We start from the raw sequence: 115,343 nt of genomic DNA, 5'->3' as shown, positions 1-115,343 counted from the left end.
ATTGTTTTCTTAATAATACGAATACAATCTCTTAATTCTTCTTCATTCATTACCAATGGCGGTGCAAAACGAATGATGTTACCATGTGTTGGCTTTGCTAACAATCCATTATCACGTAATTTAATACAAATATCCCAAGCTGTAGAGCTATCTTCTGTATCGTTGATTACAATTGCATTTAATAAGCCTTTACCTCTTACTAAAGAAACTAACTCATTTTCTTTGGCAAATTCGGCTAACTCTTGTCTAAAAATCTTTCCTAAGCGATCGGCATTTTCTGCTAATTTTTCATCTCGAACTACCTCTAAGGCAGCTATTGCAACTGCAGCCGCAACAGGGTTTCCTCCAAAAGTAGAACCATGATTCCCTGGCTCAATTACATTCATAATACCATCGTTTGCCAGTACCGCAGAAACTGGATATGCTCCACCACTCAATGCCTTTCCTAAGATCAAAACATCTGGTTTTGCCTCAGGACTTCCAGAGCAATTTTTATCCTCACATGAACAATTTCCGCAGGTAGCTAATAATCTACCCGTACGTGCAATACCCGTTTGTACCTCATCTGCAATAAATAACACATTGTGTTTTTTACACAAAGCTTTTGCAGCTGCTAGGTATCCTTCAGAAGGCACATATACACCCGCTTCTCCTTGAATAGGTTCTACCATAAAACCTGCAATATTGTCGTTACTTTCCAAGGCTTCTTCTAAAGCTTGTAAATTATCGTATTCTATTTTTATGAATCCTTTAGTAAATGGTCCAAAGTTTTTACGCGCTACTGAATCACTTGAAAACGAAATAATGGTGGTTGTTCTTCCGTGGAAATTATTTTCACAAACAATTATTTGCGCCTCATTTTCTTCAATTCCCTTAATTTCATACGCCCATTTTCTACATATTTTCAACGCAGTTTCAACCGCTTCTGCCCCTGTGTTCATTGGCAATAATTTATCGAAACCAAAGTATTCAGTTGCAAATTTTTCATACCTCCCTAACATATCGTTATAAAACGCACGAGATGTTAATGTAAGAGTTTGTGCTTGGTTTACCATTGCTCCAACAATTTTTGGATGGCAATGCCCTTGATTTACCGCTGAATAAGCTGATAAAAAATCATAGTATTTTTTCCCTTCAACATCCCACACATATACTCCCTCTCCTTTACTTAATACTACAGGTAGTGGGTGGTAGTTATGTGCTCCGTATTTGTTTTCTAAGTCAATCGCTTGCTGCGAAGTTAATTGGTCTAAAACAGCCATTTTAATATTTTTTTTAAATGTGAATAAAATAACCATTCCTTGTCTACCTTTATCCTTTCGAAAGCTCGAAAATTCAGCGTGGGAAAGAAATCATCCCTAAAAACGTGCAAATTAATAAATAAATGAGCATAACAAAAATTGTATTGAGTTAAATATTAAGTGACCATGTTTGTATTTTTGTGTCTAAACAGAAAAATACTAAACTTTTAATTATGAAAAAACTTTCAATTATATGCTTATTCGTTTTTATAGTTGTAGGCTGTAAATCTACCTCTGTAACAAATACAAAGCTTGATAACAAAACTGAGCGAATGCTAAAAGGGAATTGGACCATTACTGCGGTTAACTTTTCTGGTTCTAATTACTTAGCCGTAAATTCTTTCAATGTAGAAGACTCTAAGTGCTTTATTGGTAGTAACTGGAGTTTTGTTTCAAATAACAATGAAGGAGAAATGAGTTTAAACAACCCTAGTACCGATTGTAAAGACTTTAGCTCGCCAATTACTTGGTATGTTAATACTGACGGAAACTTTATTTTAAAAATCATCGATAGCCACAAGGCAAAAGATGTAAATAGCGGTTATATTTTAAAATTAAACAATGTAACAGAAAATAGCTTTGACTTAATTGACAAAGTAAATGTTGCAGGAAAAATAGAAGACATAACATACTCATTTCAAAGACAATAATTAACAAATACATTATGAAAAAATCAATCATTTATAGTTTATCAGTTTTATTTTTAGCAGGAACTATTTTTACTTCATGTAAATCTATTGAGAATGCTAACAACACTCAAAAAGGTGCTGCTATCGGTACTACTGCCGGTGCTGTGATAGGTGCTGTTATTGGAAACAACGTAGGTAGTGGAAACAACTCTGAACTTGGTGCCATTTTAGGAGGTGTTGTTGGTGGTGTTGCTGGTGGTGTTATTGGTAATAAAATGGACAAACAGGCCCGTGAAATTGAAGAAGCATTGCCTGGTGCAGATGTTGAAAGAATCGGAGAAGGTATCAAACTTACTTTGGGCGAAAACGCGATTCAATTTGCTACGAACAAAGCTACTTTAACTGCCACTGCACAAGCTAATTTAGACAAATTAGTTCCTGTGTTTAAAGATTACGAAAACACTAATATTGTAATTTATGGTTACACAGACAATACCGGTGCTGTTGATTACAATCAAATGCTTTCTGAAAAAAGAGCTAACTCTGTAAGAAACTACTTAGCTAGCAAAGGTTTAGACGGTAGTCGTTTTCAAACAAAAGGAATGGGAATTGAAGATCCTATAGCTACAAATGATACTGCTGAAGGAAGAAGTCAAAACAGACGTGTTGAATTTGCCATTGTAGCGAATGAAGAAATGATAGAAGAGGCTAAAAAAGAAGCAGGTAAAAACTAAAAAACAATTCGTTATCCTGAATATACGTTACAGTTATTATCAGGATTAAAACTATAAAATCTCTCAACGAACAGCTGTTTGTTGAGAGATTTTTTCTTTTGATTTATATTGTTAATCCATTTGTTTACTAGCCTTCAGTTTTCAAGAAGCAAGATATTTTTTGGTATGTAATGAACAAGATTTAATCTTACAAATCGTTGTCATTTTCTGTCGTTTAAGTTTTGCCTGAATACACCTTCAAAATCATATACTTTTTCGAGCAGAAACCTTCTTTTTTACAATAATGACGTTAATGTTTTTTTATCGATTTTTGAGAGTTTTTATACATTTCAACTCGTGAAAAAATATTTTTCTCAAGTCTGCCTTAAAATTACGAAATCATCAAAATAAATACAATATTTTTTATTTTCATTAATACAAGCTATATGTTTACTTCATATTTTAAATAATATTTAATAAATAAGGATTTTTATTTTTCAAAAACCATGATAATTATCATTTTTACTCAACTATTTTAATCCGAAATTTGTTATAGAAATAAATAAAAAAATGAAAAAAAGTAAGTTTATAATATGCAATTTGTTGTTGGTGTTTTCTTTCGCATGGCAAGTAAATTCTCAACAATTTCAAATAGACAAAACTAAGTCTATTATTACGGTTTCTGGAACTTCTAGTTTGCATGACTGGGATGTGACAACCAAGACATTTGATGGAGAGGTAAATGCAGTAACTGAGGAAAGTTTTAACATTAACCATTTATTCATAAAGATAAAGTCTACATCTTTAAAGAGTGGTAAAAAAAGTATGGACAAGAACACGTACAAAGCTTTAAAGACAAAAAAACATGAATTCATAACCTTTACAATGACCAAAATGAATTCTATTACTCCTCTTGAAGACGGCAACTATCGCATGAAAGTATCTGGAGATTTAGAGGTAGCAGGACAAAAACGTTCTATATTAATTACCTTCTTAGTGTCAAAAAACCAAGATGGCATTGGCATTATAGGTAGCAAAGTAATACATATGACAGACTATGGTATAGAGCCTCCAAAAGCTTTATTGGGTGCTATAACCACAGGCGATCAAATAACTATAAAATTCAATACAAAATTTAAAACAGAACAATCATGAAAAGTAATTTTAAAATAGCATTAGCAGTATTAATGGCTTTATTTGTCTTACCCCTTAGTGCACAAAAAAACAGGGATTTAGATAATTACAGACAGCCAGACAAAAGAGGTATCAACGTTTTTGAAGCTCCAAAATCAACAGAATCTACCTTTGATGGTGTTAAGGTAAGAATAGGTGGTTCATCATCACTTCAATTTCAAGCACTTAACCACGAAAATTCAGGAATCGTTCCTCTTAAAGAGATTGGTGACAACTTTAACTTAGCCACTGCCAATTTAGATTTGGATGTTGCATTGTATGACGGTATAAGAATGCATTTAAGAACATACCTTTCTTCAAGACACCATCCAGAGCCTTACGTAAAAGGAGGTTATATTCAATTTGATAAATTAGAGTTCATAAAAGAAGGTTTCCTTGAAGATTTTATGCAGTATGCTACCTTAAAAATAGGTCATATGGAAAACAATTATGGTGATGCACATTTTAGAAGATCTGACAATGCGCAAGCTATTTACAATCCATTTGTTGGAAACTTAATTATGGATGCCTTTACAACAGAGGTAGGTGCTGAATTATACTATCAAAGAAATGGTTTTATTGGAATGATGGGTGTTACCAACGGTAAATTAAACCAAGGTGTTGATAATCCTGGTACTGGTGGTGCGTCTTTTATAGCGAAACTAGGGTATGACAAACAGTTTGATAATGATTTACGCTTCAGACTTACAGGTTCGATTTATAACACAGGTTTTGTAAGAAATAGTTATTTATATAGTGCAGATAGAGCAGGTTCTAGATATTATCTAGTTCTTGAAGATGACGAAGCTTCTGCTAGATCTAACTTCAGATCTGGTCGTTATAACCCTGGGTTGAGAAATCAAATCACTGCCATCATGATCAATCCTTTTGTAAAATATAAAGGACTTGAATTTTTTGGAACTTTTGAGACTGCCAGCGGTAAAGCTGATAGCGAAGCAGAAGAAAGAACAGCGACCCAGTTTTCTACTGAGTTAATCTACAGATTTGGTAATGATGAAAAATTCTTTATCGGAGGTCGTTATAATAAAGTAGATGCAGAAGATAGAAGTGAAGGTGAAATTGAAATTTCTAGATTCCAACTTGGAGCAGGTTGGTTTATGACTAAAAATATTCTAGCTAAATTTGAGTACGTAAATCAAAAACACGATGGCTATGACACTACTAGTATCTTTAACGATGCTAAGTTTAATGGTATCATGTTTGAAACTGTAATTAGCTTCTAATAAGTACAAAACTTTAAAACCTCATATTCAACTTCATGAATATGAGGTTCTTTTTATTATTTTATTATATTTGCAGTAACTAAATACTTGAATCTTATGAGATTGTTAGTTACCTATTTAAGTATTTTACTCATCCCTTTTTTAACAACTTCGAAATCTACAACCGTAGTTATTTCAAACGACAGTAAGCTTACTATCTTAGGTTATACCAATATTAATACTTTTGAATGTCAACTCGACTTTCAGTTTGTAAACCCTACACTAGACGTTGGGTATGAGCAGCGTGGAAAAAAGATATCATTTCGAAATGCCAACTTAAAAATAGCCAATTCATGTTTTGATTGTGGAAAGAAAATGATGAACAAGGACTTTCTAAAACTTCTGAAAACCAAACAATATCCGAACATTGAAATTTTGTTGAACGAGATAGATTTAATAAGTCAACAACAGGCACTTGCAAGAGTACAACTAAAAATTGCTGGCAGAAAAAAAGAAATTACCGTACCCATAAAAATTAGTAATGAACAACACCTTTCTGTTCAGGGTTGTATGGATGTAAAACTTAGCGACTTTGAGTTAGAAGCACCGAGAAAAATGTTAGGTTTAGTGGTCGTATCTGATGCTATTGAAATACACTTTGACTTAAATATTAAAAACAAAGAGATTAAGAAAAATTGATTTTCTTTGTACGTTTTAAACCTTCTTTTTTACAATAACTTCCTTTCTAAAACTTGCTTTGCGGGTATTCATACTCATTTCAACACAGTGTAATCTTGCAACTCGTTTAATTGTTTATACACTAAAACTTCAATAATTGTTGGCTCTGAAGTGCTAAACTAGCATACAGCTATAATCAAATTTTAGTAAATTTATCTCAAAACCAAAGTTATAACTACACTTCAAAACAGACCTAAGCGTCCGAAAAATAAGGGCAGCGGTCAAATTTTTAAAAATCCTTTTTTAGAACGTTTGACCAAAACTCATATTGCTATTCCACTAGTTATATTTAGTGTAATCTCTACATGCCTTATTTATTATGGCATCATAGAAAAAGGATTTACTACTCCCGAAATGATTATACTATTTTTTGCAGGTTTATTCGTATTTACTTTAGTAGAATACCTTATGCACCGTTATGTATATCATATAAAACCTCATACCCACACCATGGAAGATATGAGTTACAAAATGCATGGGGTGCATCACGATTATCCAAAAGACAAAAAGCGTTTGGCTATGCCCCCTATTTTAGCCTTAATTTTGGCTACTCTCTTTTTTATCTTATACAGGGTAATTTTAGGAGACTTAGTCTTTGGTTTTTTGGCAGGGTTCTTAATGGGATGTACGATTTACTTAACTATTCACTATAGTGTTCACATTTTTAGAGTACATAAAAAATTTTTAAAAACATTGTGGTATCATCATGCTGTACACCATTACAGACAACCAAATAAAGCTTTTGGTGTCTCCTCTCCTCTTTGGGACTATGTGTTTAATACCATGCCTAAACTGAGAACCGAAACAAAAGAAGGCCAGTTTATTGACGATTAAATAGTGATTTAAAGTACTGTTTATCTATAAACCCTCAGATTACTCTACTACAAAACAAGATAAACGGTTACTTATACGGCTATTCATTCATTGAATTATCCATCTAAGTAACCGTTTTTACTTTATGATAAAATGTCGCTTTATCCTTCAGAAAATAGAGCGCTTAATTTATTGATTTCCTAAAATAATCGGCATTCCGCTTTTACCAGAACCAATAATAACCACCTTACTATTATTAGAATTTGCCAATCGATTGGTCGCTTCTATACCTTTGTCTTGTAAAATTTTATCGGTTAACGAAGCACTTAAAATTCTGTTGGCATCTGCCTTTCCTTTGGCTTCAATAATTTGCTTTTCTGCTTCTTTTTGAGCTGTTACCAATCTAAACTCGTATTCTAAAGACTCTTGCTCTTGCTTTAATTTACGCTCAATCGCCTCTTTAATGGTTGGCGGTAAGGTAACGTCTCTCACTAAAACCTCATTTAACTGAACGTATTGTTTCTCTAAAATTTTCTTGGTTTCTAAAAAAATTTCATCCTGAATGGCATCTCTTTTACTAGAATACAGTTGTTCAGGTGTGTAGCGACCAACGACACTACGAGCCGCTGAACGAATAGCAGGTTGAATAACACGCTGCAAATAATTTTCTCCTAAAGTCTGGTGCAAATTTCCTAGATCCTTGTAAACGGGTTGGTACCACGCAGAAGCATCAATTTGAATTTCTAATCCGTTAGACGATAACACCTTCATTTTTTCAAAAAGTTCTTGTTGTCGTACTTCATATACGTGAACTTTGTTCCAAGGAGCAACGATATGAAATCCTTCTCCCAATGGTGGTTGGTCGGTTACTACCCCTCCACCAAAGGTTTTATACAGTACTCCTGCTTGCCCTGATTTGATGGTCTCGGTTGATTTTGCTATAAAAATTATTAAAATTATTGCTACTGGAATGAGCATTCCAAACTTTGGGAATTTAAGTTCTACTTGGTTTCTTGTCATTATTTCTGTGTTTTATACCCAAAGGTACAACTAAATTTCAAGAACCACAGTTTTTATAGGAGCACTCTTTCGATGCAAACTCCAATTCAAGAGTAATATGTTCTAGGTGAAAATCATCATGCAACATCTGTTTCACACGCTGCTTAATTTCGTCGCCTTTTTCCCAAGATAGCTCTTTATCTTGTATTACAATATGAGCTGTAAACACATGGTACTCGCCGTCCATTGTCCATAAATGGGAGTCGTGAATACTTTCAATTTCTTTCATTGAAACTATTTTTTGTTGAACTTCATTTATAGAAATATTCTCTGGGGTTCCTTGCAATATAATTCGCAAACTTTCTTTTATGTTTTTGTACACGTTATATAAAACAAAAGCAGCGATGGCGATTGATAAAACAGGATCTAGCACAGGAACATCCCAAAACTGCATAACAATACTCGCTAACAACACAACCACCCAGCCTAGTACATCTTCTAATAAATGTAAGGAAACTACTCGTTCGTTGATTGAGGTTCCCTTTTTTAGCCTTAACACCGCAGCTCCATTTACTATAATTCCTAGAACCGCTAACCACATCATTCCTTTGGCATCAGCATTTTCTGGATGTAGTATTCTCGGAATTGCCTCTTTAATAATAAACACCGAACCTATAACTAATATTATTGAGTTGACGATGGCTCCTAAAAGAGAGAATCTTTTATATCCGTATGAATAGGTTTTAGTCGCCTTTTTGTTAGATTTTTTTTGAAAGTACCACGATAAACCTAAACTTAAACTATCTCCTAAATCATGTAAAGCATCAGACATTATTGCCAAGCTATTGGTATAAAAACCTCCAATAAATTCAATAATTGTAAACCCAAAATTTAAAAAGAAGGCCACAGCAATATTGCTTGTAGAATTTCCGTGTGAGTGTTGGTGATGGTTATGCCCCATGTTTTTATAAGTTGACTCTAAATGTATAAAAAAGATGCAAAAAGGGACGTTTTAAACTCCCCTTTTTTATAATTTTACTAAGATTCCTGTATTAAATACAAATCCATCAGTCGGCGCCCATATATCTGTTAAACTAGGATTGTTATGAGGTGGTTGGATCATTTCTTGATAATTTTGCTGCTTGGTATCGGTAAAATTTTCAAAATTTGCATACAAACTAATTTTTCCAAATGTTCGCATTGCCATGAAACCCATCGTCCAAAAGTCGGGTGTTTGTGTAAGGTCATTTCTTAACTGCGAACTTTTGTAATAGGCTTCATAACCTATTCGCCAGGTACCGTGTACTTCGTACATTAACACGCCTCCAAAACTGTGCTTAGGGGTTAATGCCTTTTGATTCTTATTAATTTCGACATTATTATACGCGTAATTGGTAAACAGTATAAAATCTTTATACTTTAACTTTAAATTGGTCTCTGCTCCATAACTATTTAACGGGCTATTGGAATTTACAAACTCATAATTCGTAGCATTTTCTTCTAACAACAGTGCATTTTTTACTTGTGTGTAAAAAACTAATTGATTGAATGACAACGATACATTATCGTTTAAAATTTTGGTTTTGTAATTAATATCTGCATTAAAACCTACAGAAGTTTCGGGTTTAAAATTTGAGACATTAATAGGCATTACATTTTGATACGAACGCAATTCAGCATCTTCTGTAAAAATAGTAGGTATTTTATATCCTAAGCCTCCTCCTATTCTACTCGATACGTTATCGTTATACTTTATAAATAAAGAGGCTCTGGGTAGCACAAAAACTCCGTAATGGTCGTTATAATCTGTTCGTAAACCGCTTTCTAGTGTTAAACTTTTGGTGAGTCTCCAGTTATTTTGTGTAAATGCCCCAACAGTAAACTGCTCATAACTTCTATCTAGGTTTGTAGTTGGTTTTTCTATAAAATTTTCAGTAATCATATTTCCTCCTAAAACCCAATCGGAAGTCGTGTTATACCAGTTGTATGTTGCTTCTGTAAAACTAGCCCATTGCTTTCCATCAAACTCGTAATCTGATAAGGCTAAATTTCTTGTAAAGTAGCTGATGCTATTTTTAAAATGAAAACTTTTTTCTTCTGAAATATCATTTGTATACGAAAGTTGTGTCGAGTAGCGTTCTGTTTTATTTTTTTCATAAAAACCATTTTCTAATGATGTATTTCCTGCTATAACATCCATAGCACCACCAGTGCGATTTTCTAGAGTTGTGCCAAAATTTAAACGCCATTCTTCTTGTTTGCTAGGATAGTAAAATATTGACGGATTTATCGTTACACTTCGAACTTTTGGAATGTCTGAAAAACGATCGTCGTTTACATCGGTTGCTTGTTGCCTATTTGCTGAACCGTATAGCGTAACTCCAAACCTATCGAAACGTTCACTATAAAAAGCGTTTAAGGTGCTTCCGTTACGAGAAGTCTGGTCGAACATGAGGTTCATTTCTCGTTCGTTTTTTGGTTTTTTAGAAACTAAATTTACCAAACCCGCAATAGCACCGCCACCGTATAATGTTGACGAGCTTCCTTTTATAATTTCTACCTGTTGTAAATCTAATGGTGGAATTTGCATAATGCTCAATCCGCTTGAAAAACCTCCAAACAATGGAAATCCGTCTTTTAGCAATTGCGTAAACCGACCATCCAATCCTTGAATACGAATGCTTTGATTCGCTGAATTGGCAGAGGTTTGTTGCATTTGTATTCCTGTACTCTCGCGTAAAAGCATGGCAATGTTTGATGAATTCATAAATGCTTTTTCTGCTAATTCTTCAGAAGATATAACCTCTATTCTAGTGGGTATTTCTGCTATGGACCGTTTACTTCTTGTCGACTGTATAACGACGGTTTCTAAAGACTCTTCATCTTCATGGAGTTCTACCGTGATTTGAGTTTTGTTCGTTGGAAACTGCATTGTTTTTTCAATCGTTTCAAACCCTATAAATGAAATTACCAACGTTTGTGTTCCGTTAGGTATGGTAGTGATTTTTGCAATACCCTTCAAATTTGTTTCGGCGCCTAAGCTGGTGTTTTTTATATATACCGAAGCTCCAATTATCGGTTCTTTTTCGTCAGAAATTACTTTAACTTCTATTGAATTTTGTGCTTTTATTTGAATAGCTGATAGCACCATTACTATCGCTAAAACTATATTTTTAACCATTTATTTCTTTTAAATTGATGATATAAATTTATTAAGTTGACGCTTTTTTCAAAAAAAGGATGCAAAAATTACAACTCTCTTTCTAACCTGTCTTTCACATGTTCGATTTTTGTCTTACCATGTGCTAAAGGTTTTCCGTCTTCGTCTAAACTTACCATGATAATTTTATCAATGGCAATAATTGTTTTTCGGGTTATTTTGTTACGGACTTCACAGTTTAAGGTAATAGAGGTTCTTCCAAACTTTACCACGTCGATTCCTATTTCAACAATGTCTCCTTTTTTTGCTGAATTAACAAAATCTATTTCAGACATAAACTTGGTTACAGTTTTCGGAATTTCTAACTGTATAATGGCATACAAGGCTACTTCTTCATCAATCCATTGTAGTAATCGTCCTCCAAAAAGGGTGCCGTTGGGGTTTAAATCTTCTGGTTTTACCCATTTGCGTGTATGAAATCTCATAGTACTCATTGTTCTATATTGTTCGCTTCAAAAGCTACCAAATCATTATTTATAAAAGTAAACGTTATTTGTATGGGATTGCAACACACCTCACAATCTTCTACATAGGTTTCGGATGTGCTAGCGTCTAATAACATGGAAATTTCTTCCCAACAATACGGACATTGAAAAAAGTGTTCGTACATCATATTTTACCGTGATATTTTCTGATAAACCATTCGATTGAGAGTAAAATTATAATCAATACTAACAACCATTTCCAGTCTACTAAGCTTTGTTTCTTCGTAATAGCCTTTTGCGTAGTGTAAAAAGAGGCATGCTTCTGTAAATTTTTTAATAAATTATCAACTTTATCAACATACATAACAGTTCCCCCTGTTTTTGTTGCCAGTCGTTCTAATTTTTTAAAATTGGCATTGGTAAATTGTTCTTCTATCTGATATTCTTCTATTTTAAACCTACCTGAGCTTCGTATATTTTGATTCTTTACAGTAACTGAATATTCATATTCTCCTGAAGGCAATCCTTCAACCGCAACTTGGTACGAGTTATTAACTAACGAAAAAGGAATGCTTCTTTTCGCCTCTGTTTGTAAGTTAGTTAGCGTTAGCTCTAAAGATGCTCTGCTATCAAATTGATAGTTTTTATCTACATAAAATGCACTGATGTTTATAGGTTCATTGGCAGCATACAATCGTTGCGCTTTTACATCTAAACGTCTTCTCTTTTTAGTAGAGGCTAAATACTGCACCAAGTTTCCTACAAAGGTATCAAAGCTTTCAAAGTTTTGTTCTCTTAAATAGCTCGCTGCTCTCCATTTCCAGATACCTTCGCCAAAAAGAAGGGCATACTTTTTATCGCCTTCTTCGATGTTTGATAATAGCGGTTGCGTGGTTTCTACTCCTGCAAACTTTTGACTCAATAAACTTTGAGATTCTTTTTTTACTTGTACTTCTCCAAACGCATCTTTTAGTGGTGGAAATTGCCCAAAACCAATATCTTCTTGATAAAAAGTTAAAAAATCTGGATTGTAAATAGCGGTGTATTCTTCTTTTTGATTGATGGCTCTCTTTTGAACTCCTAAATTTTGACTATTCAAAAAATTCCAATCTGTCTTCGTACCTGAAATCAGTAAAAAATTAGATTCTATTTTTTCTAAAACTGATTTGAAATAACTATTTGGCTGGTACAACACAAAAAACTGATACGCCTCTAAATCTATAGTTGTATCGTGTATCAACGCAATGTCTACTTTGCGCTGTTTGTTACTCTCAATCGCTTTTTTTAACGCACCCAAATCGGGATGTAAAAAAGAGCTTAGCAACAACACTTTGGTTTGCTCATCTAAAACTTCAACTGAAAAATTTTTATAATTATTCTTCGTGTTTTTTTCATCAGCAATTTTACTCACCGAAGCTGTGTAATAATGCACCCCTTTGGCATTCGATACCAAATCGGCAGTAACAGTTTGCACGGGATTTTCTGGTGAGAAACGTAGTTTTTTCGAAAATACAATACTCCCATTTTTTGTGATAGAAAAAGTAGTATTCACAGCTTCTTTTCCCTCATAATACAGCAATGCTTCTACTGGAAACTTGTTTTGAATATAACTGTACTTATTTGCGTTTACTTGTGAAATTTGTATGTCTTGGTATCGAATTGTATCTCCTAAAACTAACGGAAATATTTTATTGTTCGTTGATGAAAACTCATAATCATTTCCTTGGGTTTGGTTTCCATCAGTTACTAAAATGGTAGCGGCATTTTTAGCCTCATTCAATTCGTTAACAGCCACTATTGCTTTGGAAATGTCTGTTTGTATTTCGTTAAAAGACAAACTATCTAACGTTTGCACCTCTTTTCCGAAGGAAAAATACTGTACGTTAAATTTATCTTGAAGCTCTTGGTTATTTTTTATTTTTGATACGACTTCTCGAACCCTGTTTTCTTCTTTAAAAAACTGAGTTGATAGCGAATTATCTACCAATACAGATAGTACTGGTTTGATATTTTCCGTTTCGACAGTGGTAATTTTTGGATTGATTAGTAGCAACCCTATAAAAAAAAGACTGAGTGCTTTTAGGCTAAAAAGCAAAATGTGTACTTTCGGGGTTCTTTGTACTTTATAGAAATATTGAAAAAAAGCGATGGCTACGCTTATAAATACGGCTAATACAATATAAATGATAGTTGTTGATTCCAAAAAGCTACTTTTAATATGTGAAGATAAAAATATCTCACAAATAAAATACGTTTTTCTTGTTTTTCATTAATGTTTTGAATTGTGAAGGGATCAGTTATCGATTATTAAACGAATCGTCATAACGAGGAGCGATAGCAACGTAGTCATCTCATTTAATTTGCCAGTATCTTTTTTGAGTTGTTAGTGCTTAGTTTTGGGTTATTAATTACCATTTATCAACAAATCAACTCACTCATTAGCTCATTAACTCATTTACTCATTAGCCCATTAATTCATTCGCTCATTAACCCATTAATTCATTAACTTATAGTGGTTGGTTTGGGTTTTGCTTCAAACATTTTAAAGAAAAGCATCGAAGCGATGTTTCGTGCTCTTTCTTTGGCTTCATGGGCTTTTTTTCCTTCAAAAAGTTCATCAACTGTTTCAAACCACAACTGTAGCCAACGTCCGAAGTGTTCTTGGTAGATTATATAGTCGAAATTACTGTCAACATCTTTGTGCGCTTTCATGGGGTTTCCTTTAAACTTTCTGACAAAAAACAAGTTTGTTTCCCAAAAATCGGTAAGTTTTTGCAAATGGCTTTCCCAAGTGTCAGCTGGAATTGTTTTCAAAAAGATCGGACCTATAAAATCGTCGTTTTTAATTTTATTGTTATAAAAGGTTGATACTAATGTATACACATCTTCTCTATTTTCTATGTCTCTTTTTTCCATTTTACAAATCATTATTACAATACGTTACAAAAGTATATCTTTTTGTGATTGTAATACCATTTATAATTTATGACTTATGGAATTCTGTAAGAATTTATTCACCCTTTGTAGGCTTACCGAAAAATAGGATAGTTGTGAATTCGAATTTACTAACATTAAAATCAACCAAATAAGATTATATGTATCTTTAGACTATAAAACACCGAATATGGTATATTTCGTAAAATCAATTTTTAACCTGTAGCCATATTTCAGGACTAGACATTTAAGGAATGAACGAAATTTCAGGAGAAATAGAACAAATTTTCTACAAAGCTTATTTTGAAGCGGATTATCTGTTGGATTTTGAGAAATGGATTTATGAGTCAACGGAGTTGGAAAAAAATTGAAAGCGAATTCATACTTTGAATTCCTTTCCTTTAATTACAAACAAAACGATACTTTTTAGAATTTAAAAAACTAATTGAAAGCGAAATAAATAAAGGTCAAATTGAAAAGTGGAGAATAACGAAAGACCTATTAAATGCAAAAAACAGAACTCAAGATTATCCAGAATCAATTAGGAATATCTATTGGATGTATTGCTACTATGGATACGACTTTTTAGATTGTGTCGCGCATCCCTACGGATTGCACGCAGATCAAATTTTTATGTATTTTGAAGCAGAAAGTTTTGATGATTTACCAGAAAATACAAAACAAGAGTTTATATTGAATTGCTATCCCAATATTATAGACGAAATTAATAGAGTTTTAAATTGGCTGAAAAATGAAGAAATTATTCTTACCGGAAAAACTGATAGAAATGGTAAATTAAAATATATTGACAACCGGATTGATTTAGAAAACAGTAATTTGAAAGCTGAAAAAGACATGATTAAGAAAATCAAATGGTGGCAATTTTGGAAACAAACAACGTACTAAAAAAAAGAACTGAGGTAAAAAACAACTAAATTTTATACTTTTTTAGCCTAACCTACTTTGATAGTTTATATCATAAGGTAAAACACCTTTTACAATTGCAAAGGTTTGTTTTAACAACTTATTACATACAGCTATTAAACATGAAATATTTGAAAAATAAATAAATTTTCTATCATAAATTCAGATGGAGATAAATTCTAAATGTTAATAGAATAAAAGACGACAATTCATTTGTTTTAGATAATTATTGTATTGCTCCTAAAGAACTACATCAAGAAATTCAAAAAGAAAGTGAAATTGGCAATCATGATCCAAATGATTTACATTTTTAGGTAGTATTTTACCAGAAACCAAAGATTTGATTTTGGCTAATATGAATATTTTGAATTTATATTACGCTGAACATAATCACTCCAAAGAGACTCTCGAATCAGATGAATAATATACTGTAAAGGATATCTAAAGGTGACCTCATCGGGCTTTTTCTAATCCTTTCCATTCTCTATCAATGAATCCTTTTCTACGTATAAGAATTCGGCAACTTCTATCAGATGCTTAATCACATCATTTACATTGTCATTGTCATTTACCAAGGAAGAGGCCATTTCTACCGTAATCAAATTTTTTCGTATCAGCTTATCGATTGATTTACTGCTTTGATTTCTTGCCTCTTTGGCTTCCTTTTTAAGTTTAAGGAGTTTGGCATAATATTGCTCTCTTCCTGTTTCATCTTGTGTTCTAAATAAATAAATTGTACGAAGTACTTTGACTAATTTCTTACGAAATTTATTGTACTCATTGGCCATATGTTCGTTCTCAGAAAATAGATATTGAGAGACATTTCTATTTAACTCTCTTACGTCGCGAATAATTTCAACCATTAATCGATTTGCAATCTTTATTTGAGATATTCGGTCATTTTGACTTTTTGTGATTTGTAAGGTACTTTGCCCTGTAGTTGCATACCGTATAATTTCTCCATAAATAGATTTCACTTTTCTGTAATACATATCTCGAACATCTGTCTTAAAATCTTCTTTAGATTTTTTGACAATCTTTTTAGCTCGCAAATCAGATTTTATATCTTCTCTATGAATGTTTAATCCATGGGTAACAATTTCAAATATGGCGTTTTCATACAGGTATTTAGATTCATTAACCAACGACACTATCAAGGTCTCTGGGTATTTCATTACTGTCTTACTCAAAAACTTTGGCTCATCAATTTCCTTCTCAGATTTTATCTGGGCAGGAACTAATCTTTCTACGATGCGAGCAATAGGCTTAATAAACCATACCAAAAGAAAAGTATTTGAAACATTAAAAGTGGTATGAAATAGAGATAACGCAACAGGGATAGCTGCTGCACTTAGGTAAGGTGATTCAGAACCTGTCTGAGCCACTAACCATTCAATAAATTTTAAGAAAGGATAAAACAATACCAAAACCCAAATAACCCCTAAGACATTAAATATTAGATGAGCCCTTGCAGTTCGCTTTGCGTGATAGTTAGACACTACAGCAGCTAGATTTGCAGTAATAGTGGTACCAATATTTTCTCCCAAAACCATCGCAGCGGCCAGAGGAAAAGGAATCCAACCCTGAGCTGTCATGATTAACGTAATCGCCATAGTGGCACTTGAAGATTGGATAATTATGGTTAATAAGGTTCCTATAAATAAAAACAAGAGAACAGACCAAAAGCCCAAATCGGTATACCTCGTTAAAAACTCAAGAATATCAGGATTTTGTTTAATATCAGGTACCGCATCTTTTAAAAATTGTAATCCAATGAATAAAATGGCAAATCCAATAATAAACTCTCCCCAATTCTTCATATTTTCTTTCTTAGAAAAAGTGAAGGCAAAACCCAATCCGACCAGGGGCAATGCGATTGAACTCATACTGACCTTAAACCCAAGGAGGGTAATTAGCCAAGCGGTAATAGTGGTCCCAATATTTGCGCCCATTATAACGCTTATTGATTCGGTTAGTGTCAAAAGAGACGCATTTGAAAAACTAACCACCATCAGGGTAGTAGCAGAGGAAGACTGAATAATTGATGTGATAAAAAACCCGGTGGATATCCCCAAAAACCTATTGGAAGTCATCGTCGCCAATATTTTTCGCATCTTATCTCCCGCTAGTCTCATAAGTGCATCGCTCATCACCTTCATTCCAAATAAGAAAAGGCCTAATGACCCAAAAAGTTGTAGAATATCGTAAAATCCGTAGTTCAAATCTGCCTTTATTTAATGTTATGTTAATGTAAATATAAAGTAAATTAATTGTAATCATGAAATCGTTTTCACAAAAGGCACAGATCCCTACCTAGAGAAGGCGTTAGAAAACTTAGAAAATTATTAAATGATGAGTTTAACAAAGCCTAACTTAAAGTTGGTAAAGATTTAGAAAAATGGAAATCCGAAAAACATTTTACCTCTTGGTTGGGTTTAGCACCAAAACAGCATAATTCAAAAAAAGAAATAGTGATTACAAATCAATAGGAACTCCAAAGGCAGGATTAATATTTAAAAAGACTGCGATAGGATTACTCAATAGCAAGCACATTGAACTGGGTGTCTTTGGCAGAAAAATACTTTCTAAAAAATGAGGCTTTTTGCTGTAAAAACAGTAGCAATAAAGTTAGCAAAATTATATTGGGAACTATTGGTTAAAGGATTAGATTATATGGAAAATAGAATTAAAAATATCAACAAAAAATGTTGAACAAAAAAAACATCCTTTAGCAGAAATGCAAAATAACTAGGTTTTGAAGTTGTTGTAAATAACTGATTATGTTTAACCTCAATGGTAAATACAATAGACCAAAATACGAAATAATAAACCATAAATAGTATTACAAGAAATATGAACTAACTGTATCGTTGTTTTAAGAAATGATACTTAACTTCGTTTTAAGAATAAAGTTATCAAAGCTTCTATGTCGCATACTCTATATTAGGTATACGCTTTTAATCATCGCTCTTTTTCTAAGCATAATTTTGTCATAGATGTGTATAAGATGTATTTTACGTTCTTTTGAATTTTAGTCATTATAGTCCCAAATTCATTGCTTTGATGTCCTTATTTCTTAAGAATGAGCTGAGATAATCTTTGCGAATACTAACAATTTTTCTTTTTTAGGAATAGACAGATTACAAAAAACACCTACTCTTTAAAGTTTAAGCTGTTTTTTAAAGCGCATATTAAAAAAGCGACCAAGTGGTCGCTTTTCTTATGTAATATACGAGTTATACTGTTATTGTATACTTTCTAATCGTTCTCTTAATAATTCAGGGTCTTGTAGTGCATCCCAACCAAAGAATAAAATCATTCCTACCATAGTAATTATATATAATGAACTTAAAATAACACCAATAATAGCCAAAATCTTACCAATTTTAACATTATTGATTCCATCATATTCATCTGGGTTTTCATTATATAAAGCTGTTGCCTTTTTAGCTAAAACTAAAGCAACAATACCAAGAATTAATCCAATAAAGCCATAACAACAGCATCCTAAAATTGAAATGATTCCTAATACTAAAACACCTGTAGAATTTGGTAACTTTTGTTTTTCCATAGTTTTTCTAAAGTTTAAATTAATTGATTCATTTTTATAACATAACTACTCACAATGATAATTATATTAATGATGGCCAATATACTGATTATTTTTTGAGCATATTTTACTTTGTAGAAGAAGTTTATACAAACAACAAGAGCTAACAGTAGCAGGGTGTATATCGCAGGGTACATTTTAAAAGCAGCGACAAATTCCCCATGAAGAACCAAATTCAAAGCACGTTGCATGCCACAACCCAAACAATCTACTCCAAAGAGTTTTTTGTTTAAGCAGGGTAACATATAATCTTCTAATTGTAACGGCATAAACTGTTATTTAAACAAGTCCATTCCAGGAATGTTAGGCATTCCGCTTTTAGCGGCAAGGGCTAGTTCTTGTTCGTTAATTTCACCAGCACGTTTCAGAGCTTTGTTTAGAGCTACAATTAAATAATCTTCTAGCTCTTCTTTATCTTCTAATAAAGATTCATCAATAGAAATAGCTTTAATTTCACGATTAGCAGTCACCGTAACTTTAACATTCCCGTTAGCCACTGCTTCGTCAATTAAAACGGTATCTAATCGTTTTTTTGTCTCTTCTACTTTTTGTTGGGCTTCTTTAAGTTTGCCCATCATTCCAGAAATATCTCCGAACATCTTTGTATTGCTTTTATGATTTAGTTAGCAACAAAAATAGTATTTTCACAAGAAATATAAATCAACTTAAAAAAATGAAAAAAATAATGCTTCCTGCTTTGTTTTTTAGTCTTATTTTTGGTTCTTGCAAAAAACAAGAGATGACGAAAGATACAAAAGCACCAATTGCTGAAAAACAACCCACTAACTTAGAGAAACACGGAGATATTCGTGTAGATGATTACTTTTGGATGCGTTTAACAGATGCCCAAAAAAATGCAAAAGTAAAAGATGAACAAACCCAAAAAGTATACGATTACCTGAATGCAGAAAATGCCTATTATGAAGAAATGACCAAAGAAACAACAACGTTTCAAGAAATGTTGTTTCAAGAAATGAAAGGCCGCATAAAGGAAGATGACGAGTCTGTACCCTACAAAAAGAACGGATATTTTTACATCACTCGTTACGAAAAAGGACAACAATACCCTATTTACAGTCGTAAAAAAGAAACTTTAGAGGCTGAAGAGGAAATCATGTTTAACGTAAACAACGAGGCAAAAGGATATGATTATTTTCAGTTAGGCGGATTAACTATCTCTCCAGACAACACAATGGCAGCTTTCGCGACCGATACCGTAAGTCGTCGTCAATATTTCATCAGAATTAAAAACCTAGAAACAGGTAAAATTTACAAAGATGTTATTGAGAACACTACAGGGAGTTCGGTTTGGGCAAATGATAACAAAACTTTGTTTTATGCAAAAAAAGACCCAGTAACCTTACGTTCTTCAAAGATTTACAAGCATACTTTGGGTTCTGATGCTGCTTTAGATGAATTGGTATACGAAGAAAAAGACGATACGTTTGGGGCATTTGTAACCAAATCAAAATCAAAAAAATACATCATTGTAGGCTCTTACAGCACGGTTTCAAACGAATACCACGTACTAGAAGCCGATAATCCTAATAGTGAGTTAAAAATTATCCAACCTCGTGAACGCGATTTAGAATACGATATCGCACACTACGGAGATCACTTTTATATTAAAACCAATAAAGATGGGGCAACGAACTTTAAGTTGATGAAAACCCCTGTAGATAAACCAGGAAAAGAAAACTGGGTAGATGTTATACCGCATAGAGAAGACACCCTGTTTGAAGATTTCTCAATTTTTAAAGACTATATAGTTTTAGAAGAAAGAAACGAAGGATTGAATAAAATCCGTATCAAACGTTGGGACGGAACCCAAGATTACTATTTACCTTTCGATGAAGAAACCTATTCTGCAGGAGTGTATGGAAATCCTGAGTTTGACACTGAAGTCATTCGGTATTCCTACAATTCGATGACAACTCCAAGTTCGGTGATTGATTTCAATATGAGAGACCAATCAAAAGAAATCAAAAAAGAGCAAGAAGTTTTAGGAGGAAAGTTTGATAAAAACAATTACATAAGCAAACGTATTTGGGTACCCGCACGTGACGGAAAAAAAGTAGCCTTGTCTATTGTCTATCATAAAGATACCAAGCTTGATAAAAACACACCCGTATTACAATATGCCTATGGTTCTTACGGATACACCATAAATGACGGGTTTTCAACCACACGTTTAAGTTTATTAGACCGTGGCTTTGTATATGCATTGGCACACATTAGAGGAAGTCAGTATTTAGGACGTGACTGGTATGAAGATGGTAGAATGCTGAATAAGAAAAATACTTTTACCGATTTTATTGACTGCTCTAAATATCTAATTGATAACGGCTACACCTCACCTCAACATTTATATGCCATGGGAGGCTCTGCTGGAGGTTTGTTAATGGGAGCTGTTATCAATATGAATCCTGAATTATACAACGGTATAATTGCTGCAGTACCCTTTGTAGACGTTATTTCTACTATGTTAGACGATAGTATTCCATTAACAACAGGAGAGTATGACGAATGGGGAAATCCAAATGACAAAGAGTACTACGACTATATTAAATCGTATTCTCCTTATGATCAAGTTGAAGCGAAAGCGTATCCAAACATGTTGGTTACTACAGGCTTACACGATAGTCAAGTTCAGTATTGGGAGCCCGCAAAATGGGTTGCCAAACTACGAGATGTAAAAACAGATAACAACTTATTATTCTTGCATACCAACATGGAAGCAGGTCATGGAGGAGCTTCAGGAAGGTTCGATGCTTTAAAAGAAACAGCAGAAGAATATACGTTCTTTTTAATGTTAGAGGATAAGTTAAAAAAATAATTATATTTTTGCGCTCGATTGAGTGTAAGTGTCATTGCGAAAGCAACGAGCAATCTCAACAGATTTTTCGTGTCCGTATTTCGTAATGACACTTTTCTTATTTAAAAACTATAATGAAGAGACATCAAGGTATAACCAATTCGATAATAGATTTAGTAGGTGAAACCCCCATGATTCAACTGCACCGAATTACTAAAAACTTACCGGGTACCTACTATGCAAAACTGGAAGCCTTTAACCCTGGGCATTCTGCAAAAGATCGAATTGCTTTACACATCATAGAAACGGCTGAAGAAAAAGGAATTGTAAAAGAAGGCGATATTATTGTAGAAACTACTTCGGGGAATACAGGGTTTTCATTAGCTATGATAAGTATTGTAAAAGGTTACCGATGTATTTTGGCCGTGAGTGATAAATCTTCAAAAGATAAAATAGACATGCTAAAGTCGATGGGAGCAGAGGTACACGTATGCCCTGCAAATGTTCCTCCTAACGACCCTCGCTCGTATTACGAAGTAGCCAAACGATTACACCGAGAACATTCAGGGTCTATTTATATCAATCAGTATTTTAATGAATTGAATATAGAAGCCCATTATAAGACAACAGGACCTGAAATTTGGGAACAAACTAACGGGAGCGTAACTCATGTAGTTGCTGCAAGCGGTACAGGAGGCACGATTTCTGGAACAGCGAGATATTTAAAAGAGCAAAATCCTGATATAAAAATTTTAGGAGTTGATGCCATGGGGTCTGTCATTAAAAAATATCATGAAACAGGAGAGTTTGATGCCAATGAAATTAGTCCGTATAAAATCGAAGGATTGGGTAAAAACTTAATTCCCACGTCTACCGATTTTGATGTGGTTGATGTATATGAAAAAGTATCGGATAAAGAAGCTGCTTTAAAAGCCAGAGAATTGGTAAAAACAGAAGGAATTTTCGCTGGGTATACCTCAGGAGCTGCACTACAAGCTACACAGCAATATGCCGATAACGGATTTTTTGATAAAGACAGTGTAGTCGTAGTGATTTTACCTGACCACGGTTCTCGTTATATGAATAAAATTTATTCCAACGATTGGATGAAAGAACAAGGGTTTTTAAGTTAATTTTTACCTTTTGCGATTATATTTGTGCATGTTTTTTGACTTGATTAACCATTCAAGATAAACTTTTTTTAGAAACGCAGAAGGTTTTAGAAAAACAAATCATTAAAATCAAAATAGGCATTATGAACAGCAAGATTCCTGTTATTTAAAGAAATCAGTAAAATACGTACAGAAACCCCTGTAAGTTACTGGAGTTTTTTTTATATTTGAGTATGGAAAAGGACTTACATATCACTTTTGAATACCAAAAAACGAATAAAACGAACTTATTTTTTAGGCTGTTGAGTATCGTTTTAATCTTAATTTTTCTCTGTAATCCTTTGTATGAACTTGTAGATGTTTTTAGGAGGGAGTATATAACAGTTTGGTGTTGCATGATTCCATGTCCTTCTGATTTTTATGGTTATTTTTTTATATAAGTGGATTTATTCTCACAATTTGATGATGTTCATGTAAACCTACTTCCGAAAGACGGAACAGTACAGTACTACGGAATGGTGTTGCCAAAAAAAGAAGCAGATGCATATTATGAAGCGTTATTGAATTCTATTGAGTGGCGCAATGACGAAGCGATTATTTTTGGAAAACGTGTGGTAACCAAACGGAAAGTGGCTTGGTATGCCGAACAAGCTTTTGAATATTCCTATTCTAACATCACTAAAACAGCCTTACCCTTCACTAAAGAATTAGTAGCGTTAAAAAAATTAGTGGAACATGAGACCAACGAAACCTACAATTCTTGTTTACTAAATTTATACCACGATGGTTCAGAAGGTATGGCATGGCACAGCGACGGCGAAAAAGATTTAAAAAAGAACGGAGCCATTGCTTCGGTAAGTTTAGGAGCAGCAAGACGTTTTGGTTTTAAACACAAACGAACCAAAGAAACAGTATATAAAGTGTTAGAACACGGTTCGCTGTTAGTTATGAAAGACGAAACCCAAACCCATTGGCTACACCGATTACCACCCACCAAAAAAGTTCACCGACCACGTATAAACTTAACATTTCGCACGATTGTGGGGTAGGGTTGGATTCAGCGCGGTGTAATCCATTAATTCTAAATTATTTAGCTTCTATTAATGATCTTTTATTCGTCTTTAATTTGAAGCCATTCTTTATAAGTGACAACTCGCTTCTCTTCATTAGGCATAGTCTTGCCTGATAAAACACCTATGAATTCAAGATAATTTCCATCAGGATCGGTGAAGTATATTGATACTGCTGGCACCCAACAAAAAACCATGGGTTGTTCATTATCATTTTGTAGAAAATTCCAGTAGTTTAAGTTGTGAGATTTTAAGAAATCAATTGATTTATTGATTATCCATTCTGGGTCACATTGAAAAGCAAAATGTCTTAAACTAATTTCATCTTTGGGCTTTTCCCATAAACCGAGCATTGCTTGTTTATCTTTTCCAATCCAGAAAAAGGCTATTCGTCGTTCTTCATCATATCTACATTGTTTTAATCCAAGTATTTCAGTGTAAAATTCAATTGAGTTTTCTAAATTCTCAACATCGAGGTGAGTTTCATAAAGTCCTTTAATCATCTTTCATTTTTATTTTACGATTACAACATTATCTAAGAATATGATTTCGTATTAATAAATTATATCACAAATAGCTAAGATAATAGTTTAAATTAAAAATCAATATAAATCTAAATTTTAGTCAATTCATTAATCATCAGTCATAATTCAAAAACCTACTTCACTTCTTTATAAAAAGTCAATTCATATTCTGGCAACAAATCTTACTGTGTGATATTTATCAAATCTTTAAGTACCAAATCGGGTCGTACAGGTGATAATTCATAATACACCAAACCACCTGTTTCACCTGCTACCACTAGTCTCCAAGACTATTGGGGAACATACAGCATCAAAAAACACTACCTTATAAAACCTTTATCATCTATTTCTAAAACTGTAAAATCATCATGTTAGTTGCTGGCACTTGAACAGTAGCAATATAGTTCTATATCTTTATTTTCTCTACAATAATTAACACTTTCTACTAGTACATCAAAATAAACTTGTCTTGTAAAAGCATCTATCCAATTTACCGTAGCAAAAGACACAAAATACAACCCTGATTTATTATGAAATTTATAGTTTCTACTCATAGCGCTTCTAAAATACAAAAACTACCTTAAATTTTACTTCAAAGTAGTTTTTATATTATTTTTTAATAGCATCTCATACTTACTCTTACTCGACACTAGTTGTAACCTAGCGGTAGCTATTATTTTTACACTCTAGCGGCAGCGGGAGTCATTTCCGATAACGCTCAAATGTCAAGGTGCGGAGATAATCCTTATTTATATCATATGTCCCTGTATCAACCTCTTCTATCAATGACTTCTCTACAATTTTTTTCTCAATTAAGTCTAAAATTCCAGAATAAACATCATTCATACTCATATTTGATAAATTTGGATTTGTTTCAATGAATTTAAATAATTTCCAAACTGAAAAATTGATAGTTGCTTTATCAATAAAACCTGAATCATATTCACAAATAATATTATTATATTCTATCCTGCATCCTCTTCCGTGAAAATTATATTTATAATCACCTATATTTCCTTTCCTAGAAACCGACTTATCAATATCACTCCATAAACCATTGACAATATTATATTTTTCATTAAAAACACCCTCAAATTTTTTTATAAATAAAATATAATTTCTAATTATTTCTTCCATATTATCAAGCATTGTTTTTAAAAAACACATCACCATAATCTTCCTCCTAAAATTAAAACTACAACAATTATAAAAGAAAGTCCCAATATAAAGGCATTCTCATTTTCTCTCCATTCAGAATACTTTCCTCTAAAACCTTTAAGCATCCATATTAAGAAAGCACCCAAATCACGTATACTACTATATCCGCCTCCCATATGTATTATTTCTTTTTTACTCTTGTAGATTGATTAACATGCTAATTAAACTTTCCCAATTTGATAACGCAGACTTCTAATCCGTGTTTCGTTTCAAAATATAGCTACGGTTATGATCTCTAATTGGTTTTCTAACATAGACTTCTATATTTTATCAATATTTTAACCGATTTAGAACTACAAACCTTTGCCTCTATTTTGTAAAAATATCGACCCAAGCTACTGTCATTATTTTTATAAAATAGATCAAATCTACTTATTTTCTTTTATATTTTGTAGACCTCATTTCATAGTTTTAAAATATAAAACAATATAAGAAATATAGTAAACTTATTGCACGGACTACAAGTCTACACACTCGGGATCGACCCATTTTTTAATATGTATAACATATAATAAATGATTAAATGTAAAGTCTCGAGGTTTTCCTTTAAACTTAAAAAAATTATTGATAATATTTGAGAATGGGTTCTCTCCTGAGAAATACCTACCATAATCAAAAGTGTTCATATCTATCTGAAAATTATCACCAAAAACCATAAAAAACGTTTCAGCATCAATTCCATCAGTTCCAGTTTTGTTAAATGATTCGTTCATATTAGTAATTGTATATCCTAACTTATCATGAACAAAATCTTTTAATTCTTTTATTTTAGTTTCCAAAGTCATTATACATAGATATTCATACAATTATAAGTTGTAAATCAGCCCCACCTATTGTATGATTACCCAGCTACCGCACGATTGCATCGTGTGGTACATATATTGGTTAATACAACCTCAACACAATAACAGTATCTAACTGACCTTTTTCTCCTGCATAATTTAAAAACTACAATACACAATGTTTGGTAGAGCTCATTTAATAGCTTTTAAACAAAGAACAATATAAAAAATCTGGTGCAAATTATCAAACGGACTACAAGTCTACCCATCGTGTTATCAATTATAAATTTTAACCAACCTCTTAAATTCAGATTTATAACCATTGGTATCTTCTCCTATACCTTCTTCTATCAATCTAAAAACATCTTCTTTTTTTGACTTATTACTAAATTTTGATTTGCTAAGTTGCATTCCAAATAGCGTTACTGCAGCGATAAAGTTCATATCATCTGTAGGAGTACTTACTTCATCTTTTACAATTTTGAAGAACTCTGTGCTTTTGCTTTCTTTTGGTAACTTATATCTAAGTTTTACAGTTAATAGCTCATCATTAAAAGTATTTATTTGCTTATTTTGAGTATACTTTAGTTTAGGTAATTTCTTTAAAAACTTACTTTTTACTCCCGTTGGAATTACTTCGTATAATGCAGTAACAGTATGACCACTTCCTAATTCTCCAGCGTCTTTTGTATCATCTACAAAATCTTCATCATTCAACAACCTATTTTCATACCCTATTAAACGATACGCTTGCACTTTTTTGGGGTTGAATTCTACTTGAATTTTTACATCTTTTGCAATGGTGTATAAAGTTCCTCCAAATTCTTTACCAAATACTTTTTGTGCTTCTTGCATTGTATCTATATACGCATGGTTTCCATTTCCTTTGTCTGCTAAAAGTTCTAATTTATCATCTTGGTAATTTCCATAGCCAAATCCTAAAACAGATAAAAACACTCCTGATTTTCTTTTTTCTTCTATTAATTCTTCCATAGCGGAATTGCTAGACGCTCCCACATTAAAGTCTCCATCTGTAGCCAAAATAACACGGTTGTTTCCGTCTTTAATATAATGTTCTTTTGCCAATTTATATGCTAACTCAATTCCTTCTCCTCCTGCTGTTGAGCCTCCTGCTTCTAATTGATTCAGTGCTTTTAGTATGGTTTCTTTTTCAGTTCCTGGAGTAGGTTCTAAAACTACTCCCGCAGCTCCTGCATATACTACTATAGCTACTTTATCTTTTTCTCTCAACTGATTTACCAATAGCTTAAAAGCCGATTTTAGCAGCGGCAACTTGTTTTGAGCTGACATAGACCCCGAAACATCTATTAGAAAAGTTAAATTCGAAGCTGGTAAGTTCTCTTGTTTATATTCCTTTCCTTTTAGTCCAATTCTCACCAACTGGGTATCTTCATTCCATGGCGTAGTAACCACTTCTGTGGTTATTGAAAAAGGGTGCTTTCCCTTGGGTTTTGGATAATTATATTCAAAATAATTAATCATTTCTTCTATTTTAACTGCTTCCTTTGGAATTTTTTGTCCGTTATTTATCATCCTCCTTATATTACTATAAGAAGCTTTATCAACATCAATAGAAAATGTAGATAAGGGAGAATTTATTGGACTTTTAAAAATATTCTCATTTCTTCCTGCATAAGAATCTCTCTTTTCAACTTGATTGTACCCTCTGATTCTAACAGCACTTGAAGAAAACGCTTTTTTACCTTTCAAAGCACCATAACCCACTACTACAACTTCTTCTAAAACATTATCGGGCTTCATGCTTACATTAATCACCGAACTGTCTTCTACATTCTTTTGTACCGTTTTCATTCCTACATAAGAGAACACCAAAATATCTCCTTTCTTGGCCTTTATAGAATATTTTCCATCAAAATCAGTTTCTGTTCCATTGGTGGTTCCTTTAACCATTATGGTTACCCCTGGTAATGGATCTGATTCATCTGAAACGATACCTTTAATCGTTTTTTGTTGTGCTACAAGGGTTATTGAACTCAATAACAACATTGCATAAAATAGTTTACACATAGCTTTCCGTTTTAAAGTTTCCATAAAACTAGCTAGTGTAATACTTTTATAAAATCTTAAATGAGTAAACAAGCTTATTAAGAACGTTAAAGGCACTTTTTAGTGAGGCAAAATTTTAGCAAGTGTTTTTTTACGTTGGATTTTTTTGGTTGCCGTCTCTATGAATTTAGGTATAAAATAAATTTCTTTCGGAATTTCGTATTTAGAGAGTACAGCTAGATTGCTTACTTCGTTCGAAATGACACTGTTTTCTTTTCCCTCCACTACTAAAATTAATCGCTCTCCTAGTCTTTTATCGGGAATTCCTGCTACAAAAAAACGATGGGTTATAATGTTAGCTAGTTTTTCTTCTATTTTTTCGGGATGTAGTTTCACTCCTCCTGAGTTTATGACGTTGTCGTAACGTCCTAACCATTCAAATGATGTAGTAGAAATTAATCGAACGACATCGTTTGTTACAATTCGTTCTTCAGCAACTTTGGGTGCATCGATTACCAGACAATTTCGGTTGTCTTGAGAAAGTTGTACATGGGGAAGAGCCTTGTAGTGAAAATTTTCTTTATTGGCAGGGTGGTTCGTTATCCCTCCAGTCAATGACGCACAATTATTTAGCTTTTTAACAGCGATATGTGTAATGGTCTCCGTCATTCCGTAGGTTGCAAAAATTGCCGTGGGCAGGTTTTGAATTTCTTTAATTAGTTCATTAGACACTGCGCCTCCTCCAACAATTAGTTTTTTTACTTGATGAATTTCTTTTAGAGAATTTTGTAATTGCATGGGTACCATTGCGGAGAAATCATAATGCTTATTGGTTTCTCTTAATGGATTGGAAACTGCCTCTACGATATCTAACTTCCACCCTAACACGAGTGCACGCACTAGCATCATTTTTCCAGCAATATAGTCGGTGGATAAACACAACAACGCAGTGGTGTTTTCTTGTATATCAAAAAAAGTTCCTGTGGCTTTGGCAGAGTTTACCATATATGCTTTTTGTAACGGAATTAGTTTTGGCTTTCCCGTTGAACCCGAGGTTTGTACCACTACAACGTCTTCTTTGGCAAACCATTCGGATAGAAATGAAAATACCGAAACATTAATAGTCCTTGAATAACGTAGAAGTTCTTCTTCAGAAGAAAAGGAGACTCCGTTTAACTGAAAGCTTTTATGAAAGGTGAATTTTCCCAATGTATGTAGTATACAATTTTATAATTATGCTTCAATACTGATTGGCTTTTCAATGTTACCAAACAGTTTTTCTTTCCAGTTTTTCCAACCGTACTTTTTTGAAAATAGCAGTAGCATTAGAGGATATAAAACGAGCACTGGTAAAAACATATCAATCCCTACCGAAGGCTCAGAAGTATCGACAAACAGCGCATCTGTTTGAAAAACGGTCCAATCTGTAGTTACTAAAAATGCCGCTACTATATTATTGACGGCATGCAAACCGAGAGCTAATTCGGTTCCTTCATCCATCAAGGTGGTGATTCCGTAGAAAAAACCCGTTCCTATGTAAAATACCATGGAAATGTAGCCGAGTTTCTCTACTTCAGGGTTTGCACCGTGTAACAAACCAAAAATTACAGAAGTTACAATCAGCGGCACCCATCTGTTTTTAAACCAGACACCTAAGCCCTGCATAAAATAACCTCTAAATAGTAATTCTTCAAAACTTGTTTGTATGGGTAAAAACAAGAATGAAATAGTTACCAGAGTAAAAAAAGGAACGGGCTTAAAATTCCATATATAATCTTCAGGAGACAATATGATATCACTTACTATTACTAGTACAGATAGCACTCCCCAAACTAAAAAACCAAACCAAAATCGACTCCAATCTATCTTGTTTCTACTTGTTATGAGTGTTTTAATCGCTCTTTTGTGAACGTATTTTATTCCTATAAATAATGAAAGTAATCCGAAAGCAAACATAAGAATCATCATGAATAGGAATAAGTTTTTATCGATTCCTAAACTCATAAAATTATCGTTAGCCGCTCTAAGAAACTCTTCTGTATTTTCAGTGTAGAATACCGCTGTTATGAGTAAGGGAATTACTCCTATAAACTGCCATCCTATGAGGGTGATAAAAATGACCAATAGGTATATATACCATTGATTGTATCCTTTGTATGCTTGCTGTATAAAATTCATTTTTACATCTTAAAATTCCAGTGTTTGTTTTTGTTATAGTGTAAATTTCCATGCATAACTTCCAGTGGACTGTCAAAATTGTTTGTAAATAAACTTCCTGTTCCTAAGCCTTGTGGCAACGGATTATGCAAGGTATAAGTCCACTGTGCAATTGCGTTTAGACCCACGTTACTTTCCAACGCACTTGTTATCCAATTTCTTGCGTTATGATTAGCTGCTATTTGTATCCACTCGTTACTTCCTTTGAATCCTCCTACCAAACTTGGTTTTAAGATAATATACTGTGGTTGAATAGTTGCAATACATTGTTCTTTTTCTTTGGTGGAAAACACTCCTATCAGCTCTTCATCTAAAGCTATGGGCAAGGGTGTTTTTTCACATAAACTTGCCATTTCTTGCCACTGTCCTTGTTTTATGGGCTGTTCGATAGAGTGCAATTCTAGCTCTGCTAATCGCTGTAATTTCTGTAAAGCATTTTCGGGCAAAAATGCTCCGTTGGCGTCTACTCTTAGTTCTATTTCTTTGGATGAAAATTCGTTTCGGATAGATTGTAATAGGGCTATTTCAGTATCAAAATCAATCGCTCCTATCTTCATTTTTATAGTAGTAAACCCTTGTTGCAGTTTGTCTTTTATTTGTTGTTGCATAAAAGCTTTTTCACCCATCCAAATGAGTCCGTTGATAGCAATTTGTTGTTTTCCTTCTGTAAATTCTGAAGGGAATAATTCAAATGGGTTTTCATTTTTTAATGATAAAAACGCCTGTTCTAATCCAAATTGTATGGATGGAAACTGCGCTAATTCTGCCAATAAAAAATCTAAATCAGAATTAATGTTCGTACATACCCATTGCAATTTCTTTTCATACTCGGGTGTATCGTCAGCACTTAATCCTCTAAAAAGTCCACATTCTCCAATACCCTTTTTTCCTTCCTTTTCTAATAGTAAAAACCACGTTTCTTTGGTTCTTAAAACTCCACGAGAAGTTCCGCTGGCTTGCTTAAAATTCAGTAAATACTTATGGTAGCTCGCTTTTATCAATTGTCGGTGTTTTAGTATGTGCTTCAGAAACTTTTTTAAACTGGTCTAAGTATTGTTGGCTCATCTTTTTAAGTGCCCCTTTAAAATATGGAAACAAACAACTCATTACATACGATTCGCTGGTACAAATAGATGTTTGTAGTATTTTCGTGTTGTTGCCTTCTGCCGTAAACACATAATCATCGGTTTTTAACATGTTTTCAGCATCATACCCTAAAGCTATTCTTTCGTTGTGTTCATACTCTAAGATTTTTTGCGTCATGGTTATCGGTTTTCCCTTATTTTCTACAACCACTTTATACGTACTCCCCAGCTTGTTGGGTAATTCTTCTATCGTTTCGATTGATTCTAAATCGGGCATCCATTTTTTCATCAACGATACATTCTGAAAATCTTCAAAAACTTCAGGTACAGGTTTGTTAACAATTACTTCATTGGTATACACTACTTCCTGCACTACCAATCCTGTTAAAAAAAAGGCAAGAATTAAGGCGGTAATAATTCCTAGAATTATTTTGATTGCCTTCATGTGTTTACTTTGTTGTTTTCCTGCACTCATGCGTTACATACTTTTGTTCTTAAAAAAAATTTTCTTAACATCTACAAGTATAATCAAAATACTTACTATACCTATCAAATAGTATCGAGATTTTATGGTGGACATTTTAGCCCTAGAAATCTAGATTGACGTTGCTTCGTCGAGATAATAGTGTAATTATAATTAAGTACAGACATTCTCTATGCTTAAATAGTTAGCGTTTCTCCTATTTCTAATAAGATGAGTTCTTTTTTTGCCTGTGCAAACTTTTCTTTGGCTTGTTCTGTATTGATTTCTATCGGTGGAAAAGTATTGAAATGACAGCCTATTACTTTATCACAAATCACCAAATCACTCGCTATAATGGCATCGTCTACTCCCATGGTAAAGTTATCTCCTATTGGAAATATAGAAGCTGTTAAGTTCGTTGACATGGGTATCAATTTCATATCCATAGTTACGGCTGTGTCTCCAGAAACATATAGCGACTTTTCTCCTGCCTTGATTACGAATCCTCCTGGTTGTCCGCCATAACTTCCATCGGCAAATGAAGAGGTGTGAATGGCATTTACATATTTGGCTGAAAAGGTGTTGTTAACATAGGTTCCTCCATGGTTTACGGGATGCCCTTTTAAGCCTTTTGCTCCATAATACATTACTATTTCATAATTGGAAATAATGGTAGCTCCTGTTCTTTCTGCTATGCGCTCAACATCTAGTACATGGTCTTGATGTGCATGGGTAAGCAATATATAATCTGCTTTTACTTCATCTACATTGATTTTTGATGCTAATGGATTCCCTGTTATAAAAGGGTCTATTAACAAATGTGTTTCATTAATTTCAATGCCAAAGCATGCGTGCCCGTAAAATGTGATTTTCATCTGTTTATTTTTATTATTTTTCTACTATGTGATGTAACCTTCGATAGTTAAAACAATTATTACGTGTGTAATTTATAATTCTTTTAAACATGTTGGCTTCATTATTTTTTTCGTTTGATTCGTTTTTTTATAAATACGATTAGTAGCACCAATAAGAGTATAAAAGGCCAAATATTTACCAAACCTATAAAGAACCATTTTACATTATCTATTCCGTTGCCAAATGCATCTGCTAAAAGTCTGCCAAAACTTTTAGAATAAGCACTGTTTACTTCTTCTTTATAAAACCGAATGGTTAAAGTTGAATACGATACTTGATTTTGCAAGTATTTTAAGCGCCCTTCTATTGATTCTATTTCTGATCTTACCTTGTTTAATTCTCGTTCAACTTCGATAATCTCTTTTACGGAAGATGCTTTTTTTAAGATTTCACCGTATCGCTTTTCAAGTTCTTTTTTAACTTTTAAGCGTGCCTCGATATCCAAATACTGCTCGGTAACATCGTTTACCGAAATATTCTTCGTATCAAATCGTTCTACTTTTGAAGAAATTTCATTTAAAAAAGCATCAAAGTTTTTAGAAGGAATTCTAACAATTAAACTAGAGGTTATATTTTGGGAAGATTTATACTCGTTATCGCCCGAAATGTATCCGTTGTATTTTTGTACTGCCTGTGCTATTTGGTTTCTTGTTGCCGATAAATCGTTGGTTTCAAAAGAAATATCGCCTGTTTTAATGAGCTTTCTTTCAATGGTTATTTCATTATTAGTTACCGTAGTATTCGCCTGCATTTCCTGTTCTTCAGAAACAGCAACATCTTCTATACTTTCTGAATACTGATAAGCACCTGCTTCTCTTTTATAATCATTATTATTGCAACTTATAAGCAACACCAATGCTGAGAAAAAAATCAAAACACTCTTCATAATAAAAAATTTCTTGGGAAGTTACAAAATTTGCCCTAATCCGAATAAAATAGAAAACAAAAAAGTGCTCAATGCTACTTTTTTAAGTTCTCCGTCTAGCAAAGCCGCTTCTTTATTTTTATAGACAAAAACTAGGTGTTTAATTAATGGAATGTAGGCTATAACAAACAAAAATTGTGTTGGTGAATGGTAGGTAATAACCACATATAAGAATGCAAATACAAACGATGCGATAATTAAGCAATAGTGATATACTTTTGCAGATGCGGCACCCATTTTTACGACGAGTGTATTTTTTCCTGATTTGGCATCGTTTTTTCTATCTCGCATATTGTTTAGATTCAATACCGCTGTACTTAACAGTCCGATGGTAATTGCTGGTAGAAAAATGATAAGATTTAGTTGTTTGGTATATAAAAAATAGGTTCCTACTACGGCTAACAATCCGAAGAAAACAAATACAAATACATCTCCAAATCCGCTGTATCCATAAGCTGATTTCCCAACGGTATATTTTATAGCGGCAACGATAGCAGCAATTCCTAGCACGAAGAAAATTACCGAGTATAAAAAGTTGTCTTTTCCGAAGGCAATATAAATTAGCAGTAATGCTATACACAAAGTACTAAAAGCTGTAACAATCATTGCTAGCTTCATTTGTTTCGGAGTAATCGCACCAGAAGAAACCATACGGGTTTCTCCTTCTCTGTGGTCATCAGTTCCTTTTACTCCATCTCCGTAATCGTTGGCAAAATTAGAGAGTACTTGAAAACCGATGGTAGTTAAAATGGCCAGCCAGAAGATTGGGGTTTTCAATAAAGTTATAGTACTGTCTACATACACCACTTCATTAAATCCTAAAAACGCTCCCACAATAATTCCTGATACTGAAAGTGGTAACGTACGTAAACGTGCTGCTTTGAGGTAGTTTTTAATCATTCTTACAAAAAACAAGATTCCCGCGAAAGCGGGAATGACATTATTGTTATGTTACTATTACAAATTATTTGCTTCTGCGATTAGTTCTGCAATATCTTTTACTTCGATTTGTGCTTCTTTTTCTTTGAACTTTACACCATCGGTCATCATAGTATTGCAATACGGACAGCCTGTAGCAATAATTTGAGGGTTGGTTTCTAAGGCATCTTCTGTACGTAATACATTGATATCCTTATCTCCCTTTTCTGGTTCTTTAAACATCTGTGCACCTCCTGCTCCACAGCACAAGGCTGTTGATTTATATCGTTTCATTTCGGTCATTTTTACGCCTAAACGACGAATTAAATCACGCGGACTTTCATATACATCATTGGCACGCCCTAAATAGCATGGGTCGTGATAGGTTAATCGTTTTCCGTTTAAGTTTTTATCCTCTATAGTCAAACGCCCATCTTTGATTAACTTGCTAATGTATTGTGTGTGGTGATACACTTTATATTTCCCTCCTAATCCTGGGTATTCGTTTTTTAGCGTATTGAATGAATGCGGATCGCAGGTTACGATTGTTTTTATTTCGTAAGCATTTAACACTTCAATATTCGTAACGGCTTGCATTTGAAATAAAAATTCATTTCCAGCTCGCTTTGCGGCATCGCCTGTTGAACTTTCTTCGGTACCCAATACTGCAAAATCAACTCCTGCTTGCTGTAATATTTTTACGAAAGCTCTGGTTATTTTTTTTGCTCTATCATCATAACTTCCTGCAGCTCCTACCCAAAACAACACTTCTGGTTGTTTTCCTTGAGCCATCATTTCTGCCATTGTTGGTACTATCATAATTCTTTATCGTTTAATTATTGATATCATTTATCTTAACTGTAAGCTTTCTTCAATACTATTTCAGAAAACAATTTTTATATTTTTATTGATATGTTAAAATTAGCTAATAAATAGGGAGTAACTAACCCATATGCATTATCCGACCCCAATACTTTAAAGGCTCCTAAACCTATACTAGGCTCAAAAAATAGTGATTTATTTAATTTGAATTGATACCCATAAACTGCATCAAGACTCAACATGCTTGTCCATTTTTCGTAACTAAGACCTACAAAATAGCCATATCTTAGATTGGACTGAAAAAAAGAAGATGATTCATTGTTACTCCTCGTGTAATATCTCACAAATGGACTTATCATATACCCCTCTTCTTTTATATCCATATCGAAAAAAAGCATCGTTTTTGTATTAAAGTAAAGTAGTCCAAGTCCATAGGATAATTGGTCGGTTTTATGATACTCTCCTTCAAGCTGATAAATTCCGAATACTGATTTTACAACATCTAACTTTAATGTATAGTCTTTTTCCTGTGAAAAACTACTAGTTAAAATAAATATAAAAAGTATAATAGTTAATATTTTTTTACTCGTTCTACTGCTCATCTTTCCAGTTTAATCGATCCATTTGGCTATACTGCCATGGTGCTCCGTTATTTTCAATATTGGTCATCATCATATTTAGCTCTTGCGGTGCTGCTGATTCTTCCATAACTAAATAGCGACGCATGTCTATAATAATTGATAACGGGTCGATACCAATCGGACACTCTTGCACACAGGCATTACAACTTGTACATGCCCATAACTCTTCTGGAGTAATATAATCGTTTAATAACTGCTTTCCGTCGTCTTTAAACTCCCCTCCATTGGCATCAATATTTTTTCCTACTTCTTCTAAACGATCACGTGTTTTCATCATAATGGCACGTGGTGATAATTCTTTTCCTGTAAGGTTTGCTGGACACGACGATGTACAGCGCCCACATTCAGTACAGGTATAGGCATTCATCAATTGTACCCAGTTTAAATCGGTTACATCAGAAGCTCCGAATTTCTCTGGCATTTCTTCCTCGGCGCCTTCTTCTGGCATTGCATAAGGGTCAGCATCTGGATCCATCATCATTTTTACTTCTTTGGTAACTGCCTCTAAATTATCGAACTGTCCCTTAGGATTTAAATTGGCAAAAAACGTATTTGGAAATGCCAATAAAATATGTAAATGCTTAGAGTAATATAGGTAGTTTAAGAAAATTAGAATTCCAACAATATGTAACCACCAAGCAGTTTTCTCTATCGTATGCAATGCTTCAGGTGAAAAACCATCAAACCAAGGTGCTATGAATTGAGAAACTACATTTCCTACTCCTGCTTCTTGAAAGGGAACATCGGTAGCGTTCATAATTAGGAACAACGACATGAGTACCATTTCAAAATACAATATAATATTTGCGTCTTTCTTCGGCCACCCTTTCATTTCTTTATTCCAGAAGCGTTGTACTTTTTCGATATTTCTTCTAAACCAGAAAATAATTACGGCTACTAAAACTAAAAAAGCAAGTATTTCGAAATTACCAATTAAGAATCCGTACAAAGTATCTCCTAAAATTGGTTGAAAAAAACGATGTGTTCCGAATAATCCATCAATAATAATTTCAAGCATTTCAATATTGATTAGGATGAATCCTATATACACCACAACATGTAAAATTCCTGAAATTGGACGGCGCACCATTTTGTATTGCCCTAGTGCTATTTTTGCCATGTTTTTCCATCGTTCTGGCTGTCTGTCGGTTCTATCAATATCTTTTCCTAGCTTAATGTTTCGTATGAGTTTACGAACATTCATTACAAAATATCCTATCCCTGCAATTAAAATCAACGCAAAAAAGATGTTTGATATGTATTTCTCCATCGTTCTTTAATTATTAAGTTTTGTTAGAAATAAAGTGGGTTTACTTCGTATTTTCGTTATTGGTATTATTGTCTTCGTTATAAGGTTTCGGTTTCTTTCCAAATAGTGAAAAATGCACAAAACGCTTAGGATTTAGCTTCATCTCCCTTAATAGTTCTTCTAATTCTTTTGAAGCATTGGTTAGGTTTGTATACATTTTTTCATCGGTCATTAACTTTCCTAAAGTTCCTTTTCCTGATTTCATTTTAGCCAACATATCATTAACATTTGTTAAAGTGGCTTCGAGCTTTTTTACTGATTCTCCTAGGTTAGCCTTCGCTAAATCGTCGGATACTTTCGTAAAATTGTCTGTAATTTTTTTCGTGTTGGTTAAGGTGGCGTTTAGGTTAGTCTTACTATCTTTTATTAAATCATTTACAGAAGCTAAGGTTTTACGAACATCTGACATTACCTTCTCCAGCCCTAAAACACTCCTATTTAAGCTTTTACGAGATTCCTCATTTAAAACCTGATTCACCCCAATTAATAAAGAATCTGCACCGACTAGCACATTTTCTAGTTTTGCCTGAATTGGGTTGAGTTTTTCTCCTACTGAAGAAAAGATATCGGATTCTACCTCTCCCTTTAAATAATCTCCTGATATTGCTACTTCTCCATCGTATTTAGGAATAATGGCTAAGTTTTGCCCGCCCATTAAACTTGCTGAATAAATTTTAGCAATGCTATTTTTTGAAAACTTAAAATCGGTATTAAGTGAGATTTTTACTACAAGACTTCCTCTTTTTTCAGGGCTTTCATTAAAAAATATTTGTTCTACATTACCTACCTTTAAACCGTTTATGGTAACTGAACTTGCTTCGTTAAGACCATTTATATTATTGTACTCTACAAAAAAGTGTCTTGCATTCGCACTGAACAAGTTTTGCCCTTTTAAGAAATTATAACCCCATATAAACAATGCTATAATTACTACGGCAACGATTCCTGTTTTTAATTCTTTAGACATATAATTTATTTATACCAGCGAAAATAACAATAATTTTCAGAGTATAAATATAGAACACCTCTAAATTAATCGTTTTTCAGTGCTTCTGCCATAGAAATTCGTTTTCCGTTCTTAAAAGCTACTAACCATGCATCTTTATAGCCTTTGTTTTTTACTTGGGGTAATATTCTTTTTATTTCAGTTAAGCTTGGGGAGTTTCCGTAATAATATTTGTAGTAATTATCAATAAATAGAGATTCAACATCTTCTAAGTTTTTAAAGCTACTTGTTGAAAGTTTTTTTCTTGAAGCTGCTATTTGTATGCGAAAAACAATTTCTGAAGAAATACGTTTTAAAGGTGTTTCTATATTCTTACTTGGTGCTTGTACTTCCTTAGTTTTTTCTTTAGTAACTTCTTTTTTAGCTAGAGCTTCTTCTTTTTTAGGGATTGTCTTTTTTACTACTTTTTGTTCCACTGGCTTTGATAGTTCTTTTTCTACTAACGGTGCATTTACTGTAACTGTTTCGCTTATGGTATTTAGCTTAAGCCTTTTAAAATATTTTTTAATAGCTTCAGCTATTGATTTTGCCATTTGTATTTGACCGCTTCTAGAGTTTAAAAACTTACCTTCATTTTTATTAGTTAAAAAACCTAATTCTATCAAAACACTGGGCATAACAGTTTCTCTTAACACTAAAAAATTAGCTTGCTTTACTTTTCTATTATTTCTTTTTAACGCTACGAAGTTATTTTGAACTAAGCCTGCAATTCCTAGGCTGTTTTCTAAGTTTTCTTCTTGAAGCACCGACAATCCTATTACTGACTCTGGTGAGTTAGGGTCGTAATCGTAATTTTGTTTGTAATTATCCTCTAATAAAATTACGGCATTCTCTTTTTTTGCGATCTCTAAATTTTCCTGATTACCACTTAAACCTAAAACAAAAGTACTTGCTCCATGTGGATCTGGTCTTCTAAAAGCATCGCAGTGAATAGACACAAATAAATCTGCTTTTTTATCATTTGCTATTTTAGCACGGTTATGTAACTCAACAAAAACATCTTTTTTACGAGTATAAACTACTTCAATATCTCTTGATGTTAGCAACTCTTTACCCACATCTAGTGCCACTCGCAAGGCAATACTTTTTTCTCTAAAACCGTTTCCTAGATTCCCAGGGTCTTTCCCTCCATGACCCGCATCAAGAACAACGGTGTATTTTTTTTGTGCCGTTACCTCTAATGACACTCCAAATAAAATGGTTAAGACAGTTAGAACAGTAAAGGTTAATTTTGTTATGTTATATTTAAGGAAATTTAAGAATTGCATCAATAAAATTTAACTATTTTTGGTGTTTAAAATATAAGCGTTCAAATAGCACGCCAAAGTTTTAAATATAACACAAAAATAGTATTAATAATATTGCGAGCAAATCCAACTTACATACTTTTAGCTTTCTTTCTTTTTTGTTTTCAAATAAGTACTGCGCAAGAATTTGGTAAAAAAGGGATCAGTCCTCAAAAACTCAAAGTAGATTCTACTTTTACCAGTTCTAAAGATTCTTTGATTGATATTAAAAAGACTGATATTATTGTAAAAAAAAGAGATACTATTGCGAATGACTCTATAAAACCTAAAGAGGTAATTGATGGTATTATTACCCATGACGCTGAAGATTATACGATACAAAACGCAAAAAATAAAACCATTACCCTATACAACGAAGCCCATGTAACGTATACTGATATTGATTTAAAAGCTGGAATTATTATTCTAGATTATAAAAACAATATGGTGTATGCTAAGGGAATTAAAGATAGTACGGGGTATCATCAACGTCCGCAATTTAAGCAAGGGAATCAGGAATCTGAGCAAGATTCTATTTTGTTCAACTTCAAAACTAAGAAAGCCTTGGTGTATGGGGTAAAAACAAATCAAGCTGGTATTATTACGTACGGAGAAAAAACAAAACGTGTAAACGATTCTACCGTCTACATGCGAAGGTTGCGCTTTACCACTTCAAAAAAGAAAATTCCTGACTATTACATTCAGACAAATAAAGCGAAGTTGGTTCCTGGTAAAAAAATTATTGTTGGAGGTAGTAACTTAGTATTAGCTGATGTACCAACTCCTGTTTACTTACCCTTTGCTTATTTTCCTATGACCAATAAAAGGACTTCTGGTTTTATTATTCCCTCTTGGGGAGAAAGCAATAGCCAAGGTTTTTTCATGCAAAACGGTGGTTATTATTTCGCTCTGAGTGATTATTTTGATTTGACGATGTTAGGTGACTTATACACCAACGGAAGTTGGGGACTTAACACCTCATCGAACTACTACGTTCGTTATAAATTTAGCGGGAGTTTTAGTGCGCGTTATGAAAATATTATTCGGGGTATACGTGGTTTGAGTGATTATCAAAAATCTACTAACTTTAACATACGATGGAGTCATAGTCAAGACGCGAAAGCGAGTCCGAATTCCCGTTTTTCTGCATCGGTTAACTTAGGTAGTAGTAAGTATTACCGTCAATCGTTAAACGAATTTAATAGCTCTCAGTTTTTAAATAATACGTTGAGTTCTTCCGTTTCTTATTACAAAAAGTTTGTGGGTACACCTTTTAATATGAATGTGACTGCTACTCATACTCAAAACACCAATACCGAAACGATTACCATGACACTTCCTTCATTACAGGTAAACATGGATCGTATTTATCCGTTTGCTGGTAAAGGTGGTATCAAAAAGAATGCTATTCAAAAAATAGGTTTGAATTACAGTATGCAAGGGCAATATCTTATTAATACTACTGATGATGAGTTCTTAACAGCAAAAATGTTTCAAACTGCCAAAAAAGGGGTACAACATTCAATCAGTACCAACACCAGCATGAAAGCTTTTAAGTATTTTACCTTAACACCTAATGTTAGTTACAAAGACGTATGGTATTTTGACAAAATTAAAAAGCGATACGACTCTGAAGCTATTGACAAAGATGACAATTTTGGAGCTGTGATTAACGATACTCTTAGTGGATTTACTCGCTATAACGAATATAATTTTGGGGTTTCTTTATCTACGAATATCTACGGTATATTTCCTATTAAAAAAGGTCGTTTAAAGGGTATTAGACATACGATAAGACCTTCTATTTCGTATGGGTATCGCCCTAATTTTGCTGATGATTATAACTTGACCGTGCAACAAAGTTCCGACCCGAACGATTTGCTAACTTATTCTCCTTTTCAAGGTGGTGTGTACGGAACTCCTGGAAGTGGTATTTCAAATTCTATTAGTATAACTGTAAATAATGTTTTAGAGGCTAAAGTAGCTCCAAAAGATCCAGATAGCGATGAAGAAGATAAAAAAATAACCATTCTTAACAACTTAGACTTTAGTGCAGGCTATAATATTGCTGCTGATAGTTTACGATGGTCTACTGTTAGAGCCAATGCGGGTACACGTCTTTTTAAAGATAAACTAGCGTTAAACATGAATGCTACCTTCGACCCTTACCAAGTAAATAGTGAAGGACAACGAATTAATAAATTTAATAGTGCTATTCTCAGGCTCACCGATGTAGGAGTTACTGCTAATTATGCTATTTCTAGTAAAGATTTTGAAAAAAAAGATGACGATGACAAATCTGAAGATAAAAATCAAAGTGGTAATGGAGCACAAGATACTCCAGATGTATTTGGTGAGAACATGGGAATAACAAACGGATTTCCTAATCAGACCAATACTAAAGAAGACGAAGTTAAAGAAACAGAACTTTACAAAGCTAAAATACCTTGGACTCTTAATTTAGTATACGCTATGAGTTACTTTGATAATGGATTAAAAAGCGGTATAAGAAACAACTCATTAATGTTTAGTGGTAATGTAGAGTTGTCTCCGAAATGGAAAGTTGGTTTTTCTTCTGGATACGATATTAAAGACAATGCGTTTACGTATACACGACTTAATTTTTCAAGAGATTTAGATAGCTGGCGCTTTAACTTCAATTGGACTCCTTTTGGTAGGAACTCTTCTTATTACTTTTTTATTGGTGTAAAAGCGTCGGTACTAAGCGATTTAAAATGGGATAAAAACAAACCACCAGACAGGGTATTGTTTTAAGCTGTATGTAGGCTGTAGGCAAAACTAAAAACCTTTTTAACTTTTTAACTTAAGTAAGAATGAAAAAAATAATTATAACTGATAACGCTCCTTCTCCAATTGGGCCATACAATCAGGCTGTATTGAGCGGAAACACGCTTTATACTTCTGGTCAAATAGCAATTAATCCTGAAACGAATGAATTGGTTTTAGATTCTATTGAAGCAGAAACGAAACAGGTAATGCAAAATATGAAAGCCGTGTTAGCTGCTGCAGACATGACTTTTAACAATGTAGTAAAAACGTCTATTTTTATTTCAGATATGCACAATTTCTCTAAAATCAACGCAGTTTACGGACAATATTTTGAAGAAGCCACTGCTCCAGCTCGTGAAACCGTAGAGGTAGCTAATTTACCTAAGTTTGTCAATGTTGAAATTAGTATGATTGCTATCAAATAATAGCATACAAATCGATATAACACGAACAAAAAAATTCACTCTTTAAGTGGATTTTATACCGCTTTGATTAATAATTCTGCTGTTGAAGGGTTTGTTGCCAAAGGAACATTATGAACATCACACAAACGTAGTAACATTGAAATATCTGGCTCATGTGGGTGTTTTGCTAAAGGATCTCTAAAAAACAAGACCATTTGACATTTTCCTTCTGCTACTCTACCTGCAATTTGAGCATCGCCTCCAATAGGCCCTGACAAGAACCTTCTAACCTCAAAACCTGCTTTTTCAGCTTGTTCTCCGGTAGTTCCAGTAGAAATTAACTCGATTTTTTTCTGATGTAACACTTCTTTATGGTTATTTAGAAACTGAACCATTTCAGCTTTCATCCCATCATGTGCTATAATTGCTATTTCCATACATAAAAATATTAAAAAAACATTCCCATCTAAAAAAGCGGGAATGTTTTCTGGTATTCTATATATTATAAATATTATTCTTATAAAGACGCTGCATGTACGAGTAAATCTACAATTTTTGTAGCATATCCATACTCATTATCGTACCATGAAACTACTTTAAAGAAATTTTCATTTAACTCTAAACTTGCTTTAGCATCTACAACAGAAGTTCTTGTTTCAGAAACAAAATCTTGAGAAACAACTTGTTCTTCGGTAAAACCTAAAACTCCTTCTAGTTCTCCTTCTGAGGCTTCTTTTAATTTAGTTAAAATTTCTTCTAAAGACGTCGACTTTTCTGTTCTAAAAGTTAAATCTACTAAGGAAACATCTGGGGTTGGTACACGCACTGCCATACCTGTCAATTTACCCTTTAAATCGGGAATAACTTTGGCTACTGCTACCGCTGCACCTGTAGTGGTGGGTATCAGGTTACTTAGTACCGAACGACCTCTTCTCCAGTTTGAATTTGGTCCATCAACAGCATCTTGACCTGAAGTAGCTGCGTGAATTGTGGTCATTAAACCTTCTACTAAACCAAAGTTTTCATGAATAACTTTTGCCAACGGTGCTAAACAGTTTGTAGTACACGATGCATTTGAAATGATGGTATCATCGGCAGATAATTCTTTATGATTTACCCCAACTACAAACATTTTTGCATCTTTAGACGGTGCTGAAATAATCACCTTTTTTGCTCCTCCTTTAATGTGTAAACCTGCTTTTTCTTGCGTTAAGAAAAACCCTGTTGATTCAATAACATACTCAGCACCTGCTGCATCCCATTGTAAGTTTTCAGGATTTCTTTCTGCTGTAACTCGTATAGTTTGTCCGTTCACTACCAAGTTCCCATCTTTCACCTCAACATCTCCCTTGAAACGTCCATGAACTGAATCGTATTTTAGTAAATAGGCAAGATAATCAACCTCTAATAAGTCGTTTATCGCTACTACTTGTACATTATCTCTTTCCATTGCAGAACGAAAAGCTAATCTACCGATTCTTCCAAATCCATTAATTCCTATTTTTATCATTATTTTAAAATTTTATAATTTGTGTTTTAAGTTGTCATGATATCTGATACACGTAACAATTCGTCATCAATATTATGTTCACCTTTAATTGCCTTCTCTAAATCTGTTGCAATTACTTTGTTATCTTTTAACCCAACCATCAGGTTCGTCTTTCCATCTAACAACAGTTCTACAGCTCTTACCCCTAACCTACTGGCTAATACCCTATCAAAACAACTTGGAGACCCTCCTCTTTGCATATGACCTAGTACTGAAACTCTTACTTCATAATCAGGAAGATTTTCTTCTACATAATCTGCCAGTTGAAAAACATTTTTACCCGTTTTATCTCCTTCTGAAACCACTACAATACTTGATGATTTCCCTGATCTTCTACTCTTCTTTAAAGACTCTAACATTCTTTCGAGTCCAAGATCTTCTTCAGGAATTAAAATTTCTTCTGCTCCAGCTCCTACACCTGCATTAAGCGCTATAAAACCTGCATCACGCCCCATTACTTCAACAAAGAAAAGTCGATTGTGCGAAGACGCAGTATCTCTAATCTTGTCGATTGCTTCTACCGCAGTGTTCAAAGCGGTATCGTAACCAAGTGTATGGCTTGTTCCTGAAATATCATTATCTATTGTTCCAGGAATTCCTATAATTGGAAACTTGAATTCTTTGTTAAAAACAACTCCTCCTGTAAAAGAACCATCTCCTCCAATTACCACTAAAGAATCTACCTCATGCTCTTGTAAAACCTCATATGCCTTTTTTCTACCCTCTTTAGTTCTAAACTCTTTAGAGCGAGCCGATTTTAAGATAGTTCCTCCTTTGTTAATAATATTATTAACACTTCGAGCGGTTAAAGGAACGATGTCTCCCTCAATCAAACCTTGATATCCTCTATAAATTCCCATACATTCAATACGATAATAAGCACAAGTTCTTACTACAGATCGTATTGCTGCGTTCATTCCTGGAGCGTCTCCTCCGGAAGTCATTACTGCTATTTTTTTTATTTTTCCCATAAAATCGAAGTTCAAATTTACTCAATTTTTATCATTAACATTAAAAAAAATACGAAATCGTTGTAGGATTTGTTAAGAATTAGCGCCTATTTTATGTACTAAAAAAACGGGTAACAAAGACGAGCATATCTTACTTATTTGTTCTTCTCATTCTCTCTAATTAACAAGAGTATAAATTCTTAAATCGGCCAAAACATTCTTTATATAACCGAAATAATGTTTTTTAAAGAATTTAGCAGCTTCCTAGAACTTAAGTAATGTAAATTAAGTGCAGTTTTTGTTTTAATAATTAACTGAAACTAACAAATACGTTCGGATACTGTGGAATTTTACAAAGATTATTATTTTTATTGATTTTCTCAAATTCACTCAAAACGACACGATACTTTTTTATATGTCAAAAAATAAATATCGTAATAATTTTTATTTTACTTAGCATATTCCAATTTAAAATATCAACAAGCAATTTTTTTATGTTGTGTTGGCAATGGTTTCTATTTCGCATTAAAAAAGTCGATTTTAGTTATTTCACTGGTTTTTAAACTCCAAAATGTTGCTTGAATTTTTTTGTTATTAAAATTTTCAGTAACATAATCGCAATCGTAACTCATATCAAAAATTTTATTCCAACTATTTTCGACTATCATTCTTAATTCGAGTGGATATTTTTCTTTATGCATAAATTCTATTTTTGAATCTTTTAAAAGTTTATCAAATTCAGATTCCTGCTTTTCATTGTCTGCAATATACCAATAGTTTAAAGGGAAATGCCATAAGTAAAAATCAGAAAGTAGAACTTCATTTTTGGGCTTCTCGAATTCAATTCGAACTCCCTTTGTACCTTTCGGTAAAAAACCTGAACCTCTTAAATCAGGTTTCTTTGCTTTTATATTTTTATATTGATACCATGCCCAAATAGGATAACTATTTTTACTTGGTTTTTCCCCAATTCTATTTTCCATTTGTTTTATAATCCATTTATACGCCTGATTAAAGTCAGAATCAGCATATTTTTCTGACGAATGTATTTCTCCATCTGAAATTAGATTATAATAAAACTTTATAGGTTGGATTGTCCAGAGTTTCATTCAATTTATCACTAACAAAGATTGTATATAGAAAAAAAACAATTCTTGTATAAGAATTTTCTCTTTTGATTTATTTTTGGCTTAAGGGTTACTTACCGTTTTATTGCACTGCTTTATCGTAGCTAGAAATTATCTGTTGAATCTGCTTGTTTTCAAACACTGTAGGATATAACTCTCTGATAATGATATGGTATTCAAAATCGATTGTTAACGCATTTTTTAAATGTGTAATGCTGTATGCTTCTTTTCCTAGTATCATAAACAATCCACAGAGTCTGTATTCTACCTCTGCAAATTCTTTATACATTCTTTTTGCTTGAATTAATATTTTAAGTGCTTCAGTAAACTCTCCTAAAAACAACAAAATATCGGCTAATGCAACATATATTTCAATTTCTCTATCGCCTAATGATAAGCAATTTTTAAAAGCTTTTACAGATTCTTCATAAAAATTGAGTTTTAGGTTAATATCTCCATAGCGTCTCCAATACAAAACATTTGCTTCGTCTATTTGAATAGCCTTATTGATATAGTACAATGCTTTTTGATAGTTTTCTTGATTATAACAAGCATTGGTTAACAAAATCCAACCTCTATCTAATAATGGATCTTCATGTACTGCTTTCTTATAAAAGTGTATGGCTGTTTGTGTATTTTCAAGTTTTTCATAACACTCTCCAATTCTTATATATGCATACGCTGTAGGGTCATCTAACTCTAGCGTAACCAAATAATTTTCAATAGCCTCATCATATCGCTTTAACTTTTCGAGTGCTTTTGCTTTTTCTAAATATCCGCCTACAAAAATATCGTCAATCAATACAGCATAATCAAAAGCTGTTAGTGCCTCTTTATACATTCCTAATTCGAAATATTGTTTTCCTAATTGATGCCAGGCTACTTCACAATATGGATTCTTATCTAAATACGAATTTAAAAAGGAAATAGCTTCTTCGTGGCTATCTTCCATATCAAAACAGTACACTATATTGTATAAAGATGAGTAGTCTTCATAATCTACTTCAATACATTTTGCGAAATTTAACCGCGCATTTTCAAAGTCATCAAGATACAAGTATTCCATACCTATCATCGACCAAATATCAGATGGGTCTTCGATATACTGTAACGATTCTTTTAAAATAGCAATTGCTTCATGATGCTTTTTCTTCTTAGATAAAATAATAGCCTTTTGAATAAAAACTTCTTCATTGTGCGGTTCAACAGCTTCTATGTTTGATAACATTTTAATTGCTTGATGCAATTCTTCTTCAAAAATTAAGATTTCAACCTTCATTAATTTCAACTGAATTGAAGAAGGGTGCTGCTCTAAACCAAGTTTCACTGCTTTTTTTGCTAATGATTGTTTCCCTGTATTCAAATAATGCTCTATAATTGTTTCAAATTCTACAGCATCAAAAAAATACACTTCATTGGTTTTTAACATAGATTCAAATTTTGATATGGGCATAGGCAACAGATTTGAAGTTATAGATAAATTTAGTGTAAGAACAGTCTTTTTTTACCATTACGTTCATTTCTTTTTAACAATTTAATTAACAATTAAATTTTATCGTTCTTATTAGCCTGTAGTTGTTTGAAAGAGTTAATAATTTTTCTATCTTTGAAAGAACAAAAAATCAATCTCTAATTTTAAAATATAAAAACATGAGTAAGTTTGACGAAAAAGTAGCACTTTATAAGAAGTTTATGGACGATAGAAACATGCGTTCTAATACTGAGCTATTAACTGCTGTAACTAAAGGATTAGGTCCTTCAATCTACAAAAATGATGCTGAAACAGTATCTGGAAGCGATTCCAAAGAATTAGAAACCGTTAAGAAAAATTTCTTAATGAAAAAGCTAGGCTTACCAGATGGCCCTGAATTGGATAAAGCTATTGAAGAAGTTATGGAAAGAATTGGAAAATCTGAAAGAAACAAGTATCGTGCGGTGGTTTACTATATGTTAGTAAAGAAGTTCGACAAAGAGTCTGTTTACGGAATGTAATACCTTTTTTAATAAAATATAAATCCTGTATTTAAGCTTTTAAATACGGGATTTTTTTATTTTAGCCCCCAACAAACAACTTACATATATGTCGCAATTTATTAGCGTTTTTGATATGCTTAAAATTGGGGTTGGTCCCTCTAGTTCTCATACGCTGGGACCATGGAGAGCAGCACAGCAATGGGTACAAAAATTAAAAGAAAAAAATGAGTTTCCTTTAATTGAAGAAATAAAAGTAGACTTGTATGGTTCTCTTTCGTTAACGGGTAAAGGACATGCGACAGATTTAGCCGTTTTATTAGGTTTAAGCGGAGCAGATCCTGAATACATTCCTATCGAAACAATCGATGTTATTATCAATGATATTCAAACCAAAGAATTGTTATTTTTTAACAATGAAAGAAATATTGTGTTTACCAATGGCTCTGTAAAATTCAATAAAGATTTTTTACCTTTTCACGCCAATGGAATGACGTTTAGAGGCTATGCAGAGGGTATCGAAATTTCTACAGAAACCTATTATTCTATCGGTGGGGGGTTTATTGTGCAGGAAGACGATAACCTCGCTGAAGATATTGAAATTAACAAACAAAATTTTCCATTTCCTATTAATAGAGCTGCTGAGCTGGAAGTTTATTGTGAAAAAGAAGGAGTACCTATTTCTGACATTGTGTACCAAAACGAGCTTGTTGTTAACTCTGCCGAAGATATCGATAAAGAGTTGCACCGTATATGGAATACGATGTTAGAATGTACCTATATCGGTTGTCACACGCAAGGTATTTTGCCTGGTGGACTCAACGTAAAGCGACGTGCTTTTGAAACGCATCAAAAGTTAATTAAAGATGCAACATATACCAATCCTGAAGAATGGATTACTGCAATTCGCAGTACTGAGGTTAAATTTCGAGAGATTTTAAAATGGGTTAGTTGTTTCGCATTATCGGTAAACGAAGTAAATGCTTCTTTAGGCAGGGTAGTTACCGCTCCTACTAACGGAAGTGCTGGTGTTATTCCTGCTGTCTTAATGTATTATTTAGTTATTGAAAATCATAAAGCAGGTTTTGAAGAAATCAAAAAATTCTTATTAGTTGCTGGAGAAATAGGAAGTATTTTTAAGAAAAATGCTACAATTTCGGCTGCTATGGGTGGATGCCAAGCTGAAATCGGCGTTTCCTCTGCCATGGCCGCCGCTGCGTTGACAGAACTGTTGGGTGGTACTCCACCACAATGTTTAGTCGCTGCTGAAATTGCCATGGAACATCATTTAGGACTGACCTGCGACCCTATAGGCGGACTGGTACAAGTACCCTGTATTGAGCGCAATGCTATGGGAGCTATTAAAGCTATTAATGCTGCTGAATTGGCCTTAGAAACCAACCCGAAAGAATCTAAAGTTCCTTTAGATAAAGTAGTAGATACTATGTGGGAAACTGCGAAAGATATGAACAGAAACTACAAAGAAACCTCAGAAGGTGGTTTGGCTGTTACCGTTCGTTTGGCAGATTGTTAATTTTTTATTTCATCAGTAAACTAAAATTTCCTTTCTTTTTAATGACATGACCTTTGGGGTCTATAAGTTCTGCATAAAACCAGTAATCGTTAGACGGTAACTTTTGCCCGTTATAAAAACCATCCCAACCAACATCATTTACAGATAAAATTTTAAGTATTTTCCCAAAACGATTATAAATAGTTACTCGCCCACTCTTGTAAAAGCTTTTACCGATGCCCTTTATATGCCAAGTATCATTTATACCATCGTTGTTAGGAGTAAAAAACTTTGGGTAATTAATAATAGAAATTTCAAAAAATTGAACTCCACATCCATTTATATCCTTAATAAGGACCGTATAAACACCTCCTTCTAAATTATCAAAAAAAGGTATTTCTTGATAATCATACATTATGTTAGAATCAGCATCTAATAAACTAAACTCGTAATTTCCTAGTCCTGCATTTTGAGTATTAATTCTAATACTATTATTTTCTGAATCGTCTATAATTTCCAAATGATTGATGGTAATGTTTGCTATACTTGATTCTTTTACTTGAATACTTTTTATTTCAGACTCACAACCAACATCAGAAGTTGCTTTTACAAAATAGATTCCTCCTTTTGACACACTGGCTGTTATCAAATTACTTATTGGGTTTCCACTTTCATCTTTCCACTCATAAGAATAATTTCCATTTGGGTTATCAACTTTAAGCTCTAAGGGAGAAGCTTCATTTACACAAATAATAGCTTCGCTTTGTAAATCAAAATTAGGTTTTTCTTTTACTTCAAAATCAATTGTTGTTTCATCATAGCAAATCGCATATTGCGGATTTTCTACTCTTACTGTTATCATTTGTGAATTGGTGCTTAAAGGGTTGGGTAAAGGGCTTGGCAATTGATTGTCGTTTTCGTCAAAATAGTTGACAATCATTCCTGTTTGAGTACCTAAAATCGTACTTTCAATACTTGAGGTATCAAAATCTGCAATTCCATCAAAGTCATCATCACATTGCTCTTGTGTTGCTACTTTATTTGCTACTGGTACTGAATTAACCACAAAGCTTATGGTAGTTTCGCTATAACATTTTCCATTTAGGTCTTGTGAAGCTGTATTAACAATTCTCGCTGTAACTGTTTGTGTAGCCGTAGTGAATGGATTAGGTAATGGGCTTGGTAGTGGCATTCCATTTTTATCAAAATAACTCACAGCCACATCAGTTTGATTACTAATGATTGTATTTTGAATTGTTGACGTATCAAAAGCAACTACCCCATCTCTATCATTATCACATTCTGGATTAATAGTTACTGGGTTAGCTACGGGGACTTTTTCAACACGTAAAGTGATGTGATGCCCCAAACCTAAGCAATCATTATCTAGGGCACTATCTACACGTATATAAATGTTTTGCTGATTTGGATATCCTATATTTTGATAATTAGTAATATTTGTAATTGCATTCAATTCTGCTAAAGCATCCGCTTCATTCCTGTAATAGTTAATAATAAGCTGTTGATTGGCAGGAAACAAATTTTTCACCTCTTGTGTAACAGCGCTAAAACCGAAAGTTGCTACCCCATCAGTAGTATCGATACCATCGTCACATCGATAAAAAATTTTTGAAAAAGTTACTGGAATTTGAGTAGTGGAAATTATTAACTCAACCTCGCTTACTCGAAAACATCCATGAGTATTTTCTACTCTTGCCCAAACCGTATCGTTACTAACTGTTTGATTTGTATAAGCTGTAGGATTCGATATTGGGTTAGTGTTATTTTCTGCATGATTTTTCTCTTCAAAAAAAGTAATTGTAAAATCTTCAGGGTTTGAAACTATTTTCTTTTTTGCTTCATTTAAATTAATACTACTAAACCCGTTTATATCTGCGTTGTCACACTGTTTTAGTTCAACAGTTGATGCTACTGATGGTAATTCTAAAACTTCAATAGTAAAAGAAGTTGTTGTTGTACATTGGCTATTTTCATTACTAACTGCTTCAACATATATGGTTTGTGGGTTTTGAGTATTAGGAAAAGCATTTGGTGATGCTATTGGCTGTTTCAATTCGGCATCTGTGTAATAATTATAGCTTACATTTGAGTTAGTTCCATTGAGCAATAGGTATTGTTCTTGCGCTGTCAAATCAAACTCAGTAATACTATCATTATCCGACCCTGAATCGGCATTATCACATTGTGTTAAAGTTGAAAGGTTACTGGGTGATTCTAATTGTGGTGTTTTATAGATACCTACATTAAAATCTGTAATATCATTACATGCTGGATTCTGCTTATTATAAACTTCAGCTATGATTTCTTGCGTAAAAAAACTTGAGGCATTCGTATACACTTCAGGTGTGTTTATTTTAATACCGCTGGTGTAATTTACCATTCCCTCATAATAATTTACTCCAAAAATATTAGAGTCAAGACCATTAAGGATATTTATATTGTGCGATACCAAGTCAAAAGAAATATCGCCTGTAAAATCACATAATAAAATATCATAAGGTTTTGTAGCCACTGGTTGTTTGTATATTGTTACGGTTTTAGTTTCTGAAGAAATTTGCCCTCCTGAAGTAACGCTTAAAGTAACATCATAATTTCCAGCGCTTAAGAAAGTATGTATAGGGTTTTCTTGTGTTGAAGTATTTCCATCTCCAAAATCCCATAAGATGTTGTCGTAACTTTCTAAATTACTTACATTAAAACTTGTCGCATCTCCTAAACAATGGTTTTTGCTTTGAAAATTAATCGTAAAAAAAGATTGAATAAATACGGGTAAACCTGAAAAACTTATTCTTCCACCTAAATACAATGCTTCTGAAACATAATTAGCTCCCAAGCCTAAGGTGTTAGGGTTGTTGATAACATCCAAATAAGACTGAGCAAACCCAGCAATGTATATCTTACCATCAGAAGCTAATTGAAAAGAGTCATGTGATACCGTTGTTGTAGATAATTTTACTTTAGAGTTTACAATATCACCTGGAGAACCAGCTTGTAAGTTAAACTGAAAAATACCTTCGTAATTAACCGCAGTATATAGTAACTCACTATTTGGAGAAAATTCAAGACCATAAATCTGTTCGTCATTCGAGTACTTTAATAATGTTAAAGGATTAGAAACTTTACCTGTAGATGTATCAAAATCAAATATTTGTACTTCCGATATTGATGGAAATCTTGCAACAGCTATTTTTTTTCCATTAGGTGCTATTTTTATTTGCCCAATAGAGGCTCCATCATTATTTACAGTTGTTCCTACAGCACTTATAACAGGGTTAGGGTCTATACCTAAGCTACTAACTTTAAAAGCAATAAACTCATTGTTTCCCCATTTATGACTTACAACCCAATACTCATTAGCTACAGAGCTTTGAATAGCTGTAATTTTTTCGGTAGTTGGTGTATGTAATAAAACGTTTTTAATTGAAGTTATTCCCCCTAAGCCACCGTCTAGGGTCATATCAACTTCGGAGTATTGTAATCCGTTGTTACCAATAAAATCATCTACTGTGAAAATATAATATTTATTTAAGTCACTAGGTTTGGGGACTACAAGTGCTGAATGTGTACTACGGTTTCCTCCATTTAATCCCGTACCATTTAACATAGTTTGATGATTTTTATTCCAAACTGTTCTACCATCTGTGTAAAATAGAAGCTTTCCATTGGTGTCTGATATTGTTGCACAGCCTCCTTCAGTGTTTAATTTCCCATCTAATAATAATGTTGGTGAGCCACTATTAAAATCTAAACCAACATACTCTCCAAAATACCAAATGTTAGCTTCTTTTTGAGCAGAGAGAGAAGTGCTCAATATTAAAAAAATAAATACTATTTTCTTCATTTATTATTAACAAAATTCTATGATTTTACAGAAATGAAATCAGTTATTTTCTGCTTACCATTCTAGGCCAAAATCGACATTTAAATTAATAGAGATATCCTCTAGAGTAATATTGCTTGGTTTTGTATTACGGTGTAATGACAAATCGATCTCTCGTCCGTATGGAGGACCTAATAGTAAATCTTGTCCTATACCTCCTCCATCATCATCAGCCAAAGCAAATTCAACCGTAGCATTTGGATTTACATACAACTCTTTTTGTGAAAGATTCCATGTTAAATCTCCTTGGTTCTCCTTGACAGAAGATTCAAACCAAGGTCGTTGTTGAAGTTGACCTGATAGAATACCTATTTGAGGTTTCTGCAAGAAAAAAAATACGTCTGCTAATCTGTTAGGATCTGTATTAGAAAATTCTGTATCCCAAGTATTGTCTTTATCATAAAAGCTGTTAACTAATACTTCTTTAAGGTGCACAGCATTTCCTTTTTCTATGGTAAAACTAATAGTGCTACTTGCTTTTTTACCCGCATCATCCTCTACTCGAATGCTGTAGGAGATAACTCCAATATTCGCTGTATTTACATACAAAGGTAAACTTGTACCAAACGAATCTCCTAAACTTTTACTTACTGTTTTAAAAGTAGTAAAATTATCTGTAGAATAGGTAATACTACTAAAAGGCTTGTTTGCTTTTACCTGGAAGGACACAACTTCGTCAATAGCTACTAGTGCTTTTGAAGTAACTAACTCTATTGCTAATGAATCTTCTTGTGGTTCTGTAATTGGGTCTTCGTCTGAACTACATGCCAATAGAAGAAAAGGAAGAATTAATATTATTTTTTTATATCTCATTTTTATTAGTTTCTATAAATTGAATTATCTCACCAATCGTAATATCTTTTTGAGAAATATATTTTTTTGGGTTAAAAATTTTATTAAAAAAATTCTTAACTCCCCATAAATCATTTTCGTAATTGAAATAGTATTCAAAAGGAAATTTTTTTCCTTCAAAATTAAATTCAGCAAAAATTAATTCTAAAAATTCTTTTGCATCATCACCATCTAACCCCAAATCCTTACCTATTTTCGTTTTTAAAGATATATTTGAAATACCTACAAATTTAAAAGATATCTCTTTGATTAACTCTAAATTAGTCATAATTATTACATACTTTAATTGTCTACAATACTGTTATAAATCATCTGGGTGTTATATAATGTTTTCCCAACATCATAAATTAAAATTCCCCAACCCACTGGACCAGCTAATCTTCCAAGAAACCTTCCAAAAACCTTTGTATATCTTAACGAGCCTCCTCTAAAATGTGTAGGTAATCTTCTTGGCATTTCTTGCGGGAAAAGCTTAGAACCATATTTTGAAGCATAAGAAGTCCCTTTAGAAGCACCTTTTGCTTGGAAAGGTTTATCTATTAATCCAACCCCGTCTATAGCTGCCGCTAGAGCAATTAAATCTTTTATCCCAAATTGTTCTGCAGCTTGGTCTATTAATATATCTCTGTATAATTTCGCTTTAGATGTATATTTTTTCCCCTTATACTCCCATTTAGGTTTCGGATTTAATAGTGAATGGGCAACATGGTTCAAAGAAGAACTAATTGCTCCATTTCTAAATCCATCCCAAAATTTACCACCAGTAATAACACTACCAACTCCACCAGAGAGAGAACCAGCAGTTATAGTTCCTGCGGCTCTCCAAAAATCTGAAGTTTTATCTCCATATAGACCTTCCATACCAGATGATACTAAGGAGCCCAATGCTCCTGCTGCAAAGCCATGTATAAATTCACCTCCCATGGCTGAAGACATCATCCCTCCTAAATATCCATGCATAACAGCTTGTACACCTACTTTTAATATTCCTTGCAATCCTTGGGTTATTTCTCCAATACCAAAAGATAGAGCTCCCCCTATAGCTCCTGTTAAAGCTGCTAACCCAGCTCCTTGAAAAAATGGACGTCCTTCAATGGAGTTAATTATTCCATTTGTTGTTACACTTATTAAAGCTCCTATTAAAGCTGCTGCTATAAAGCCCAGCTCTCCACTTTGGTCTGTGAACTTTAAGGGATTATTCCAAACGTAGCCAAATCTGTTAAAACTTTGTGTGCTAAAGGGATCTTGTATATAATTATCAGGAGACAAAAAACGTCCTAGTTTTGCATCATACATACGGCCATTCATGTGTATCAAAGCAACTCCCATAAAATGTTCATGTCCTGTATAGCCACGATTTAGCAGTGTAGAGCCATATTCAAAATCAATTTCGCTATTCAAGCTTTTAAATTTATCAATTTCTCCCCAGGCACCAAATTGTCGTTGTTCTTGTACTGTTCCATCACTCTTAGTTATTGCTAGAACGCTATTTAAATAATCTCTATGTAAATAATGATAGCCATTAGCTCTACCTGAAGCTGTTTGCTTTACATGCATCACTGGGGCTGAGTAGGCATCTCCACCAACATACGTAATAATTTTTGTGTTTCCTTGTTTATCTATTTCTATTTCAACAGGACTTATTGCTGAATAATGTTTTTGATACCTACGATCTAATTTATTATCCTCGTTCCCTCCATAGTAAGCATGACTCCTATTTTGTAACAAACCGTATTCAAAATCTACTTTTGCTTTATCTTTTACTGAAATTGATACTGGTTTTTTATACGCATTGTATGTAATTTTTTGCAAGGGATGATTTTGATAATACAAATCTCCTTGGGTATTTAAATCTACTTCTTGTAAACGATACGAAGTAGTACTCCCGTAATTATATGTTCCTATTGTAGAATTTGAGGTAATACGACCTCGATCATCGTAGTTCTGTGCTCTACTTACTGAACCCGAAATATTTGTTAAACGGTCTAAGTTATCATAGGTGAAGCTTTCATTCCAACTTAAATTATTATTCTTTCTATTGTTTAAATTCCCTCTGGCTGTATTAAAGCTATACTCAAGGTTTAACGCTATTTTTGTAGCATCGGAATTTTGGTCTAACATTTTGGTTAAAAAACCATATTGATCATAGGTTCTTTTTTTAATTATACCGTTACCTAATAACACTTCTTTAGCTTGTCCTCTTTCATTTACTTCTTTTAATTTCCATAAAGAAGTATTGTTGTTAAAATCTTGGATTTCTTTTAAAATACCAGAATTAGCATCAAATATATTTCGAACTTTGACTGTGCTACTTACATTATTTCCAGTATTTTTACTAATATAAGTTTCAGAATCTACTCGACCATACCCATCTCTTGTTACTTGATGTTCAAAATAGGCTTTACCATTTTGCTCTTTAGTCGTATATAGCCTTTTTTGACTATCATATAGGTAGGTATATAAATAGTCTTCATTGGTTCTAACATTTTTTCCTCGTATGTACGATAGCAAATTATCGGCATTGTATTCGTAGGTAAGATACATGTCTGTTTCATCTCCTTTAATTTCCTTTTTTGTAATCTTACCATACCCATCATAATCGTATCCTGTGTATCCCTTCGGACTAGTTTCCTTTAAAATTTCTCCAATACTATTATATTCATAAGTATATAGACCAGCAGATGGATCAGTTAATTTTATTTTCCTTCCCCAGCCATCTATTTCGGTGCTTACTACATGACTACCATAATTCGCAGATTTCATGACGCCATTACCATGGTATGTATATGTAACAATACCTCCATTATCCTCCACTTTGGTTATGTTATCCATACCATCTTTTGTGGTTTTTACTGTTTTAGTCCCATCGTCAACTGTTACGATTAAACCATTATAACTGATATTCGCTAGTAAACCATTAAAAGTAGTTTTATTAACTACTCGTCCATAGTTATCATATGAAGTAGTATTCCATTGACTTGGGAAGCTAAAATAAGGTTCACTCTCCTTAACGATCCGCCCAACAACATCATAGTGTATACTTTTATACATCCATTTATTATTAATGCTTAATTCTCCTCTTTTAATTACCCAGCCTAAAGCATTATACTCTTTTATTCTATCTTTTCCTTGAGGATAGTTAGTAGTTTCTCTTATTCCCCCTCCGTTTAAGTACGTATAAATATAATTGGTTACTTTTCCTAAATAGTTTTTCTCAGAAATCAAGCGATTCCATCCATCATAAGTAAAAGTAGTTATTTGATTGTAAGGGTTAGTAGCAGTCAGAGGATTACCAAAAATATCATAGGTAAATTTAGTCACTTGTTCCTCTACATCGGTTGACTCAATCAAAAAACGTTTAGTAGGAATATCGTACTTAAATTTTTCTGTTCTTGGTATAACATCACCACTAGGAGTTAATGTTTTTTCAATTACATTTCCATAAACATCATACGTATAACTTTCTATATTCCAAGAAGTTCCATTGCCTTTTACTTTTTGTTGTGTCAATAAGTTATTATTGTAGCTATACTCTTCTTCTGTTGTGAAAACATTTGCTCCAATAGTGTTAGTTTCTACTTTTTTTGTTAATCTACCTACATGATAGTATTGACTATTGACAGAAATATTATTACTATACGTATATGTGATATTTTCATTACCTCCATTGTAAACAGTGTTTTCAGTCAACGGATTTTTATAAGAATCATATGTTATTGTTTTGGTTGTTGTTACTCCTGTTAGTGCATCATGCTGCTCTATTTTAGTCGGTACAATTATAAACACCTTATTAGATGATAAACTTGAGCTGTATGTATAAGTAGTCTTAGACATATAATTACTTACCTCATAGGAGGAAGTAGAAACCCACTGCTCTGTGACTGCTCCCTTTTTGGTAACATCATGCTTTGATATTGTCCATAGCGTACTTACATCATTACCGTACCAATTACTTCGTCTAGTTTTGACAAACCCTTGGAACCCTATATTAATATTAGAAACTGCCCCTTCGTATCTAAAGTCTTGATAGCGTTTAATGCCAGCACCTTCTTCAGTCAATTTTTTAACTAATTGAAAAGAAGGAGCTCGATTCACGTTGAAGTAAGGATAAACTTGACCATAATTTGGAGTATACACTACAGGTCCGTAATTATCTGAATCTCCTAGGCGTTCATAATCTATAGTTACCTTAACTCCATTATTCGTAACATTTTTTAACAGCCCATCTTTTCTATGGTCTTTCGCAAACTCATACATAAATATATTGTTTACACTTACATAACCATATTCTAAGTTACCATTCGTACGGTTGGATTCTAAAAAAATTGGCATTCCATACTTATTAACTCCTCCATTGTTTTTCTCATACTTAAACTCTAAAGGAAATGTTGGGCTTGCATCTGAAATGTTGAAGGTATTTTTATGTACGCTAATATATTCTACGGACTTGTCATACGATGAATAAGGCGCAAAAACATTATGAACAATAAGATCTGTCTTACCATCACCGTTGACATCTTGAGCTACATATCTAAATTCAATGTACGGATTGTCCATTGTAACTCCATTAACTGTACCTGTATAAGGAGCTAAAAGTTTATCCTGCACATATTCAATACCTAAATTTTTAGTTTCCTTGTAAAATTCTTTTCCTTTTGAAATAAAAAATCTCCAATTTTTCGATTCGTTCGCCGTGGCTATTAAAAAGTCGGTTTTTCCATCACCGTTATAATCCCCTAAAAGAATAGGAATTTGATAGTTTCCATCCCATAATTTTATTCCTGAATCTGTTTCTTCATAAAGCAACACTAAATTATTATTATCATCTAACGTATACACATATAATTTTCCTCCTTGAAAATGATAAATATCTTGTTTACCATCTCCATTGTGATCTCCTACTTCAAACCTATCCTTAGTTCCAACACCTTTTCTTAAATAACCAGAAATTTTAGAAAAATTAGAAGTAACATTTCTTTTTAAATCTATAAAATGGACCTTTGCATTGTATTTGTTTGTGGTGTATGAATTACAATCACAACATTCTTCAATAGGTAATCTTGCTGATTGTTCTTTAGAATTATTTGTTTCTTCTTTTTTCAATTCAAAAGGTTCTAAACCTCCACCATCATCACAATCTCTAGGGTAACATGACTGTGATGTATATTGCTTTTCAATAGCAAGTACATCTGTGATACCGTCTCCGTTAAAATCTCCTGAAATATATTTTTTTGGAATAGACCTATAGCTAGAGCTTCCGCAATAATTATCTGTTCTATATTTTGCTGTGTTCCAAATCTTATCAAACTGAACATAAACTCCATAGGGTAGTTTGATATAATTTCTAAACCTAATTGCTGAAGTTGAAGAGGTTGATAATGATGTTTCTTTTACAGTAGTTATCGTTTGTTGATCTGAAATACCTCCAACATCGTTTAGGTTGGTACTAGAAAAAACATCTGAAAAACCACCCGTAGGGATTTGATAAGCGAAACTTCCGTATTGGTTATATAAATCATAATGAAGATAAATGTTATTTTTGTTAGTGATATCGTAAAATATAACATCAGTTCTTCCATCTCCATCATAATCCCCTGCTATAAGTTTACTCGTTTTATAATCAAATCCTGGATACAGATCTCCTGAAACAGTTTTACTTTTAAATGTTGAAGTCGTTGTTTCATAATCAAAAGTTATAGGAGTCAACTCCTTATTGTCCTTATTATATTCTTTGACAGAAATTAACCTATTGTATCCTAAAGAGTTAACATTATGAGTTAATTCATATTTTCTATATTGAGAACCACTTGCAGTTACTTGAATACTTTTTAAAAGATTCGTTCTCTTAAAATTATATTCTCCAACATAAACACTTTCTGGTCTATTCCTCGAAGCATAGGTAAAATTAATCTGATTCATTGGCGAAGTACTCCCTATTCTTCCACCATATTTAATGGTTTTAATACTCAGCAAACCATTATCGGATTGATAATTATAATCAATGTAATTTCCTTGTGGGTCTTGCCATCTAAAAATAGCCCATTCTATCCTACTTCTGGAATTTCCTGAATTACCGTACCAAACTCTTGTTCCGTCAGGATAATATACAATAAAGTATGACGGACCGTAGGTACTCCCATAAGGAGAAGTACCATAAGCTACAACTTTAATATTGGAATAATTTTCTGTTTGATACACCGAACCACTTGCTCCATAAGTTCCTGATTTTAAAATCAAACGTTGACCATCTAAAGAAAAACGATCATCTAAAAAATCAACTCCATCGTGTTTATTGTCATAATATTTAGTAGCAGGTACTCTACTTATTGTTGATAGTCCAGAAATATTCCAACCCCATCCTGCTAAACCATTGGCTCCTTGGCTTGTATAACTTATGCCTATGGTAGGCGCTACATCTTTTATTCCAGGAGGTACCATTACAGGTATTGAATAACTAGCAGCACCTGTTAAAGAAACTGACAAACTACCTGCAGTACTTCCCGCTTCTGTTGTGATAACTGGGTCACTTGGGTCTGTTACATCAACACATTCCCCAGTGTTGGGGTCTAAAAGGCAAGGTTCGTCAATAGGTAGTGCTTTTGCTTGAGCGCTAGTTGTTTTTACCTTAATATTGAATGATTTTTTTGTTTTTATCTTTAATTCTCGTCCATCTACTTTAATTTTTCCTTTTGAAGTATTACTTGTGTTTTGCGCCTTTACATATTGAAATCCAATAAATAATACTATAATAAGTGTATATAACCTTTTTTTCATCTTCTTAACTTTTTATTTTTTAACAATTTTTTTTGTAATACTTTTCCCTTTTTTCAAATGAATATGAATAAAATACATCCCTACTGCCATGTTACTCATATCTAGTTGAATGTTAGTATTATTTGTCTTGATATTTTTCAATAGTACTGAGTTGGCATTGTATAAATTTATCGAATGCATGTTTTTCAATATATCGTCACTTAAACTAAGAGTGGCATAATTAGTTGTCGGATTCGGGTAAATGCGCACAGTATTTTCGAATATTTGCTCAGGGTCTTCTGAAAGTTCATTTTCTTCACTGTTCATATCACCTTCTGCAACCGACGGTAGTTCATTTACCTCATTATTTTCCTCTTCTTTCTTGGCCGCGGGAAGCGAGCAATAATCTGGGTTACCACAATAAAAAGCCTGTGTTTGATTTCCTGCTATATCGTAAGAGAGTAGTAATTTTGAATCATCATTAATATGAAATAATTCTGTTATTGTAGGTTCATTACCGTTTACTTCATCTATTCTTGGTTGATAAAAATACTGCCTATCCAGTATATTGATATCGTAATATAGATACGAACGGTGTCTTAACGCAGTTACCGTGCTTTTTAGCTTATAATCTGTTATCGTTCTAACTTTTTCTCCCGTTATACCATCATAAATTCCTCCTGTATTGGAAGTTCCTGTATGACTACTTTTATGTACATACCCTACTAATAAATACCACCTATTTAATTTTGGTAAATCTCCCGCAAAAAAGTATGGATTGCTATTGTAAGTTCCATCCAATCTTAATGAACCACTATCATTGGCGTAAAATCCAAAATAGGTAGAACCATTATTAGATGTTGTTTTTTTTATCCATACACTAAAGCGATAGGAGATGCTAGCACTAGCTCCAACCCATCCAGTATTCCAACCACCATCTGCATTACTAGAAGCATCAGGTATTGCTTTCCATAAAATTACTTCTTCTCCTATATGGTTTCTTCCAAGCTCTCTGCTATTTTCTGAAGTGGTGCCGTTTTGCCCAAAACCTGCAACGCTACCAGAACCTACTGTCCAGTTAGCTAGGTAATTTTTCAATAAGTTTCTATCATCGTCATTAATCCCTAATAAATCTTCTATTGGTGGCTCATTACCATCAACCAACTCCATTCTGGGTGCGTAAAAATACTGCCTATCCGAAGTATTCGTGTCATAATATAGATATGTTCTATGTCTTAATTTCGTTGCTGAGCTCTTAAACTTAAAGTCTGTGATAGATCTAATTTTTTCTCCTGTATCTCCATCGTACATAGCTCCATAGTTGATAGTTGAACTATAGTTACTACCATGTACGTAGCCAACTAGCATATACCACTTATTTAACTGAGGTAAATCTCCATACCAAAAATAAGGATTACTATTAAGCGTTCCGCTTAGATGTAAAGAATGATGTGCCCCATCATAGCTATGGAATCCAAAATAGGAAGTACCATTATTTGAATTGGTCTTTTTTAACCAAATAACAAATCGATACGTTTTTGTATGATCTATATTTGAATAAGAAGAATTCCAACCACCATCTGCATTACTGGAAGCATCTGGAGTAGCCTTCCACAACAGAACGTTAGTTCCCTCGGGACCAATGCCATATTCCCTACTATTTTCAGAGTTGGTACCGTTTTGTCCAAAACCAGAAACAGAACCCGAACCAACTGTCCAAGTATTGGTATTTAATAAGTTTTGTGAGTTTGATGAAAATGTAATTGTCAAAAAAACAACCACATAAAGTAGCCTTGTTTTCATAGAATCTTTTTTTAATCTTTTAAGTGACTAAAATATTAAAATTTTCTAATCTAACAAATTTTTAAGTGTTTAATTTTTAAGTATAAAACACTTAAAGCAGAATTCAATTATAGAAACTTTGCTAAACACCTTTTTTTAGAAAAAAGCTTACCTCGTAAAAACCAATTCGTTCTTAGAAGACATTTCCTCAGCATAACCATATCCTTCGGTATTAAAACCTTTCAATTCTTCTAAAGTATCCACATTATTATCTACAATATAACGTACCATGAGTCCACGTGCTTTCTTTGCATACGTCATAATGGTTTTATACTGTCCGTTTTTAAAATCTTTAAAAACAGGAGTTATCATAGGCACTTTTAAGGCTTTTTTAGGAAGTGCTTTAAAATACTCTGTACTGGCTAAGTTAATTAACAACTCATCATCGGTAAGTTCTTCATTTAGAGACTGTGCCAAGGTAGTATCCCAAAATTTATATAAATTATCTTTTGTACCTACTTTTAATTTCGTTCCCATCTCTAAGCGGTAAGGCTGAATTAAATCTAACGGTTTTAGCAAACCATACAACCCAGATAAAATTCTCAACTTCTGTTGTAAAACTGGAATTTTATCTTCTGAAATTGAAGTTGCATCTATTCCTCTAAACACTTCCCCTGTAAAAGCATATATCGCTTGTTTTGCATTCTCTGGAGAAAAAGGAAGTTGCCAATCTTGGTTTCTATCGTAGTTTAAACTTGCCAAGTCATCAGAAATTTTCATTAACTCACCCAATTTTTTTCTTGAGATTGTTTTGAGCTTCTTATTCAATTTTTCTGATTGTTCTAAAAAACGAGGTTGTGTATATGCATCGGTAGGTGCTTTGCTTTCAAAGTCTAACGATTTTGCAGGTGATATTATAATTTTCATATAGTAAATATTTACAGTAAAGATAAAAAGCTAATTTAAAATCATCAATCCGTTTGGGTAATTTTTACCAATTACAGTATTGATATTTCTAATACTATATTCTTAGTCCATCATAAGCTAAAAACACATTTTCGGGCAATTCTTTTTCTACTTCATCGTGCAAGCCTAAAAGCTCACTAATATGTGTTAAATAGGCTTTTTTAGGTTGTATCTCTTTAATAAAATTTAGCGCTTCTTCTAAATTAAAATGGGTGTTATGAGGTTCTTTTCTCAACCCTGTTACAATTAAAACATCAAGATTTTTTAACTTACTTTTTTCTTCTTCTGAAATGGTTTTAATATCAGTTATGTAAGCAATATCGTTAAAACGATAGCCTAAAATAGGCAAATTACCATGCATAACCTCTATAGGAGTTACCACTACACCATCTAATTCAAAACTTTCTTTGTGTGAAACAATAGTTGGCGCTACACTTGGTGCACTCGGATATCGGTTTTCGGTGGCAAAAATATAATCGTATCGTTTTTGTAAAACTTTTAGTACTCTTTCTGTTAAGTAGATAGGCACTGGTCCTATTTGAAAACAATACGGACGAATTTCATCCAATCCAGCGATATGATCGGCGTGTTCGTGTGTAAACAAAATTCCGTTGATAGACGCTACCTCTTCACGCATCATTTGCTGACGAAAATCAGGTCCGCAATCAATCACATAATGAACATCACTCCATGAAACTAAGACTGAAGAACGTAATCTTTTGTCTTTGGGGTTATTAGAAAAAGCAACAATATGTTTACTTGTAATCATGGGAACTCCAGTAGAAGTTCCTGTTCCTAAAAAAGTTATTTGTACCTTATTTTTTTCTCCATTTTCACTACAAAAGTACAACAAAAATTGTCTGGTCATTTGTAATTTCAGTACATTTGTAGCACGTAACTAAAAACAACAAAATGGCAATTACGTTAAAAGGAGATCAAAAAATAAGTACGGTACCAACGACTAAAATGAAAGCGTTGAAAATTAATTTAAACGCTCATATTTATGGGACTTTTGCAGAAATTGGGGCTGGACAAGAAACTGTTCGTAATTTTTTTAGAGCAGGCGGTGCTTCGGGTACCATAGCAAAGGCAATGAGTGCTTATGATAAAGATTTTTCTGACGCCATATATGGAATTGAAAAAGATAATCGTTACGTTACAGAGCCTCGATTAAAAAAAATGTTGAAGTATGAAATGGAATTAATTGAGGAGCGAATTGAACGCCAAAAACATCCTGATAAATTATTTTTTACGTATGCCAACACTGTAGCAACCATCAACTTTAGTAAGAAGTTTAAAGGTCATGGCTGGGTAGGTATTCGTTTTCAATTAGATCCTCTCGAAGATTATAACGAAATTGTATTACACCTACGCTTTAAAGAAACCGATGCTCGTCAGCAACAAGAAACATTAGGTGTTTTAGGGGTAAATTTAATTTATGGAGCCTATTACTTAAATGATAATCCTAAAGAGTTATTAAAATCTTTTTATGATAATATTGATAAAGATCGTTTAGAAATTGACATGATTAATTTCTCAGGACCCCGCTTTATGTATGTTGATAATCGCTTAATGAGTTTGCAACTTGTTAAAAACGGAATGACCAACGCTGTGATGTTCGGACCTGACGGAAATAATTTACTACCCGCACAAGTACTGTATAAAAAGAATATTTTAGCACTTCGTGGTAGTTACAGACCCGTTACTAAGGTAAACATGGATATCTTTGAGCGCTCTAAACAATTGTTCTTTGACGAAAACAAAGTAGATCCTAAAAAGACAAAAATTATCTTTGAAATTACGTTAAGTAATCTTCGTGCTGAGGGTGAAATTAACGAACGTGATTTCTTAGACAGAGCCGAACTCTTATGCTCTCTTGGACAAAATGTTATGATTACCAACTACCAAGAGTACTTTAGACTGGTAGAGTATTTTAGCGAATACACCAAAGAACGTATGGGGCTTGCCATGGGAGTGTACAACTTAATTCAAATATTTGACGAAAAATATTATCGCGATTTAAGTGGTGGTATTTTAGAAGCCTTCGGAAAACTTTTCTATAGAGATTTAAAGGTATACATGTACCCTTACAAAGATGAAGAAACAGGGGAATTTATTACCAGTGAAAATCTAAAAGTGCATCCTAGAATGAAAGAACTGTATAAGTTCTTTAAAAATAATGGTCGACTAATTGATATTAAAGACTACGACCCTGATATTTTACATATTTTTTCAAGAAAAGTATTGAAAATGATTAAAAATGGAGAAGAAGGCTGGGAAGATATGTTACCAAAAGGGGTTTCTGAAACCATCAAAGAAAAACGTTTATTCGGTTGGACAAAAAGAAATAACTAGTTTTTTTAGTTTCTTTTTTAAACCTTTTATAATCTTTAAAGTCCAACAACTAAAGAACTTTTAGTTGATTGACGAAACTACACTTATAGACCAATTACAGCAACCTCTTACTAAAGAAGTTGCTTTCAAAAGCCTTGTTGTACAATACAAAGAACGGCTATATTGGCATATACGTAAGATTGTAATCTCTCACGACGATGCCGATGATGTTTTGCAAAACACTTTTGTGAAAGTTTTTAAAAACATTCATACCTTTAAAAGAGATAGTAAACTGTATTCTTGGATGTATCGAATAGCCACCAATGAAGCCATCACTTTTATTAATAAAAGGGCAAAAGAAAAAAATAGTACTATTTCAGACTATCAAGCACATCTTACCTCTACTTTAGATAGTGATTATTGGTTTTCAGGTAATGAAATTCAGCTTATCTTACAAAAAGCCATTGCTACATTACCTCAAAAACAACAATTGGTGTTTAATATGAAATACTTCGATGAGATGAAATATGAAGAAATATCAGAAATTCTTGAAACCTCTGTTGGTGCTCTGAAAGCATCTTACCATATAGCCGCTAAAAAAATTGAAAACTTTATAAAGAACTACCATTAAACCTTTTACAAAAAAAATAGTCTTACTATAGAAATGGATAAAAAATTAAAACATACTATACAATTTATACACCAACAAGTTGGCAGGAATAGTGGTTTCTCAACCCCAGAAAATTATTTCAATGAGGTTGAAGAAACTATTAATACTTCTATATTTCTAGATAGCTTACCTAAAGAAAAAGCGTTCAATACTCCTGATGGTTATTTTGATTCAATTGAAAGTAGCATTCAATCAAAAATAACAACAGAACAAACTGCCCCAATAAAAGTAATTTCACTACGTAAAAGAATGTTACAATATATTCCTGTAGCCGTAGCAGCTTCTGTCTTACTTTTCATTGGAATGAATTATTTTAGTACGCAACAAATAACTTTTGAAGACATTACTATTTCTGAAATAGAGTCATGGTATGAAAATGGATATGGCGATGTAGACAGCAGCGAACTTGCAGCAATATTAAATACTTCTGATTTAGAAGACGATATTCTTGCTTCCATCAGTGATGAAATAGTAGAAGACTACCTAATCGATATAGATACACCAATTCTTTTAACTGAAATACAAAAATGATGAAAAAACACCTACTCACATTTGCTGTAATCTTTATATCTCTTTTTTCTACACAAGCACAAACAAGAAAAGAAAATTACGAAAAAATAAGAGCCTTTAAAATATCTTTTATTGCAGAAAAACTGAACCTAACAGAACAGGAGGCAGACAAATTTTGGCCATTGTATACCACCTATGACAGAAAAATGATATCGCTGCATAAAGAAGAACGTTATGGTATAAAACATAAAATTCAACGTTTAGGTGGGATTGATAACTTGACTGAGGAGGAATCGAAAGATATTATTTATAAAATTAAGTCGGTTTCAAAAGAACAATATGAAACAAAAAATAATTTTTACAGTCAGCTTGCCACTTTTTTACCCTACAAAAAAATTCTGATGCTAGAGGTCGCTGAACATGAGTTTCGTAAAAAACTCATTAAAAAATTAAGAGGAAAAAAGAAACCATAAAAAAACAAAAAAGGAAGCGATTAAGCTTCCTTCTTTTTTTACTTATTTACTATGGCTAAACAAACATATAAATCTGGTTTGTTAGCGGTAAATTGTTTTAGCCAAATGGTTAGTTCGTCTATCTCATAAGGTAGTAATCTATTCAAAGCCTTTTCAAGTTCTTTACAAAATAAATCTGTATTAAAACTAACTTTTTGAAGTACCGTTTTTGTGTACTCATACATAGCTCTTGCCATATTTATTGGGGTTATCTGTTATTAATTACTAAGCGTAATATACAAAAATTTATTCTATGTATAATGTTAAAATTTATAAAAAAAACGAGATTCTTTAAGAATCTCGTTTTACAAGTTATTATTTTACAACAACTTACAAATTATTTACCTTTTCTATTAAGGCATTCGCTTTCGTTTCTAGCTCAGCGTTTATAGCCTTGAAATGCGCTTTCTTGTCCTCAACATCTTTGGCATTTACCTTTGCCATTAATTCGTCAAAAGTTACACTTGCTTCATCAATAATAGCCGCTGCTTTTGCTTTATCTGCTTCTGGATTTAACTCTGTAGTTATTTGACAAATACTAATAATATCTCCTAATGTATACTTAATATCTTTCTTTAAATTTTTTATGCTTGCCATAATTCTAAATTTTGATGCAAAACTAATCGATTTTATCCAATTCTTACTTAAATTTTTCAAAAAACTACTTTGATATAAACTCCATCTAATAAAGCATGATTTACAGAGATCGCTACTGGAAAGTGTATATGAGAATCCGAAGAGATTATCCATTACCAACTTTCAACACCTAACTATCTCTTCTACAAAAACTTTAACACCTCTGTAATAGAAGCTACTGTTTTATAGGTATCTGATTGTTGTTCTTGGCTCACTTCTTCGTGTGCCCAAGTGGTGTGAAACGGTACATGTATTGCTGTGGCTCCTATAGCTATGAGTGGTAATACATCTGATTTTAAAGAGTTTCCTATCATTAAAAACTCCGAAGGTTTAATGTCTAATCTTTTTATCAGCTTTTTGTAATCGGTTTTCTTCTTTTCACTCATCACTTCTGTATGATGAAAATATTTTAAAATTCCTGATTTGGCCAACTTGCGCTCTTGATCTAATAAATCTCCCTTTGTAGCTACAATTAGCTTGTACCTTCCGTGTAACTCTTTTAGTACCTCTTCTACTCCGTCTAACAACTCTATAGGCTTTTCTAACATCTCTTTTCCTATTTCAAGAATAGCCTCCATTTTTTTAGGACTTATTTTATAGTTAGAAATTTCTAACGCACATTCAACCATAGACAACATAAAACCTTTTACACCATACCCATAAATTGTAAGATTTTCTATTACTTTTTTAAATAATTCTTGATGGATTTTATTTTCTGTTTCATAATCAGATAGCAATCTTGCAAATTCATCTTCGGCATCTCGAAAATACGTTTCGTTAACCCACAGCGTATCGTCGGCATCAAAAGCGATGATCTTACTATTTTTCATTAGCTAGTTGTTTTAAAGCCCTTTCGAGGTCTTCAGGAGTATCGATACCTATACTTTCTACTGAAGTTTCTATCATTTTTATTTTCTTTCCTACTTCTAAATAACGAATACATTCAATTTTTTCAGCAGCCTCAATGGGTGTCATAGGTGTATGATAAAAATCGATTAAGGCTTCTTTTCTAAAAGCATATACTCCTTTGTGTTTGTAATAGTTTATAGCGACTTCTTTATCTCGATGATATGGTATTACACTTCTTGAAAAATAAATAGCAAACTCATTCCTATCTGTAATTACCTTCACATTATTCGGGTTTTGAATGTCTTCTTCGTTGGTCATTTTCACTTTCAACGATGCTAAATCAATTTCTTTTTGCGTATCTGTTTTAAAGACCTCAATTAATTTTGACAACGAAGTTGTATCTATAAAAGGCTCATCTCCTTGCACATTTACCACAATATCTACCGCTAAGTCCTCTACAGCTTCAGCAATTCTATCAGAACCGCATTCGTGTTCTTTTTGACTCATTAGCACTTTACCTCCTATTTTTTCTATAGCACAATAAATTACTTCAGAATCGGTTACCACATATACTTCGTCGAACAAGTTAGCATTTACTGCTGCCTCATAAGTTCTTACAATTACTGGTTTTCCTCCTAAATCTTTCATCAATTTACCTGGAAAACGCGATGCACTATATCGTGCAGGAATCATGGCTATAATCTTCATAAATAATACGAGTGTTTACATATTCAAAGATACATATTTAAACTGCTATTGTAAAAACCAGTAACACTCAGATTGAGAAAACTTTAACACAATTATTTTTTGATTTTATTCAATTATTAAAAACTTTTACTACTTTTGAAGCACAATGAAGACGCTTTTACGCACATATACGCTTATTTTTAACACAATCGATTCGATTACGTGTATTGTTCGCATGCAAAAACAACACGTATATGTAACTAGAAGCATCCAAAGAAATAGCTATAAACATCGATTTTGAACAATCTATTTTTTATTATAAAATTAACCAAGGGTGCTTTTTTAAAAAGCACCTTTTTTATTTACTAATATTTTAAACTTTAACCATTATGAACACTTTTAAGTATCGAAACAGCATTAGAAAACAGGTAGCAGCATTGACTATAATGTACTCAGTGCAAAATCCATTTTACAGAGAACCCGAATTACCAATACTTAATATTTAAAATTATCATGAAAACATTACATATTACACATAACGGTCAGCCAAATCAATTTATAGTTAGTAAAAAGCAAGTTAGTAAAAATAAAGTGCTAAAAACTTCCGTCTTGTACGATAAAATTGAATCTAGTGCAAATACTTCTCTCGGCTTTTATCCTGATGCCTCTCATTTTAGTTGTAACAATATCGAATTCGATCAATTAAACAATGCCTACCTTAACGATAAGCTTGTTATTAAAAACAATATTAAAAAATTGAGTACTACTGAAATTATTTTCAATATAACAGTATCTAAAAAAGAAGAAAAACAACAGCATCTTATCTGTACAGCTATTTTTGGTTACACAATACAAAAAGCGTGCTAGTTCTCCCTAAAAATAGATGATAGTGTCAACACAGTTATTGAGTTCTTTATAAGCTTAAGGGTATTTTCTCTTAAGCTTATTTTTAACGTAGTTTCTGAACAACGTTTCCAGTTTAGTTCTTTGAAAATCAACATTATAAAAGTAAACTAAGCACCCTTATATGTTACATAGTTTCTGGGAGTTTCGTATAAGGTTACTTTTAAATCTAAGTTTTCTGGAATATTTACACGCAACTTGTTATAAATAAACACCGATATGTTTTCTGCGGTAGGATTAACGTTTTTAAACTCCGCTACTTCAATATTTAAGTTCTTATGATCTAAAACTTCTTCTACTTCAAGTTTTATTAAGTTTTTTAACTTACCTAAGTCGTACACATACCCTGTTTCGGAGTCTATCTCTCCAGTTAACGATACAATTAATTCGTAATTGTGCCCATGATAGTTAGGATTGCTACATTTACCAAAAACCTCCCTATTTTTTTCATCGGACCAATTGCGATTAAACAATCGGTGTGCTGCATTAAAATGTGCTTTTCTATGAACAGTTACTTTTGGCATATCAAATAAACGCTGCTATTTTATCGTACGATTCTTTAAAAATTATTTTAAACCAAGCCGTATAACTTTCAGGATGATTTTCTATATCATTTTTCACTTCTTCCAAAGGCATCCACTTATACGATGCTACTTCTTCGGGGTTTACCATAGGTTCGTCGTTATATCTCCCAACCATTACATGATCTAATTCATGCTCTGTTAAACCATTATCAAAAGGCGCTTTGTAAATAAACGAAAATACTTCTTCTAACTCACATGAAAAACCCATTTCTTCTTGCAATCTACGTTTTCCGGCTTCAATATTCGATTCCCCTGCTCGTTGATGTGAACAACAAGTATTAGTCCATAGTAAAGGAGAATGGTATTTTTCAGCAGCACGTTGTTGTAGCATTAATTCATTTTTATCATTAAAAACAAATACCGAAAATGCTCTGTGTAACAACGCTTTTTCATGCGCTTCTAATTTTTCCATAACCCCTATTGGGTTGTCTTGTTCATCTACTAAAATTACGTGTTCTTTCATGCTTAAAATATACGAAAAGCAAACTTACAAAAATCGTTTAATTCTAAGTCGTTTATGCATAAAAACATGACGTTTGTGACAAAATTAAAAAACTCTTGTCTTGGATTTTATAACTTTAGAATTGTAAATCTATTATTAAAAATGTAAATAATTCTATTAAAATGATTCAATTAACTCCAAAAAAACTCAGCACTATCAATCCAGATATTTTATTAGTTTATGGTAACTTACAACCAGAAACACCTAAAGAATATTACACTGTAAAAGTGAATACTCTTGTTCAAAAAAGATTACCCGGAGCACCATCAATTTCTATTGACATAGGCAACCTAATGACAGAAATTAAAGTAGCTAAACCAGAAGATGTTCCTAGTATTCCAAAAGAATTAGAGCCAAATATGAATTGTCTTAAAAGAGGCATTACCGACGAATACCCGTTACTTCCTAACGAAGTAATCCTGAGGAATAGAATGACTTTTCTATCAGAAACATTTCAAGACTTTCCTATACGAACTCTTGTATTCGAACTTACCACTAACAAAGCCATTCTATACTTTTTAATAAAAAATATTGGTCTTAATAATGAATATGTTCCCATACTGCAAGAGTCTGAATTTACACAACCTCAAAAGTTATACCCCAGTTTAGACTCTTTATCATTAAAACTGAATGTTACAAGTACTGCTGTTTCTATTGGAAAAGATATTGCTTCTGGAATGTTAAGCGCAATAGGTGGGGCGATTGCTAATGCGATACTAGACGAGGTTTTCCCTGCAAAAATTCCTAATTATTTTGACGAGGTATACGCTAAGATTACCAAAATAGTTAAACAAGAAATACAACAAAGTAAAATCGATTCAATTAGCGGTGCTATAACTAATTTAGTTCAAAAAATTAAGAATGAATATGTGCCTGCTCTAGAACAAAGTAATACCAAAGATAAAGAAGATCGTCAAGCTCTTTTTAAGTTACTACAAAAATATGATCAAACCTTTCTTTCAGGTGCAGAAGGTATGCTAGGTACCCTACAGCAAAAAGAGTATGCCAAAGCAGGCTTTACCGTTTTTATGCTTGGTGCCTCACTACAACTAAGCCTGTATCAAGAAATGGCCAATGTAGATCCTATGAATAAGAACGCTAAAGGAGAATGGATGCCTGCTAATAAATCTAGTTATGGAAAACCCAAAACTGGTACACTTGCAAAAACAGCCAATGACTTTATTGAACATGCAAAAAAAACTTATAATGAAATTATGACTGATAGTAATAATGCCGTTAAAGCTCAGAAATTCAAGAAAGAACGTAGTTATGTAATAGGACAAACTTTGGTTACTAACACATATTATTATGGTAGAATAGTGGATAATGGTGTTGCTACCAACATTCTTCGGGAAATTGGTCCAGATGCAAAAAATGGTAGTAATCCTAAGTTTGAAGCATTTACAAAAAGTGAAATTCCTAAGTATAAAAAAACCAAAAGAGAAAATTTATATAAAGAAATGAATTCTCCTCTTGAGGTTATTGAATCATGGAAAGAATTGGTAAAAACGCCTATAAAAATAGCCTAGTTCTGCTTAAATAAAAAAAGAATTCTAAGAAAGCTTTCTTGAACAATTAAAGGTTTAACTGTATCTTTGCAACCTTAAAATTTATAGATGAGTTTTTTAGAAGAAATACAGAAGCGACGTACCTTCGGAATTATATCACACCCCGATGCTGGTAAAACAACTCTAACTGAAAAGTTATTACTTTTTGGTGGCGCGATTCAAGAAGCAGGAGCGGTTAAGAATAATAAGATTAAAAAGGGAGCTACTTCCGATTTTATGGAAATAGAGCGCCAGCGTGGTATCTCCGTGGCTACTTCGGTATTAGCTTTTATGTATAAAGACAAGAAAATTAATATTCTTGATACACCAGGACACAAGGATTTTGCAGAAGACACTTTTAGAACGTTAACAGCCGTCGATAGCGTTATCGTGGTAATTGATGTAGCAAAAGGGGTTGAGGAACAAACCGAAAAGTTAGTGGAGGTTTGTCGTATGCGTAAAATTCCGATGATTGTTTTTATCAACAAGTTAGACCGCGAGGGTAAAGATGCCTTTGATTTATTGGACGAAGTAGAGCAAAAACTAGGCCTAAGAGTTAGTCCGTTAAGTTTTCCTATCGGAATGGGATACGATTTTAAAGGTATCTACAATATCTGGGGAAAGAAACTAAACATCTTTTCAGGAGACAACAAACAAACCATTTCAGAAGGTGTTGAATTTACGGATATCAACAATCCTGAATTAGATAAAATCGTTGGTGAAAAAGCTGCAAATACCCTTCGTGAAGAATTAGAGTTAGTGAGTGAGGTATACCCAGAATTTGACCAAGAAGCCTATGTAAACGGAGATTTACAACCCGTTTTCTTTGGTTCAGCTTTGAATAACTTCGGGGTAAAAGAGCTGTTGGATTGCTTTATTGATATTGCACCGAACCCACAACCTAAAAAAGCGGAAGAACGCTTGGTAGATTCTAAAGAAGAAAAACTAACGGGATTTGTTTTTAAGATTCATGCCAACATGGATCCGAAACACCGTGACCGTTTAGCCTTTGTTAAGATTGTATCGGGAACTTTTAAAAGAAATACCCCGTACCTACACGTTCGTAATGGGAAAAAGGTAAAGTTCTCGAGTCCGAATGCTTTTTTTGCTGAAAAGAAAGAAATCGTAGAAGAATCATTCCCTGGGGATATTGTGGGATTACACGATACGGGTAATTTTAAAATTGGAGACACGTTAACCGAAGGAGAACAATTAAACTTTAGAGGTATTCCTAGTTTCTCTCCAGAACATTTCCGATATGTGAACAACGCCGACCCAATGAAAGCGAAACAACTATACAAAGGGTTAGATCAATTAATGGATGAAGGAGTGGCGCAGTTGTTTACCTTAGATATGAACGGACGAAAAATTATTGGTACGGTAGGAGCGTTACAATACGAGGTAATTCAATACCGCTTGGAACACGAATACGGAGCAAAATGTTCGTATGAAAATATTGCGGTACATAAAGCTTGTTGGGTAGCTCCAGAAGACCCAAAAAATGAAGAATTCAAAGAATTTAAACGTGTAAAACAACGCTATTTAGCGAAAGATAAGCAAGGACAGTTGGTATTTTTAGCCGATTCTCCATTTACCATTCAGATGACGCAACAAAAGTATCCAACGGTAAAATTACATTTTACGAGTGAATTCTAGGCAATAACAGATTGTAAATATCCATATAGTTATGAAAACTAAAAATTATAACGTCATTGCGAGTAACGAAGCAATCTTTTTAAAGAGATTACTTCATTGTGTTCATAATGACGTATGCCTCTTTATTCTTTTCTCACTTCTCTCTTCTCTTACAATCTACAGTCAAGAGCACCTATCTAATTTACAAGGGACAGAATTGCACAATAAGGTTCGGTTAAATTTTATTCCTGTTGAAATGCCTTCAGATAAGTTCCCGGACTTAGAACCAACCATGGGGTTGGCAGGTTTGCATTATCAAATTCCTATCAATGATTGGCTATATGGTGGAGCAGGTTTTCATTTTGCAGTAACTGGTGACCAAGGAGGTTTATTTACCTTGGGTGCCGAATTAGGAATTAACAAACAGTTATATAAAAACCTATACCTTGATGCAAACTTCCACTTCGGAGGTGGCGGTGGCTATCGCTATTTGGTAAATGATGGCGGATTTATCAATCCGAATATCGGATTACAGTACAAAAAGAACGATTATTCCTTCGGAATACAATACAGTCACCTGAATTTCTTATCAGGAGAAATTAAAAGCAACTCGGTTTCATTCTTTGTAGAAATACCTAGTGTGTTGCGCTTTACTGATTACAATAAGGCACATCAAGAATTTGTAGCTGACAATTTAGCTCCCGATAATTTTTGGAATAAACCCGCTGTTAAAAATGCACAGCAAATCCGTTTTGACTTCTTTAAGCCTTTCGGAAATTCAAAAAAAGATAATGGTGATGCACTCACAGAAACCCTTTATGTGCTCGGTTTTGAATATCAAAAATACTTGAACGAAAACACTTTCTTATTTGCCCATACCGATGCTATTTATAAAGGGCTTCGTGCTGGTTTTATGGATTTGTTTATCGGTGCTGGGTATCATCCTTACCAATCAAAATACCTCAATATTTTTGGAAAATTAGGAATTGGTGCTGCTGGTGGTCGTGTGGCTCCAGAGGGCGGATTGATGGTATATCCTTCCGCAGGAATCGACTTAAAACTATTTAAAAATATTGCTATTAGTGGTCACGGTGGTTATTACCGAGCCATTGCTGGTGATTTAGAAGCGTATACATTAGGTTTTGGTGTAAAATATTTCGGTTTGAATGGCGGAACATCTTCCGAAGAAAATAGTACGTATCATACCAAAGGATTACGTTTTGAAATACAAAATCAAAGCTATTTTGATGTTGCGAAAACGGATGATATTTATAATGCTACCAAAATAGATTTGCAACTAATTGGTTTTAAAGCCAACTACGACTTAAATCACTGGCTATACATCGCTGGTGAAGCAAGTTTTGCGTATGATGGTCGTTCAGGTGGTTATGCGCACGGATTGGTTGGTGGCGGTGTATATAGTCCGCGTTTTATGAACAATCATATGCGAGCCTTTATAGAAGTAATGGCAGGTGCTGGTGGAGGTGCTGGAGTAGATACCGACGAAGGAATTATGGTACGCCCTACCCTTGGATTGAGTTACGATATAACACCTGAGGTGGCTATCCTTGCATCAGGAGGTAAGTACTACGCTCCTTTTGGCAATGTGAATTCAAACAATATTAACATAGGTTTAAGTTTTAACCTTTCAACTTTATCAGTAAAGAATTAATTTTGCTTTTTCTTCGGAAAAAGTAATTTCATATATAAACAAGAGAAAAATGGATAACGGAATTTATGCAAAGTTCACCACTCCAAAAGGTGATATTTTAGTAAACTTAGAATACGAAAAAACTCCTGGAACTGTAGGTAACTTTGTTGCTTTGGCAGAAGGAAATTTAGAAAACTCAGCAAAACCACAAGGAACTCCTTATTACAACGGATTAAAGTTTCATCGTGTAATTCCTGATTTTATGATTCAAGGTGGATGCCCACTAGGAACAGGAACAGGAAACCCAGGGTACAAATTTGATGATGAAATTCACCCTGAATTAAAACACGATGCTCCAGGAAAATTATCAATGGCGAATGCTGGACCAGGAACCAATGGTTCTCAATTTTTTATCACACACGTTGCTACTCCGTGGTTAGACGGCAAGCATACTGTTTTTGGTAGTGTTATTGAAGGACAAGACGTTGTTGATGCCATAGCCCAAGACGATACGATGGAGGTTGAAATTTTACGTGTAGGTGATGCTGCTGAAGCGTTTAATGCGGTAGAAGCGTTTAGAACTTTTGAAGGGGCTCGCGAAAAACGTGAAGCTGAAGCAAAAGCTCGTCAAAAAGAATTGTTAGACAAAGTAGCTGCTGGATATGATGAAACTCCAAGCGGATTGCGTTACAAAATCTTACAAAACGGAGACGGAAAACAAGCTACCAAAGGAGCAATGGTTTCTGTACACTACAAAGGTCAGTTATTAGACGGAACCGTTTTTGATTCTTCATACAAGCGCAAACAACCTATCGATTTTGCGATTGGAGTTGGGCAAGTAATTCCTGGTTGGGATGAAGGGATTCAATTGTTAAAAGTAGGTGACAAAGCGCGCTTAGTAATTCCTTCTGACTTAGCCTACGGTGCACAAGGTGCTGGTGGTGTAATTCCTCCTAACGCAACGTTAATTTTTGATGTTGAGTTAATGAATGTAAAATAATAGTGCATTACTATAGCAGATTATAAGATTAAAGGTTCTTCTTTTAGAAGAGCCTTTTTTTTAGTAGTCTAATTTAAAGTTGGTTCAGCATAGAGTATCAAATTCATTTTACTAAAAATCAATACTTTGGTTTCCCGAAATCACGTTTATTAGTATTCCTCAGGCTCAATATGAATTAAAATGTGCCCTAAATCTGGGAGTTTTTCTCTTAAATAGTCTTTTAATTTATGTGCAATTTCGTGTCCTTCTCTTACGGTAATGGTACCATTTACAATTGCATGTAAATCTACATGATATCGCATTCCTGCTTTACGCACAAAGCATTTTTCTGTTCCTAAAACGCCACTTACTTCCATAGATTTTTCTCTGATTTCTTCTATTAAATCATCATATACATGCTCGTCCATAATCTCTGCTAGCGCAGGTCTAAAAATCAAGTAACTGTTGTACAAAATAAAGAAAGCGGCTGCTAAGGCTGCCCAATCATCGGCAGCTTCATAGCCTTCTTTAAAAATAAGTGCTATCGAAATTCCTATAAATGCCATTACAGAGGTAATTGCATCGCTTCTATGGTGCCATGCATCTGCTCTTAAAGAGGAGCTATTGGTTTCTTTACTTTTCTTAATGACTACTTGAAAAGAAATTTCTTTCCAAACAATAATTGCCCCTAACACAAATAGAGTCCATGGTTTTGGATTTTCATGAGGTGTCTGAATGTTTTGTATGCTTTCATAGGCTATAATTGTTGCAGAAATTACCAAAAAGGCTACCACAATAAAGGTGATTAGTGGTTCTATTCTTCCATGTCCGTACGGATGATTTTTATCTGCGGGTCTTTTTGCATATTTTAAGCCTAATAGTACCAAAATAGAAGAAAAAATATCGGTGGTAGATTCGATTGCATCGGCTATTAATGCATACGAATTTCCAAAAACACCTGCCAATCCTTTAATAATCGCTAAACCTGCATTACTTAGAATACTAAAATAGGTTGTTTTAATCGCTAATTCCTCTTTGCTCATGAAGTTTACTCTATTGGCTCATTTTATAAGAAGTTACGAAGTTACTAGAAAACCATAGAATAAAAAAGATTCGCCTTTGACGAGTCTCAAAATAGTTTATATAAACTTCCATTTTATGAAAGTCAAGTTTTCAACAGGTTTCTACGGTAGGGAATTTTTACCTAGTATTGTTCTATCATTTAATCACCACAAAATATGTTGTAGTTTTTAACTAACTCTATTCTAGAATACTTTGTATATTCTTTCGATTCAATCAAATCAACCATAACATCACAATCTTTAAAGTAATTTTGGATACTCTTTTTCATAGTTCTGTTATATAATGTAGCTACTTCTTCTCCATCTCTTTTTATAAATAAATCTACATTTTCACCGACATAAAAAGAACCATTGTTACCTTTTTTATCATGTAAGTAATTAGTATAATTCGTATATAACTTTTTTCTTTCGTATACCGTAATTTTTCCTTTTGAAACAATTCTTAATAGCTCTGGTTCTTTATTTCTTTTCGTATGTATGTATTCATACTCAATGTCTATTTCAAACCCATGAAAGATAATTCCTTTAATTAGTAAACTGTCCCAAATATCTGGGGCATCATCTAAAGAAATCCTAAACTTAATTTCATTTTTTTTAGTAATTATGCCATACCCTTCAAGAATGTCTCCATCTAAAAACACTAAACTCGCCTTTTGTGTTTGACAGAGTGTGTTATTGGCAAAAATTAGACACAATATAATTAGTATTGTCTTTTTCATATTTATAAAAAAATCGCTTCGTTTAATGAAGCGATTCGATTTTTAATTTTATTGGCGTTTATTCTTTATATACGCCCATATTTGCATATTTATCCATACGTTGCGATACTAAATCTAATTCTGATAAGCTTTTTAATTCTTCATAAGCTTTCAAAATTTGCTTTTGAACCACTTTAAAAGTTCCTTCTCGGTCAGAATGTGCGCCTCCTAATGGTTCTTTAATAATACCGTCAACAATTTTTAGCTTTATACCATCTTCAGCCGTTAATTTTAGGGCTTCTGCTGCTTTTTCTTTTTGCTCCCAACTTCTCCATAAGATAGTTGAACAGTTTTCAGGTGAAATAACCGAATACCAAGAGTTTTCTAACATATAAACTCTATCACCAACGCCAATTCCTAAAGCACCCCCTGAGGCTCCTTCTCCGATAATTATAGTAATGATAGGTGTTTTTAAACGTGTCATTTCAAAAATATTGCGAGCAATCGCTTCACCCTGTCCACGTTCTTCGGCTTCTAATCCTGGGTAAGCTCCTGGCGTATCGATAAAAGTTACTACTGGTATTCCAAATTTTTCTGCCATTTTCATTAGGCGTAATGCTTTGCGATATCCTTCTGGGTTTGCCATTCCAAAATTACGATATTGGCGTGTTTTGGTGTTGTATCCTTTTTGTTGGCCAATAAACATAAAAGATTGGTCTCCTATTTTACCCAATCCTCCAATCATTGCTTTGTCGTCTTTTACACTTCGGTCACCGTGTAACTCCATAAAGGTATCTCCACAAATCGCTTTGATGTAGTCTAAGGTATAAGGACGGTTTGGATGACGAGATAACTGTACGCGTTGCCATGCAGTTAAGTTTTTATATATATCTTTTTTAGCTTTGGCTAATTTTTTTTCAATTTTTTTACAGGTTTCTGTTACGTCTACTTCACTTTCTTCTCCTATAATATGACATTTTACCAATTGATCTTGTAATTCTTTAATTGGCATTTCAAAATCTAAATATTCCATTGTATTGTTGTATATAGTTTGATTTTCTAATTTTATAGTTAGTCGTTTGTAAAGGCAAACATACTAAAAATTTGTACAGTTTTCCTTGGTGGCTTTTCTTAAAATACTATTTTTTACTGATTTTCTTTTTTATAGAAGACGCGTTTTTTAAAATTCCGTTAAGCAGTACTACAAATAAAACAATAAAGGCTCCGTAATAAAATTCTGGATTCATTTGTTCCTTTTCTCCAAAAATGAGTAATGCTAAAATAATAGCGTAGATGGGTTCTAAGTTAATAGTTAACATTACGGTATATGGTGTTAAGTATTTCATTACTTGTACTGAAGCAATAAAAGCATAGGCTGTACAAACACTGCTTAGTATAAGTAGGTACATCCAATCTGTTGCCTCAATTTGAAAAAATGCTATCGAAAATTGCTGCGTAAACAATAAGTATAGGGTTACTCCTAATACTCCAAATAGCAATTGATAAAAGGAAATTCTATTGGCATCGTGTTTTTGTATAAATAATCCGTTTAAGACTGAAAACAACGCTGATAAAAAGGCTGATATGAGTGCATATATGATTCCGAGGGTATACTGACTTTCAAAATTGAAGATAATATATAGCCCTACAATTACTAATAAACCTAATAGTATTTCAATGGGTTTTATTTTTCTTTTAAAGAAAAAAGGTTCTATAATTGAGGTAAAAAAGGCTCCTGTACTCATCATAACCAAAGCAACAGAAACATTTGAAACTTTTATCGCTTTGAAAAAGGTTATCCAATGTACTGCTATGATAACTCCTGAAATTGCAAACTTTACTAATGCCTTTTTTTCTATTTGGAACGATTTTTTTCTAATTATGAAATACAGTGCAATAAATACTACTGCTAACAACATTCTGTACCAAACTAGCGGAACTGCATCTATAGATATTAATTTACCTAGTATTGCTGTAAATCCCCAAATAAAAACAATGAAGTGTAGGTGTAGGTAGTTTTTTAATTTATCTCCGTGCATTGTAGTATAGATATATAGCGTACATACCGAATACAAGATTAGGCATCCAAACATTTAATAGTGCATTGGCTCCTGGCACTGCTCCTAATACCTCTGCTACTTTTAAGAAGAATACATATATGAACATCACACTGATACCTATGGCAAGGTTCGCCCCAATACCACCTCTTGCCTTTTTATGTGCCAATCCGACTGCTATTAATGTTAATATATAACAGGCAATGGGCAAACTGGTTCTTTTATAGAGTTCTACTAGATATGCGTTTAGGTTTTTAATACCTCTTTTTCGAGATATATTTATAAACTTAACCAATTCTGGTGAACTCATTTCTTGAGCCATGGTATTTTTATAATTAAAGTCACTTGGTGTAAATGCAAAAGTTGTGTCTAAGGTTCTTCCTGAAAAGATACTGTCTCTGTCTTTAAAAATTTTTCGTTTCTTCCACGTACTTAACTTAAATGTGCTATCCTTTTCAATCCAGTTAATATTGTCGGCAGTCAGTTTCTTTTTTAGTTTAATTCCGTCATATTCATCTATAGAGAAGTTGTATCCTGAATTTCTCTTTAAATCGAAATTTTGAATGTATATGTACGTGCTATCGTTGAGTTGCAAACTAAATTCTCTTACAGAATTGTCTGAATATTTTTTCTTTTTTATGTATTTATCTTCAAAAGCTTTTCTTGTTTTACTACTAGAGGGTACAAAAAAATGATTCATTAAGAGTGCTACTATACAAACAATGGTTGCTCCTAAAAAATAAGGATATAGAAATCGTGTAAAAGATACTTGCGAACTGTTAATCGCAATAATTTCGGTATTGCTTGCTAATTTGGAAGTAAATAAAATTACGGCAATAAACAATGCCAAGGGCATGAATGTATTTGCATAATAAATGATAAAATTTTTGTAATAATCATTCGCTATTTCAAAAACTGTTAAGTTTTCATACCGTAAAAACTTATCTATTTTTTCGGCAATATCGATAGCTACCGCAATGGGTATTAAAATAAGTAGGGTAAACAAAAAGGTTACCAAATAACGTTTTAATATGTACCAATCTAATATTTTCAAATTACAAACGTTTATTCATTTGTTGTACCATTTTATCTTTCCAAGTGGCAAAATCTCCTGCTATAATATGTTTGCGTGCTTCACGTACCAGCCATAAATAAAAACCTAAATTATGAATGGATGCGATTTGCTTTCCTAACATTTCTCTTGCTGCAAATAAGTGACGTAAATACGCTTTTGAGTACATAGTATCTACCCAAGTGATTCCCATTTCATCAATAGGTGAAAAATCATTTTCCCACTTTTTATTTTTGATATTGATACTTCCGTGTGCAGTAAACAGCATACCGTTTCGGGCGTTACGTGTGGGCATCACACAATCGAACATATCAACTCCTAAGGCTATGTTTTCTAGAATGTTGATTGGGGTTCCTACTCCCATTAAATAGCGAGGTTTGTCTTCTGGTAAAATAGCAGTTACTACCTCTGTCATTGCATACATTTCTTCTGCTGGCTCTCCTACCGATAATCCTCCAATCGCATTTCCTTCAGCACCTACCGATGCAATAAATTCTGCAGATTCTTTACGCAAATCTTTATAAGTACTCCCTTGTACAATTGGAAATAGGGTTTGATTATATCCGTATTTTGGTGGAACTTTTTCTAAGTGATTCACACAGCGTTTTAACCAACGATGTGTCATGTGCATAGAGCGTTTTGCATATCCATAATCACAAGGATACGGGGTACACTCGTCAAAAGCCATAATGATATCTGCGCCAATAGAGCGTTGAATTTCCATTACATTTTCTGGGGTAAAAAAATGCGTAGAGCCATCGATATGACTTTTAAATTTTACACCCTCTTCGTTAATTTTTCTTCTTCCTGATAAGGAATATACTTGATATCCTCCACTATCGGTTAAAATATTACGATCCCAATTCATAAACTTATGCAAGCCTCCTGCTTGTTCTAAAATGGAGGTTTGTGGTCGTAAGTATAAATGATAGGTGTTTCCTAAAATAATATCAGGATTTATTTCATCTTTTAATTCTGATTGGTGTACTCCTTTTACCGTAGCTACGGTACCTACAGGCATAAATATGGGAGTTTCTATAGTTCCGTGATCGGTAGTAATCACACCCGCTCGTGCTTTACTTTTAGAGTCTGTTATTTTTAAGTCAAATTGCATAAGCGACAAAGATACGTATGTAAGTTGAATGTTTAAAAGTGTAAGAGTTAAAAAGTGTGAAAGTTGAAATTATAAAAGTTGAAATTATAAAAGTTGAAAGTTTGAAAGTTGAAAGTTGAAAGTTAGCTCTTGGCTCTTGGCTCATGGCTTTTGGTTCTTGATTCTTGGTTCTTGGCTCTTGGTTCTTGGTTCTTGGTTGTTAGTTATTCGTATTTAATTATTGCCTACTACCAGAACTACTTTTTTCTTTGTCTTCCAAACTTATTTTTAAAATTGGTGTTCTTTTTTGGTGAGACTTTTTTATTTTTTGTTGTTACTTCGGAATCTTTTTTTGAGGCTTCCTCTGTTTTTGTAGAATTAGCTACCAAACTATTTATTTCATCCATTTCTTTGGCTGATAATTCACGCCACTCACCTACTTTCAAGTTTCCTAAAGTTACATTCATAATACGTGTACGCTTCAATTTTTTAACTTCGTACCCTAAATACTCACACATGCGTCGTATTTGACGGTTTAAGCCTTGTACTAAAGTTATTTTAAATACAGTATCGTTGATGCGTTCTACCTTACATTTCTTTGTAACGGTTCCTAAAATCGGTATTCCGCTACTCATTCGTTTTATAAAGCGTTCGTTAATTGGTTTGTTAACGGTAACGATGTATTCTTTTTCGTGGTTATTTCCTGCTCGTAAAATTTTATTGACTATATCTCCGTCATTTGTCAAGAAAATGAGTCCTTCAGAAGGTTTATCTAAGCGACCTATGGGAAATAACCGTTGTGGATGCCCTACAAATTTTACAATATTTTTACGTTCTTTACTATCTGTTGTACAAACAATTCCGACTGGCTTGTTTAAAGCGATATAAATTGTTTTAGCCTTTGCTCTTAATAATTTTCCATCAATTTTTACTACATCTCCTTCGTATACTCTATTTCCTAATTGGGTAGGTTTACCGTTGATCGTAACTCTACCTTCTGTAATAAAGCGTTCTGCCTCCCGACGTGAGCATATTCCAGTACTACTTATATACTTATTAAGGTTAATTGATGTTTGGTTCTTATTTTCCATTAGTGCAAAGAAAAAGAAAATCCCCAAGTTTGAGCTTGAGGATTTGCAATTTCTACTTTCTATTGTTTAAAATATAATCATTTTTTGAGTACAGCGTGCCAAACTTGGTCTTCTTTCATAGTCAAAACCAAGTGTTATCATGTGTGTACCATAATTAAAATCTTGGGTTTTATTCATGTTAATACTAAATCCATACGACACGTATAAATTATCCTTTTTTAAACCAAACAGCGGAGCAATGGCATTGGGTGTAAAAAACTGATCGTTGAGAAAGGTATAACTCAACCCTGCCCATACATAACCTTCTCTAACACCTTTTCTTGCTTTGATATTTACATCTGTTCTAGAGCGTTTATCTGCTTCTCTATATTCTACTAATATTGAAGGTTCTAACTCAAAGTTTCTGCTTATATTGGCAAATGTGTACGAGCTAAATACAGTGTACTTTCTTAACACTTCTGGCTCTCCGGTTTGGAAATTTTCAATTTCTTTGTTAAGAATATTTACCACATTCGCTGTAATGCTAAATCGTTCATAACGATACAACAGTCCTACATCAAAATTTGAATTATTTAGTGTTCTGTTGGGCACTGATTGACCAGAGTTATTTTCTGAGGTTTCGATACCAAACTGAATAAAGCTATAGCTTAACGCAAAAGATAAAAAGCTATCGTGAAAATCACTTAGTGTTAAATGACTGGCAAACGACAATTTCGCTCCTTTGTGTGTAGTATTTCCATTTTTATCGTTAAAAATACTAATTCCTCCACCAAAGGTATCGGCGATACGTGCTTCAACAGTTAACGATTGTGTATCGGGTGCATTTTTAACACCAATCCACTGACTCACACCATTCAAACGTATTTGCAATCCCGTTCCAATACCAGCATAGGTTGGTGAGATTAAAAACGGATTATCTGCCAAATGACTCACGTATTGTGGTAATTCTATCTCCTGTGCAGTTGCTTTTACACTACAAAATACTACACATAAAATTATTAAAATCTTTCTCATTTCTCTTATCTATATAGTGTAAAGTGACCCATTACTTTCTTCTCTTGACCTGATAGTTCTTTAAAGTAAATAGTATACCAGTAGTCTCCTGATGGTAGTGGTTTTCCGTCATAATTACCATCCCATCCTTCTACTACTCCTTTGAAATTCGCTAAATTACGTGCGTATCTATCATAAATAAACACTTTAATCTCGTGATAGTCTTCTACTTCACGTGGATACCAATAATCATTCGTTCCGTCTCCATCTGGTGTAAATAGATTTGGTATAAAGATAGAGATGTATTCTCCTCTAACCGTTAGTGTAACCTCACATCCTCTAGCGTCTCTTACCGTTATTGTATAGTCTTTTGTTTGTAAAATTAAGAACTCGTTGTCGGGTCCAAACTCACTTCCATCTACACTATATTCATACGGTGGCAATCCAAATTCTGCATTTGCAATTAACGTATTCTTAACCGAATCGTCAATAGTTAATACTAATGGTTGATATGCTATGATATCAATTGGGTTACTACTAGAACTTTCAGAACACGAAGTTATTGTATGCGTAACTGTAACTATATAACCGTTACCTGCTGGTACGTCGATAAACTCACCTGTGGTATTGGTTGCTACAGAATTGCCTGTACCATCGAATAATGTATAGGATACATTGTTTCTATAAACTTCATCTACCATTGCCAAAATGATATTGCCTGTTGGACAGGTATACTCATAATCTACCGTTAATTGTAAATCTACTGGTTCAGCAGTTGTTAATCTAATTGGTTCTGGGATGTCACAACCTTGTCCGCTATCTCTCACAGTAATATAGTAAGGCATACCTCCTTGTATGTTTTCAGCAGCTCCTAAAACTATAGTATTCTGATTGTAAGGGGTTGGCATTTCTATATTATTAATACTCACATAATACGGTTGTGTTCCGCCTTCAACCTCTATGGTTATTGTTGGAGATGGATCGTTGATACAAATTTGCTCAGTAGTACTTACTAAGGTTGCTGTAAATTCATCAGGCTCTCCGATAGTAACATCAATCGTTTCTAAACATCCTAATTTATCTTTTACCGTAATTGTATAATTTCCTGCTGATAAATTTCTAAATACATTGTCTAGCACAAACTTATTGGTTGGGTCTGAACTGATGTTGTATTCATAACCTGTTAAGTTTCCTCCTGATGCTAATACGGTAATGGTACCGTCGCTTCCTCCGTAACAACTTACATCGGTATGGTTCTCATCTACCACTAATGGTTCTGGTTCTTGTATGTTATATGTCGCTGTCTCAGCAAAGCATACTACTCCAAACCTATTGGTACTTCTAACATTTATTTTATAGGTACCTACACCTAAACTTCCGAACATACTTGACTCTTGCCAGTCTGCCACTACAACATCATTATTGTCTAATAATTGATATTCGTAGTTTCCAAATCCACCTACTACAGTTGCTGATAGCACTCCGTTTGCATCTCCATTACAAGTTACAAAACCTGACTCAACATTTAGGGTAGGTTCTAGTTCTTCGTAAGCAGCTACATTCACTACCACATCTTTTACACAGTTGTTTTCATCTCGAACATAGAAGGTATGCTCACCTGCTCCTACATTGAAAGTATTTATATCGCTGTAGTTAACCCCATCGCTACTATACTGGTATGCACCTGTACCTCCAGCTCCAAACACTTCTACGGTAGCTTCTGAGTTATTACAGGTAATATCTTCGATAATGTTTGCTGTTGCCTGAACTTCAGTTGGGTCTACAATATCGACGTTATCAATAAACTGACAACTGTATTTATTGTCTCTTACCGTTACTTGATAATTAACTCCTGCTGGTAAATTGTTAAAAATGTTCGATGATTGCTCTACTTGTGTAACCCCGTCAGGGTAGGTTAAAATATAGGTATAGCTAATCGTATTATCTTGTGCTTGACCTCCTGTTACATTGGTTACTTCAATACTTGCTGAATACTCGCCTTCACAATCATTCTCTATCACATTGATATTTGCAGTTATATCTACTGGATCGTTCAAAGTAAATTCATAAGTAGCTAAACAATTATTGTCATCTTGTACTGTTGCCGTATAACTACCTGCTGCAAGCCCTGTAATTCTTCTATTAGAATCAAAGTTTTGAACCGTTGTACTTGTGGTGTTATTTACCAATTCATATTGGTAATTGCCCCAACCTCCTTCAGCAGTTAACAAGATTTCTCCTGATGTTGACACATTACAATTGATAAAGGTGGGTTCACCGTTTACTATTAAATCTTCAACTGGTTGTATGATTTCGAAGTTTTCTGTTGTAGGTTCACAATACGGTGAGTCTAACATCACTACGCTTACATAGTAATTGCCTGCTATTAAATTATTAATAGGTGTAGGTGTTCCTCCTGTTCCACTTCCTGAAGTGATTGCAGTAGGATTACCCACCGCGAATACCTCATAATCATACGCTCCTGTGTAAGGTGTTTCTGAACCAAAATTAATAGTTACGCTTCCAGTACCTCCGTAACATGCTCTTTCTGGTGTTGCCAAAACATCGAATATTGGAGCTTCTTCTACGGTATGATAGGTTACAAAAACACAACCTGTATTGGTATTAGAAATTTCGATGGTATATGTATCGGTTGGTAAACCTGTAAATGCAGCCACGTCTGTTGCTAAAGTCACAGTCTGAGTATCGGTATATCCTGTATTAGATCCGGTAATGGTATAGGTTATATTCGCTAAATCTGGCTGTACTTTTACCGTGATATTTTCTCCTGTAGCACAATCGATAGCCTTGGTTACATTTACCTCTGCATCTGTCATCGGTGTAAACGGATTGATTGTAGCTGTAGCTGTACCAAAACAATCATTGTTTTCGTCGTATACATTAATTGTATACGTACCTCCTGCGATATCTGTAGAGATGTATGTAAAATTACTATCGTCTTGCAATACCGTTCCTGCGGCGTCTAAAAATACAGCGCGGATGTAATTTCCTGTTCCTCCAGTAATCGCTGTTCTATCTACTGTTATTACAGCAACATCGGTTGTATTACCTTCTGTACAGGCGAATTGAGTTACGGTTATTGCATTATCTGGAATATCAATCTCGTCATTGCCTCTAATTTCCACATTTGTAGAGGTTGTACAGCCATTGATTCCTTCAGCTTCAATTGTATACACTCCTGCTGGTAAGTTTGCAAATACCACGTTGGCATTTGATGAAATACCGCTGTCGTCATTAGGATCTGGACTTATTGTATAGGTTAATGGTAGAATTCCGTTATCGGTTGGTGAAACGGTAATTTCTCCATCTGTACTACCAAAACAAATATCATTCACAGATGCTGTAGCAGCAAAGTCGGGTCTTATTTCCGGTTGTATTTCAATGGTTCTAGAAACATCACAAATTGGTGTGGCATCTAAATCACGTACTGTAACCGTATAGGTTTGTGGAGTATCATTTGTACTTGGAATCGTAATGGTAAACGGATCGCTTGTTATGGCTACATTCGATACCAATACTGCATCTACTGAACCTGTTACATCGTACTCGTAGTTGCTTGTTCCACTTACCCAATTCACTAAATCAACCGTTACTATTCCGTCTGGTGAAGCTGAACAGTCTACCTTTTTAGTTTCAACTAATGAGAAATTAACATCAGGGTTAATCGTAACATCTGTTGGAGTTCCTGCATCACAGTTATTTGAGTCTACCACATTTACCGTATACACATCTGCTGCTAAATTCGTAAAGGTATAGCTAGTTGCTGTTAATACCTGAGTTTCTACAACGCCTCCTGAGTTTGAAAGTGTATACGTATAGGTACCTGTGCCTCCTGCTGCATTTACCGTAATACTTCCTCCTACTGAGGTATCACATACATTATCTGTTTCATCAACTGTAAATGTTACTGGAACTGGGTCGGCGATTACTACTTGATCACTCGCCTCACAATAAACTCCTGCTGCTCCGCCTTTATCTCTTACTACCACGGTGTAATCTCCTGCTGGTAAATTGATAAAGATGTTGTTTGAGCTAAAGGCATAGCCTCCATAAGCAACTCCTGGATTTGCTGTTTCTTCTAATTGGTACACATAATTGCCCCAACCATCACTTCCTGTAGCGGTAATCGTGGCATCTGAACCTCCGTTACAACTTACCGCTGTTGTTTCTGTTCCTACTACCGATAACGGTACTGTAGGTTCTGCAATGGTAAAGTTGTCACTTTGTGCTTGACAGAATGGCGAATTGCCTCCCATATCAATACGCACATAGTAGGTTCCAGCTGATAAGCCTGTTGTGATAAGCTGTGGGGTATCACCATCACCTACTCCGTTTATTCCTGTATCAACTCCTGCTGAAGTATATACAGTATAAGTATAACCGCTTGTATAAGGTGTACTTGGGCTAAAAATTAGTACGGCACTTCCGTCATTACCATCCTGACAACCTTCATCTTTAATATCCGTTATCAGTATATCAAATACAGGTTCTTCTGCCACTGTATGATAGGTAACTAACTCGCAACCTGTACTTGGGTTTTCTATGGTTATTTGATAATCTCCTGTAGGTAAAGCATCAAAATCTCCTGAAGTAACTCCGATTTGAGTTATAGGTCCATATACATGTCCATTGACTCCTTCAATAGTAATATTCGTAGCTACTGATGTTGTTGAGCTATATGTTACCGTGATGTCTTCTCCTGTTGTACAAGTAATGGCATTGTCTAACGTAACAACTGGGTTACTTAATGCATTGAATGGTTGAATGGTTGCAGCAGTTGTTTCTGAACATCCTTGATCGTCATATACTACAATGCTGACAGTACCACCTGCGGTATTCGTGGTAGTAAATACAAAATTACTACCGTCTTGATTTTCATCTGGACTTCCATCGGCTGGATCGTAGGTAAACACCACTCGGGTATAGTTTCCTGAACCTCCTGTGGTTCCTGATGGTAACTCAACACTGGCTACATTTACTGTATTGCCAGTTGTACATAAGAATTCGGTAACTACTGGGGTACTTGGTACAATTGGATCGTACTCTTCAATCTCAATATTTGTTAACGTAGTTGTACAACCATTCGCACCTCTTCCTGTTACTGAATAAATGTCTGGTGGTAAATTAGTAAATACTGAATCTCCTGCAGGTAATGTAACTGTATAAGTTCCTGCTGTATTGGTTATTTCATAAACCAATGGCAATATACCATTGTCTACTGCATTTAATTCAATAATTCCCGAATTATCCCCTGCACATAAACTCGCTGTCGCAGTATGTGTAAAATTAGGTTGAACAGGGTCTTGAATGGTAATAGACTTCGTATTTGAACAACCCGAAGTGATATCAGTTACCGTAACATTATATATTCCACTCGCTGTTACCGTAATATTTTGAGAAGTCGATGCTCCTGTTATAGAGCCATTATCTGGTGCAGAGGTAGCAACTGGTGTAACTGAATAGGTAAAATCTCCTGCGGTACCTAAATTCGCTCCTGAGGTTATTTCGATATTGAAAACACCTTGTCCTGGCACACAGTTTAGGTTTTGCGCTGGAGTTAGACTAAAATCTACATCTGGATAAATTACAATAGGAATTGAATTTGTTGCACACCCATTTGCATCTCTTACTACAATGTCATAGTTTCCTGGCACTAAAGCAGTAAACGTGTAGAAAGTATCGGAAGTTGGTGCCGTAAAGGTTGCTCCATTATCATTTGAATATCGATATGGTGGTGTACCTCCTAGAGGTGCTCCGTTATCTGCTGTGATAGTAATTGTTTTAGTACTTGCACAACTGCTGCTACTTATGTCTCCTGGCTCTAACACAGGTGAAGGACTTACATTCAACGCTACTGGTCCGAACGTTTCCGAACAACCATTGTTGTCTGTAACTTCTACCATTACATTTACTGGTAAAGTTGGGACTGATACCTCTGCATGAGCGACGCTAAAAGTAGTACCTGTTAATGTTATTGGAGTTGCTAACGTGGTGTTTGTTGCTGATATTACCGTGTATGTATATCCGCCAAAACCTCCTGAAACATTCTCTACCCTTATCAGTCCATCAACACTACATGTAATATTGTTCAACAAATTTAAATTTCCTGTAATAGGTGATCCTTCTAAAATTTCTACATCTCCACTTGCCCATTGACATGTTCCTCCTGAAGTACTTTCTATTACTATAAAATATAAACCTGGATTTAGTGTTTCTGTAGGCGGAACATCAAAGGTGTACGGATACGTTTCTGTATCCGCTATAGTACCTGTAATTCCTAAAGGTAAATCTGTAATTCCATCATACAACTCCCATCCTATTGTATCACCTGATAAAACGCCATCTGTATCTTCTATAGTAAACTCTATTTGACCATTATTAGCTCCATAACACGATTGATTGTTTACTGTTGATGTGATATTTACATCAAAATCAGAATCAATTGTAGAATAATCAATTGGATTTTTATTCGTTTCAATACAACCTGTATCTGTATCTCTTACATAGAATTGATAATTCAGTCCAGGAATAATTCCCGTAAAAATATGTCTTCTAAAATCTGAATTAGGGTTTCCTGGGTCAAGATCTACAGGTCCTGGTTGAATTGCTGGATACCAAGTGTTAGTGTTTATTGGATCATCCGTACTAATTCCAAACTCAAAAGGCCCTACTCCATTTTGTGCTACTACTGTAACACTATATCCTGTGGTACAATTACCAGATGGCGTTACCTGTACAACTATACCACTTACTTGGAAAGGCATTACAAATATTCCGTTATTAACTTGACATCGAACCGTAGCCCCATCCATAATTCTTATCGCTGGATAATAAACCTGACCTGGTGTTAAGCCCCTAACCGAATATAAATTATCTCCTCCGCTTGTGGCAAATGGCAATGTACTCATGTCTGTCCAAGTAGTGCCATCTACCGTGTACCATAATGTATAAGGTGCAAAACTAGCTAATGTTGTGCTACCAAAATTAAAGTCAAAACCAGTATTAGCGGGTACAATAGTTGTACAGTCCTCTGGTAATACAGGTTTTATATTCATTGGAATAGCCACTGGATCTGTTAACGAGAAGCTAAAAGTATCTTCACATCCTAAATCATCGATAATTGTGATTAGGTAACTATCTGCTACTAAATTGTTAAAACTAAAATTACTTCCAGAAAAATTATTAATCGTATCAACAACTGCATCTGAACTATCTGTAATAACAATAGTATGTGGAGCCTGTCCTGTATTTACTACAATTTGACCATCTACGCTACCTAAATCTCCACTACATACTGGATGATTTGCTATAGCATTGATACTTACTGGAGTAACTGGATTTATAACCACATCTTGAATAATGTACTCACAATACGGTGCTACTCCATTGTTATCTCTTACATATACATCGTAAGTTCCTGCTGGTCTGGTATCGGTATCAGAGTCTAATGCAGTAAAAGGTCCCGCTGGTGAACCGTCTGAAACTATAGAGTATACATAATTTCCTGCTCCCCCTATTGGATTTATCTTAATTGAGCCATCACTACAACTCGCATTCGTAACGTCGGCTGCGGCTAATAATTGTGGGTTGATAGTTACCGTCTCTTCAGCATAGCAACCTTTTTCGTCTTGTACTCTAATAACATAAGATGTTGCAGACAAACCAGTGAAGGTAAATTCATTAGGAGTTGCAGCATTAGGGAATTGCCATGGTCCACCATTAATATTAAATTGGTAATTACCATTTCCTGTAACATTGGTTACTTGGATTTCTCCATTACTTCCATCATAACACTGGGGTTCAGCATCAAAAGTCACTGTTAGAATCGGGTCTACTGTTACCGTAACAGACCCTGTACACCCTAATCTATCGGTAGCTACTACTGTATAAGTTCCTGCAGGTATATCTGTAAATGGACTTGTAGTTGGTACTGAAGTATTTGTTGAATCGAATAACTCGTATGTATAAGGTCCTCCGTTTCCATTACTTGCTGTTGGACTAATGGTGGCACCTGTTGCAGGATTACAGGTTATTTCTTTTGTAATTAGTCCTACTACCGTTATTGCTGTTGGATCGGTTAAAGTTACACTTGGTAACGATACATCACAAACAGATGCTACACCTGTTGGACGTACTTGAATATTGTGCATTCCTTCTGCAAAACCTGGAATTGTAAATGGATTGCTGTTCGCTAATTCCCAACCTGATCCTATATTGTATTCAAAATCACTTGGTGGGTTGTAAGGGAAATAAACTTCAACTGTAATTGTTCCATCTGTATCTCCTATACATGTTGGGTTCGTTTGACCTATAACTGCGGCTGTAAACTCTTGGTCTGGTGCTACATTTACGGTTACTTCTGTAGCACAACCACTTCCATACTCCACAGAAATGGTGTGAGTACCTACCGCCACATTGTTAAATACATTGTCTCCTGTTTGCGTAATAGTACCATCGAGTGTATACTCATAACTCGCATCTAGTGGAGTTACCGTAATAGTACCTGTTCCGTCACAATTATAGGCTACCGATGTACTCAATGCAGGTGCTGCTGGTAAATCGGCTATTGTAACTTGATTTAAATCAAGTAAACAACCATTAGCATCCACTACTCTCGTATCATACGTACCTGCCCCTAAATTTGTTACTGTAGTACCTCCCACTTGTGTATAGGTTGCATCAGTGGTTAACTTATAAAAATAGGTGTAAGGTGTAGTTCCTCCTGTTGGTGGAGTAAACGTAATTGTTCCTAAAGTAGTGCCTGATGGACTACATGTTACATCAGTTGCTGTCGTTGGACCTCCACTAGTTAAGGTTGATGGAACTGTAATAACTTCTGTGGCATTTAACGAGAAACAATTGTTAACATCGGTAACTGTGATGGTATAATTTCCTCCTGCTAATCCTGTAAAAGAATAACTTAAATCGTTTCCTGTTTGTGTTGATGAAGTAGGACCTGTTACGGTTACCGTATAAGGTGCTGTACCATTTCCTGTGGTTACCGTAATCGTTCCTGTATCTGTGCTACAATTTGGTTGTGTTGCTGACGTACTAATTGTTGGGTTGGGTATTTGAGTTACCGTAACAGTATCTGTAAACTCACAAAAGTTCGCTCCTCCATTTTTATCTCTTACATACACCGTATACGTTCCGGCAGGTACATCTATCGGACTAGACGGATATGTAGTTTGAGTACCTCCCGCATCTTCTACTATGAATTGATAGCTTCCATCGCCTCCACTTGGGTTGATAACTATTTGACCATCGCTACAGGTAGCTCCTACAGTAGTTACTGTAGCTGATAATTGCGGTAAAATAGTTGCAGATCTCGTCTCTGAACATCCTCTACCGTCATATACCGTAATATCATAGGTATCATCTATTAATCCTGTAAATGTAAATGTATTCGGCGTTGCTGTATCAGGAGACTGAGGAGCTCCACCATTGATACTGAACTGGTAATCATCATTACCTGAAAGTACATCTACGGTAATTGTTCCGTTGGTTCCGTCGTAACATGTTACTGGGGTTAGCGTGAAATCTATGGCTTCTGGCTCTTCTACGATTACGGTAACAGGAATACAACTACTTCTTGCAATGGTTATTTGCACATCGTCAATAAAATTTCCTACTGTTCTATTACCTGTCGCTGTGGATACTGCTTCAAAACTAATAATGGTTGTAGTTTGATTGGCTGGTACAATGTATTGACCTGAATATACTCCCCAAGCTGTATTTCCATCAGTCATGGTTTGCATGAAGTCCGTCGTAAGTAAATCTGCTCCGATGTTTACCGTGGCCACATCTACTCCTGCTCTACCTCTATGAGCTACCGACCAATTAATTACATCGCCTGGTTGGGTACAAAACTCTTGATACATTGTTCCAATTGCATCGGCATTTAATTCGGCATGCGCTACCCCACTATAAGCTGGTACTCCTCTAAAGTTGTTGTACCAAATCTCTATTAGATTATCATTATCTTCATTTTTTATATTCCATCCAGGGTAGTCATTTTCATTAATAAACCTAAATGTAGTATTTGCTCTTGTGGGATCTTCAAAGTCACCATTTTCAAATAAATTTGCCGTACATCCACACTCATTACATTGTCTACTATCAAGTACCATTACAATGTAAGGTTCTGCTCTAGGTGGTACGTTTTCAAAAACTGGTGAGCTTTGCCAAGTCGTTCCTCCATCTATACTAAAAGTGTAAGGAGGAATTCCACCAGTTGCTTCGGCAGTAATCGTTGATGTGGTTGTATTACAAGTTACTTCTTGTGTTAATGATGCTGAAAGTAAAATCTCTGTTGGTTGACTAAGAGTAACACTTCCTAAATCTAATTCACAAGAGGCATTTCCGTCTGTTTCCCTGATTAATACATTATAAGTATCTGGTGCTAAACCAACAATTTTATAAGGATTATCTGCTGTTACTGACCATTTGTCTCCACCGTCTATAGAATATTCGTAGATTGATCCAACAATATTCTGTGCAGAAATGGTAATACTACCGTTATCCGATCCAAAACATTCACTATCAGAAGACCCGATGATACTTCCTGAAAGTTGTCTATCATTTCGAACGGATACGTTGATATTTCTAGTACAATTACTTCCATAATCAACCGATACCGTGTAAGCTCCTGGTGCTATATTCGTAAACACACCTGTTGTGTTTGATATGGTTCCTAAGGTATAGGTATAACTTCCTGCCGGGTTTGCGGTAATGGTAATATTTCCTGTTCCATCGCAATTATAATCTACTGAGCGACGTAAAGTCGGAGCCGTTGGTAGCCCTTCTATTTCTACGGGGTCTAAATCGAGTGGACATCCATTTGCATCGACAACCCTAACATCATATATTCCTGCGGGCAGACCTGTTGCTGGGTTTGTGGTTGCTACGGTATACGTACTATCTGTACTTAACTTATATTGATACGTATAAGCTCCTGTACCACCAGTGGGTGGGGTAAATGTTATCGTACCATAGGTGATTCCTCCTGAGGTATTACATTCTAAATTAGTGGCAGCCGCGCCTCCTCCAGACAACGCTTCCGGTTCGTTTATAGTGACATTTGTAATTTCATACAAACATTGATATGAGTTTTTAGACGCTCTTATGTATATTGTATAGGAACCAGCAGCTAAATTCGAAAATGCTCCTGGGTTAAACCAATCAGTATTATTAATACTGTACTCTACAGCATATCCTAAATTATCTCCGTTAACTCCTACGTTAATTTCTCCGTTGGTTAATCCGTTACATGAAATGTCTGTTGTGGTATAAGAGAATTGCAATTCTGGTTCGATTACCACTTCTATAGGACCTGTTATTTGGTAGCATCCATTATGATCTATCACTACAAATCGGTACACTCCCTCGCTTCCAATAGGCACAGAATAAGAATAGCTATTGGTACCTGATGTTAAATAAGCCGAAGCAGGAATATCTGACACATTGGTATACAAATCTACTCCTTGACTCGTCCATACGGCAAAGTAATACGAGTTTCCTGTTGAAGTATCAATCGTACCGCCTCCTGCTGTTAACTCAATGATTCCTGGAGAACTGCCATCTTCACAGCTAATATCTTTTGTTTTCAGTGCTGTTAGGGTTAATTCTGCTGGTTCAATGATCTCAATATCTTGAGTGGCGCTACATTGCGGAGTAGAAACTGTAACGGTGTAGTTTCCACCATCGGTAACTGTAAATTCGTAATTATTATCGGTAATGCCTACTTGCGAACCTACGGTATTTCCTCCTAATGTTAATGTATATGTATAAGGACCAGGTACATTATTAATCTGTGCTCGGATAGTTGCTGGTCCATTAGCACATTCCATATTCTCACCTGTTACTTGTAAGTCGATATTTCTAGCACCTACATAAATCAAATCGAATGTATAGTTACAAGATGCTCCTGGCTCTGAAGGGTTTAAACGAACAGTTAAATTATAATCTCCTGCTTGTGTTACCGAAAACACATTGCTGTCTTGAAAATCAACAAAATAGCCGTCGGTTGCAGTTCCTGAAATTCCACTCAAACTATATTGATAGGTACTAGGGATATTGTTTACTGTAATTGAGCCTGGGGCTCCACAAATAATTTCTTCTACTACTATTTCGGGAGTTACTGTCGCTTTGTATACATTAAAATAATAGCTTCTAGGACATTGCCCATCGTAAAGTACATCTAAACGAAACTCGCCTGCATCTGCAAAGTCTCTAGAAAATTCTCCATTTCCTATCTCGTTCCACGTACAGGCTGTATTTACATTCGGACAACCTGCTTGTGTTTCATCTGCACAAGAAGCTTCGTCTAATTGAAACCATCTTACTGTTGTCTGAGAATTGGGGTCAAAAGGTAAATTAATGGTACGGTCGTCTCCTGTACACAAATAAATTTCGGCTAATTCTAAACCGTTATTTGAACAGGTTAGTACCTGATCTGCAAAAGAAGCTATAGGATTGGGCTCAGAATCGTAACCGATAACATGTATGGTTTCGGTTTGCCCAATACAACCTACTGGTGCTATTCTTGTTACGATATAAGTTCCTGTTTGTGTTACTTCTAGTGTTTGCTCTGTACCTAAAACCACCCCTGGGTTTGCTGCATTTTCCCATGAATACGACTGAAAGCCACTTCCTGCTACCAAAGTAGTACTATTACCACAAATTATTTGATTTCTTTCAAAAGTACATCCACTTATGTCTGCTAAAAAGTTAGAAGCTCCAACCACTCCAAAGCCACAAGCATCTACTGCAGCGAAACTTTCTTCTCCATCGACTACTATTCCTGAAACTTCTCCTACATAATTGGCTGTAGCTTGATTTTCAATAATATTAAGAACACACGTCTCTTAATGCTGCACAGTTGGGTGCAACTTGCACCCGCAACCTTATATTATAAGCAGGGTCATTTCGTTCAACAAAACCATCTGGTATGGTAAAACGCAACTCTCCTCTAAATTCGTTCAAAAAGGTAGGAGGATCGTAAGTGTAGGTGACTCCTGGTGGTAAAATAATGTCACTTTCTAACAGGCTAACATTTTTAGGTAGCCTATCGATAATAACCGTTTCGATAGCATCATCTGTACCTACATTTTGAAAACTGATGTCGTACCATAAGTAGTCTCCTAGGTCAACATCGGTTCCTCCTAAATTATTAAGAACCTTGGTCTATTCCGTCATCAATGGTTTTTACCAAACGAATACTAGGTTCTATTACTTCTACCGATAATCCTAGTAAAAAGGGCCAATAGGAATCTTGCGTTGAAGAAAAACGCATGACCCCACTGGATTGGTTATTCCCTATTAAACTATTGGATGGATTATTGAGCTCAAAAAAGTCAGCATCTAACCCCAAAGTGTTTTCACTGTCTGGCGTTCTGCCTCCTAAATATGAATTATTATAGGTAATTGAGCTATTAAAAAAATTGTCTATAGGATTAAGACTTCCTGTGGTTAACTTTTGAAAGTTACCCGAAGTATCTTGTAATTCAAATCTATCATTTTCTATTTTTTGGTCTCCTTCTAAAGAACCAACTAAAAAATTAGCTGCAACTGGTCCTGTTGGTATTGTAGTAAAACCTGAAAAAGGCACATCATAAACTGATTCATCTTCACCTTCATTTACTTTAATAGTCGCAAAACCGTCAAAAACAAAGAATTTTTTTCTTGATTCTGTTTCGTTTTCATAAATCACCACCAATATCCAGCCTGCTGAAGATCCTAAACTACTTCCAAAAGTATCTCTTCCTTTGGTAGCTTTTATGTTAGCGCCGTAATACACCCCATTAGGGTTTGCTAACCCTTGTATTAAACCTGTAACATCTTTATAACATACATAAGGCTTCTCAGTAGTAATTCCATCGTCATAAATTAATTCCCTAGCTGTTGCATCAAACTTATCTGCAACAACATCAATATAATTAGAAGCTCCCGGTAATTTGAACTTCATTTCATTAAAATCATCATCTCTGGTATTTACTCCAAATTCTTCATCTTTCCATTCTTCATATGGATATATTGCCGCCCAATATAACCCTGCATACGTTACCTTTGAACAGTTCGGTAGGTTTAAGGTAGCACTACTTGATGAAAAGGTAGTTGGATCAGAATCGATATCGATATAATCCATATTTGATGCTCCGTTATGGTCACTGTTAGATCCATTACCATTATACGGATTGTTAGCCGATTGACCGTTACCATTGTTTGACCTATTTAAAGTATTGTTGGCTATAAAGGTTAAATTACCTCTTAAGGTGTGCTCCGTTCTTAGTTGAAAGGGGGTATCTGCTTTGGCTTGATCTTTTTGCATAACCCCTTCGATTAGTTCTCTTTCTTGAGAAAACAGGCCAGTGATTTGCAAAAGGATTAACAGGGTAATGATTTTTTTCATAATATCAAGGGGGAATTAGTTGTAAGTTATTTTATATGTACTATCGTCTTACGATCGTAAAAGGCTCCGTTTAAATTTGTGTTATACATTTTAATAGCTTCTGCTCTATCGTTTGTTTTAAATATATAGGTATGCATATATCCTGTTTGGGGGTTTACAAAATAATCTGCATCTATATTGTCATTTCTTAATTCATCTACGTTTCTATCTGCCAACGCTTTGTTACCATTTACATATACCTGTAAATAGTATCCTGGTGCTACGCCTTTAACCTTCATAGTTCTTACTCTTGCAGGAGGCTGTGTTTTAGGCTCTTCATAACTACCTCCTTCACCAGTTCCTAAGGTTATTTTAACCACATAAACGGGGTCTTTAGTTATTTTCTTTACTTCAATCGTTGAATTGTCTTTCTTACTGTTATTCATTTCGAACAAACGCGTTTTATCGTTGAAGTCATCTACTTCTTCTTCTGCATCTTCTTCTTTGGCGAACCTTTCAATATAAACATAGTAAATTTTCTTTTGAGGTTCGAACACGTATTTTGCTTCAATATCTAAACGTGCCCATTTTTCAATTAAGGCTTCTGCGTTTTCTTTGCTTCTAAACTGATCGGAAACAACATAATACATGGTGCCTCCACCACCACCCGAACGTGTGATGGTACTCTTACGCCATGGGGCATTTGTTCTTCTTCGTAATGATGTATCTTTTGCCTGTGCTGAGTCTCTAATTATTACAGTATTTGTTGTTGTTTTAGGTGCTGGCTGATTTTTAAGTATTCGCAATACCTCATCTATCTTTTTATTTAAAATATTTATAGAATCTTGCGCTCTAAGAATTTCGTCTGATAAATCGTTGTGCTCTGGATTCTCATATTCAGCCTGTCGTATAGGAGTTCTTTCTGGAAGGTTTACTTTTACACTACCTGTTCTTCTTTTAGGTCGCTGTCTTGTAAATGATTTTTTTCAAAACTATAAATCAAACCTACCTCATTGGTTGCAGCAAAACTATTCTTTTCATAGGTAAACCCTATCGATAAATTATCAGATAAATTAACTCCTAACCCTGCAGATATACCATAGTTGTTATCGTATCCTGCTTTTAACCAACCTGCTTTAGGTAAATCGATAATCGCATTGGCACCATAACCAAACTCACCATCTCCTGGTTTTCTTGCCATGGCTAGCACTCGTACATCTGTTCCTTCAAAAAGACCTCTTGCATATGTTAGTTCATACGAATACATTGCATGCCCTGAAAATGTTTTTTCTCCAAAAGAAGTCGCTAATTCGCTATTCTTTAAATTATAGTCTAGTAAGTTTTCAAAAAACACTCCTACATCAAATCTTCCTATTGAAAGAGTTATGGCTGGCTGAAAATTTACAATGGGTATGTCTTGGTAATTAGAGATTTGCGGTTCAGGGTCTACCGAGTTTACTTTCAATCCATCGGCACTTCTTCTACTGTATATAAAGTTAAAGCCAAACGTTAAATCCATCGTTTCATTTAACTGCAAACGGTGCGCATAGTTAGCTAAGGCACCGAAATCTTTAAATACTCCTACTTCTTGTTGGTATATCGCTAAACCAGCTCCGACATTTTCCCGCATTTTTCCGGAGTAACTTGCCAAATACAATCTAGGATTGTCTTCAAACGCTACATTACTATTTCTAACAATAGCAGAAAGAGAAGTTTTATCCTCTCTAAGCGCTGAAAAAGTAGGTACCGTTAAAAAGCGATTAAATTTCATGAAATTGCGAGAGCTAAAACTATTGTGTAGCTGCCCACTATCAGAAAATTGTGCTTGTATTGCAAACACATTTAATAAAACACAAATCAATATAGTAATTTTTCTAATCATATAATTTAATCTATTACCGATATGGTACCTGCTTTAATTAACTTTTCGTCTTTTATAATTTTATAATAAAATATTTTTTGATTCCCTAAGCTCTCCATTGGCCAATCATTTTTATAATCGGTTGTCTTTAAAATTTCTCTACCGTTCGAATTGTATAGTATTACCTCTACATTGGGTTGATACGCATACGTGTTTGACAATTTCCATGTATCGTTAGCTCCGTCTTGATTCGGAGACACAATATTAGGCACTATAATTTGTCCGTCAGGTTCTACTACCTCAATAGTTCGTATCACTGAACAGTTTCCTACTTGTACAAACACGGTATAAAAGCCTAGAGCCGTTACTGTTAATTCTTCTGTAGTAGATAACAACACTCCTGAAGTATCTTCTCCTTGATACCATTGATATGCTTCTCCGCCAGACGCTACAATCGTTGCTGAACTTCCAGATTCTAACACTACTATTTCTGAAGGCGTAATCGTTACTGCCGAGTCGTCAAAAGGAACTACAACAATAGGGTTCAGTTCGTTATCGCATCCATAACCCGCATAGTTTAACACATATGTTCCTGCTGCTGTTACTTCTAATACTTGAGGGTCGGCTGGAGTTACGTCTTCTGTACCATCTTTTATCCACTGATAGGTATAACCAGCAATTACATTATTTATTGTGTACGTTATCGAAGAACCCGCACACAACGAATTAGAATTAGAAGATGACGTTACCTCTGGCACTTCTACCAACTGAATCTCTAATTCGTTAGAAACTCCTTCTGCTCCAAAAACGCTTACCCGTAAGGTATACAAACCACTATCTAGATAAGAGTTTAGCGCTAATTCTTCATTGGTTTCTCCTGATATAGGGTTGCCATCTTTATTCCATTGATAATTCAATGCTTCAATTTGACTCGCAGTTAAGTCGTATTCGTTGTCGTCTTCGGCAATAGCTGTAACCCCAACAATACTTAAATTTGTATTCGCAGCGTTGCATGCTTCGTAAGCTGTATCGGTTCTTATAGTGGCATTGAATGACTTAATGCCTAATAAGGTATATTTTTCTGAATCTACTACTGCATCACAGGCAGAACCAGTACTTTCGGTTACCCGTGCATAGTACACGCCCGGTTCTGTTGCATTCATACAAGGCTGTGTTCTTGCTGCTAAAGGCGCATCGTCTTTGTACCACTGAATACTGCCTGAAGAAGCATCGTGACTAATACACAACTCTATGGCTTCTCCTGTTAAAATAGCTCTAGTAAGTGCACCTTGCGTAGTTACCTCAAACCCTGCAGTAGTTTGCTGTTGCAATACCACATTATTTGAAGTAGTGGTACACTCCCCTGTATCAATTACCAAACGGTAGGTACCAAACTGCCCTGTGGTTGGTGTGGTATACGTAGGGTCGTTAGATGATTTTACCAAGGTATCGTCTAAATACCAATTGTAGGTCAAATTAGGGTACGACACATTGGCTTCGAACGTATGTGATTCGTCGCCACATATTTCAATGGTTGAGTTTCCTTTTATCTGACTGTCTCCTTCATCCAATATCACGACATCTACTAAAGTAGAATCTTTAGAACCACAAGATCCGTAATCTATCTTTACTTGGTACTTCCCTGTTTCAGAAACTATTAATTTAGGCTCGGCAGTCGTTGTAATCAATACATCATCTCGATACCATTGGTAAGCACCATTTTGAGTTGTATTCAACGTAAGTTCAGTAGAACCACTACCACATAAATACACATTTTCAAAATTATTTAATATAAGTGTACTTGTTGGATATTTATACGCCTCAAATGGATCTGAATCTGGACTCGTCATTGCAGGTGAAGTGGCTACCAAGCGTATTCTGTAGTTTGTCCCGTATGTATTATCGGGCAATTGGAAAGATTTGGTAAAAGTAAACGTATCATTTTCTTCAGTTATGGTTCTCACGTTCGTTGGGTTATCCCAATTACCGTCGGCATCAGACAGTTCAATAGTAAAAACATTATCGCTGTTAAAAGCAGTTTCTGAATAACGAAATTGTACTCCAAAGTCTGTTTGTCCCCCATTACATGCAGCCGTAAACTGTAAAACAGGCTTTAATAAAGTCTGAGATACAACACTAGTTACACATAACATCAGTGCTCCTAAAAGTAATAAAATGCTTTTAGTATACTTGTTCATCTAAGGGGATGTTTAAGAAAATCAAATTTATAGTTTTTATTAAAAAAACGGCTACAAACTTAACAAAATTAATGATGAAAGATATAAAATCTATTTTGAACTAGCAACTAAAGTTTTCAACCTTGAATAGCAGAGACTTAGATTGTTAGTTAACAGTTCAAAAAAAAACTACTCTCCGAGCCCATTTAATCACAGGTTAACTATATTTTATTTTAAAAATTCTACCGTATATTTGTTTTCTATTTTTTGAATCATGACCAAGAAAATTACCATTGCTATTGACGGTTTTTCATCTACAGGAAAAAGCACCATTGCCAAACAATTAGCGAAAGAGTTAGGATACGTTTATGTAGATACAGGCGCTATGTACAGAGCCGTTACTTTATATGCCATGCAGCATGGTTATATTTCGGAAAATCATTTCGATTCAAAAGGTTTAATTGAAGAGTTGCCTGCTATTTCTTTGTCGTTCACGTTTAACAAAAAACTTGGCTTTGCCGAAATGTATTTAAACGGAGTAAATGTTGAAAAAGAAATTAGAACTATTGAAGTTTCTAAATTGGTAAGCAAGGTTGCTGAGATTTCTGAAATTAGAAAAAAGTTAGTACGCGAACAGCAAGAAATGGGTAAAAACAAAGGCATTGTAATGGATGGGCGTGATATAGGAACGGTGGTTTTTCCTGATGCTGAACTCAAATTGTTTATGACTGCCTCTGCCAGCAAACGTGCTACTCGCCGCTATAAAGAATTGCTAGACAGAGGAGACAAAGTGAATTACGAAGATATTTTACAAAATGTACAAGAACGCGACAGGATAGATTCTACTCGAAAAGATTCTCCGCTAGTAATGACCGATGATGCCATTGAGTTTGACAATTCTGATATGGGACTCAAAGAGCAGTTTGAGCGTATTATGCGCTTGGTAAATGACCGAATACAATAAACTACCTTAAATCGCTTATTCTTTTATCACTATTTCTTATAAACAAAATTCGATATTGAGTTTTGTTTACAAAACACACACTCTCTATTAGAAAATTGTTTTCAAATATAACAAAATTATAATTCACAGTGTTTTACTAATAATTTGTATCAATGAACAATGACAACTGATCATCTTTAATTGTTGCAGAACTGTTGAACTGTTGAATTGTTGAATTGTTAACTGACAACTCACAACTAAAAACTCAAAACTAACACCTGAAAACTATTTTGACGATCCTTATAAAAATCGTACATTTCTTACATGGATACGCTTCAAAAAATACTCAATGTTTCACAAATACGAAAAGCCGACGAATACACCATTACTAAAAAAAGAATCACTTCTTTGGCTCTTATGGAAGCAGCATCGTTGGCATTTACAAAAGCTATTGAACCCCTGCTAAAACCTACCCAAAAAATTGCAGTCGTTGGGGGTGTTGGAAATAATGGGGGTGACGGATTTGCCATTGCCCGAATACTTCGAACCAAGGGTTTTCATGTGCAACCTTTTTTAGTTCAACTAAAAGAAACGCTTGCTCCAGACTGCAACAGGAATTTTAAGAAACTTGACGATAGCATCGTTATTAAATCGGTAAGTGATATTCCTGATTTTTCAGCATACGATATCATCATCGATGCTATTTTTGGCTCAGGACTATCTAAACCTATAACTGGTTTTACACAGGAAGTTATAAAAAAGATGAATGAAGCTAATAAGATAGTGTATGCTGTCGATATTCCTTCAGGACTCTATTGCGATGCGGTATCTGATGCAGACACCATTGTAAAAGCTGACCTTACCATAAGTTTTCAACGTCCAAAACGTTCCTTCTTTTTTCCTGAACATGGAAATTTTGTAAAAAATTGGAAAACGGTTGACATCGGTTTAGATGAAACGTTTATACAACAACAAGAAAGTAACCATTACCTGCTAGACAAACGAATTGTAGAGGTTTTGGTCCCAAGACCTCGCCAATCACACAAAGGAAGTTACGGACATGCCTTGATCATTGCTGGTTCTTACGGAAAAATAGGTGCTGTGGTACTTTCTTCGAGAGCTTGTTTGCGCAGTGGTGTGGGTTTACTCACTACGTATGTTCCCAAATGCGGATATCAAATTATACAATCTTCCGTTCCAGAAGCGATGTGTGTAACCGATGAGCATGAAGAATTCGTAACCCAGCTACCAGAAATTTCGAAATACGACGCTCTCGGCATAGGTCCAGGACTCCATACGGACAAAAAAACGGTAGAAGTCGTAAAAAAGTTACTATCAGAAAGTAAGCATCCATTAGTAATAGATGCTGATGCTATCAATATCTTAGCTCAACATAAAGAGTTGATAGCCTTACTGCCAAAAAATTCGATGCTAACGCCGCATATCAAAGAGTTTGATAGGTTGGTAGGAAACTCCAACACCTCAAAAGAGCGTTTTCAAAAGCAACTTCTTTTTTCAAAAAAACATCAATGCATCGTGGTTTTAAAAAATGCCTATACTACGATTTCTTCTGTTGAAGGAAATTTGTATTTCAACACTTCTGGAAACCAAGGAATGGCAACAGGGGGCAGCGGCGATGTGCTTACAGGAATTATTACAGGCTTACTGGCACAGGGTTACTCGCCTTTATATGCTGCTTTATTGGGCGTGTTTTTTCATGGAAAAGCAGGAGATAAAGCCGCTTGTAAAAAAGGCTACAACGCATTAATTGCTTCTGACATTATTGATGCTTTACGAATAGAAAAAAGTTAGTTTTCTTTAGAAAGTAATTGAATAAGTACTGCCAACAACATTACCAATCCGCAGCCCAAAGCATTTAACCACAAATAAGGCAACCAATCGATATACCAAACTGCAATAATGATAACTTGCGTAATAATTGCTGCAATAAATACGGCATTTCCTTTGACAAACTTTACAAAAAATGCCAATAAAAAGATTCCCAATACATTTCCGTAGAAAATTGAACCAATAATATTCACCAACTGAATTAAGTTATCAAACAAATTGGCTACACAGGCGACCAAAATTGCCAAAATACCCCACCCTAGCGTAAACCATTTCGACATTTTTACATAATGTGCTTCGCTATGTTCTTTACTAGTGTTTCTCTTATATAAATCAATAACGGTGGTTCCTGCCAAAGCGTTTAATTCGGACGCAGTGGATGACATCGCGGCAGATAAAATTACCGCTAACAACAAACCTATCAATCCTTTAGGTAAATTATGCAGAATAAAATGAATAAAAACATAATCTTTATCATTTGTTTCTACCAACGGATTTGCTTCGGTAATAATCGTTTTCGCTTTTTCTTTTAGGGCTTTATCTTCTTCGTTAAATTCTTTAATTTTAACCACATTTTCTGGTGTTAAACCTTCAAAGAGCAACTCTTTTTTTTCAGTTTCAATGAACTGATGTCGCTGGTTTAATGCGGAATATTGTTCAACGATTTCAGCGTTTGAATTTGCGATGGCTTCGCCTGCTTTCGGATTAAAGTTCAACGGTGCTGGATTGAATTGATAAAATACAAACACCATCACTCCTACCAACAGAATAAAAAACTGCATGGGTACTTTTAGGAGTCCGTTAAAAATCAATCCTAATTGACTTTCTCGCAACGATTTTCCTGACAAGTAGCGTTGTACCTGGCTTTGGTCTGTTCCGAAGTATGACAGCATTAAAAATGTTCCGCCTAAAATACCTGTCCAAACCGTATAACGATTGTTTAAATCCCACGAAAAATCAAGTACTTTCATTTTATTGGAAGCTCCTGCAATTTCTAGAGCTTTGGTAAAGGTAATACCGTCAGGTAAATAGTGTAAAATCAAGTAAAAAGCGACAAACATTCCTGCAAAAATTACCGCCATTTGCTGCTTTTGGGTAACACTCACCGCCTTTGTTCCTCCAGATACGGTATAAATAATAACCAAAATACCAATGATAATATTAAGTTGTATTAAGTTCCAGCCCAATACTGCTGAGAGTATGATGGCAGGCGCAAAAATGGTAATTCCTGCTGCCAATCCGCGCTGAATTAAAAATAAAATGGCGGTTAGCGTTCGTGTTTTTTGGTCGAACCTACCTTCTAAATATTCGTAGGCGGTATATACTTTTAATCGGTGATAAATAGGAATAAATACCAAGCAAATGATTACCATGGCAATGGGCAATCCGAAGTAAAACTGCACGAAGCCCATTCCGCTATGAAATGCCTGTCCGGGTGTTGATAAAAAGGTAATCGCACTGGCTTGTGTTGCCATAACAGATAAACCAATCGTCCACCATTTACTTTCGTTTCCTCCTTTTATAAAGTCTTCAACATTTTTACTTCCTCTGGTTTTCCAAGCTCCGTATAAAACAATAAACAATAAGGTTACCGAAAGAACAATCCAATCTATTAACTGCATGGGTTATGTTGTATATATGTTAGTAATAAAGTAAAATAATATAATGTACAGTGCATTCGCTACTAACACGAGTGTGTATTCTTTTTTCCATATATACTTTTTGTCCATGCGTTGTTTTTTGTTCATTAATTATTGTACTGGTTTTTCGTAGAAACTATTAGCTAAGGTAGCCTCAGTTAACAAAGGCATTGTAAACTCAACAGGTTCTTTTGCTGGTTTTATGGGTTGCCCGTTTTCATCTTTAGCGTACCAAGTTATAGATTTCGGCAATACCAAACCGTTTACATTTTCCCAATCGTTATAGCGTATAATTTTATAAGCATCAGTTGGTTCTTTGCTAAAAAAGGTAACTGTATACCCTAACCAAGCCATTTGTTTGGTTTCTGGATGGTAAAATATAAAATAATTATCATCTGGTGAAGTTCCTACGTTCGCTTTGTAAGAAATTTTTATTCCTGGGTAGGTTATTCCCTCAAAAGTTAAGGGTGTTGTTTCTGAATATACAATGCCGTCATCAGCCAATACAAAAGGCATGGCATAGAAATAAAAATATAAGTTATAATAAAATTCAGGATTTCCTTTAAACGCAGTAGTATCTTGTTGCTGTATCCATACCTCTTTTCCGTCAAATCCTAAAGAATATTCTGGTGAATTTACGGCTGTTTTTCGTGAATGTAAGTCTATCGTATGCTCCTCCTTTTTTAGTGTGAATGACAAGGTGTTCATTTTCTTCCATTGATTAATTCCACCATGCTTTTCAAAAACTTCTCCCAATACTTTTGGGTAAGTTACTTCGCTAGTTTCTTCTTTTATACTGCTTTCTTTTTTGTTTTCATTTTTACATGCCATCGTAATAAGAGTTACGGCTATGAGTAGGAGTAGTTTTTTCATTTTACGTTAATTTATTTAGACTTGGTCGAAACCACCAGCCAAAATTACATTAAAAAAACAAGAACGCTCTCAACTATTCTAAAGCGTTTGCTATAAGCTGTAAAAAGCGAAGCAAATTTTTCTTTCAAAACTTTCAGCAAGCTGTGAAGTCTTTAATTTCTTTTGTTAATGCGATTTTGGGATACAATGTCATGCCTACAGAGCGAAGTTATGAGTAATAAGACATCTCAAAACTATGAGTTACTTATATGAGTGAGATTCCTCTCTGTCGTTCAGAATGACATTTTTAACAAAAAAAAACGCCAAGTGGGCGTTTTTTTTATTCTGCTTCATTTTTTTACTTTGGGTATAGTAAATTCACTTTGTTTTCTTTTTTATAGCATTTTCCCCGACGACAAAAAGCAAACTTGTTACTTTTTGACCTTACTAAGAAGGCTTTAAGTTTGTATCCATGCCAAAATTAAACCCTTTAATTTTATTTTTGGTAAGTCAGTGACTTACTTTTAGTAAGTCACTGACTTACTTTTTTACCAAAATCATAGGGAAAATTGAAAAATTAAACAAAATGTTTAAAAAACGTGGATTATAAAAAATTTATGTATATTTGCTTTTATGAAAAAAATGAATTTACATATAGCACAATGGGTAGCAATACCAAAATGTAGTTTTCGTGAGAATCTTGATGCAGGAATCTTTCGAAATCGGACGTTATATGTCAATTATAATCAAAAATCGTATATGATTTAATTATAAAAACTAGTGATATAAAAAGCGTCCAAATTTGTTGGACGCTTTTTTTTATATTTTTTTTGAAGAAAATGAAATTATAGTACAAAACATATAAAAAGTAAGAATTGAACTCTAAGCAACTAACGTACAAAACGTTGCACAAGCAATAGGTATCTGGATAAAATCCGGACAGCCAGCCTGCACCTTAAAACAACCTAACTTATTGGTTTTCAATATTTTAAATGTTAAAATTTATTGTTTTATTAAAAAGTATTCGTATATTTGTACCATACTTGTTAAGAAAAACTTAATTAGTAAAACAACAAATAATTTAAAACAATGAAATTAATTAACGCAAACATGCAGTTCAGTTTACCTCATATAGAAGGAACTGATTACAGAGCAAGAAAAGACAAAGATGTTTATTGTGTAGCACACTATTTAATGAGGAATTAGCAACAATTCTGTAGTAATATATATCACAAAAAGGCGTCTTTATTAAAAAAGGCGTCTTTTTTTATTAAAAAACATATTTTAAAAGTTAAAAAACTTGTACGAATCGTTTTTTTTCGTATATTAATACAACAAAATTAACAGCTATGAAAAACATTAAAATTGCACACACTAAATGAAAAAGGACGTTTACTCATTAAACAAGAACGCTTACTAAATTTACATTCATTGGTTACTACAATAAGAGTAACTTAGAATCAAAATCAACTAGCGTTCACATCAAAATTGCAAACGCTTCCTTTACGACAAAGTAGAATTTCCTGAAGTCTGTTGTACTCAATAGGCCTTAGTAGTAATGCATCTTCAAAAAATTGATTGTTTATCAATTGAATTCTACCTACTACCCAAACACTTGGGCTAGATGATTATTGCCTTAACTCAAAGCTAAGGTGATTTATTCGAAAATTTATTTCGATGCTATGTAAGCCGCAAAATGCGGCCAGGAAAACTATTGTCAACTATTAAAAATTGAAATTATGAGAACTTTAAAATTCACACTATTAATCACGCTATTATTTTTGTTAACTACAAGTTGTACAGATTTAACAGAAGATATCATACCAACCAACACTACTCAAAACACTGAATTAGTTTCAGGTATCGGAGACACTACAACCGATGATGGAACTCCAACTCCTGATACGGGTGATGGTGATGGAACGGGTAGTGATGGTACCAAAGGAAACTAATCATTTCCTATAATTCTAAGCCTTTAACAGTTTTGTTAAAGGCTTTTTTTTAGCTTTGTCAAAAATCAACAATCTTGAGATATTTTAAAATAAACTTTTGGAGTTTCATTTTCCTTTTTTTGCACCTTTATGTTGTTTTTCTTTTTTCTTTCAAGAAACAACACAACAAGACAGTATTGAAATATGGTTGAAAGAAGCTAAAAAGAAAAACTTAGATGATTCCTCAAGAAAACAATTGCTACTCAAGTCGTATAATTATATTACTAACCACCATAAAAAGTTGCCTTTGGAACTTAGTTCCATTGCGTATGAATATTATAAATTAAAAGACACTACTAACTTTTTTAAGGTGAATAAAAAAGCATTAGAGCTAGCTACGAAAATAAACAACACCTATGCTCTGGGCGATGTCAATTGGAATTATGCTACTTACTATGTAAAGTTAGAAATGTATGACAAAGGCTATCTTCACTTTGATAAAGCCTATCAAAACTTTATTAAAGGTGGCTTTAAAGACGAAGCTTCAAAAATATTATTTGGAATGGCAAACATAAAAGGCAGATATAGGGATTATATAGGTAGCGAAATCCTAAGTATTGAAGCCATAAAACTTTTTAATGAATTAAAAAACTATGAATACTTATATTCAGCATACAATTATTTAGGATTATTACAAAAAGATATCAAAGAATATGATATGGCTTTAAAGTACTATGAAAAGTGTTTATCATACCTAAAAGAACTTGACGAAGAAAAATCTAAGCCGAAATACATTCCAGTATATAATAATATAGGCAATATCTATCTGAAAAAAAAACAATATGATAAAGCTCTTGACTATTATAATAAAGCTCTAAAAAATAATACTAAAGCGATGAGTTATGCTAGAGTTCTTGATAATAGGGCCTATTGCAAACTTCTTTCAAAAGACACAATAGGTATTAAGAGGGATTTTTTCAAATCATTATTTTTAAGAGACAGCTTAAAAAATAAAGGAGGAGTATTAACCTCAAAAATCCATATTTCCGATTATTATAAATATATCAAAGATACTACCAAAGCCTTACAATATGCGCAAGAAGCCAATGTATTGGCGAAAGAATTAAAAAATGGAGGCGACTATTTAACAACCTTAAATCAACTCGCAAATTTAGACTCAAAAAATACTAAAAAATACTTAGACCGTTATATTGAATTTAACGACAGCCTGATTAGTGCCGAACGTAGAATACAAAACAAATTTACCCGCATAGAGTTCGAAACCGACGAGTATATTGCAGAAGCCGAACGTTTAAACCAACAACGTATCTGGATACTTGTAACCAGTATAGGGGGACTCTTAATTTTAAGTTTGTTCTATTTTTTACGAGTGCAAAAAGCTAAAAACGAAAAATTAAAATTCGAAGCTGCACAACAAAAAGCCAATGAAGAGGTATATCTATTAACCCTACAACAGCAGGCTAAATTAGAAAAAGAACGCATTAACGAGCGCAATCGTATTTCGGCAGAGTTACACGATGGGGTTCTAGGGAAACTTTTTGGTACTCGGGTAAGTTTGGGGTTTTTAGCTATGCAAATGCAGCCTGAAACGCAAGAAAAACACCAAACATATTTGGATGAGCTGCAAGAAATTGAAAAAGAAATTAGAGATGTATCGCATAAATTAAGTGATAGTTTTGACAACTCGAGTATTAACTTTACCACCCTATTATCAGAACTTTTAAAAGATAAAAGTGCTATTGGTAATTTTAGGTATGAGCTTAATTCTGAGAAAACTATTCCTTGGGATGAGATTGATAACATCACCAAAGCGAATATATATCGTATTGTTCAAGAAGCATTGCAAAACATTATTAAGCATGCCAAAGCAAAAAGTGTTATCTTAGACGTCTCAAAAAATGATAAAGAACTTCTTATTTCGTTGAAAGACGACGGAATTGGTTTCGATATTACGAAAAAGAAAAAGGGAATTGGTATAAAAAATATTACAACAAGGGTACAAAAACTAGGTGGTGATTTAGAGTTTATATCTAAACCGCATCGTGGAACTACGCTTGTTATTAAAATTCCTTTTAGATTATATGATGTACAGTAAAGAGTATCATGCTTTAATTATTGACGATCACCCTCTCATATCAGAAGCCTATAAAAGTGCTTTTTCTTTTATTGAAAGTCAGAATAAAAACATTTCTTTTCACATTGAGATCGTTGACAATTGTGGTGATGCTGATAAAATTATCGAAGAGTATACGTTTACCAAGCAACATTTTGAAATTATATTTTTAGATATTAGCCTCCCTCCGCTTGAGGAAAAAGGAATTTTGTCGGGTGAAGATCTAGGCTTAATTATCAATGAAAAACTCCCTGAATCTAAAATTATCGTCTCTACTACGTTTAACGATAATTATCGGGTGCACAGCATTTTAAAAAATGTAAATCCTGATGGTTTTTTAGTTAAAAACGACATTACTCCTGTTGAGTTAGTGCAGGCGATCAATACGGTGCTCAACGACCCTCCTTATTACAGTAAAACGGTGATGAAAGTAATGCGGAGTGAAGTTTCGAAAGATTATTTCTTGGATGATTTAGATCGAAAAATTTTGTATGAATTGTCTATTGGCAATCGTGTTAACAAACTACCTAATATTCTTCCGTTATCATTGGCTGCCGTACAAAAAAGAAAACGACATATGGCGAAGCTATTTGGCGTTGATAATTCTGATGACCGCGATTTGATTTTAATAGCTAAAGAAAAAGGGTTCTTATAAGATTTTTGTTTCAATTAGGAATTATGAATTACGAATTATGAGTTTTTAGTTTTTAGTTTTTAGTAGGCTCATTCATAAAATGATTAAAGCCTTGGAATATGCGATAATGATGTCAAAAACGGTTTTTTTATTGACTGAAATTAAAAAACTGCCTGAAATTACTTTTCAGGCAGCCTCTTTACTTTAAGAATGTGTATCAAAAACTTAGTTGTTTTCTGCAACTACTTCAAATACAATATCAGCTACAACAGTTCTGTGTAAACGTACAGAAGCGTTGTATTTTCCTAATCTCTTTACGTTACCTCCAGTAACTTTGATAAATTTCTTATCGATTTCAGTTCCTGCTTTAGCTAACGCATTGGCAACATCAATGTTGTTTACTGAACCAAATAATTTATCTCCTGAACCTAC

General features: G+C 34.1%; 91 protein-coding genes and 2 pseudogenes (2 of these 93 cut by a window edge). 29 read left to right on the top strand and 64 right to left on the bottom strand.

The genetic code is table 11. From position 1 onward, the window contains the following. Positions 1-1,262, bottom strand: the 5' portion of a protein-coding gene (rocD, locus tag P8625_RS01985; RefSeq protein WP_279651830.1) for an ornithine--oxo-acid transaminase. The gene continues 19 nt to the left of window position 1, outside the view; the window shows 1,262 of its 1,281 coding nt (coding positions 1-1,262); its start codon is at positions 1,260-1,262; the stop codon falls past the left edge of the window. A 212-nt stretch (positions 1,263-1,474) separates the two neighbouring features. Here rocD and P8625_RS01980 point away from each other — a divergent pair, with 212 nt between their 5' ends. The 6 genes from P8625_RS01980 (at position 1,475) to P8625_RS01955 (ending at position 6,611) form a co-directional block, all read left to right on the top strand. After that, entirely contained in the window at positions 1,475-1,951 is a 477-nt protein-coding gene (locus P8625_RS01980) for a lipocalin family protein (RefSeq protein ID WP_279651829.1), read from the top strand. A 14-nt stretch (positions 1,952-1,965) separates the two neighbouring features. After that, positions 1,966-2,664 carry an OmpA family protein gene (locus P8625_RS01975; RefSeq protein ID WP_279651828.1) on the top strand — a complete coding sequence of 233 codons (699 nt, stop codon included), beginning with the start codon at positions 1,966-1,968 and terminating at the stop codon, positions 2,662-2,664. Between the two features lie 549 nt (positions 2,665-3,213). Beyond that, positions 3,214-3,798: a YceI family protein gene (locus P8625_RS01970; RefSeq protein ID WP_279651827.1), complete on the top strand. Its 585-nt coding sequence runs from the start codon at positions 3,214-3,216 to the stop codon at positions 3,796-3,798. Next, positions 3,795-5,060 carry a hypothetical protein gene (locus tag P8625_RS01965; protein ID WP_279651826.1) on the top strand — a complete coding sequence of 422 codons (1,266 nt, stop codon included), beginning with the start codon at positions 3,795-3,797 and terminating at the stop codon, positions 5,058-5,060. Before P8625_RS01970 ends, P8625_RS01965 begins: the two co-directional genes overlap by 4 nt. Before the next feature lie 96 nt (positions 5,061-5,156). Next, complete coding sequence (locus P8625_RS01960; RefSeq protein ID WP_279651825.1) at positions 5,157-5,738, top strand: YceI family protein; 582 nt, start codon at positions 5,157-5,159, stop codon at positions 5,736-5,738. A gap of 393 nt (positions 5,739-6,131) precedes the next feature. Further along, positions 6,132-6,611 (top strand): sterol desaturase family protein, encoded by a 480-nt coding sequence (locus P8625_RS01955; RefSeq protein ID WP_279651824.1) that lies wholly within the window; start codon positions 6,132-6,134, stop codon positions 6,609-6,611. Positions 6,612-6,779: 168 nt separating this feature from the next. Here the strand turns inward: P8625_RS01955 and P8625_RS01950 are convergent, their stop codons facing one another. The 7 genes from P8625_RS01950 to P8625_RS01920 all read right to left on the bottom strand — a co-directional run bounded on the left by P8625_RS01950 (position 6,780) and on the right by P8625_RS01920 (position 14,150). After that, complete coding sequence (locus tag P8625_RS01950) at positions 6,780-7,610, bottom strand: prohibitin family protein (RefSeq protein ID WP_279651823.1); 831 nt, start codon at positions 7,608-7,610, stop codon at positions 6,780-6,782. A gap of 37 nt (positions 7,611-7,647) precedes the next feature. After that, on the bottom strand, positions 7,648-8,550 hold the full coding sequence (locus tag P8625_RS01945; RefSeq protein ID WP_279651822.1) for a cation diffusion facilitator family transporter: 903 nt from the start codon (positions 8,548-8,550) through the stop codon (positions 7,648-7,650). A gap of 66 nt (positions 8,551-8,616) precedes the next feature. After that, positions 8,617-10,770, bottom strand: coding sequence for a TonB-dependent receptor (locus tag P8625_RS01940; protein ID WP_279651821.1), 2,154 nt, complete (start codon positions 10,768-10,770; stop codon positions 8,617-8,619). Positions 10,771-10,838: 68 nt separating this feature from the next. Further along, entirely contained in the window at positions 10,839-11,234 is a 396-nt protein-coding gene (locus tag P8625_RS01935) for an acyl-CoA thioesterase (protein WP_279651820.1), read from the bottom strand. 5 nt (positions 11,235-11,239) lie between these two features. After that, entirely contained in the window at positions 11,240-11,419 is a 180-nt protein-coding gene (locus tag P8625_RS01930; protein WP_279652902.1) for a CPXCG motif-containing cysteine-rich protein, read from the bottom strand. Next, positions 11,419-13,437 (bottom strand): vWA domain-containing protein, encoded by a 2,019-nt coding sequence (locus P8625_RS01925; protein WP_279651819.1) that lies wholly within the window; start codon positions 13,435-13,437, stop codon positions 11,419-11,421. Before P8625_RS01925 ends, P8625_RS01930 begins: the two co-directional genes overlap by 1 nt. Before the next feature lie 299 nt (positions 13,438-13,736). Further along, complete coding sequence (locus P8625_RS01920; protein WP_279651818.1) at positions 13,737-14,150, bottom strand: group III truncated hemoglobin; 414 nt, start codon at positions 14,148-14,150, stop codon at positions 13,737-13,739. A 576-nt stretch (positions 14,151-14,726) separates the two neighbouring features. Between P8625_RS01920 and P8625_RS01915 the strand changes: the two genes are divergently transcribed. Then, positions 14,727-15,074 (top strand): hypothetical protein, encoded by a 348-nt coding sequence (locus P8625_RS01915; RefSeq protein ID WP_279651817.1) that lies wholly within the window; start codon positions 14,727-14,729, stop codon positions 15,072-15,074. Positions 15,075-15,559: 485 nt separating this feature from the next. On the opposite strand, the gene P8625_RS01910 is transcribed toward P8625_RS01915, so the two are convergent. Continuing rightward, positions 15,560-17,314, bottom strand: coding sequence for a Na/Pi cotransporter family protein (locus P8625_RS01910; RefSeq protein ID WP_279651816.1), 1,755 nt, complete (start codon positions 17,312-17,314; stop codon positions 15,560-15,562). 171 nt (positions 17,315-17,485) lie between these two features. On the opposite strand from P8625_RS01910, the pseudogene P8625_RS16325 reads away from it, so the two are divergent. Then, positions 17,486-17,581, top strand: a pseudogene (locus tag P8625_RS16325) (hypothetical protein); the annotation flags it as partial. A gap of 755 nt (positions 17,582-18,336) precedes the next feature. On the opposite strand, the gene P8625_RS01905 reads toward P8625_RS16325, so the two are convergent. Genes P8625_RS01905 through P8625_RS01895 form a run of 3 tightly spaced genes read right to left on the bottom strand, consistent with a single transcriptional unit; the run spans position 18,337 to position 19,301 of the window. Then, on the bottom strand, positions 18,337-18,663 hold the full coding sequence (locus tag P8625_RS01905; RefSeq protein WP_279651815.1) for a CCC motif membrane protein: 327 nt from the start codon (positions 18,661-18,663) through the stop codon (positions 18,337-18,339). A 14-nt stretch (positions 18,664-18,677) separates the two neighbouring features. Beyond that, on the bottom strand, positions 18,678-18,971 hold the full coding sequence (locus P8625_RS01900; protein ID WP_279651814.1) for a DUF2752 domain-containing protein: 294 nt from the start codon (positions 18,969-18,971) through the stop codon (positions 18,678-18,680). 6 nt (positions 18,972-18,977) lie between these two features. After that, positions 18,978-19,301: a YbaB/EbfC family nucleoid-associated protein gene (locus P8625_RS01895; RefSeq protein WP_279651813.1), complete on the bottom strand. Its 324-nt coding sequence runs from the start codon at positions 19,299-19,301 to the stop codon at positions 18,978-18,980. Between the two features lie 74 nt (positions 19,302-19,375). Here P8625_RS01895 and P8625_RS01890 point away from each other — a divergent pair, with 74 nt between their 5' ends. The 3 genes from P8625_RS01890 to P8625_RS01880 all read left to right on the top strand — a co-directional run bounded on the left by P8625_RS01890 (position 19,376) and on the right by P8625_RS01880 (position 23,678). Continuing rightward, the gene (locus P8625_RS01890; protein ID WP_407704756.1) at positions 19,376-21,538 is read left to right on the top strand and encodes a S9 family peptidase; all 2,163 of its coding nucleotides are present in this window, start codon (positions 19,376-19,378) and stop codon (positions 21,536-21,538) included. Positions 21,539-21,651: 113 nt separating this feature from the next. Next, the gene (locus tag P8625_RS01885) at positions 21,652-22,650 is read left to right on the top strand and encodes a PLP-dependent cysteine synthase family protein (RefSeq protein WP_279651812.1); all 999 of its coding nucleotides are present in this window, start codon (positions 21,652-21,654) and stop codon (positions 22,648-22,650) included. Between the two features lie 419 nt (positions 22,651-23,069). Next, on the top strand, positions 23,070-23,678 hold the full coding sequence (locus P8625_RS01880; RefSeq protein WP_279651811.1) for an alpha-ketoglutarate-dependent dioxygenase AlkB family protein: 609 nt from the start codon (positions 23,070-23,072) through the stop codon (positions 23,676-23,678). 62 nt (positions 23,679-23,740) lie between these two features. On the opposite strand, the gene P8625_RS01875 is transcribed toward P8625_RS01880, so the two are convergent. The 17 genes from P8625_RS01875 to P8625_RS01790 all read right to left on the bottom strand — a co-directional run bounded on the left by P8625_RS01875 (position 23,741) and on the right by P8625_RS01790 (position 39,820). Next, entirely contained in the window at positions 23,741-24,202 is a 462-nt protein-coding gene (locus P8625_RS01875; RefSeq protein ID WP_279651810.1) for a VOC family protein, read from the bottom strand. Between the two features lie 723 nt (positions 24,203-24,925). Next, positions 24,926-25,360: a DUF6896 domain-containing protein gene (locus P8625_RS01865; RefSeq protein WP_279651809.1), complete on the bottom strand. Its 435-nt coding sequence runs from the start codon at positions 25,358-25,360 to the stop codon at positions 24,926-24,928. A gap of 29 nt (positions 25,361-25,389) precedes the next feature. Next, positions 25,390-25,557: a hypothetical protein gene (locus P8625_RS01860; RefSeq protein WP_279651808.1), complete on the bottom strand. Its 168-nt coding sequence runs from the start codon at positions 25,555-25,557 to the stop codon at positions 25,390-25,392. Positions 25,558-25,899: 342 nt separating this feature from the next. Further along, positions 25,900-26,226: a DUF1493 family protein gene (locus P8625_RS01855; protein ID WP_279651807.1), complete on the bottom strand. Its 327-nt coding sequence runs from the start codon at positions 26,224-26,226 to the stop codon at positions 25,900-25,902. Positions 26,227-26,499: 273 nt separating this feature from the next. Continuing rightward, positions 26,500-28,272 carry a vWA domain-containing protein gene (locus P8625_RS01850; protein WP_279651806.1) on the bottom strand — a complete coding sequence of 591 codons (1,773 nt, stop codon included), beginning with the start codon at positions 28,270-28,272 and terminating at the stop codon, positions 26,500-26,502. A gap of 99 nt (positions 28,273-28,371) precedes the next feature. Continuing rightward, a complete protein-coding gene (locus tag P8625_RS01845) occupies positions 28,372-29,460 on the bottom strand; it encodes an AMP-binding protein (RefSeq protein ID WP_279651805.1) in 1,089 nt (362 codons plus the stop codon). Between the two features lie 24 nt (positions 29,461-29,484). Further along, the gene (locus P8625_RS01840) at positions 29,485-30,429 is read right to left on the bottom strand and encodes a CPBP family intramembrane glutamic endopeptidase (protein ID WP_279651804.1); all 945 of its coding nucleotides are present in this window, start codon (positions 30,427-30,429) and stop codon (positions 29,485-29,487) included. 2 nt (positions 30,430-30,431) lie between these two features. Further along, positions 30,432-31,469 (bottom strand): o-succinylbenzoate synthase, encoded by a 1,038-nt coding sequence (locus P8625_RS01835; RefSeq protein WP_279651803.1) that lies wholly within the window; start codon positions 31,467-31,469, stop codon positions 30,432-30,434. Further along, positions 31,447-31,998, bottom strand: coding sequence for an SRPBCC family protein (locus P8625_RS01830; protein ID WP_279651802.1), 552 nt, complete (start codon positions 31,996-31,998; stop codon positions 31,447-31,449). The genes P8625_RS01835 and P8625_RS01830 overlap by 23 nt, the downstream gene beginning before the upstream one ends. A 215-nt stretch (positions 31,999-32,213) precedes the next feature. After that, positions 32,214-32,891, bottom strand: a complete 678-nt coding sequence (locus tag P8625_RS01825) for a metal-dependent hydrolase (RefSeq protein ID WP_279651801.1) — start codon at positions 32,889-32,891, stop codon at positions 32,214-32,216. Positions 32,892-32,992: 101 nt separating this feature from the next. Next, on the bottom strand, positions 32,993-33,817 hold the full coding sequence (locus P8625_RS01820; RefSeq protein WP_279651800.1) for a DUF4349 domain-containing protein: 825 nt from the start codon (positions 33,815-33,817) through the stop codon (positions 32,993-32,995). A 21-nt stretch (positions 33,818-33,838) separates the two neighbouring features. Next, positions 33,839-34,756 carry a 1,4-dihydroxy-2-naphthoate octaprenyltransferase gene (gene menA, locus P8625_RS01815; protein WP_279651799.1) on the bottom strand — a complete coding sequence of 306 codons (918 nt, stop codon included), beginning with the start codon at positions 34,754-34,756 and terminating at the stop codon, positions 33,839-33,841. Positions 34,757-34,813: 57 nt separating this feature from the next. Next, entirely contained in the window at positions 34,814-35,593 is a 780-nt protein-coding gene (locus tag P8625_RS01810) for a (Fe-S)-binding protein (protein WP_279651798.1), read from the bottom strand. A 77-nt stretch (positions 35,594-35,670) separates the two neighbouring features. Next, positions 35,671-36,198 (bottom strand): DUF3575 domain-containing protein, encoded by a 528-nt coding sequence (locus P8625_RS01805; RefSeq protein ID WP_279651797.1) that lies wholly within the window; start codon positions 36,196-36,198, stop codon positions 35,671-35,673. After that, positions 36,188-37,507, bottom strand: coding sequence for a (Fe-S)-binding protein (locus tag P8625_RS01800; protein WP_279651796.1), 1,320 nt, complete (start codon positions 37,505-37,507; stop codon positions 36,188-36,190). Before P8625_RS01800 ends, P8625_RS01805 begins: the two co-directional genes overlap by 11 nt. Positions 37,508-37,547: 40 nt before the next feature. Next, positions 37,548-38,513: an MlaD family protein gene (locus P8625_RS01795; RefSeq protein ID WP_279651795.1), complete on the bottom strand. Its 966-nt coding sequence runs from the start codon at positions 38,511-38,513 to the stop codon at positions 37,548-37,550. A gap of 65 nt (positions 38,514-38,578) precedes the next feature. Then, on the bottom strand, positions 38,579-39,820 hold the full coding sequence (locus tag P8625_RS01790) for an N-acetylmuramoyl-L-alanine amidase family protein (protein WP_279651794.1): 1,242 nt from the start codon (positions 39,818-39,820) through the stop codon (positions 38,579-38,581). 93 nt (positions 39,821-39,913) lie between these two features. Here P8625_RS01790 and P8625_RS01785 point away from each other — a divergent pair, with 93 nt between their 5' ends. Both P8625_RS01785 and P8625_RS01780 read left to right on the top strand, forming a co-directional pair. Continuing rightward, on the top strand, positions 39,914-42,613 hold the full coding sequence (locus P8625_RS01785; protein WP_279651793.1) for a putative LPS assembly protein LptD: 2,700 nt from the start codon (positions 39,914-39,916) through the stop codon (positions 42,611-42,613). 59 nt (positions 42,614-42,672) lie between these two features. After that, positions 42,673-43,053: a Rid family detoxifying hydrolase gene (locus P8625_RS01780; protein WP_279651792.1), complete on the top strand. Its 381-nt coding sequence runs from the start codon at positions 42,673-42,675 to the stop codon at positions 43,051-43,053. A gap of 53 nt (positions 43,054-43,106) precedes the next feature. Here the strand turns inward: P8625_RS01780 and P8625_RS01775 are convergent, their stop codons facing one another. The 5 genes from P8625_RS01775 to P8625_RS01755 all read right to left on the bottom strand — a co-directional run bounded on the left by P8625_RS01775 (position 43,107) and on the right by P8625_RS01755 (position 48,111). Then, the gene (locus P8625_RS01775; RefSeq protein WP_279651791.1) at positions 43,107-43,469 is read right to left on the bottom strand and encodes a methylglyoxal synthase; all 363 of its coding nucleotides are present in this window, start codon (positions 43,467-43,469) and stop codon (positions 43,107-43,109) included. An 80-nt stretch (positions 43,470-43,549) separates the two neighbouring features. Continuing rightward, on the bottom strand, positions 43,550-44,542 hold the full coding sequence (gap, locus tag P8625_RS01770; protein WP_279651790.1) for a type I glyceraldehyde-3-phosphate dehydrogenase: 993 nt from the start codon (positions 44,540-44,542) through the stop codon (positions 43,550-43,552). A 26-nt stretch (positions 44,543-44,568) separates the two neighbouring features. Beyond that, positions 44,569-45,552, bottom strand: coding sequence for a 6-phosphofructokinase (gene pfkA, locus P8625_RS01765; protein ID WP_279651789.1), 984 nt, complete (start codon positions 45,550-45,552; stop codon positions 44,569-44,571). 494 nt (positions 45,553-46,046) lie between these two features. Beyond that, positions 46,047-46,640, bottom strand: coding sequence for a DUF3841 domain-containing protein (locus tag P8625_RS01760; RefSeq protein WP_279651788.1), 594 nt, complete (start codon positions 46,638-46,640; stop codon positions 46,047-46,049). Between the two features lie 100 nt (positions 46,641-46,740). Next, positions 46,741-48,111: a tetratricopeptide repeat protein gene (locus tag P8625_RS01755; RefSeq protein ID WP_279651787.1), complete on the bottom strand. Its 1,371-nt coding sequence runs from the start codon at positions 48,109-48,111 to the stop codon at positions 46,741-46,743. A gap of 197 nt (positions 48,112-48,308) precedes the next feature. Here P8625_RS01755 and P8625_RS01750 point away from each other — a divergent pair, with 197 nt between their 5' ends. Both P8625_RS01750 and P8625_RS01745 read left to right on the top strand, forming a co-directional pair. Continuing rightward, entirely contained in the window at positions 48,309-48,650 is a 342-nt protein-coding gene (locus tag P8625_RS01750; protein ID WP_279651786.1) for a DUF2853 family protein, read from the top strand. An 88-nt stretch (positions 48,651-48,738) separates the two neighbouring features. Continuing rightward, the gene (locus P8625_RS01745) at positions 48,739-50,163 is read left to right on the top strand and encodes an L-serine ammonia-lyase (protein ID WP_279651785.1); all 1,425 of its coding nucleotides are present in this window, start codon (positions 48,739-48,741) and stop codon (positions 50,161-50,163) included. Between the two features lie 4 nt (positions 50,164-50,167). Here P8625_RS01745 and P8625_RS01740 read toward each other — a convergent pair whose 3' ends face one another. From P8625_RS01740 to P8625_RS01710, 7 genes are all read right to left on the bottom strand, one after another. Then, positions 50,168-54,004 carry a T9SS type B sorting domain-containing protein gene (locus P8625_RS01740; RefSeq protein ID WP_279651784.1) on the bottom strand — a complete coding sequence of 1,279 codons (3,837 nt, stop codon included), beginning with the start codon at positions 54,002-54,004 and terminating at the stop codon, positions 50,168-50,170. A 54-nt stretch (positions 54,005-54,058) separates the two neighbouring features. Then, complete coding sequence (locus P8625_RS01735) at positions 54,059-54,856, bottom strand: hypothetical protein (protein WP_279651783.1); 798 nt, start codon at positions 54,854-54,856, stop codon at positions 54,059-54,061. After that, entirely contained in the window at positions 54,846-55,163 is a 318-nt protein-coding gene (locus tag P8625_RS01730; RefSeq protein WP_279651782.1) for a DUF1493 family protein, read from the bottom strand. The genes P8625_RS01735 and P8625_RS01730 overlap by 11 nt, the downstream gene beginning before the upstream one ends. Positions 55,164-55,177: 14 nt before the next feature. Then, positions 55,178-61,669 (bottom strand): RHS repeat-associated core domain-containing protein, encoded by a 6,492-nt coding sequence (locus tag P8625_RS01725; RefSeq protein WP_279651781.1) that lies wholly within the window; start codon positions 61,667-61,669, stop codon positions 55,178-55,180. A 12-nt stretch (positions 61,670-61,681) separates the two neighbouring features. After that, on the bottom strand, positions 61,682-63,451 hold the full coding sequence (locus P8625_RS01720) for a T9SS type A sorting domain-containing protein (protein ID WP_279651780.1): 1,770 nt from the start codon (positions 63,449-63,451) through the stop codon (positions 61,682-61,684). Between the two features lie 147 nt (positions 63,452-63,598). Beyond that, complete coding sequence (yaaA, locus tag P8625_RS01715; protein ID WP_279651779.1) at positions 63,599-64,357, bottom strand: peroxide stress protein YaaA; 759 nt, start codon at positions 64,355-64,357, stop codon at positions 63,599-63,601. 94 nt (positions 64,358-64,451) lie between these two features. Beyond that, positions 64,452-65,264, bottom strand: a complete 813-nt coding sequence (locus tag P8625_RS01710) for an MBL fold metallo-hydrolase (protein ID WP_279651778.1) — start codon at positions 65,262-65,264, stop codon at positions 64,452-64,454. Positions 65,265-65,308: 44 nt separating this feature from the next. On the opposite strand from P8625_RS01710, the gene P8625_RS01705 reads away from it, so the two are divergent. The 4 genes from P8625_RS01705 to P8625_RS01690 all read left to right on the top strand — a co-directional run bounded on the left by P8625_RS01705 (position 65,309) and on the right by P8625_RS01690 (position 68,383). Next, positions 65,309-66,751: a TonB-dependent receptor gene (locus tag P8625_RS01705; RefSeq protein ID WP_279651777.1), complete on the top strand. Its 1,443-nt coding sequence runs from the start codon at positions 65,309-65,311 to the stop codon at positions 66,749-66,751. Positions 66,752-66,815: 64 nt separating this feature from the next. Beyond that, positions 66,816-67,361, top strand: a complete 546-nt coding sequence (locus tag P8625_RS01700) for an RNA polymerase sigma factor (protein ID WP_279651776.1) — start codon at positions 66,816-66,818, stop codon at positions 67,359-67,361. 33 nt (positions 67,362-67,394) lie between these two features. Then, positions 67,395-67,931: a hypothetical protein gene (locus tag P8625_RS01695; RefSeq protein WP_279651775.1), complete on the top strand. Its 537-nt coding sequence runs from the start codon at positions 67,395-67,397 to the stop codon at positions 67,929-67,931. Next, positions 67,928-68,383, top strand: coding sequence for a hypothetical protein (locus P8625_RS01690; protein WP_279651774.1), 456 nt, complete (start codon positions 67,928-67,930; stop codon positions 68,381-68,383). Before P8625_RS01695 ends, P8625_RS01690 begins: the two co-directional genes overlap by 4 nt. 38 nt (positions 68,384-68,421) lie before the next feature. On the opposite strand, the gene P8625_RS01685 is transcribed toward P8625_RS01690, so the two are convergent. The 4 genes from P8625_RS01685 to kdsB form a co-directional block, all read right to left on the bottom strand. Then, positions 68,422-68,619, bottom strand: coding sequence for a hypothetical protein (locus tag P8625_RS01685; protein ID WP_279651773.1), 198 nt, complete (start codon positions 68,617-68,619; stop codon positions 68,422-68,424). 133 nt (positions 68,620-68,752) lie between these two features. Continuing rightward, complete coding sequence (locus P8625_RS01680) at positions 68,753-69,019, bottom strand: hypothetical protein (RefSeq protein WP_279651772.1); 267 nt, start codon at positions 69,017-69,019, stop codon at positions 68,753-68,755. A gap of 182 nt (positions 69,020-69,201) precedes the next feature. Beyond that, positions 69,202-69,888, bottom strand: a complete 687-nt coding sequence (locus tag P8625_RS01675) for an HAD family hydrolase (RefSeq protein WP_279651771.1) — start codon at positions 69,886-69,888, stop codon at positions 69,202-69,204. Beyond that, a complete protein-coding gene (gene kdsB / locus P8625_RS01670) occupies positions 69,878-70,615 on the bottom strand; it encodes a 3-deoxy-manno-octulosonate cytidylyltransferase (RefSeq protein ID WP_279651770.1) in 738 nt (245 codons plus the stop codon). The genes P8625_RS01675 and kdsB overlap by 11 nt, the downstream gene beginning before the upstream one ends. A 492-nt stretch (positions 70,616-71,107) precedes the next feature. Here kdsB and P8625_RS01665 point away from each other — a divergent pair, with 492 nt between their 5' ends. Continuing rightward, positions 71,108-71,461, top strand: a complete 354-nt coding sequence (locus P8625_RS01665) for a hypothetical protein (protein ID WP_279651769.1) — start codon at positions 71,108-71,110, stop codon at positions 71,459-71,461. Positions 71,462-71,607: 146 nt separating this feature from the next. On the opposite strand, the gene P8625_RS01660 is transcribed toward P8625_RS01665, so the two are convergent. Both P8625_RS01660 and idi read right to left on the bottom strand, forming a co-directional pair. Further along, a complete protein-coding gene (locus tag P8625_RS01660) occupies positions 71,608-72,021 on the bottom strand; it encodes a 6-pyruvoyl trahydropterin synthase family protein (protein ID WP_279651768.1) in 414 nt (137 codons plus the stop codon). 1 nt (position 72,022) lies between these two features. Further along, entirely contained in the window at positions 72,023-72,544 is a 522-nt protein-coding gene (idi, locus tag P8625_RS01655; protein ID WP_279651767.1) for an isopentenyl-diphosphate Delta-isomerase, read from the bottom strand. A gap of 161 nt (positions 72,545-72,705) precedes the next feature. Here idi and P8625_RS01650 point away from each other — a divergent pair, with 161 nt between their 5' ends. The 4 genes from P8625_RS01650 to P8625_RS01635 all read left to right on the top strand — a co-directional run bounded on the left by P8625_RS01650 (position 72,706) and on the right by P8625_RS01635 (position 78,416). Continuing rightward, the gene (locus P8625_RS01650; RefSeq protein ID WP_279651766.1) at positions 72,706-74,112 is read left to right on the top strand and encodes a hypothetical protein; all 1,407 of its coding nucleotides are present in this window, start codon (positions 72,706-72,708) and stop codon (positions 74,110-74,112) included. A gap of 87 nt (positions 74,113-74,199) precedes the next feature. Further along, the gene (locus P8625_RS01645) at positions 74,200-75,786 is read left to right on the top strand and encodes a peptide chain release factor 3 (RefSeq protein WP_279651765.1); all 1,587 of its coding nucleotides are present in this window, start codon (positions 74,200-74,202) and stop codon (positions 75,784-75,786) included. A gap of 31 nt (positions 75,787-75,817) precedes the next feature. Beyond that, on the top strand, positions 75,818-77,437 hold the full coding sequence (locus P8625_RS01640; protein ID WP_279651764.1) for a hypothetical protein: 1,620 nt from the start codon (positions 75,818-75,820) through the stop codon (positions 77,435-77,437). A 49-nt stretch (positions 77,438-77,486) separates the two neighbouring features. Continuing rightward, positions 77,487-78,416, top strand: coding sequence for a peptidylprolyl isomerase (locus P8625_RS01635; protein WP_279651763.1), 930 nt, complete (start codon positions 77,487-77,489; stop codon positions 78,414-78,416). Positions 78,417-78,565: 149 nt separating this feature from the next. Here P8625_RS01635 and P8625_RS01630 read toward each other — a convergent pair whose 3' ends face one another. The 14 genes and pseudogenes from P8625_RS01630 to P8625_RS01570 form a co-directional block, all read right to left on the bottom strand. Then, entirely contained in the window at positions 78,566-79,438 is an 873-nt protein-coding gene (locus P8625_RS01630; protein WP_279651762.1) for a cation diffusion facilitator family transporter, read from the bottom strand. Positions 79,439-79,617: 179 nt separating this feature from the next. Next, the gene (locus tag P8625_RS01625) at positions 79,618-80,196 is read right to left on the bottom strand and encodes a hypothetical protein (protein WP_279651761.1); all 579 of its coding nucleotides are present in this window, start codon (positions 80,194-80,196) and stop codon (positions 79,618-79,620) included. A gap of 58 nt (positions 80,197-80,254) precedes the next feature. Next, complete coding sequence (locus P8625_RS01620) at positions 80,255-81,208, bottom strand: acetyl-CoA carboxylase carboxyltransferase subunit alpha (protein WP_279651760.1); 954 nt, start codon at positions 81,206-81,208, stop codon at positions 80,255-80,257. 106 nt (positions 81,209-81,314) lie between these two features. Continuing rightward, positions 81,315-82,214, bottom strand: a complete 900-nt coding sequence (locus P8625_RS01615; RefSeq protein WP_279651759.1) for a DMT family transporter — start codon at positions 82,212-82,214, stop codon at positions 81,315-81,317. Then, positions 82,201-83,286, bottom strand: a complete 1,086-nt coding sequence (locus P8625_RS01610) for an LptF/LptG family permease (protein ID WP_279651758.1) — start codon at positions 83,284-83,286, stop codon at positions 82,201-82,203. Before P8625_RS01610 ends, P8625_RS01615 begins: the two co-directional genes overlap by 14 nt. A gap of 1 nt (position 83,287) precedes the next feature. Beyond that, positions 83,288-84,418 (bottom strand): tRNA guanosine(34) transglycosylase Tgt, encoded by a 1,131-nt coding sequence (tgt, locus tag P8625_RS01605; RefSeq protein WP_279651757.1) that lies wholly within the window; start codon positions 84,416-84,418, stop codon positions 83,288-83,290. 236 nt (positions 84,419-84,654) lie between these two features. After that, a complete protein-coding gene (gene rluF, locus P8625_RS01600) occupies positions 84,655-85,488 on the bottom strand; it encodes a 23S rRNA pseudouridine(2604) synthase RluF (RefSeq protein WP_279651756.1) in 834 nt (277 codons plus the stop codon). A gap of 66 nt (positions 85,489-85,554) precedes the next feature. Beyond that, entirely contained in the window at positions 85,555-86,502 is a 948-nt protein-coding gene (locus P8625_RS01595; protein ID WP_279651755.1) for a PorP/SprF family type IX secretion system membrane protein, read from the bottom strand. A 5-nt stretch (positions 86,503-86,507) separates the two neighbouring features. Next, complete coding sequence (locus tag P8625_RS01590; RefSeq protein ID WP_279651754.1) at positions 86,508-99,164, bottom strand: T9SS type B sorting domain-containing protein; 12,657 nt, start codon at positions 99,162-99,164, stop codon at positions 86,508-86,510. Positions 99,165-99,351: 187 nt separating this feature from the next. Next, positions 99,352-99,648 (bottom strand): annotated as a pseudogene (locus P8625_RS16320) (hypothetical protein); the annotation flags it as partial. A gap of 25 nt (positions 99,649-99,673) precedes the next feature. After that, entirely contained in the window at positions 99,674-100,912 is a 1,239-nt protein-coding gene (locus P8625_RS01585) for a hypothetical protein (RefSeq protein ID WP_279651753.1), read from the bottom strand. 26 nt (positions 100,913-100,938) lie between these two features. Further along, positions 100,939-101,697 (bottom strand): SPOR domain-containing protein, encoded by a 759-nt coding sequence (locus P8625_RS01580; protein WP_279651752.1) that lies wholly within the window; start codon positions 101,695-101,697, stop codon positions 100,939-100,941. A gap of 131 nt (positions 101,698-101,828) precedes the next feature. Further along, on the bottom strand, positions 101,829-102,773 hold the full coding sequence (locus P8625_RS01575) for a PorP/SprF family type IX secretion system membrane protein (protein ID WP_279651751.1): 945 nt from the start codon (positions 102,771-102,773) through the stop codon (positions 101,829-101,831). Between the two features lie 5 nt (positions 102,774-102,778). Beyond that, positions 102,779-104,950 (bottom strand): T9SS type B sorting domain-containing protein, encoded by a 2,172-nt coding sequence (locus tag P8625_RS01570; RefSeq protein ID WP_279651750.1) that lies wholly within the window; start codon positions 104,948-104,950, stop codon positions 102,779-102,781. Positions 104,951-105,203: 253 nt separating this feature from the next. Between P8625_RS01570 and cmk the strand changes: the two genes are divergently transcribed. Further along, entirely contained in the window at positions 105,204-105,893 is a 690-nt protein-coding gene (gene cmk, locus P8625_RS01565) for a (d)CMP kinase (protein WP_279651749.1), read from the top strand. A gap of 303 nt (positions 105,894-106,196) precedes the next feature. After that, entirely contained in the window at positions 106,197-107,684 is a 1,488-nt protein-coding gene (locus tag P8625_RS01560; protein ID WP_279651748.1) for an NAD(P)H-hydrate dehydratase, read from the top strand. Here P8625_RS01560 and P8625_RS01555 read toward each other — a convergent pair. Together P8625_RS01555 and P8625_RS01550 are read right to left on the bottom strand one after the other, a co-directional pair. Then, entirely contained in the window at positions 107,681-109,342 is a 1,662-nt protein-coding gene (locus P8625_RS01555) for a sodium:solute symporter (protein WP_279651747.1), read from the bottom strand. The two genes, P8625_RS01560 and P8625_RS01555, sit on opposite strands and share 4 nt — an antisense overlap. A gap of 129 nt (positions 109,343-109,471) precedes the next feature. Next, positions 109,472-110,233: a DUF6503 family protein gene (locus P8625_RS01550; protein WP_279651746.1), complete on the bottom strand. Its 762-nt coding sequence runs from the start codon at positions 110,231-110,233 to the stop codon at positions 109,472-109,474. Positions 110,234-111,951: 1,718 nt separating this feature from the next. On the opposite strand from P8625_RS01550, the gene P8625_RS01545 reads away from it, so the two are divergent. The 3 genes from P8625_RS01545 to P8625_RS01535 all read left to right on the top strand — a co-directional run bounded on the left by P8625_RS01545 (position 111,952) and on the right by P8625_RS01535 (position 114,932). Next, positions 111,952-112,164: a hypothetical protein gene (locus tag P8625_RS01545; RefSeq protein ID WP_279651745.1), complete on the top strand. Its 213-nt coding sequence runs from the start codon at positions 111,952-111,954 to the stop codon at positions 112,162-112,164. A gap of 97 nt (positions 112,165-112,261) precedes the next feature. Next, complete coding sequence (locus P8625_RS01540) at positions 112,262-114,259, top strand: tetratricopeptide repeat-containing sensor histidine kinase (protein ID WP_279651744.1); 1,998 nt, start codon at positions 112,262-112,264, stop codon at positions 114,257-114,259. Next, positions 114,246-114,932 carry a response regulator gene (locus tag P8625_RS01535; RefSeq protein ID WP_279651743.1) on the top strand — a complete coding sequence of 229 codons (687 nt, stop codon included), beginning with the start codon at positions 114,246-114,248 and terminating at the stop codon, positions 114,930-114,932. The genes P8625_RS01540 and P8625_RS01535 overlap by 14 nt, the downstream gene beginning before the upstream one ends. A gap of 204 nt (positions 114,933-115,136) precedes the next feature. On the opposite strand, the gene rplI is transcribed toward P8625_RS01535, so the two are convergent. After that, positions 115,137-115,343, bottom strand: partial view of a 50S ribosomal protein L9 gene (rplI, locus tag P8625_RS01530; protein ID WP_279651742.1) — the 3' end only. It continues 246 nt past the right edge of the window; 207 of the gene's 453 nt are visible here — the last part of the coding sequence; its start codon lies beyond the right edge, outside the window — the gene reads right to left on this strand; it ends in the stop codon at positions 115,137-115,139.

The sequence above is a fragment of the Tenacibaculum tangerinum genome (assembly GCF_029853675.1).
Classification (GTDB): Bacteria; Bacteroidota; Bacteroidia; order Flavobacteriales; family Flavobacteriaceae; genus Polaribacter; species Polaribacter tangerinum_A.
Note: the sequence above shows the minus strand (reverse complement) of the source record. Positions and strands in the feature narration are given on the sequence as shown.

Excerpts from the sequence above, each read along its gene's own strand:
- P8625_RS01980 (WP_279651829.1), top strand. The coding sequence starts at position 1,475 with ATGAAAAAACTTTCAATTATATGCTTATTCGTTTTTATAGTTGTAGGC.
- P8625_RS01975 (WP_279651828.1), top strand. The coding sequence starts at position 1,966 with ATGAAAAAATCAATCATTTATAGTTTATCAGTTTTATTTTTAGCAGGA.
- P8625_RS01970 (WP_279651827.1), top strand. The coding sequence starts at position 3,214 with ATGAAAAAAAGTAAGTTTATAATATGCAATTTGTTGTTGGTGTTTTCT.
- P8625_RS01965 (WP_279651826.1), top strand. The coding sequence starts at position 3,795 with ATGAAAAGTAATTTTAAAATAGCATTAGCAGTATTAATGGCTTTATTT.
- P8625_RS01960 (WP_279651825.1), top strand. The coding sequence starts at position 5,157 with ATGAGATTGTTAGTTACCTATTTAAGTATTTTACTCATCCCTTTTTTA.
- P8625_RS01955 (WP_279651824.1), top strand. The coding sequence starts at position 6,132 with ATGATTATACTATTTTTTGCAGGTTTATTCGTATTTACTTTAGTAGAA.
- P8625_RS01950 (WP_279651823.1), bottom strand. The coding sequence starts at position 7,610 with ATGACAAGAAACCAAGTAGAACTTAAATTCCCAAAGTTTGGAATGCTC.
- P8625_RS01945 (WP_279651822.1), bottom strand. The coding sequence starts at position 8,550 with ATGGGGCATAACCATCACCAACACTCACACGGAAATTCTACAAGCAAT.
- P8625_RS01940 (WP_279651821.1), bottom strand. The coding sequence starts at position 10,770 with ATGGTTAAAAATATAGTTTTAGCGATAGTAATGGTGCTATCAGCTATT.
- P8625_RS01935 (WP_279651820.1), bottom strand. The coding sequence starts at position 11,234 with ATGAGATTTCATACACGCAAATGGGTAAAACCAGAAGATTTAAACCCC.
- P8625_RS01930 (WP_279652902.1), bottom strand. The coding sequence starts at position 11,419 with ATGTACGAACACTTTTTTCAATGTCCGTATTGTTGGGAAGAAATTTCC.
- P8625_RS01920 (WP_279651818.1), bottom strand. The coding sequence starts at position 14,150 with ATGGAAAAAAGAGACATAGAAAATAGAGAAGATGTGTATACATTAGTA.
- P8625_RS01915 (WP_279651817.1), top strand. The coding sequence starts at position 14,727 with ATGTATTGCTACTATGGATACGACTTTTTAGATTGTGTCGCGCATCCC.
- P8625_RS01905 (WP_279651815.1), bottom strand. The coding sequence starts at position 18,663 with ATGGAAAAACAAAAGTTACCAAATTCTACAGGTGTTTTAGTATTAGGA.
- P8625_RS01900 (WP_279651814.1), bottom strand. The coding sequence starts at position 18,971 with ATGCCGTTACAATTAGAAGATTATATGTTACCCTGCTTAAACAAAAAA.
- P8625_RS01895 (WP_279651813.1), bottom strand. The coding sequence starts at position 19,301 with ATGTTCGGAGATATTTCTGGAATGATGGGCAAACTTAAAGAAGCCCAA.
- P8625_RS01890 (WP_407704756.1), top strand. The coding sequence starts at position 19,376 with ATGAAAAAAATAATGCTTCCTGCTTTGTTTTTTAGTCTTATTTTTGGT.
- P8625_RS01885 (WP_279651812.1), top strand. The coding sequence starts at position 21,652 with ATGAAGAGACATCAAGGTATAACCAATTCGATAATAGATTTAGTAGGT.
- P8625_RS01875 (WP_279651810.1), bottom strand. The coding sequence starts at position 24,202 with ATGATTAAAGGACTTTATGAAACTCACCTCGATGTTGAGAATTTAGAA.
- P8625_RS01865 (WP_279651809.1), bottom strand. The coding sequence starts at position 25,360 with ATGGAAGAAATAATTAGAAATTATATTTTATTTATAAAAAAATTTGAG.
- P8625_RS01860 (WP_279651808.1), bottom strand. The coding sequence starts at position 25,557 with ATGGGAGGCGGATATAGTAGTATACGTGATTTGGGTGCTTTCTTAATA.
- P8625_RS01855 (WP_279651807.1), bottom strand. The coding sequence starts at position 26,226 with ATGACTTTGGAAACTAAAATAAAAGAATTAAAAGATTTTGTTCATGAT.
- P8625_RS01850 (WP_279651806.1), bottom strand. The coding sequence starts at position 28,272 with ATGTGTAAACTATTTTATGCAATGTTGTTATTGAGTTCAATAACCCTT.
- P8625_RS01840 (WP_279651804.1), bottom strand. The coding sequence starts at position 30,429 with ATGAATTTTATACAGCAAGCATACAAAGGATACAATCAATGGTATATA.
- P8625_RS01830 (WP_279651802.1), bottom strand. The coding sequence starts at position 31,998 with ATGAAGGCAATCAAAATAATTCTAGGAATTATTACCGCCTTAATTCTT.
- P8625_RS01825 (WP_279651801.1), bottom strand. The coding sequence starts at position 32,891 with ATGAAAATCACATTTTACGGGCACGCATGCTTTGGCATTGAAATTAAT.
- P8625_RS01820 (WP_279651800.1), bottom strand. The coding sequence starts at position 33,817 with ATGAAGAGTGTTTTGATTTTTTTCTCAGCATTGGTGTTGCTTATAAGT.
- menA (WP_279651799.1), bottom strand. The coding sequence starts at position 34,756 with ATGATTAAAAACTACCTCAAAGCAGCACGTTTACGTACGTTACCACTT.
- P8625_RS01810 (WP_279651798.1), bottom strand. The coding sequence starts at position 35,593 with ATGATAGTACCAACAATGGCAGAAATGATGGCTCAAGGAAAACAACCA.
- P8625_RS01805 (WP_279651797.1), bottom strand. The coding sequence starts at position 36,198 with ATGAGCAGTAGAACGAGTAAAAAAATATTAACTATTATACTTTTTATA.
- P8625_RS01800 (WP_279651796.1), bottom strand. The coding sequence starts at position 37,507 with ATGGAGAAATACATATCAAACATCTTTTTTGCGTTGATTTTAATTGCA.
- P8625_RS01795 (WP_279651795.1), bottom strand. The coding sequence starts at position 38,513 with ATGTCTAAAGAATTAAAAACAGGAATCGTTGCCGTAGTAATTATAGCA.
- P8625_RS01790 (WP_279651794.1), bottom strand. The coding sequence starts at position 39,820 with ATGCAATTCTTAAATTTCCTTAAATATAACATAACAAAATTAACCTTT.
- P8625_RS01780 (WP_279651792.1), top strand. The coding sequence starts at position 42,673 with ATGAAAAAAATAATTATAACTGATAACGCTCCTTCTCCAATTGGGCCA.
- P8625_RS01775 (WP_279651791.1), bottom strand. The coding sequence starts at position 43,469 with ATGGAAATAGCAATTATAGCACATGATGGGATGAAAGCTGAAATGGTT.
- gap (WP_279651790.1), bottom strand. The coding sequence starts at position 44,542 with ATGATAAAAATAGGAATTAATGGATTTGGAAGAATCGGTAGATTAGCT.
- pfkA (WP_279651789.1), bottom strand. The coding sequence starts at position 45,552 with ATGGGAAAAATAAAAAAAATAGCAGTAATGACTTCCGGAGGAGACGCT.
- P8625_RS01760 (WP_279651788.1), bottom strand. The coding sequence starts at position 46,640 with ATGAAACTCTGGACAATCCAACCTATAAAGTTTTATTATAATCTAATT.
- P8625_RS01755 (WP_279651787.1), bottom strand. The coding sequence starts at position 48,111 with ATGCCCATATCAAAATTTGAATCTATGTTAAAAACCAATGAAGTGTAT.
- P8625_RS01750 (WP_279651786.1), top strand. The coding sequence starts at position 48,309 with ATGAGTAAGTTTGACGAAAAAGTAGCACTTTATAAGAAGTTTATGGAC.
- P8625_RS01745 (WP_279651785.1), top strand. The coding sequence starts at position 48,739 with ATGTCGCAATTTATTAGCGTTTTTGATATGCTTAAAATTGGGGTTGGT.
- P8625_RS01740 (WP_279651784.1), bottom strand. The coding sequence starts at position 54,004 with ATGAAGAAAATAGTATTTATTTTTTTAATATTGAGCACTTCTCTCTCT.
- P8625_RS01735 (WP_279651783.1), bottom strand. The coding sequence starts at position 54,856 with ATGAGATATAAAAAAATAATATTAATTCTTCCTTTTCTTCTATTGGCA.
- P8625_RS01730 (WP_279651782.1), bottom strand. The coding sequence starts at position 55,163 with ATGACTAATTTAGAGTTAATCAAAGAGATATCTTTTAAATTTGTAGGT.
- P8625_RS01725 (WP_279651781.1), bottom strand. The coding sequence starts at position 61,669 with ATGAAAAAAAGGTTATATACACTTATTATAGTATTATTTATTGGATTT.
- P8625_RS01720 (WP_279651780.1), bottom strand. The coding sequence starts at position 63,451 with ATGAAAACAAGGCTACTTTATGTGGTTGTTTTTTTGACAATTACATTT.
- yaaA (WP_279651779.1), bottom strand. The coding sequence starts at position 64,357 with ATGAAAATTATAATATCACCTGCAAAATCGTTAGACTTTGAAAGCAAA.
- P8625_RS01710 (WP_279651778.1), bottom strand. The coding sequence starts at position 65,264 with ATGACCAGACAATTTTTGTTGTACTTTTGTAGTGAAAATGGAGAAAAA.
- P8625_RS01705 (WP_279651777.1), top strand. The coding sequence starts at position 65,309 with ATGGCAATTACGTTAAAAGGAGATCAAAAAATAAGTACGGTACCAACG.
- P8625_RS01695 (WP_279651775.1), top strand. The coding sequence starts at position 67,395 with ATGGATAAAAAATTAAAACATACTATACAATTTATACACCAACAAGTT.
- P8625_RS01690 (WP_279651774.1), top strand. The coding sequence starts at position 67,928 with ATGATGAAAAAACACCTACTCACATTTGCTGTAATCTTTATATCTCTT.
- P8625_RS01685 (WP_279651773.1), bottom strand. The coding sequence starts at position 68,619 with ATGGCAAGAGCTATGTATGAGTACACAAAAACGGTACTTCAAAAAGTT.
- P8625_RS01680 (WP_279651772.1), bottom strand. The coding sequence starts at position 69,019 with ATGGCAAGCATAAAAAATTTAAAGAAAGATATTAAGTATACATTAGGA.
- P8625_RS01675 (WP_279651771.1), bottom strand. The coding sequence starts at position 69,888 with ATGAAAAATAGTAAGATCATCGCTTTTGATGCCGACGATACGCTGTGG.
- kdsB (WP_279651770.1), bottom strand. The coding sequence starts at position 70,615 with ATGAAGATTATAGCCATGATTCCTGCACGATATAGTGCATCGCGTTTT.
- P8625_RS01665 (WP_279651769.1), top strand. The coding sequence starts at position 71,108 with ATGAAAACATTACATATTACACATAACGGTCAGCCAAATCAATTTATA.
- P8625_RS01660 (WP_279651768.1), bottom strand. The coding sequence starts at position 72,021 with ATGCCAAAAGTAACTGTTCATAGAAAAGCACATTTTAATGCAGCACAC.
- idi (WP_279651767.1), bottom strand. The coding sequence starts at position 72,544 with ATGAAAGAACACGTAATTTTAGTAGATGAACAAGACAACCCAATAGGG.
- P8625_RS01650 (WP_279651766.1), top strand. The coding sequence starts at position 72,706 with ATGATTCAATTAACTCCAAAAAAACTCAGCACTATCAATCCAGATATT.
- P8625_RS01645 (WP_279651765.1), top strand. The coding sequence starts at position 74,200 with ATGAGTTTTTTAGAAGAAATACAGAAGCGACGTACCTTCGGAATTATA.
- P8625_RS01640 (WP_279651764.1), top strand. The coding sequence starts at position 75,818 with ATGAAAACTAAAAATTATAACGTCATTGCGAGTAACGAAGCAATCTTT.
- P8625_RS01635 (WP_279651763.1), top strand. The coding sequence starts at position 77,487 with ATGGATAACGGAATTTATGCAAAGTTCACCACTCCAAAAGGTGATATT.
- P8625_RS01630 (WP_279651762.1), bottom strand. The coding sequence starts at position 79,438 with ATGAGCAAAGAGGAATTAGCGATTAAAACAACCTATTTTAGTATTCTA.
- P8625_RS01625 (WP_279651761.1), bottom strand. The coding sequence starts at position 80,196 with ATGAAAAAGACAATACTAATTATATTGTGTCTAATTTTTGCCAATAAC.
- P8625_RS01620 (WP_279651760.1), bottom strand. The coding sequence starts at position 81,208 with ATGGAATATTTAGATTTTGAAATGCCAATTAAAGAATTACAAGATCAA.
- P8625_RS01615 (WP_279651759.1), bottom strand. The coding sequence starts at position 82,214 with ATGCACGGAGATAAATTAAAAAACTACCTACACCTACACTTCATTGTT.
- tgt (WP_279651757.1), bottom strand. The coding sequence starts at position 84,418 with ATGCAATTTGACTTAAAAATAACAGACTCTAAAAGTAAAGCACGAGCG.
- rluF (WP_279651756.1), bottom strand. The coding sequence starts at position 85,488 with ATGGAAAATAAGAACCAAACATCAATTAACCTTAATAAGTATATAAGT.
- P8625_RS01595 (WP_279651755.1), bottom strand. The coding sequence starts at position 86,502 with ATGAGAAAGATTTTAATAATTTTATGTGTAGTATTTTGTAGTGTAAAA.
- P8625_RS01585 (WP_279651753.1), bottom strand. The coding sequence starts at position 100,912 with ATGAAAAAAATCATTACCCTGTTAATCCTTTTGCAAATCACTGGCCTG.
- P8625_RS01575 (WP_279651751.1), bottom strand. The coding sequence starts at position 102,773 with ATGATTAGAAAAATTACTATATTGATTTGTGTTTTATTAAATGTGTTT.
- P8625_RS01570 (WP_279651750.1), bottom strand. The coding sequence starts at position 104,950 with ATGAACAAGTATACTAAAAGCATTTTATTACTTTTAGGAGCACTGATG.
- cmk (WP_279651749.1), top strand. The coding sequence starts at position 105,204 with ATGACCAAGAAAATTACCATTGCTATTGACGGTTTTTCATCTACAGGA.
- P8625_RS01560 (WP_279651748.1), top strand. The coding sequence starts at position 106,197 with ATGGATACGCTTCAAAAAATACTCAATGTTTCACAAATACGAAAAGCC.
- P8625_RS01555 (WP_279651747.1), bottom strand. The coding sequence starts at position 109,342 with ATGCAGTTAATAGATTGGATTGTTCTTTCGGTAACCTTATTGTTTATT.
- P8625_RS01550 (WP_279651746.1), bottom strand. The coding sequence starts at position 110,233 with ATGAAAAAACTACTCCTACTCATAGCCGTAACTCTTATTACGATGGCA.
- P8625_RS01545 (WP_279651745.1), top strand. The coding sequence starts at position 111,952 with ATGAGAACTTTAAAATTCACACTATTAATCACGCTATTATTTTTGTTA.
- P8625_RS01535 (WP_279651743.1), top strand. The coding sequence starts at position 114,246 with ATGATGTACAGTAAAGAGTATCATGCTTTAATTATTGACGATCACCCT.